The organism is Actinoplanes sp. 13 (genome assembly GCF_056134165.1).
Window position 1 is genome coordinate 172,002 of sequence record NZ_JBVYOQ010000001.1, and the last position, 112,703, is coordinate 284,704.

The window sequence follows — 112,703 nt, forward strand, 5'->3', positions numbered from 1 at the left end:
GACAAGGCGGCGATGTAAGGCGCACGGTGGGACCCGGCGGATCGCCCGCGTTCGTGGGCAGCTCAGCCCGGCGGACGCGGCAAAGGCCCGCCCCGCGGCGACCTCGCGCCGACGCTACGGGACCGTTCGGTGGGTCGTACTCCCCAAGGCTTTGGGTCGTGGCCCGCGATTCCACCAGAGTGCGAGGCCGACGCCGGTGAAGACCAGCACCAGGCCGGCCAGCACGAACCAGACGGTGACCTCGACGTCCTGCTTGACCAGCCCGAACTCGCCGGGCAGGTCACCCAGCACCTCGGTCAGCTGCTCCGCGTCCTGCGCCTTGAAGTAGCGCCCGCCGGTGAGGTCGGCGACCTGCGTGAGGGCTTCCTCGTCGATCTCGCGGTTGCCGCCGCGGCCGCCGCCGCCCCAGCCGCCGAAGCCGCCGCCGCCGAACTGGCGCCCGCCGAAGGCGGAGTCGCCGCTGATCTGGTCGGCGGTGCAGACGAGCTGCTGGGGTTCGGTGGTGCCGAAGCCGATCGTGTAGACCCGCAGTTTGCGGGCCGCGGCCTGCTCCGCGGCGGTGACCGGGTCGACGCCGGTGGTGTTGGAGCCGTCGGTGAGCACGACGATGGTGTCGGCCTCGTAGTCGCCCTGTTCGCCGGGCGGGGCCTCGGTGAGGTCGACGCCGGTCGCGGCGACCTCCGGGTTCATCTCGGCGATGGCGTCGATGGACGTCAGGATGGCCTGGCCGATCGCGGTGCCGCGGGCGGTCTTCAGGGTGGAGATCGAGTCGAGCAGCGGTTCGCGTTCGGTGGTCGGCGGGACCAGCAGGCCGGCGATGCCGGAGAAGGCGACCAGGCCGATCTTGGTCTCGCCGTTCTGCGACTCGACGAACTGGCGGGCCGCGTCGGCGGCGACGGCGAGCCGGTTGGGGGCGATGTCGGTGTTGCACATCGAGCCGGAGACGTCGATGGCCAGCAGGATCGTGGTGTTGTTGGAGGGCACCGACATCGACGCCTGCGGGCGGGCGACCGCCCCGGAGAGGGCGAGGAGGCCGACCAGGAAGAGCAGGACCGGGATGCGCCGCCGCCAGGCGGTGCGGCCGGGCAGCGCGGCACGGATCAGCGCGACGCTGGACACGGTGACCGCGGCCCGCCTGCGGCGCCGGTTCAGCCACCAGCGGGCGATCAGCAGCAGCGGCACGACCAGCAGCGCGAGCAGCGCCCAGGGCCAGCTCAGCGACATCAGATGATCCTTCCGTGCCAGCGGATGCTCAGCAGGCCGCCGAGCGTGAGGAGCAGCAGGGCGGCCGCGGCGAACGGCGCGGTCAGCTCCACCGGCTCCGTCTCGGTGGTCAGGCGCAGCTCGATCGCCTCGGTGGATTCGGCGAGCGTGCCGGCGTCGGTGGCCGGCCGGTACGACCCGCCGGTGATCTGCGCGATCGCGGTCAGCGTGGACTCGTCCAGGGCGGTGCCCAGCTGGAAGCCGTCCACCTCGACGGTGCCGCCCTGTGCGGTGCCGACGCCGACGGTCTGGATCCGCACGCCGGCCGCGGCGGCAAGCTCGGCGGCCGCCTGCACGTCCGGCCCGCCGGTCTCCTCTCCGTCGGAGAAGACCACCATCGTCGCCGACGGCCAGTAGCCGAGGTCGCCGGGCGGCGGGGTGCCCTCCTCGGGCAGGGCGACCGGCTTGCCGACGATGGTGCCGAGCCCGACCAGGATGGCCTCGCCGAGCGAGGTGCCGCCGCTGGACTTGACCCGTTTGATCGCGGCGATCGCGGCGTTGTGGTCGTCGGTGGGCGCCTGGGTGAGCAGCGCCTGGTTGCCGAAGGCCAGCACACCGACGTCGACGGTCTCCGGCTGGTCCTCGACGAACTTCGCGGCCGCCTCCTGCGCCGCGGCGAGCCGGGTCGGCGCGACGTCCGTGGCCGACATGCTGTTGGAGATGTCGAAGGCGAGCAGGACGGTGCCGGCGACCCGGGGCACCGCGACTTCGGCCTGCGGGCGGGCCAGGCCGATCAGCAGGATCGGCAGGGCGGCGAGGAGCAGGGCGTACGGCAGGTGGCGCCGGATCCGGCCCTGCCGGCTGACGAAGCCGGCCGCGGCCAGGGCGGCACCGCGGCGGCGCTGGAGCCGCACGTAGGCCCAGATCGCCGCGCCGGTGACGACCACGGCCACGGCGAGCAGCACCGGGTAGAGGACGCTCATCGGCGCGCACCTCCCCCGCTGCGGCGGACCATGTCGACCAGCACGGCGAGCAGGTCCTGGTCGGTGGTGACGCGGTGGGCGCGGACCCCGGCCCTGCGCATGCCCTCGGCGAGGGTGTCCTCCCGTGCCCCGACCTGGTCGGCGAGCCGTTCCCGCAGGAGCGGGTCGCTGGTGTCGACCAGCAGGGTCTCGCCGGTCTCCGCGTCCTCGACCAGGATCAGCCCGAGGTCGGGCAGCTCGATCTCGGACGGGTCGACCACCCGGATCACCACGGTCTCGTGCCGGTGGGTGAGCCGGGCGAGCGGCCGGTCCCAGCCGGGTTCGCCGATGAAGTCGGACATCACGAAGATCAGGCTGCGGCGCCGGGCGGTCGTCGCCGCCGCGAGGTGGAGCATCGCGGTCAGGTCGGTCGTGGCCTTCGCCCGTGTGGTCCCGCTCTTCTGGAGTTCTCGCGCCATCCGCAGGATCTGGTCCCGCCCGCTCCGTGGCGGGATGATCTGGTGGGACTCGTTGTCGAAGAGGATCGCCCCGACCCGGTTCCCACCCTGAGTGACCAGCCGCGCCAGCCCGATCGCCAGCTCGGTGGCGACCGACTCCTTGCCGTCGTTGCCGCCGAACTTCATCGAGGCCGACCGGTCGATCACGAACCACGCGGTCATCTCGCGGTCCTCGGTGTACTGCCGGACGTGCGGCTCGTCGAGACGGGCGGTGACGTTCCAGTCGATGTGCCGGACGTCGTCCTCCGGCGTGTACGCCCGCAGGTCGGTGAAGTCCAGCCCGGCCCCGTGCCACACCGTGCGGTAGGCACCCTGCAGGCGTCCGTCGAGGCGGCGCCCGAGCTTCCACTCCAGGCGCCGCAGCAGCCGATCGGGGGCGGTGGCCACTATCGGCCTCGCGGCTCGGGGAACGACAGGTTGGCCAGGATCTTCTGCAGGATCAGGTCCGGGGTGACCTCGTCGGAGAGCGCCTCGTAGGAGAGCACGAGACGGTGCCGCAGCACGTCCAGGGCCAGGTCGCTGAGGTCTTCCGGCACGACGTACTCCCGGCCGCGGATGTAGGCGAGGGCCCGCGCCGCCAGCACCAGGCTGATCGACGAACGGGGGCTGGCGCCGAACGTCACGTACCGCGCCAGGTCGGTGAGCCCGGCCCGGGACGGCTCCCGGGTGGCGTGTGCCAGGTTCACCGCGAACTCGATCAGCGACGGGTCGACGTAGACCTTGTCGGCCTCCTGCTGCAGCTTGACCAGCGTCGGCGGGTCGATGATCCGCTGGATGACCGCTGCCGGGGCGAGCGCCCGCTCGACCACCACGAACTCCTCGGTGACGCTCGGATAGCCGACCACCACCTTCATCATGAAGCGGTCGACCTGCGCCTCGGGCAGCGGATAGACACCCTCGTTCTCGATCGGGTTCTGAGTGGCCATCACCAGGAACGGGTTCGGCAGCTGGTGCGTCTCCCGGCCGATGGTGACCTGCCGCTCCTGCATCGTCTCCAGCAGCGCGCTCTGCACCTTGGCCGGCGCCCGGTTGATCTCGTCGGCCAGCAGCAGGTTGGTGAAGACCGGGCCGAGCTGCACCTGGAACTCGCCGGTCGGCTGGTGATAGACCCGGGTGCCGACGATGTCGGCGGGCACCAGGTCGGGGGTGAACTGCACCCGGTGGAAGTCGCCGCCGATCGCCTGGGCCAGGGACTTCACCGCCAGCGTCTTGGCCAGGCCGGGCACACCCTCGACCAGGATGTGCCCGCGGGCCAGCAGCGCCACGATCAGCCGTTCCAGCAGCAGGTCCTGCCCGACGATGGTCTTCTTGACCTCGTAGAGCACCTTCTCGATCGGCCCGGCCGCGGACGACGGGGTGTCGGTCCAGCTCATGTATCCGTCCTTGTCTTGATCACAGTGGCGGCGCCTGGCCGTCGCCCTCGTCGCCACCGCCGAGAGCGGCGCCGATGGGCACGGCGAAACCGATGCCGATGAACGTGCCGGCGTTCGTCGGGTTGGCCAGCGCGATCACGATGCCGACCACCTGCCCGCGAGTGTTGATCAGCGGACCGCCCGAGTTGCCCGGGTTGACCGCCGCGTCGAACTGGATGAGCCCCTCGATGTCGCCCCGCTCGGAGTTCATGGTGCGCTCCAGGCCGGAGACGACGCCGCTGCTGGTGCTCCAGGTCAGGCCGAGCGGGTTGCCGATCGCCACCACGTCGTCGCCGATCGCGGTGCCGCCGCCCATCACCGCGGGCACCAGCGTCTCCGGCAGCTTCTGCGGGGTGATCGTCGCGATGTCCTGCTCCGGGTCCTTGCTCGCGATCACCGCGACCGACTTGGTGCCGTCGGAGTACGTCAGCTGGATGTTCTCCGCGCCGTCCACCACGTGCAGAGCGGTGAGCACGGTGCCGTCCGCGTTCGCGATCACACCGGTGCCGGTGCCGGCCTCGAGCTTGTCCGCCGAGTCGTGCCCGGTGGTCTGGATCAGCACGACCGACGGCGCCAGGGCCTGATAGACCTGCGCCACGGTGAGCGGCGCGGCGGAGGCGGACGGCGATGCCGCCGGGGCGGCGCCGGCTTGCGGATCACTCCCATCGCGGACGGCCACCAGCACCGTGATCGCGACGGCCCACGCCACGACGAGGCCGATCAACAGCTTGTTCCGTACGCTCTTGCGGCGCTCGGGAGTGTTCCACCGGCTCTTCCGCTCCTCCGGCGGGGGTTCCGGCGGTTCGGGCCCCTCCGGGCGGAGCACCGTCATCACGGGACGACCGCCACACTCTGCATTTCTCGACCCTAGAAGCCAATCCTAGGAATTCCCCGTGAGTCCTCTGACCGTTTCCGGTACGCAAGATCCCGCATCTCGGGCGGAATTCCCCCATACGCCCCGTTACTCTCCGCGAGGCCACCGGAACCGATCAGGCCGCCGGCGCGTCGGATCGGGCATGAACGCCACGCGAGCCCTCGCGACGATCAGTGTTGTCGCCCTCTGCGCCGCCGGGTGCAGCGAACCCCCGGCGCGGTCCACCCCGATCGAGGTGACCCCGGTGTCGCCGGGCCCGGCGGTCTCCTCCGTGCCGGTGTCGCCATCGCCGGGCCCGGCGGTCTCCTCCGTGCCGGTGTCGCCACCCTCCTCCGCCTCCGTCGCACCCCGTTCCGCCGCGCCCCGGTCGTCGCCGCCGCCCGCCGTTCCGGACTCGTTCGCCGAGGGCACGCAGCCCTCGGCGGGGCCGCTCGTGTTCCTCCAGGTGATCGACTGGGTCGGCGCCCAGGAGAGCGTCCACGCCGAGGCCACGTTCCACCTGACCGAGAACTGCGCGTACCTGCACGGGCGGCCGGACGAGCCGGTCCTGCTGGTCTGGCCGAAGGGGCAGGCCTGGGTGGATCCGGCGGTGCCGTCCGTCGTGCACTTCCGCGAGCCGGTCTCCGGCAAGCTGCGCCGGCTCACCGACGGACAGCGGGTGAGCGTGCTCGGCTTCGACATCGGCGGGCACGGTTACACGTACGAACCGCGGCCGCACGGGTCGTGCCCGGCGAACGGGAAGGACTTCGCCGTCCAGGAAGTCCTCTGATCCAATATTTCAAACTTGTTTCTTGCTGTGGGAGCGCTCCCATGAAACTATGTCTGTCACTTCCTGCCCGCGTACCCCCACCACGCGAAGGACCCGACAGATGCGCGCTCTCGCGCGGCTCGCCGTGGCCACCCTCATGGTCGCGATCCCCCTGGCCGCAGTCACCCTCACGTCGACCGCCGGCGCGGCCGTCGACCCCGCGCCCATCGTCGTGCTGACCAGCGACTTCGAGGACGGCACCGTCCAGGGGTGGTCCGGGAGGTCGGCGGAGACGCTGACGCACAGCACCGCCGTCGCGCACGGCGGCACCGGCAGCCTCGCGGTCGCCGGGCGCACCGCGAGCTGGCAGGGACCGTCGCTCGACGTGCTCGACGTCTTCGAGCCGGGCACCGCGTACACGATCTCGGTGTGGGTGCGGATGGCGACCGGGTCGGACAACGCGCGGCTCAGCGTGGAACGCCAAACCGGCGGAGTGGCGTCGTACGACCAGGTGGTCGGCAACACCGCGGTCACGTCCGGCGGATGGACGAACCTCACCGGGCGCTACACCGTCGCCACCGACGTCGAGTTCCTCCGGATCTACGTCGAGACCGCGTCGACCACCGAACCGCTGCACATCGACGATCTGACCGTGAGCTACGTGCCGGCGCTGCCGGTACAGACCGACATCCCCTCGGTCGCGGACGTGGTCACCGAGTTCCCGGTCGGCGCGGCGATCACCGGGGCGGAGATCATCACCGAGCACGGGCAGCTGCTCGACAAGCACTTCACCAGCGTCACCCCCGGCAACGCGCTGAAATGGGACGCCACCGAGCCCTCCGAGAACACCTTCACGTACGCCCAGGCGGACCCGCTGATCGCGTGGGCCAAGGCGAACGGCAAGGCCATCCGGGGGCACACGCTGGTGTGGCACAACCAGACTCCGGCGTGGGTCTTCACCGGCGCCGACGGCCGGCCGATGACCGCCACCGCCGAGGACAAGGCACTGCTGCTGTCCCGCCTGGAAAACCACATCCGCAACGTGGCCGGCCACTACGGCGACGACATCGGCGTGTGGGACGTGGTCAACGAGGTGATCGACGAGAACCAGCCGGACGGCCTGCGGCGCAGCGAGTGGTTCACCATCGCCGGCCTGGACTACCTCCGCACCGCGTTCCGGGTCGCCCGTGAGGTGGTGCCCGACGCCAAGCTGTTCATCAACGACTACAACACCAACGTGCCCGCCAAACGGGACAAGCTCTACAACCTGGTGGCCCAGCTGCGGGCCGAGGGCGTGCCGATCGACGGCGTCGGCCACCAGATGCACATCAACGTGAGCTGGCCGTCGATCGCGGAGACCGAGGCGATGCTGCAGAAGTTCGCACCGCTCGGGCTGGAGCAGCAGATCACCGAGATGGACGTGAGCATCTACACCAGCGACGGCGAGAGTTTCCCCACGCCGCCGGCCGCGCGGCTGCTCCAGCAGGCGTACGTGTACCGCGACATGTTCGCCCTGTTCCGCCGGTACGCCTCCCAGATCACGTCGGTGACGCTGTGGGGGCTGGCGGACGACAACACCTGGCTGGACACGTTCCCGGTGACCCGCAAGGACGCGCCGTTGCTGTTCGACACCCGGTTGCAGGCGAAGTCGGCGTACTGGGGCGTGGTCGACCCGTCGAAGATCGAATCCACCGGCTCGCCGTCACCGTCCTCCGCGTCCCCCTCGTCGTCACCGTCCTCAGCGTCCCCCTCGTCGTCGCCATCCCCCTCGTCGTCGCCGTCCGGTTCGCCCAGCGGCTCACCGTCGCCGGGGACCGGGGGTTGTGCGGTCGCCTACCGGGTCACCAGCACCTGGCCGAGTGGCTTCCAGGGCGACGTGAAGGTCACCAACACGGGCGGCGCGGCGGTCAACGGCTGGACGCTGGCCTGGCAGTACACCAGCGGCCAGACGATCGCCCAGCTCTGGAACGGGGCGCTCACCCAGACCGGCACCGCCGTAACGGTCAAGAACACCTCCTGGAACGGCGCGCTCGCCACCAACGGCTCCGCATCCTTCGGCTTCCTCGGCAGCTGGACCGGCGCCAACCCGTCCCCCACAGCCTTCACCCTGAACGGCATCCCCTGCGCCGTTCACTGAGAGAACCGGCCGGCGGCGCTGGGGGGTTTCGCCGGCCACTCTCTCCAGCCGTGTCTGCGGTGCCGTCGGCTTTCCTCTCCGCCGGCACCGCAGACCCGGCGGCCGCCCCACCAGCGGCACCACACACGTCCCACCGTCGGCTGACGACCGACTGAGCATTACTCGGGCCTCTCCCCGGAGGCCGGCGAGCCGCCCGCCACCCCACGGGCGGACCGCCACAGCGGCCGGGCCATCCCCCATCGCGGCCCGGCCGCCACCAACCCCGCGACCGGCCACCCCTCAGCCGCCCATCGGCCGGCATCGGCTGTCAGCCGGCGAGCAACGCTGCGACCGCGACCACCCCCTCCGGATGCGCCGCCAGCAGGTTCGCTGCCGCAGCCGCGACAGCGTCATCGCCGGCCACGCCGCCCTTACCGCCGGCCGAGTCGTCCCGCCGGGCGCCGTCCGCACTCGACCACTCCCCGGTGCAGCCGAGCAGGGCCGCAACCGCGTCGGCGGCTGCGGGATGCGCCGCCAGCAGGAGCGTGGCGGGGCCTGGACGCAGCCCGATCTCATCGGGGCCGGCCGGGGACGGGCGCCGCGCGTTCCACGGAGCCGTCCACGAGTCGATGGCCGGCAGGGCAGCCGGGAACGTCCGGCCGGCCTCCCGGGTGAGGATCGGGACCAGCTCGCCGGCCTGCTCGCGCAACGTCGTGACCAGCGTGGGCAGCCACGGCAGCAGCACCGGATCAGGCAGCCGGCCGAACGCCTTGGACAGGGTTTCCACCACGAACGGCGCCAGTCGCGGCACCGGTTCGAGGGCCTGGACGAAGCCGCTGACGTACTGCGGGAACGCCGGCACGACCAGCGGGTTGCCGAGCAGCTCGTCGACCTGGGCGCGCAGGTCGGCGATAGTCAGCCCGCCCAGCTGGTGCCGGGCGGCCCACAACAGGGCGAGTTTGGCGGGCGACTCGGGATGCGACTGCCGGACGGCCAGCTCCAGTTGGATGCGGTCGCAGCCGAGCGACAACGCCAGACTCTCCATGCTGAACAGGAAGCCGAGCATGGCGCCCACCTGCCGCACGCCGGTCTCCTCCGACACGAACGCGCCCGGCAGCAACGTGCAGTAATGCGCGTACCCCTCGGTGACGAACCGCTCGCACCACGACGGCAACGCCGGTGTGGTGGCCCGGTAGTGGGCGAGCAGGCGCCGGATCCGCCGCAGCACCGTGGGCGCCTCGTCCACCGCCCGCTCGGCGGCGAGCAGCACGACGGCGCGCGCCCCGAGTTCGTCGGTGAGCCGAGGGCTCTGCAGGAAGAGCAGCGAGTGTTCGACCGCCTTGAGCGCGGTGGCCGCCGTCGCCTTCGGGTCCCACGCGTCCCGGCGCAACCGTTGTTCGAGGACCTGTTCGACGGTGACGCCCTCGTACCCCAGCTCGATGATCGTGCGCTGGTGCCGGCCGAGGTCGAGGTCCCAGCTCTCCTGGATGTGCTTCTCGCCGAGCCGCCGGGATCCCATGATCGGGCGCACTGCCTGGTCGGGCAGCAGGTAGCGCAGCATCCAGAGCAGTTGCGAGCAGGCGGCCAGCTCCGGCCGGGCAGCCAGGTCGAGCAGTGCGCGCTGGATGGTCCGCTGCTCGAGGTTCAGCCCGAGCGGCTCCAGGCGGTCGTAGACGTCACGGGCCAGCGGCGGCAACGCCTCGTAGCCGACCTGACCGATACGGTCGCCGCCGAGCAGGATCTCGCAGAGCCGCCGGACATCCCGGCGGCCGGGCACGGTGTCCTTCTCGATGCACGTGACCGCGGCGTCCTGGAAGTCGTACGGTGTCGGCCGCGCCCGCCCTCGCATTCCGGCCAGCAGGATCGACGTCTCGAAGATCGCGATCGCGTCGGCGGTGCTGGCGAGGTATCCGTTGCGGCGGGCCAGCCGCACGATGTCCACGCACCAGTGGCGCAGTTCCTCCTCGTCCAGCCCGTCCAGCGCCGGCGGCCCGGAGAGATAGCCGGTGAGATGGTCGCTGACCGGCTCCGCGACGGCCACCGGAGCGGGCAGCGCCTTCGTCGCCCGTTTCCGGCCGCCCTTCTGCCCCGCCAGCTGGAACGGGATGAGCCGGGACCGGCCCAGCTGCTTCTGCCAGGTGGCAGCCGCGATGGAGACGGAGCCGGGCGCCAGCCCGAACTGTGCCTCGATCGCCGAGTGGCTGGACGGGATGAGCCCGTAGAGCCAGGTGGTGCCGGTCCGCGGGGTGATCTCGAAGTCCGGGGTGTCCGGCGCGGACCCGGCCTCGGGAACCCGGCTGGCGGCGTGGAAGGCCCCGCACACATAGAGGCAGTCGGCCCGGTCCACCCCACCGGCGGCGAGGTGCTCGCGGATCCGCGTCCACATGTAACGCTCGCGGTCCTCGTCGGTCGCGTGCCGCCGCGCGCCGTTCGGGGCCAGCCGCCGGAAAAGGCTGCCGATCAGGACCATGACCTGGCGGTACGTCTCGTAGTCGGCGTTCGCAAGCGGCTGCTCGACGTACTGGTCCCACCACTCGGACCAGTGCCGCACCCGGCCGTGGTGGAGCAGGTGCTCCTCCAGCTCGGCGAACCGCGGCCGCAGGTCGCCGATCTCCACGCCGACGGCGTCGCCGTGCAGGTCCTCCTCCGGCTCCTCGGCCGGGTGCGGCTCGACGGCGGGCTGCCACTGGAAGACGTGGTCGGTGGACCGGTCCACCAGGACCAGCTCGACGCCCGGCGTCTCCAGCGCGTAGGCGATCGCCTGGTACTCCGCGGAGGCCTCGGTGATCGGCGCGATCACGCTGAGCGGCGCGGACTCCACGGGGAAGCCGTCCGCCTCGGACGCGAACGCCTGCAACGCCACCGGCAGCCGGCAGTTGCGCAGCTCGGTGAGGAGCGGGCCGAGGTCCTCGCAGAGCTCCAGGTAGATCACCTTGGGCTGCTTCTCGCGGAGCCGCCGCACCATGGCGAGGCCGGACGCCGGTGAGTGGTGGCAGACCGGAAAGATCTCGAGGGGCTCACGCAGGGCGTGGTCGACGTCGTCGACGATCCCGGCCAGGATCTCCGGCAACGCGGCCGGCCCGCCGGACAGTGCCTCGGCCGCACCGAGCAGTTGCTCCCGCAGCGCCGCGAACGGGCCGGCGAAAGCCGCAGGGTCCTGAACCGCAGGGCCCTGAGCCGCAGGGTCCTGCGCCGCGCCGGCGGAAGGAAGGCCCGCGGCCGCGGAGCCGGCAGGCGCCAGGCCGCTCAAGACAGCGTGGCGATCGCCCGGCGACCGCCCTCCAGGAAGCCGTTCCACTCGCCGCCCTGGTCCTTGCTGCGCGGCTCGACAACACCGTGCCAGTACTTGTTCAGGATGGCGAGGTCTTCGGGGCTGCGCCGGGCGAGCGACCCGACCAGCGATCCGGCCAGCGCCTCCGCGGTGACGGCGGACGCGCCGAAGAAGTTGCTGTGCAGGATGGCGTCCTCAAGGACGCCGATCTGCTCGGCGGTGGACAGCGCCGACTCCAGCCGCTCGTCGTCGCTGCTCGCCGACGTGGCCGCGGCACGCAGGTCGGCGAAGCTCTGCAGCAGCACGTCGAGCAGTGTCGGCGGGACCTCCAGCTCGATGTTGTGCCGGCGCAGCAACTCCTCGGTGCGGAAGCGGACGATCTCCGCCTCGCTCTTGCGGTTGGTGACGACCGGGATGCGGACGAAGTTGAAACGCCGCTTGAGCGCCGAGGAGAGGTCGTTGACACCGCGGTCCCGGCTGTTCGCGGTGGCGATGATCGAGAAGCCCGGCTTGGCGAAGACGATGTTGTCGTCGTCCAGCTCGGGAATCGAGACGTACTTCTCCGAGAGGATCGAGATCAGCGCGTCCTGCACGTCGCTGGTGGACCGGGTGAGCTCCTCGAAGCGGCCGATCACCCCGCCCTCCATCGCAGTCATGATCGGTGACGGGATCATCGACGCCCGGGACTGACCCTTGGCGATCACCATCGAGACGTTCCACGAGTACTTGATGTGGTCCTCGGTGGTGCCCGCGGTGCCCTGCACCACGAGGGTCGAGTTGCGGCTGATCGCGGCGGCGAGCAGCTCGGCCAGCCAGCTCTTGCCGGTGCCCGGGTCGCCGATGAGCAGCAGGCCCCGGTCCGAGGCGAGCGTGACGATGGACCGCTCGACGAAGCTGCGGTCGCCGAACCACTTCTGCTCGACCCGCCGGTCGAGCCCGTCGGCGCGCTCCGAGCCGAGGATGAACAGGCGCACCATCTTGGGGCTGAGCCGCCAGGAGAACGGCTTCGGCCCGTCGTCGATCGACTCTAGCCAGTCGAGCTCCTCCGCGTACTTGGTCTCGGCGGGGGCGCGCAGCATGTCACTCATGGATGTGTCTCCTAGAAGGCGAGGAAATTCTTGAGCTCGACGACGAGCTTCTTGATGCGGCCGGAGAGGACCGGGGTGCCCTGGTCCTTGAAGCGCTGGCGGAACCAGGGGTTGACGCTCTGCTGGCCGCTGCTGCTCACCGAGCCGACCGGGATGAACCGGGCGCCGGAGCGATGGATCGCGGCCATCCCGTCGAAGACCGCCTGCGCCTGCCACTCGTAGAAGTCCGAGATCCAGACCACCACGGTGTTGCGCGGGTCAGTGATCTTCGGCCGGGCCAGGTCGAGCGCGACCGTGCCGTCCGTGCCACCGCCCAGCTTGGTGCGCAGCAGCACCTCGAACGGGTCGTGCACCCACGGCGTGAGATCCAGTGCCCTCGTGTCGTACGCGATCAGGTGCACGTCCACCTTGGGCAGACCGGTGAAGATCGAGGCCAGGATGGTGCAGTTGACCATCGCGTCGACCATCGAGCCGGACTGGTCCACCACCACGATCAGCTTGGCCGGGGTGATCCGTTTGGCGGTCTGCCGGTAGTAGAGCCGGTCGACGTAGAGGCGCTCGTCCTCCGGATTCCAGTTCGGCAGGTTCTTCCAGATGGTGCGGTCGAGGTCGAGGTTGCGGAACACCCGCTTCGGCGGGACGGACCGGTCGATGGTGCCGGCACCGGCCTGGGCGACCTGCGTCCGCAGCACCTCGGCGACCTCGTCGACGAACTTGCGGATCAGCGCCTTGGCGTTCGCGAGCGCGACACCGTCCAAATTGTCCTTGTCCCGCAGAAGCTGCTCGATCAGCGACATGCTGGGGGTGAGCTGCTTGGCGAGCCGGTTGTCGGCCAGCACCTCCCGCAGCTTCATCCGGCTCACCAGGTCGGCCTCGATGCCGGCCAGCACCGGCCCGAGGTCGACCCGGAAACCGTCACCCGGACCGGTGCCGGCCGCACCACCGGAGCCGCCGCCCGCCGCCCCCGAGCCGGCGCCGTCAGAGCCCGACCCGTCAGCGCCCGAACCGCCAGAGCCCGAACCGCCAGAGCCCGAACCGCCAGAGCCCGAACCTGCGGAACCAGGGCCGGCAGAGCCGGAGCCCGAGCCGGAGGGTGCGCCGGCGCCCGCCGCCGCGGCCCGGCCACGCAGCGCGCCCGGCGTGCAGCCGAGCGCCCGCTCGAACCACCCCGCGTCCGCCTGCCACCGGGCGAGCTGCCCGGCGGTGACGTTGCCGGAGCCGGTGGCGAACACGTTGAGCAGCAGCTTGGACACCAGGGCCGCCCGGCGCACCTCGCCGTCACGGTCGTCGGCCGCACCACTCATCAAGCCGTCGAACTCCGCCTCGAGCTGGGGGAACCGTTGCACCACGGTGTCCACCGAGACGGCCGGGTCGAGCAGTGCCGCGGGCAGCCCGAGATCGTCGACGATCGCGACGCTGCCGGACTCCAGCGCGGGCTGCTCGTCGGGGTCGAAGAGCCGGGCCAGCAACCGCCAGTAGAGGACCTGTCGCCTGTTCTCCGTGGCGCTCACTTCCGCAGCAGCCTTCCCGCGCGCTCCCGGAGAACGTCCACGGCTGTGCCGGCCGTCGCCTCCGCCTTCGCCGCCTTGGCCTCGGTGGGGCCGAGCGCCCAGTCACCGCTGTGCACCGCGACCGCCTTGCGGCGCACGGTGGCCTGCACGGCGAGCGGCTGCACCGACCAGCGGCCGCCGTCCCACCGCAGCAGGCCCAGACAGGCGGTCGAGGCCGCGACCAGCGCCGGGGTGAGCGGGCCGGCCTCCGGGATGCGGTCGACGTCCACGGCGAGCGTGACGCCGCCCAGGTCGAACGAGTCGGCGGCGGCCGCGTAACCCTCCAACAGCACCGGTTCGGCGAGCGCGGTGGGGTGCCGGTCCAGCGGCAGGACGGACGGCGCGGTGGCCGCGCCGAGCTGGACCCGGGCGGTGGCGAACGGGTCGGCCGGCTCGCCCACGGTGGCGCGGGACTCGTCCCAGATCAGGTCGCCGCCCGGGGTGAGCAGCATGCCGGCCACCTCGACCGACCGGTGCTCGGCGACGGCCGAGCGGAACACCTGGAAGGAGGCGAGCATCCGCCAGGCGGACGGACCACTGATCGTGTCCACCTTGGCAGCTGCCACGCTGGTGCGGACCAGCCGCACACCGCCGGCGGTCTCCAGCAGACCGTGCGCCTGTGCCCGGAACACGGTCGGGTGCTCGTGCAGGTCGACACCGAGGATCAGCAGCCGGCCGTCCACCGGATCGCCGCCGGCGGCCGGGAAGTCGTCCTGGGAGAGCAGCAGCGCCCGGGCCCAGAGGTCGGCCCAGCGGCGCACCGGGATCCGGTCGCAGGTGGCCACCGGCGCGGACGCCCGCAACTCGGCGGCGAACCCGTCGAGCAGCACCGCGAGACGGCGGGCCGCGGGCACGTCGAGCAGCGCCTGCACAGTCTGCGCTCCGCCGCCGGCCAGCTCGTGGTCGACGCCGCGCCAGCCGGCGATCGCCAGCTCACGCAGCCAGGACCGGCTGCCCGCGGTGAGGTGGCTCGGCTCGGCCGGGGCGGCGGGCGCCGACCACGGCGCCCGGCTGCGGCCGAGCGCGGCGTCCAGTCCGAAGAGCAACGCGTCGTGGGCGGCGCCGAGCAGCGCGGCCCGGGCGCCGGCCAGCACGGCGAGGTGCTCGTCGGTCACCGTGCCGGCCAGGATCTTGCCGATCGAGTCGGCGACCCGGTCGGCGAGGGGTGTGCCGGCGAACGCCGTGGCCAGCGACTCGAGGGCCGCGGCCCGCTCGTCGTCGATCCGGGCGAGACCGTGCACGAGGGCGTCGTCCACCCCGTCGGCCAGGGTGAGTGCCTCGTCGAGGCCGGCCGGGTGGAAACGCAGCGCGTCGGCGAGCATCAGCGCACCGCCCCGGCGGCCGGGAACCACTGCAGCTCGGGCAGCGGATCGGTGGTCGGCGGCACCTCGAGGTAGGCAAGGTGGCGCAGGAAGCTGCTGAACACCTCGGCCGCGCGGCTGGGCGCGGTGGCCGGGTGCAGGCCGGTCCAGAGGTCATCCTCGCCGTCGGCCAGCTCGACCTTCAGGTAACGGGCGACCCGGCCCGGACCGTACTGAGCGACCGCGGCGTCGAGCAGCGCCCGGATGTGGTTGCACGCGTAGGAACCGCTCAGGCCGCCGCACGGCCGGTTGTTGTTGGTGTTGCAGCTCAGCCCGTGATCCCCCGCGGTGATCGACGAGACGTAGACCCGCGACACGTCCGAGCCACTGGACACCACGCCCTGCAGCCGCCCCTCGGACAGCTCGACGAACGGCACCTTCGCCAGCTTTCTCGGCCGCACCGGCGCGATCACCCGCACGGTGCCGCGCCGCTCATGGGCGACGCCATCACTGGTCACAACCAGACCTCCTCACGAACAGGTGCGCGTAGTTCTATCGGAGGGGTCCGACAAAATCCGCTGGAGGGGTCCGGCAGAACAAGTCCCCGGCTCACCCTTCGCACGCGAGCCGAGGAGCCGAGCCGAGGAGCCGAGCCGAGGAGCCGGGCCGAGGAGCCGGGCCGAGGAGCCGGGCCGAGGAGCCGGGCCGAGGAGCCGGGCCGAGGAGCCGAGGACTCCGGGCACCGAGTTCAGCCGGCGGACCCGGCACAGGCGCGGCCGTCAGCCGGGTCGCGTGGACCTGACGGGTCTGCGAGGCTGACGAGATCTCGCCCGGATACGACGAACGGCCCCTTCCTACTGGGAAGAGACCGTGATTGGTCGCGATCAAACGGTGCCGGTCGACCGCTCGCTCTGGAATTTGCGGTTCTGTTCGAGTGCTTCCTCGAGCTGATCCTCAAGAATGATGATCCGGCACGCGGCCTCGAGCGCGGTGCCCTGATCGACCATTTCTCGTGCTCGTGCGGCAAGGCGCAGCTGATAACGCGAGTAACGACGGTGCCCGCCGGCCGACCGGAACGGGGTGAACAACTTCAACTCGTCGAGCCGGCGCAGGAACTCCTGCGACGTCCCCACCATCTCCGCAGCACGGCCCATCGTGTAGGCCGGATAGTCGTCGTCACCGAACATGTCCTCGGGTTGAGCCACTTACACCTCCGCGATGAGGGCCCCGGCGCATTTCGCGCCGGGGCCCAGGGTTTACGGGTTTATCACACCATCTACCGACAGGATCATCGGTTTGTCTTTTCCGCATCTGCCGTCATCGACGGATCGGGATGCGAGGATCGCATATGCGTGACCGAAGACCACCTTTCTTTCGAAGGCAACTGCGGTGTCCACCCTCCGGCCTGTGAAAGACCCGGCGGCGGGCGATCCAACGGTGTTCGACCCTCCCTTTCCTCTGCTTACTGTTTCGACTTGCTGTCGTGCCGCTCGCCGGTGCCGGAACCCCACGCGACTTCATGGCCCCGCACACGTGCGACGAACTGCCCTGACCTGGAATTACGTCAGGGTCTTGTCTTGCTGACCACTGGACGGCGACCACCACATCGTCACCGTCATGCCGAGCGAGCCACGAACTGATTCCGGGCCCTGCTTAACGCTCGGCTCCTCAACGTCTTTTCTTGATCCCTCGTCATCAACAGAAGAAACACTAGCCGACGCGCCGCAAGAAATCTACCCCCCACACCACAGACTTTCTCAGCCCCTGGCCATGGTTAGTCGAGGCCCCCAGGGCCAGCACTTCACAAGGACCGCAACGGCACGAGCAAAGCCCAGCGGCTCAGCGGCTCAACGCGACCCAGCGACAACACCAGCCAGCCGCCCGAGCAGCACTTCCCAGCAACCACTCACGCAGAGGGCGCCCGGCAGAGGGGGTGCGGGTGGCGAAGCCCCCGCTGCGCGCGACGAAGTCGCGCCAAAAGGACGAGGCGGCCAGGTCAGCGCTTCTCAGCTGACACAGACCGCCTCCGACTCGTGGGCGATACTGGGATCGAACCAGTGACCTCTTCCGTGTCAAGGAAGCGCGCTCCCGCTGCGCCAATCGCCCTCGCCGTGCTGGTGCGAGGTGGAGACGGGATTTGAACCCGTGTACACGGCTTTGCAGGCCGTTGCCTCGCCTCTCGGCCACTCCACCGAGGTGGCCCCGATGTGGCGGGCCGCTCCGAGCGGACGACGGGATTCGAACCCGCGACCCTCACCTTGGCAAGGTGATGCGCTACCAGCTGCGCTACGTCCGCACATCTCCGGTTTCCCGGCGACGGATGAAACCTTAGCCGAGGGGTGGCGGCGATGACAAAGCGGGGGTGACCACCCGGTGACGAAGCGGGTCAGTGCGGCTCGCCGAGGAGGCGCCGGACCTCGGCGAGGAGCGCGGTCTGGAAGGCGGCCACGCTGCCGTCGACGACGCCGACGCGGTAGTCGGTGCCGGTGTCCGGGTTGTCGGCGAGCTGCTGGTCGCGGTGTCCGGCGGCGCCGTCGGTGTGACCCGCGGTGTACGCCTGGAAGGATTCCTCTAGCACGCGCGATAATCTCGCACATCCCGCCGGGACCGGCGTATCACCCGTTTCGGCAGCCAGAGCCGGCGTCGCGCACCGGAAACCGGCGGTCGGTCACCGGTCCAGGCCGAGGAGGGTGACGTCGGTGGCGAGCCCGCGCAACCGTTCCACCGGATCGGCCACCAGCCGCCGGGTGGCCCGGTCGAGGATCCCCGCGACACCGGTGACCTGGGCCACCGGTGTGCCGTCGACGCGCAGGAAGTCTTGTTCGACCCGGAACGTCTTTCCCGTACCCCAAAGGAACCGGCAGCTGACGTCGACCTCGTCCCCGGCCCGCAGTTCCTTCAGGTACCGGATGGTCGTCTCCAGCATGACCGGCCCGATCCCGGCCCCCACCAGCACCTCCGGCGTGAGTCCGGCGGCCAGGAAGCACTGCCACCGGGCATGCTCGCCCCACTGGAGGTAGACGGCCTGATTCACATGGCCCTGCAGGTCGAGCTCGTAACCTCGGACCGCGATGCGCACCTGAAACACGTCACTCATCGCCCGATCTTCACACGCGCCGGGCGCGCGGGGATCGATGAACGTGGACAGCCGACCTGCCCGTCGCGGCCCTGAACAGCGGATTCAAGAACTCTGTAAGACCCGCCACGAGTTACCCAGGCTTCGTACAAGGTCCAGCAGCCACCATTGAACCAGTCGCAGGGACAGGTCGCCCGGCCCGAGGACACGGGGGATTCGGGACGCCGCAGCAACAGGTGACGGCGATCTGCCCTGCGACATATAACGCCCAGGAACCGCCCACCCAGGGAATTCCAGATGCCGATGTACGGCCATGGCCAGCGAGGCAACAGCCGACCGAGCCACCATGCGGCTCGGCACCGGCACCGCAACGACGGAGCCACCCTGCACGTCGGAAGCCGTCGCGTCGCCACGAACCAGGGACAGCGGCTTCGGCCCGGCACTACGCTTCCCGGCCTGAACCGGTCGAACGCGAAACTGCGCTGATCGGCCGTCCGCTCAGGTTCGCCCGTCCGCCGCCGATGTCAACGGCATGGAGCACCGGACGGAGCAGCCGGCCCGCTGGATGGGCACCGGTTACAGCCAGGACCCCGATGCCGCGACCGCCGGATCCGCCGCGGCGGTCCAGGCGATCGCCGGCCGCAGCCCGGCGCTGCTGATCGTCTATTGCGCCGTTCGGTACGACTTCGCGCGCCTGTTGGATGCGGTCCGGGCTCAGGCTGACGCGAACACCGTCATCGTGGGCTGCACCACGGCCGGTCACGTGACCCCGGGCTACGGGGATCCCGCTGCGGAGAGTGTGGTCGTCGTGGCCCTGGGCGGTCCGGGCCTCGAGGTGCGTGCCTCCGTGGCGCGGAACGTGTCGGCCCAGCGGCAGGAGGCCGGAGCGAGCGCCGCGGCAGGAGTGGCCGGTCTGACCAAGGAGCACCGCGCCGGCCTGCTGCTGTGCGACGGGCTGCTCAGTGAGCAGGACGAGGTGGTGCGCGGCGCCTATTCGGTCGCGAGCGCTCTGGTGCCGCTGGTCGGCGGGTGTGCCGGTGACGACATGCGGCTCCGCCAGACCCACCAGTTCTTCGGTGACCGGGGCGGTGTGGAGGTGCTGACCGACGCGGTGATCGGCGTGGGCCTCGGCTCCGACGCGAAGCTGGGCATCGGCATCGCGCACGGCTGGCAGAAGCGCGGCGAGCCGATGATCGTGACACGCAGCGAGCACGGCCGGCTGTACGAGCTTGACGGCGCGCCGGCCCTCGACGTCTTCCTCGAGCGCACCGGCATCGACCGCTCGGTGCTCGAAAGCCCCGGGGCGTTCCAGGTGGCTGCTTTCGGTAACCCGCTCGGGTTGTCCCGGCGCACCGGTGAGGACATCCGGATCGCGCACAGCTGGGACCCGGAAGACAAATCTCTGCTCTTCTTGGCCGACACACCGCAGGGCGCCCTGGCCTGGGTGATGGCCGCCGAGGAGGACTCGGTCGTCGACGCGGGTGCGGTGTCGTGCCGTCAGGCCATCGATGCGCTGGACGGTGCCGAGCCGGTCGGGCTTCTCGCGTTCGACTGCGGGGTTCGCAAGACGGTGCTCGGCCCGGAGGGGATCAAGCGGGAGGTCGCCGCCATGGAACGGGAGACCGCCGGTGTCCCGCTGGCCGGCTTCTACAGTTACGGCGAGTTCGCGCGCACGCGTGGCGCACGTGGCCTGCACCGGCTGACCGTTGTGACTCTCGCGCTGGCCTGAGCGGCTGCCCATGCCCTTGCACTGGTCGACCCACCAGCTCACCGAATATTTCACGGCCGTCAGCGCCTCGGCTGACGAGGAAGTGGCCATCCGGGTCGCCGTCGAACGCGCGCTGGAGGCCCTCGACGCGGAGGTCGGTGCGGTCCTGCTGACCGGTGAGGACGGCGTGCGCGGCCTGACCGGTCTACCCGTGACGGTCCCGGCCGACCAGTTGCGCCCGGCCCTCCGTGGCGGGCCGGCACTGGAGCTGCCGCTGCTGGGTGAGGCGAACGGGGCGCAGGCCGCCCTCGGCAGCGACATCGACGGCGAGCTCGCGGTCGCGCGTATCGACGACGAGTTCAGCACCGAGGAACGCCAGATGCTTCAGGGCATGGCCCAGGTGCTCGGTCTCGCGCTGCGCAACCTGCGGATCCTCACGACCGAGCGGGCGCTGCGGGAGGAGCGGGCCCGCGAGGCCAAGCAGCGACTGGAGCTGCTGGAGGTCGTCCGCGCCCGGCAGGCCCTGCTGGAGACGCTGCTTTCCATCCAGCGTGCGATCTCCCGGCGCGAACCGCTGCAGTCGGTTCTGGACGCCATCACGGAGGGGGTCTCGCGGCTTCTGGGGCAGGCGCCGATCGCACTGGTGCTGTCGGATCCGGCGGAACCCGGCAGCCTCATCGTGGCCTCGCGGGCGCACTGGCCGGAGCCGGCCGGCGCAGCGAACGCCGCTCTGGGACCCGCGGCGGAAGCGATCGCCGCGGGAGAGACGGTGCGCCGTTCCGGGCCGTCCGGCGATCTGACGCTGGCCACGCCGTTCGACGTCAGCGGCGCCGTGGCGGGAAGCCTCGTCGCGGTCGGGCTCGACGGGGCCGCGGAGGACACCAGCCTGTTGTCGGCCTTCGGCCAGCAGATCAGCCTGGCGCTGACCGACGCCCGCACCGTGGAGGCGGTGCGGGAGGCGTACCGCGACCCACTCACCGGCCTGCCGAACCGCAAACTCTTCCTGGAACGTCTCGACCAGGCCCTGGGCGACGCCCGGATCGCGGCCGTCGTCATTCTGTTCATCGACCTCGACCGGTTCAAGTCGGTGAACGACAGCCTCGGCCACAGCGCGGGCGATGAACTGCTCGCCGCGGTGAGTGAACGCGTCCTCGGCTGTCTGCGCACCGGGGATCTGGCGGCCCGGCTGGGTGGTGACGAGTTCGCCGTACTCCTGGAAGGCGTTTCGGTCGAGGAAGCCCGGGTGGTCGCCGAACGCATCGTGATCGAGGTCGCCGAACCGTTCCCGATCGCAGGGCGGCTGGTCTACATCGGTTCCAGCATCGGCATCGCGGCCCGGGCGGCCGGCACCGCGGCCGGCGAGCTGCTGGGCAATGCGGACGTCGCCATGTACAGGGCGAAGCGAGCCGGGGCCGGCCGGGTCGTCGTCTTCGAACCGGAGATGCACGCCGAGCAGCTGGCCCGGCTGGAGCTGCGGGCCGACCTGCAGAGCGCCTTGGCGGCCGGCCAGTTCCGCCTCGACGTCCAGCCGCTGGTGCGGCTGAACACCGGGGAACTGGACGGCGTCGAGGCCCTGCTGCGCTGGCACCATCCGAGGCGCGGGGTCGTCCCGCCCGACCAGTTCATCCCCATCACGGAGGAAACCGGCCTGATCAACGAGGTCGGCCGCTGGGTGCTGCGCGAGGCCGTGTCCCAGATCGCCGCCTGGCGCCGCTCGCTGCCCGGCCTCACCGTCGCCGTGAACGTCTCCGCCCGCCAGATCACCGACGACCGCTTCGTGACCGACGTGGCCGACGCACTGGACGCGGCAGCCCTTGAGGGAAGCGCCCTGACCCTCGAACTGACCGAAACCGTGCTGACCACCGACCCGGCAAAGGCACTGACCAACCTACGACTGATCAAAAAGCGCGGAGTACGCCTCGCAGTCGACGACTTCGGAACCGGCTATTCCTCGCTGTCCTACCTACGCCAGTTCCCGGTGGACCAGGTGAAGATCGACCGAAGCTTCGTAACCGGCGTAACCACGTCCCCCCAGGACAACGCCCTGGTACGCGCAGTGGTAGACCTGGGCCGAGCCCTGAACCTCGAAGTGGTAGCCGAGGGCATCGAAACCGCAGACCAACTACAGGCCCTCACCACCATGGGATGCCACCTCGGCCAGGGCTACCACCTGCACCGCCCCATGCCCCCACAACAATTCACAGCCGTGATCCACCAGGAACCCGAACGCAGGGCTCGCCCACCGCTGCTGAGCACCACCAGCATGTAACGGCGACTAGGTGTTCTGTCCAGCGGGTCGCGCGGGTGCGAGGCGAGGGCCAGGTGGTGGCCGCGTCGGGCCGCAGGGCGGCCTCATACCGGGGTTGTACTTGGTCGTTCTGCGGACGCCGTCAGGCGCCGGCTGGGCCACGCCGCAGCCCCGGGTGATCCGCGGGACAGACCCTGGGCCCTCGGCAGACCGCCTGAGTGCCAGTCGGCGAGGTCGTAGCAGCAGAGGCTGACTCCGGCGCTGATCAGGTGACGACCGTCGGGGGTGAGGGCGAGGATGTCAGACATGTCGCCGAGCTCGAAATCGCCGACCGCGCAGCCATGCGCCGCCGCCTCCGCCGGTCACCACCGACCAGGCGTCCCCGGACACGGCGACGTCGCTCAGGTACTGCTCGAACTCGATGTCCGCGTGCAGTTCGCCGGTCGCCGCATCGAAGAACTGCACTCCGTTGGCGGAGGCGACGTGGAGCAGACCGTCGAGACGGTAGAAGACCTGGTCGACGAACGAAGTCGGGAGGTCGCGCACCAACGCGGACGTCTGCAGATCCCAGATGCGGACGCCGGCGAGATCGACATCGGCCGCGACGTCGGTGCCGATGGCGACGCGCTCCCCGTCAGGGCTGAAGGTGATCGAGCCCAACTCCGTCGCGTCGTGCAGCACGACGAGTTCCCGCCCGTCCCCGGCGTCCCAGAGGCGCGCGGTGTGGTCCCCGGCGACCGTTGCCAGGCAGGTGTTGTCGTGGGAGAGCGCCACGCCGGTCACCGGGTCGTCGGAATCCCTTGAGTGTCGCACCCGGCGGATCTCCCGGCCGTCCGCCACCCGCAGCACCACCGGCATGCACCGAGCACACACCCGCCGGCGCGGCCACGCTGCCTGATCCCGGACAGTGCCCGATGGGTGACGGAGTCGCCGACCGTGCCGGGTGCTCAACGACCGGTGGACGGCGCCGGCCGTGCCTGGTCGAACAAGGCGATGATGCGGCGCCCGAGGGCGGCCCACTCGCCGGCGGCGGACCGCAGCTCCTGCTCAACTGAGGCTCGCTGCTCGGCCTCGAGTTGCGCCTGCGCCTCCAAGCGGGCGAACTCCTTGTGCAGTTCGGCGACTCGTTGCCGCGCGATCTCGTCGACGCGGCCGGACAGCTGCTCCTCCAGCGCGGCGAAGTACTCGTCCACCCGACCGAACCGGCCCTCGCCCAGCTCGACGGCGAAGTAGAACTGCTGTACCTCGTGGATGACCGTGCGGAGGTGCTGCTCCAGCTGTGACCGGGCGGCCTTCGCCCGGGCCGCGCCGGTGGTCTTCCAGCCACGGCTCATCGCCCAGAGCGCCCCTCCGGCCGCGGGGATGAGCACCAGCGGCGATCCGATGACGCTGAGCGCGATGGCGGCCACGGTGTAGATCGGCATCACGTAGCCGTAGGACGCGCGGATCCGCTCGAACACCGCGTTCTCCACGGCGGCGAACTCTGATCGTGCGACCGTGCCGGTCAGGTAGTCCTCGGCGAGCACAGTGTCCGCGTCGGCCAGGAAAGGGGCCAGGATCGCCGCGTACCGCTCACCCGTCACCCTGGTCACCCGCGCCCACTCGTCGGCAGCCGCAGCGGTGACCAGCGCGCCCAGTTCGGCGCCGAGGCGGTTCGCCGCGTCCACCGAGTCCACCTCGTCGATGCGTTTCTGCATCACCGCCCATATCGCCCCGGCTGGACCGAACGACTCACGGAAATCCTGTTTGCCCAGCATCGTCACCCGGCGGGTCTCGGTCAGCATGGCTGCCCGGCGGCCGCCGCTCTCGCCCCACTCCCCGGCGAACCGGCGCCAGCGCTTGTCGACGTCCTCGCGCCGATCACCGTTCTGGTCGCCGGTCAGCGATTCCAGGCGGGCCTGCAGCATCCGCTCGCCGACCACCTGATGGTTCGCCGCGACCACCAGCGTGTCGGCCGCGCGGGGCATCGCGCACATGTCGTCGATGAAGTCACGCAACGCCTTCGCCAGCTCCGGATAGCGGCTGACGAACAGCAGCGCGTCCGGCTCCGGGCTGGTGGCGGCCGACAGCAGGTTGCGGCTCGAGACCGGCCACACCCGCGCCCGCGGGAGCCGGTCGCCGAAATGTTCGGCGATGATCTGCTCATTGCGGCGCAACGCCTGCTCCCACACGTCCCGGCTGTGCTGGTCGATCTTCGTCTGGATGAAGAAGATCCGCGGCGTGATCTCCAGGACCGACTCAAGCAGGGCGATCTCCTCCCGGCCGAGTGGGTGGCCGGCGTCGATCGCGAAGACCACAGCATCCGCGTACGGCAGAAAGCCCCGGGTCATCTCGGCATGGGCGGTGTAGAGCGACCCGAAACCGGGGGTGTCGAAGACGACCACACCGTCCGGCAGGAACGAGCCGGGGACGTCGACCTCGATCCACCGGATGTCCGCGACCGTCGCACCGGCTCCCTCGCCGCGATCCGCCGCCGCCTGCGAACCGTAGCGCGCCAGGTCGGCCCGGCCGATCACTTGCGCGGACCCGTCAGCGAACCGGAGCCGGAAGCCCTCCCGCTCAGCCGCACGCACCCGGAAGACCCGCATCGTCGCGGCGTCCAGGTCGACCGGCAGGTACTCGGCGCCGATCATCGCGTTCACGAACGTGCTCTTCCCCGCCTTGACCAGGGCGAGCAGGGCGACCGCGAAGGTGTCCTCCGCGAGCTTGTCGCGCAACGCCAGCAACAGATCCGGCGCGGCCGGCAGGTCGAACTCGGCGGACCGTGCGACGAGATCGTCGACCACCGAGACGGTACCGGCAGCGGTCTCGTTCATCATTCCTCCAGGCGTACGCGGGCCCGGCGCAACACTCGTCGCCCGACCGCGAAGCCGGGGCTGAGCACCTCGGCGATCCGGCCGGCGCCGCGCGGGGGCCGGCCGACGGTTGCATGCCGGCGCCGCTGATATGCGCCCGTGCCGTCGATCACCTCGACGCCGGAGCGCTGCAGGATCTCGGCGAGTCGCAGCATCACGTGCTCGGCGAGCAACCGGTCCGGCCCGTCGCCGGCCCGGTCCAGCTCGTCGACCAGTTCCACGGTGTCCTCGACGAGCGCCATCCAGGTCCCGGGCTCCGGGCGTCGATCCGGTCGCAGCCGCTTCAACAACGACATCCCGGAAACGTACGCCTCCGCGACCGAACGGTTACTGACAGTGTCGCAGACTGTACAGCTGGCCATCATCGCGATATGTGCAGGTGAGACTGGGAGCCATGGCGATGCTCGGTGTGGACTTCGGCACGTCCAACAGCTCCATGGCGGGCCCGGCCGGCGCCGGCGGTCCGGTCCGCACGGTGCCCGACGCCCAAGGCCTGGACAAAACGCCGTCAGTCGTCTATTTCGGATCGGACGAGACGCTGGTCGGCGCCGAGGCGCTGGACGTGCTCGCCGACGCGGCCGGTGACCCGGACGAGCAGGGGCGGGTGGTGCGCAGCATCAAACGGCGCCTGCTGTCCCCGCCGCGGATCGCGCTGCCGGACGGGCGCACCGTCCGCCCGACGGAGGTCGCCACAGCGATCCTCGCCAAGCTGCGGCAGGACGCTGAACACACCCTCGGCGAGCCGATCGACCGGGCCGTGGTCACCCGGCCCGCCGTGTACGACGCGGACCAGCAGCGGGTGATCGCCGACGCGGCCGGTGACGCCGGGTTCGACCACTGCGAGCTGTACGAGGAGCCGTGCTCGGCTGCTCTCGCGTTCCAGCACGACGGCGGCCGGGTCGGCGACGGCGTGCTGGTCTACGACTTCGGCGGCGGCACCTTCGACGCGGCCGTGGTGGCCCGCGAGCCCGGCGACACGCGTTTCCACCTGGCGCTGGAGCCGGACGGCGACCCGAACTGCGGCGGGGACGACCTGGACCAGATCCTGTACGACTACTTCGACGACGAGGCGACACGGGTGGCCGGCCGGCCGATAAGCGGGCAGGAAGGCACGGTCGACGCAGCGTTCCTGCACATGTGCCGGCGCCGCAAGGAAAGCCTGTCGTCCAGCACGAGTGCCACGTTCAGCACGATGCTGGCCGGCGGGACGCGGTTCACCTCGACGATCGAGCGGGCCGCGTTCGAGGAGCTGATCGGGCCGCTGATCGAGCGGACCGTCCGGACGACGGCGGCGGTCGCCGAGCGGGCGGCGGGCGACGGCTTCCCGATCGACACGGTTCTGCTGGTCGGTGGTTCGTCCCAGCTGCCGCTGGTGCGCCGCCGCATCAAGGAGGCGCTGGGCATCGCGCCGCAGACATGGCGACACCGCGATCTGGCGGTCGCCCTCGGCGCGGCCCATCACGCCGCAACGCTGTGGCCCCGACGTTCCCGTCGCACGACCGTCACGCCGCCGGCCTCCGAACCGACCAGGGCCGCACACAGACGACCGCACGACAAGCCCATGAAGAGGAGGAACGGACCGGCCTTCGTGGCCGACGTGGCCGTCCCCGGAGTCATCAAGTGTCTTGCGGTCAACGCGCGGGGAACACTGGCAGCCGTGGGCAGTGACGAGATGCGCGCCTTCGTCATCGACCTCGGCAAGCGCAAGGTCCTCACGTCGATCGCCTATCCGGTGAACACGGTGCAGAGCCTCATCCGCCTCGGACGCACGGCACACCTGCTGAAATCGGTCCGCGGCATCGACTTTCACCCGGACGGCCGGACGATGGTGACGGCCGGCGACGGACTCATGACTCGCTTCTGGAACGTGCGCGACGGCTCCCAGGCCGGGTCCGCGTTCAGCGGCGGCAACATCGGCGACATCCGTTACAGCCCGGACGGCAAGTTCATCGTGACGGCCTACCAGTTCGGGAGTGACGTGTTCGTCGACGACCTGGCGACGAAGGCGCGACGCCACAGTTTCACGATCAGCGGGCTTGGGCGGCGCGCTCTCGCGCTCGGCGACCGGATCTACACGCTGTCCAGCACCGAGCTGGTGGTGCGAAACGCCGGCAGCGGCGCAACCATCCGGACGATCAAGTGCGGTCCCGGCGCGGAGGACCTCGCGGTCGCGGGAAAGTTCGCGGTCGTCAGCCGAGGTCCTGGTGTCACCACCTACGACCTGGATACCGGCCGCCAGATGCGCCTGGTCAAGGGCCGCCACGGCGCGGTTGCGACGAGTGCTGACGGCCGCTGGGTGGCAGCGGCTCAGGGGAAGACCGTCAAGGTGTGGGACACCACCTCGGGCACCCTGCACTGGACGAGCCCGCCACAGACGTTCGAGCCCGGCCCGAGGCTCGTCTTCGATCCCGGCGGCACGTTGCTACTGGTGCCGGTCCTCGACACCCTTCGCATCCTGCGGCTCTGACTCGTCGAGATCCTCCAGAAGCAGCCCCAGTCGCACGTACGCGCGGTCGGCCACGCGGTGCCGTGCCGAACCCCGGCGCACGCTGTCCCGGAGTGTCCGCCAGCGAACCTGAGCCTGTGCACAAGCGGCCATCTCGACGTTGCCGCGCAGGCGGCGGGCGGGCTCCGGGCCGTACATGCCGAGCAGCACGCGCAATTCCGCGGCCTCCTCGTCGGTGAACGCCGACCGCTCCTCCTCCATCGCCTGCAGCGCGCTGAAGTCCTCATTGTCCTCTTCCAGTCGGCGCAGCAGCCGGGTGAGCCGCAGCTCGATCTGCTGCCACTCGGATTCATGCGGAACCGAGCGTTCGGCGTCCGCGAGCCGGTCGGCCAGGTAGTCGCGCAGCTCGTCGCCGCCGGGCACATCACCGGCCAGAGTCACGAACCGTTGCAGCCGCGCCGCTTCGGCCGCCGCCCAGCGGCGCCGCGGCATCAACGTGTCGAACCACAAGCTCCGGAGCAGGCGCCGGGCGTCCACCAGAATGCGGTAGCAGCGCAGCAACGTCGCACGCTGCAGGAAGTGGTCACGCAGGATCCGCCGTAGCGCGGAGAAGCCCGCGATCGCCTCCAGCCGGTCAAGCAGTTCCGCGGTGGTGCCGTCCTGTGCGATCACCGAGGCGAGGGTCGCGAACACCCGCCATTCGCCAGGCACCGCCGCTCGCAGGGCCCGCCGGTCCGCCGCGCTCAGCGGGCAGCCGGATGGCTCGTACCCGCAGAAGAGTTCTTCGTTCTGCAGCAGGAGATCACGGTGAGCGTCGCTCATCCGGCGCAGCGCGGCCGCCAGCTCGGCGAGCTGCTCGCCAGAGATGCGGTCTATCGCCCGCGCCAGCCCGGCCGACACCGGGACCACCGTGTTGAGCTGGGCGTCGAGTTGTCCGGCGATCTTTGCGGCCAGTTGATCGCGGCGGTCCAGCAACTCGTCACTCAGGTCGACCTTGGCGATCACCCCGATCGCGTTCATCGCCCGGGCCCGGCCCTTGCTCACCGCCGCGAACTGCTCCAGCATCTGCTGATCGCCGGTTCGCGCGACCGCGCCGACCAGGTAGATCATCGCGTCCGCGGCCTCGTGGATGCGCTCGGTCTCGGCGTCGTGCCGTTCGCGCAACTCCCGCACCAGGTTCAGGAAGTCCTCGGTCCGGGTGATGTGCTCGGTCACCGTCGCGCCGGTACCGGGCGTGTCCACCAGCGTGATACCGCGCAGCAACGGGCTCGGCGAGAGGTACTCCAGCCGTTCGATGCCGTTGGCGCGTTCCAGCGTCGCCGGGTCCACCCCCTGCAGCGAGGCGAGGAACTGGGCGCTCTCCTCGGTGACCCGCCCGCCACGCCAGTGACAGCGCACCGGATAGCCGGGGCGGGGCGCGCCGGAGACGAAATGGTTGATCGTGGCCGTGGTCTCCGTGTTGCCGACGACCGCGAGGTCGTCGCCGAGCAGCGCGTTGACGAACCGGCTCTTCCCGGCGTTCACCGCGCCGACGGTGGCGACGGTGCACGGCTGGCCGACCTGCGTGGCAAGCCGGCGCAACCCCTCGACCGCGCTCCCCGTGCCGTCGAACCTTGCCAGCGCGGCCACCGCCGCATCGAGAACCTCAGTGGTCGCCTCCTCGACGCCGGTCATCTACACGCCGGTCCAGTCGGCGTCGGCGTCGCCCGGTTCGTGGTGCTGTGGGGGCTCGGGCGGCGAGGACGCCTCGAACTCGCGCAATCGGCGCGCGGTGTCGTCCAGATCCTGGATCGCGAAGAGGTCACCCATCTCGCCGATCGTGGCGAGCCGCACCTCGCGGTCGGTGATGTCCGATCCGGACGCGCTGATGACGTCTTTCGTCTTCTTCATCGACGGCTCGATCAAGTCGTCGTTGAGCGACACCGACCCGCGGCCCGCGACCTGCGCCTTCAGTGCGGCGGTCCGGGCGTTGTCACCGTCACCCTCGTCATGCGTCTTCGGCTTGGCGACGGTCGGCCGGTCGACGCGCAGTGTGGTGCTCTTCTGGTAGTTGTTGCCGTCGACCCATTTCTGCCGCTCGTCGTCCCACCGCTCGTCGAAGTCGGAACGCCCGGTCTGCGGGTTGCGGGTGATGAGCCGCATCTGGGCGTGCGGCACGATGTGCTCGTTCTCGGTGATCCGCTTGTCGCCCTCGTACTCCGCCGGGGCCTGCCGATTCATGGCCGCGATGTGCCCCAGCCGTTCGCGATCTCGCAGCGACTCGAGCTGCAGTTGGTCGTTCGCCGCGGCCGCGTCCCGCGCACGCCCCAGATCCTGCTGCACGAGCTCGAGCCGTCCGGCCCGGGCCGCGGCGAGCGCGTCCCCCAGGTGCCGGTTGGTGTTCGCCAAGCCGGCTGCTTTCGCGGCGACACCGGCCGCGGTCAGATGCTCCGCCGCGGCGGCCGCGTCCTGAGCTTCGACAGCGGCCGCGGCCTGCGCGAGCCGACGATCAACTTCGCCCTTGGCGTACGCCGCGTCCAGCAGCTTCTCCTTCTGCAGAGCGGCGCTCGCCTGCTCTGCGGCACCTTGCTTCTCGGCCAGCATCTTCTCCTGCTGCGCGTCCCCGGCGTCCCCGGCCGTTTGCTGTTTGGCGGCGAGGGACTTTTCCACCTGATCTTTTTCGGCCTCTTCCTCGGCGCGGGCGCGGTTGGTAGCACCGGTTCGGAAGCGGCGCGCATTTATCTTCAAGTTCTGCAGCCGGAGGGCCGCCTTCGCGTCATCGAACCGGTCGGCCTCAACCCTGGCATTGGCCCGCTGCGCCTCGTGCAGCGCGTCCACGGCCTCGGCCGACGCATGCTCCACCGCGTCGAGGCGCGCGGACGCCTGCTGCTCGCCGACACGGGACTGCTCCACCGCCTGAGCCGAGAGTTCCTTGTTGCGGTGCGCCCGCTCGACGGCATCCGACGAGCCCGACGCCGTGGCGCCCCGGACCGCATCGTGCGATGCCCGGCTCACCTCACCGGACCGCTGCAGGGCCTCGAAGCGGGCCTCGCCGGCCTCTCCCGCCCGGCGTGCGGTTTCCGCCCGGGCCGCCCCCTGCAGTTGATCGTTGCGCTGGTCGTTGTCCAGCCGCGCCGCCGAGTCCTGTGCCTGGCGTTGCTGCGCCGCCCTGGTCTGTTCGACGATCTGGGTGGCTCGTTGCGTGTCGACCCGGGGCTGGTCCGCCACCGGTGACGCCGAGCCCGAGCCTCCGGCGCCCTGGACACGGCCCAGGTCGGCCCGTTCTTTCCGATCCTCGATCTGCTCGGCGGAACGTTTCTGCTGCTCCAGATTGCGCTCCACGGCCGCGTCGGACGCCTCCTGGGAGGTTCGTTGCGTTTCGAGCCGTGCCTCCTCGGCCTGCCGGCTGGCCTCACGGACGCTCGGGTCCGGCGCGTTCTTCGCCGTGGACGAGGTCGGCGACGGCGGCGGATCAGGCGGCTTCTCGTAGGGCGGCGGCTTCGGCGGCGGCGGCTTCGGCGGCGGTTCCGGCTCCGGCCGTGGCGCGACGGGCTTGATCGGATCAGTCACGACAATCACCTGCTATCGGCAAGCGCCGCCCAGCACCCGGACTGGCCTCGGCGGCATAACCGCGAGCATGGCCATCCCACCCGCGCCGTTCAACGCCCCCGCACAAACCCGACAGCTGAGCCGACCCCGCTCACAACCGCGACCGTGACAGCGCCCACGTACCTTCCCAGCAACCACTCACTCAGAGGCGGCCGGCAGAGGGGGTGCGGGTGGCGAAGCCCCCGCTGCGCGCGACGAAGTCGCGCTAAAAGGACGAGGCGGCCAGGTCAGCGCATTTTGCTGACACAGGCCGCCGCCGACTCGTGGGCGATACTGGGATCGAACCAGTGACCTCTTCCGTGTCAAGGAAGCGCGCTCCCGCTGCGCCAATCGCCCGGGTAAAACCTCGTTCGAGACGAGGTGGAGACGGGATTTGAACCCGTGTACACGGCTTTGCAGGCCGTTGCCTCGCCTCTCGGCCACTCCACCGAGGTGGCCCCGATGTGGCGGGCCGATCCGAGCGGACGACGGGATTCGAACCCGCGACCCTCACCTTGGCAAGGTGATGCGCTACCAGCTGCGCTACGTCCGCGTGTCGCCCGGCTTCCCCGGCGACGCAGGAAACATTAGCCGGTCGCCGGGTCGCACGCCAAACCGGGGTACCCCGGCGTGTCGTGGGCAGCCCGATCCGGGGCGCGGTTGGATGGGCGGATGGAGATCCGGCGGATCAACGCGGCCGAGCGGCCGGAGACGATCTTTCCCCTGCAGGCGTACGCGTTCAAGCCGTCACCGTGGCCGGCCGACGACGTGGAGGCGTACCGGCGGCGGACGCGGTTCTTCGAGTCGGCGGTGACGTTGATCGCCGAGGAGGGCGGGGAGACGCTGGCCGGGGTGGCGGCGCTGCGGATGCGGCAGAACGTGCGGGGTGTGGTGCACGACATGGCCGGCGTGGCGTCGGTGGCGACGCACCCGTCGGCACGCCGGCGCGGGCTGGTGCGGGAGCTGCTGACGCGGCTGTTGCGGCAGACCCGGGAGGAGGGGTGCGCGGTGAGCGCGCTCTATCCGTTCCGGCCGAGTTTCTACGCGAAGTTCGGCTTCGTCGGAATTCCCCGTCGCCGCACGACGACGTTCGCCCCGGAGGGGCTCAGCGAGCTGCTGCGACGCGACTTGCCGGGCACGGTCACCCGCCTGCCGATGACGGAGGCCTTCCAGTCGTACGACGATCTGACGCGCCGCCTCGTCTCGGAGCGGCACGGGTTCGCCGTGTTCGACGCGACGCGCACCGCGGAGTTCCGGGACGACCGGCTGTGGGTGGCGGTGGCCGAGTCGGGTGGTGAGGTGGTCGGCGCGGTGCGTTACCGGATCGACGGGCACGGGCAGAGCCTGATCGGCGACGATCTGCTGACCACCGGGCCGCTGGGCCGGGCGTTGTTGTTGCGGTTCCTGGCCGGGCACGTCGATCAGGTGGCCCGGATCAAGCTCACCGTCGGGGTGGACGACGTGCCGGAGTTGTGGGGCACCGACCTGTCCGCGGTCACCGAGGGCCGGGTCGACTATCCGCGGGACAACGCCCCGATGGCCCGGGTGTTGACCGTGCCCGCGCTGGCCGGCAGCCGGGTCGGCGCCGGCGACGTGACCGTGGAGATCACCGGGGACGCATTGATCGGCGGGGTCTGGCGGCTGGCGGCCGAGGACGGCCGGCTGGTCGTCAGCGAGGGCGGCACACCGTCCGCGACGCTCACGGCGGCCGGCTTCAGTGGCTTGGTCTACGGCGTCCTGGACCCGGTGGAGGTCCTGACCCGCGGGCTGGGAGAGCTGACGGCGGACGCGATCGGCCCGCTCGGCACGCTGTTCCCGCGCCGCCTGCCCTACCTGTTCGCCGACTTCTAAAAACCGCGTGTGAACTTGCGGCTCGAATCGAGCCCGAAGTTCACACACAGGATCCGGCCAGGGCGCTACGTCCTGGCCGAGCAAGCGTGTGAACTTGCGGCTCGAATCGAGCCCGAAGTTCACACACAGGTCTGGGCGCTAGGGGGTGGCGATGGGGAGGCCGGGTGAGGTGAAGGCGCGGCCGTCGTCGGTGACCGCGGCCGACTCGTACCCCTCGTCGATCCGCTTCGCGAGCCAGTCCAGGCCGTGCGGGCCCATGGCCAGCGCCGCGGTCGCATAGGCGTCCGCCACCGCGAGGTCCGGCCCCACCACGGTCACCGACCGCAGGCCGTGAGCCGGTTCGCCGGTGCGGGGATCGATCACGTGCGCCCCCCGCTCGTAGACGCCGGAGGTCGCCACCGCGCCGTCGGTCACCTCGAGGACCCAGCTCAGCTTGTCGGCCTCCCACGGGTGCCGGACACCGACCCGCCAGGGCCGTCCGCCGGGCCCGGCGCCGCGCATCCGGAGGTCGCCGCCCGCGGCGAGGAAGTGCCGCGTCGACCCGGCCTCGGCGAGACGCTGCGAGGCCACCTCGACCGACCAGCCCTTCACATAACCGGAGGGGTCGAGCGGCCCGCCGGCGTACGCGTCGAAGTAGCCGTCGGTGTCCCGCCACAGGTCGGCGCACCGGTCCAGAACCAGGCGCAGGTCGGCCGAGCAGTCGTCGAGGGTGATCTCGCCACGCCGGAAGCGGCACACCTCACTGTCGTCCTTGTAGGTGCTGAACCGCGCGTCCACCTCGTGCAGCCAGGCGCACGTGGCGGTGACGAGATCGGTGAGCCGGGCCGGCGGGAGGTCATCGGCCAGTTCGATGCTCACGACCGTACCCATGACCTGTTCGACGTGGCGCACGGAAAGTGACCTTACGCGCCGGCCTTGTCCAGCGCCGCCTGGAGGGACTCGACGTACGACTCGCTGGTGAAGGTCGCGCCGCTGACCGCGTCCACGTCGGCGCTCTGTGCCGCCAGCGTGGCCTGGCTCAGCTTCTTCACCGCGTTCGGGTTGATGGTGCCGCTGAAACCGCTGGTCGGGTACGACGCGTCGGCCGCGCTGACCTTGCCCCCGCTGACCTTGATGGTCACCTGGATGGTGCCGTAGGGGTTCTGGACGGCCTTGCCCTTGTAGGTGCCCGCCTTGAGGCCGGCCTCCTCCTGCTCGGCCTCCTTCTCCTGACCGCCGTTGCCCTTCTTGTTGTTCGCCGGCTTCTTGGTGGCGGTGGCCTCCGGTTCGGCGGCCTCCTCCTTACCGGCGTCGCCGGCCTGCTCCTTCTCCTGCGAGACCGGCGCGGTGGCGATCGGTGCGTCCGGCGGCTGCACGCTGAGGCGCACCCCGAGGATCAGAGCGGCGCCGGTGAGGGTGCCGACAGCTGCTGCGGTACTGCGTCGCATCGCGAAAACTCCCGAGAGTAGGGGCGGTCAGAACTCGAACGGGTCGAGGTGGAGCTGGCTGTCCGGCACGTCGAGCTGGCGCAGCGTGCCGACCGCCGCGTTCACCAGCCCGGGCGGGCCGCACAGGTAGACGTCGCGCCGGTTCACGTCCGGCACCAGGCCGCGCAGGCCTTCGGGGGTGAACAGCCGGGCCGGGCCCGGGTCGGTGCGCGAGCCGACGATGTAGCGCACCCAGGCGTCCCGCTGCTCGGCCAGTTCCTCCAGCTCGGCGCGGAAGACCAGCTCCTCGGGGCGGCTCGCCCGGTAGATCACGATGGTGTCCGGCGGCATGTCCTCGAGCAGCGCCCGGATCGGCGCGATGCCGCTGCCGCCGGCGATCAGCAGCGCCCGGCGGCGGGTCCGCCGCTGGGCGGTGAAGGTGCCGAACGGCCCCTCGGCCCAGACCGGGGTGCCGGGCCGCATGGTGGCCAGCTTGCGGGTGTGCCCGCCGGCGATCGTGACGGTGAGCCGCAGCCACTGCGAGTTGGGGGCGGCGGAGAGCGAGAACGGGTGCGACTGCCACCAGCCGTTGGCGGTCAGGAAACGCCACCGCATGAACTGGCCGGCCTGGGCGGGCAGCCGGTCGAGCCGGTTGCCGTCGATGTAGATGGAGAACGTGTTGGCGCCCTCGCCGACCACCTCGGCGACGGTGAACCGGTGCCGGACGTTCAGCCAGAGCGGCTCGACGATCCGGCCCCAGATCAGGGCGGCCAGGGTCAGCGCGCCGAGGGCGGGCCAGAACACCGAGGCGAACTTGCCGCTCATGTCGGCGCCGGCCGCCATCTGGTGCCCGTAGCCGAGCAGCAGGACGCCGTAGCTGGTCAGGTGGATCAGGTGCCACAGCTCGTACGGCAGGCGGTTGCGCATGAACCGGATCGAGACGACCGCGATCAGGACCAGCATGCCGGTCGCCACGGTCGCGCTGATCATCTCGGGGAACGTGGTGATCACGGTCCAGGCCTGGTCGACCACGCCGGTGTCGGCGGTCAGCGCATATCCGTAGACGATGAAGACGATGTGCGCGACGACCGCGGTGAGCAGCGAGGTGCCCAGCCAGCGGTGCCAGATCAGCAGGTCCCGGGAGCCGACCCACTCCTCCAGCCAGGAGACCCGGCTCATCATCAGCAGCTGGATGAAGAGCAGGTAGCCGCCGATCAGGCCGGTGATCCGCCCGGCGGCGAGCATCAGCGACGTGGTGTCGCTGACCGCGCCGGCCTGGGTGTTGAACAGCCAGAGCGCGACGCTGGTGGCCAGCCCGGAGATGAACAGCAGCACGACCAGGAGCCGGTTGCCGCTGGTGGCCTCGGCCGGCGGGCGGTCGTCCGGGATCGGCACGCCGGTGCCGGCCTGCCAGCCGCTCGAGTCGTCGGGCGACTCGACCACGATGTCGCTGCGCCGGTAGGGGTCGGCCGGCTCGAACGAGGCGTACTGGTCGGACGGGGCGCTCGACCACGCCGGTGGGGACGGGTTGTCCCAGCTCGGGCGCGTGTCGTCCCGGAGGTCGGCGAAATAGCCGTCGTCGTCGGGCAGCTCACGCTGGTCCTGGAAGGCCGGTAGGGCCATCGTCCTCACCTGCTCAGCAGTCGTCTCACGGCGTCTGCCACCCCTGCGGCTGACGTGACGGCCCGGTCCGCGGAAAGTGCCGTCAGGATGGGGTACGCGTGGGACCGCCGGTTGGCTCAACCCGATGCGGAAAATTCCGCGCAGCGGGACCGGGATAGGTTCTGCGGGTGGGTCCGGAGGAAGCGGAGATGGTCACGGTGGTCGGCGTCGGCGCCGGCGGATGGGCCGACCTTTCTGGTACGAGCCAGAGCGCGCTGACCACCGCCGGGGTGATCTTCGGCAGCTCCCGTCAGCTCGCCCTGTTACCGGAATCGATCGTCGCCCGCCGGGTCCCGTGGCCGTCTCCCCTGGTGCCGGCCCTGCCGGGGCTGCTGGAGGCCGAACGGGACCGGGTGGTGTGCGTGCTGGCCAGCGGCGACCCGATGTTCCACGGGATCGGCGCCACGCTGGTGCGGCTGCTCGGCCCGGAGCGGGTCCGGGTGCTGCCGCATCCGTCCTCGGTCTCGCTGGCCGCGGCCCGGATGGGCTGGGACCTGGCGACCGCCGAGGTGGTGAGCCTGGTCACCGCCCCGGTGCCCACGCTGGCGCGACGGCTCGGCCCGGGCCGGCGCCTGCTCGTCCTGGCAGCCGGCGCGCAGACCCCGGCCGAGGTCGCCGAACTGCTCCGGGCACACGGCTATGGCTCGTCCGCGATGACCGTTCTGGAACAGCTGGGCGGCCCGGCCGAACGGGTGGTGACCGGCACGGCGAGCGACTGGGCGACGCCGGCGGGCGACCCGCTCAACGTGATCGCCGTGCACTGCGGCGACGGGCCGGCCACCTCGTGGGTGGCCGGTCTGCCCGATGACGCGTACGTCTCGGACGGCCAGCTGACCAAGCGGGAGGTCCGCGCGGTCACGCTCGCCGCCCTGTCCCCCGCGCCCGGGCGGCTGCTCTGGGACGTCGGCGCCGGGTCCGGCAGCATCGGGATCGAGTGGATGCGCAGCCACCCGTCCTGCCGGGCGGTCGCCGTCGAGTCGTCCGCCGACCGGATCGCCACCATCACCACCAATGCCGCGGCCCTGGGCGTGCCGGGCCTCCAGGTGGTGCACGGCCGGGCGCCGGAGGCCCTGGACGGGCTGCCGGCGCCCGACACGATCTTCATCGGCGGCGGCCTGACCCGCGACGGCGTCCTGGACCGCTGCCTGGCAGCGCTGCGCCCGGGCGGCCGGCTGGTGGCCAACGCGGTGACCGTCGAGTCCGAGGCCGTGGTCGCCGCGGCGTACGCGAAGCACGGCGGCGAGCTGACCCGCCTCACCGTGCAGCGCGGATCCCCGGTCGGCGGGTTCACCGGCTGGCGTTCGTTCATGCCCGTCACGATCTGGTCGGTGGAGCCACGATGACCGTTCACTTCATCGGCGCCGGTCCCGGCGCCGCGGATCTGATCACCCTGCGCGGGCACCGCCTGGTCGCCGCGGCGCCGGTCTGCCTGTACGCCGGCAGCCTGGTGCCCGCCGAACTCCTCGAGGCGTGCCCGCCGGGCGCACGGAAGGTGGACACCGCGAAGCTCACCCTCGACGAGATCGTCGCCGAGATGGTCACCGCCCACCGGGCCGGGCACGACGTGGCACGCCTGCACTCCGGTGACCCGTCGGTGTTCAGCGCGGTCGCCGAGCAGATGCGCCGGCTCGACGCCGCCGGAGTCCCCTACGACGTGACGCCCGGCGTCCCGGCGTTCGCCGCGGCCGCCGCGTCGCTGAGCCGGGAACTCACCGTGCCCGAGGTGGCCCAGACGGTCATCCTGACGCGCACCGCGGAACGCGCCACCGCCATGCCGCCCGGTGAGGACCTGGCCACGCTCGGCGCCAGCCGGGCCACCATGGTGCTGCACCTCGCGGTTCAGCGGATCGACGCGGTGGTGGCCGAGCTGGTCGGCAACTACGGCGTGGACTGTCCGGTCGCGGTGGTGGCCCGGGCCAGCCGGCCGGACGAGCTGATCGTCCGCGGCACGCTCGGCGACATCGCGGCCCGGGTCACCGAGGCCGGGATCAGGCGGACCGCGGTGATCGTGGTGGGCGCCGCGCTGACCGCGGGACAGTTCCCGGACAGCCACCTCTACTCGGCGGACCGCTGCCGGTCATGAGGACGGAGCGGGCCAGGCCATGAGGGCGGAGCGGACCGCTGCCGGTCATGAGGACGGAGCGGGCCAGGCCATGAGGGCGGAGCGGGGCCGGCGGTGAGGGTGCTGCTGCTCGGCGGGACGGCGGAGGCGCGCCGGCTGGCCGGTCTGCTGGTCGCGGACGGGCACACCGTGGTCAGCTCGCTCGCGGGACGAACCTCGGATCCCCTGCTGCCCGCCGGGGACGTGCGGATCGGCGGCTTCGGGGGCGTGGCCGGGCTGACGGCCTATCTGCGGGACGAGCGGATCGACGTGGTCGTCGACGCGACACATCCGTTCGCGAGCCGGATCACCGAGCATGCCGTGGCGGTTTGCGGTGCTTTGCGCGTACCGCTGCGAATGTTGCGAAGGCCCGGCTGGACCGCCGCCCCGGGCGATGTGTGGCACCGCGTCGCGTCGCTGGACGAGGCAGCGACGCTGCTTCCGCGGCTCGGCCGGCGGGTCTTCCTGACGACCGGCCGGCAGGGCCTCGCCGCGTTCGCCGGGCTGGACGGGTGCTGGTTCCTGGCGCGCTCGGTCGAGCCGCCGGGAGAGCCCGCGCCCCGGCGGCTGGAAGTGGTGCTGGACCGCGGGCCGTTCACCGTGGCGGCGGAGCGGCGACTGATGGCCGGGCACCGGATCGACGTGCTGGTGACGAAGGACAGCGGCGGATCGGACGCGAAGCTGGTCGCGGCCCGGGAGCTGGCGATCCCGGTGCTGATGGTGGACCGGCCGCCGGTGCCGGCCGGCACGCCGAAACTGTCCACACCGGAGGAAGTCGCTTCCGCGTTGCGCCGGCGGACGGAAAATTGACACCGGACTGAGCCTGCGCGGGCGGCCAGTTCGGTGCGACGCTCGAATCATGTCGGTCCGCGCGCTGCCTGGCGAGCTGAACGCCGTGCGTGCCCTGGTGGCCGGCGGGCTGGCCGAGGTGCGGAACGGAACAGGTGATCCGAGCCAGTTCTGGATCCGCTCGGCCCGCGTCCGCCTGGCCGCGGTGGACGAGGTCCTCGTCGAGGCCGCCGGCGTCGTGGCGACGCCGGTCCGGGTGGCCGCCGGGACGCTCGCGTCGTTCGGTGCGGTGGCGCTCACCGCGGCCCTGGCCCGCTTCGCCGGGCTCGGACCGGGCGGCGTGCTGGTCGTGCTCGGCCTGCTGGCAGCGGCCGCGCTCCTGGTGGCGCCGGCGGCGGGCCGGCGGTTCCGGATCGCGTTGGGGCGCCGGCGACTCGCGCGTGCCGGGATGCCACCGGAGACCCGCAGGCCGGGCGGCGCGGACGCTCCCGCCGGACTGAGCGCGGGCACTCCCGCCGGGCTGGGCGCGGGCACTCCCGCCGGGCTGGGCGCGGGCACTCCCGCCGGACTGGGCGCGGGCACTCCCGCCGGACTGGGCGCGGGCACTCCGGCCGGGCTGATCGTCGTGCCGGAGTCGCTGGAACTGGCCCGGGTGCGGCTGGTGTCGGCGACCCTGCGGCACGTCGGGACCGGGCGGTGGACGATGCCGCGACTGCGGCCGGCCGCCCGCAGCGATCCCACGGTGCGCCGGCTCGCCCACGCCGATCTGCTGCTCTGCCAGGCGATCGACTGCCTGGAGCGCTATCTGGACGATCTCGCGAAGGGGTGGCCGTGAGGCGGGACGACCCGTTCGCCGGCGGCGTCGCGCCCCGGCTGTGGCGCATCGACCGGGAACTGGCGGCGGCGCTCCTCGACGCGCAGTGCCGGGACTGGATCGCGGAGCGGCCGGACCGGGTGGGTTTCGCACGGCTGGGGCAGGCCCGGCACGAGGTGGGCACGGCAGCCCGCCGATACCGGGTGCTGCGGATCCGGTTCGCGCCGGTGCTGCCGGCCCTGGCCGGCGTGACGGTCTTCCTGCTCCTGCGGACAGACGATCCGGTGCTGCTCGGTCTCGCCGCGGTGGCCGGCTTCTGGGCCGCTCTCGCCGTCCGGGCGGGCGCCCGGCTGATCCGGCGCCGGGATGCCCGGCCGGAGGCGGCGCCGATCGACGACCCTTACCTCTATGCCGGTCTGCGCCGGCGGATCGAGACCTGCGCGGTCGCCGCCCGGGGCAGCCGCTCGTACCGGCGGCGGCCGGCCGCGACCGACCTGGAGTACGCGCTGGGCTGGCTCGCCGCCGCCCAGGACGAGCTGCCCCGCCGAACGTGAGGGGGCGCGGTCGCGGTGGGAGGCCGCAAGGTTGTGTGTGAACTTGAGGCTCGAATCGAGCCCAGAATTCACACGCTAGGTCTTGGATTTGAAGGTGCTGCGGTACGCCTGGGGGGTGGTGCTGAGGCGGTGGCTGAAGTGGTGCCGCAGGGTCTGCGCGCTGCCGAAGCCGGCCCGCCCCGCGATCGCGTCGACGCCGAGATCGGAGTCCTCCAGCAGCTGGCGGGCCAGCAGCACACGCTGGGCGGTCAGCCAGTCGTGCGGGGTGGCACCGGTCTCGGCCCGGAACCGGCGGGCGAACGTGCGCGGCGCCATGTGCACGATCTCGGCCATGCTCTCCACGGTGTGCTCCCGGTCCAGGGTGCGCAGCAGTTGCTCGAGCAGCGGCTGCAGCGTCTCGCACGAGACCGAGGACATGATCGGCGACTCGATGAACTGGGCCTGGCCGCCGTCGCGGTGCGGCGGCACCACCATCCGCCGGGCGAGGGCGGCGGCGACCGCGGAACCCTGCTCCTCGCGGATCAGGTGCAGTCCACAGTCGATCGCCGCGGCGGTGCCGGCGCTGGTCACGATGTTGTCGTCGGCCACGTAGAGCACGCCGGGATCGACCTTCGCCTTCGGGAAGCGCTCGGCGAGCCGGTCGGTGTGCCGCCAGTGGGTGGTGCACCGCCGGTCGTCGAGCAGGCCGGCCTCGCCGAGGGCGAACGCGCCGGTGCAGACGCTCATCACCCAGGCGCCGCGCGCGTGCGCCCGGCGCAGGAGGTCGAGAATTTCGGCCGGCACCTCGCGGATGTCGTTGGGCACGACGACCACCAGGTCCGCCGTCTCGGCCGGCGTCAGATCGTGGCTGGGCGAGATGGAGAAGCCGGAATGGGTCTGCACGGGAGCGCCGTCCACACTGCACACGGCGAACTCGTAACTGGGCAGACCGTCCGCGGTGCGGTCGTAACCGAAGAGCTCGCAGAGGATGCCGAGCTCGAAGACCGCCACTTCGGGCATCGCGATGACCGCCACACTGCGCAACATGCCGCCACCCTACCCGGGGTTGGCAGTTTCTTGAAGATGTATGGCATATCTGCCACTGTCCTCCGGCCGTCCGCGGGACGAAGCTAGAGGCATGGAAATCGTGTTGCTTGTCTTCTTCGTCCTGATTCTGATCGCCTCGATGACCGGGCACACCGCCGACAGCCGGGACAGTGCCGACTGGAAACCCTCCGACAACGGGCGCCGGGTCTCTTGACCCGCCGCCCCACGATGATCGCCACTGAGAAACGCCACAGGCCGGCACCGACCATCGGTACCGGCCTGTCGCGTACGACAAGGGTCAGGCGCTCGCCGGGACCAGCCGGGGCAGCGCCATCTCCGGGCGCGCGGTGACCGCGCGCTCGCGCCGGGCGAAGAGCACGCCGCAGACGATCGAGGCGCTGGTGAGGCCGATCAGCGCGGACGCCCACACCGCCGGCTGACCGACGCTGAGCCCGTACCCCAGCCACGACGAACAGGCCGCGGCGGCGAGGCCCCAGCGCAGCGGCGAGAGCCCGGAAAGGTCCTGGTTCCGGTCGCGGAGCAGGGCGAGCGGCTGCGGGATCGCCGAGACGAACGACACGGCCGCCAGGACGGTGCCCAGAATGCCCGCGGCGCCGGCGCCGGTGACCTGCGGCAGAGCCGCCGCAGCGGCCGTGCCCAGCACCGCGAGCAGCACGCCACCGGCCAGGCCGGCACTGGCGGCCAGCGTCCGGCCGGAGCGCAGCCGCGGCTGGGTGACCATCAGCGCGACGAGGATCGACAGCCCGGTCAGCACGGTGACGCTGTTCGTCAGCACCTGGAAACGGTCACCGATCAGCAGCCCGTAGGTCACCCATCCGGCCGGCATCGCGACGCCCAGCATGCACGCGGTCGGCGACAGGCCCGCGGTGCGCCGCCGCACACAGGAGCGGTAGACCTGAGGCCACGCGATGGACATCGACAGGGCGGCTCCGAGGAGACCGAGGATGTGGGTAAGCATGATCCGTTTCCGGGTCGGGGTCGGGGTCCGGCCGGCGGATCCGTGATCCGCGGCCAGCGATCCGTTCGACCCGTCCCGGGGGCGCCTGACCCCATGCACCCGCACCGCACCCGGCCGCTCCGCACCCGCAACCGGCTCACGGCGTCACTGTGACCGCGCTAACTGCGCGGGTTCTTGCAGCTCAGAACAGAGCGGACACCTGGGCTGCCGCGAACTCCGGCGGATTTGGCACAGTGGACGCATGCTGACCGACGTGGACCTGCCCGCGCCCGGACTGCTGTGGACCCGCTGGGCGGCGTTGAGCACGACGTTCACCGGGCTCGGCCGCGCCGGAGTCTGGTCGATCGACGACCGCGGCGCCCGCCTGGACGACCGCCACCGGAGCTGGGCGCGGTTCGCGCTGCTCGACGGGCGGCGCGCCGTGCTGTTCGGGCAGCATCACGAGCACAGCGCCACCACCCGCGCCGACCCCCCGCTCGACCTGCTCACCGGCGCGCCGGACTGGCTGCCCTGGGCCGAGCTGGCCCCACTCGCCGAGGACGACGAACTGGGCTTCGTGATCTGGCACGAGAGTGGCCGGTGGTCCCGGGTGCGTTACCAGGACGGGCTCGGCGACGGCATGACCACGCTGCTCGCGCCGCTGCTCAGCACCGAGAACACGATCGTCGCTCTGGCGGGCGTGGTGACCGGGCCGGGCCGCCCGGAGCCACCCGAGCCGGCCCGGGTGGCCGGCGAGCGCCTGCTGAACGCCGCGGTGCGCGCCGACCTCACCCCGGGCCACCTGACCACCCTGCTGGGCCCGCTGACCGATCCCCCGCTGGACGCGGCGATGGCGATGGCCACCCGCGCCGGCCTGGTGCCCGGCAGCCGGGCGCCGCGCATCGCGCCCGGCCACCGCCCGCCGATGCGCCGGGTCCGGCGGCTCAGCCAGGGCGAGCACGACCGGCTGGTGTGGGCCGCCATGCAGGACGCCGACGAGCTGCGGCGGCCCGCCCCGCCGGAGACCGAGGAACTCAGCGACCTGATCAGCTGGCTCCAGGAGCGGTCGCCGGCCGGGGACGGCCGGTGCACGCTGCTGGCGTACGCGGACTCGACAAGCTACAGCTCCCAGCCCGGCGAGCATCCGCCGGCCGAGCGGGCCGGCGAGGAGCGCTTCGCGACCTTCCGCCGGCTCACCGAGCTGGTGCGGAGGGTACGGCGTGCGGAGTCCGACCCGCGGTACGGCCGGTGGCTGTTCCTGCGGGTGGAGACCAGCGCGAGCGGGGTGCAGGTGGAGCGCAGGTACGACTCGTGGCCGTCCTGGTGGCACGACGACGGGGTGTCCGGCCCGTGGCGGACCAACCTGCGGGAGGAGATGGAGGGCCGTGGCCCGGCCTGGCAGCCGTCCTGGGTGTCGCTGCTCGACCCGGAGGTTGCTTACCGCCCGACCCGGCACTGACTGCGGCCCGCGCCGCGCTAGCGGGCTTTGCCGGCCCGGAGCAGGTCCAGCGACCTGGCGAGCCGGCGCGCCCGCGTCTCGGCGGTCTTGGCCGAGGTCAGCTGCTCGGCATGCCACCGCTGGTTGCTGAACGACATCCGCTCCCAGAACGCCTTGGCCGCGGGCTCACCGGCAAGCGCCGCAGCCAGGTCCTCCGGCACCTCGACCTCCCGCGGCGCGGCGTCCAGCTCCACCTCGACGTCGTACACCTCACCGCCCTCGATCCCGGCCGCGGCCCGCCGCTCGGCGCTGACGCCCAGCCAGTGGTCGCCGCCCATCTTCGCGATCGACGACCGGAACTCGAACCCGTTCACCCGCACGACGACCTTGGGCCGCGCACCCCCGCCGAGCCCTTCGACGACCTCGCCGGCCACCCGGAAGCCGGTCGTGGTGCCCCCGGTCCGCTCCAACTCCGCCCGAAACCGCATATCGCCAACCTAGCCCCGGGCGGCGGTTTCCGACGATGAGAATCACCAAGCCGTGACAGGCCCGAAGGTCGTCGAAGTCCGGGAAACGGAGGACTCAGGGTGTCCGGCGCCAACGATCGGCTCCGCGTGTCTGCTCCCTGAACGCTTGAAGCTCTGGACGCTTCGAAGATCAGCGCTGCCGGGCCGGAGTGGTGGGGTCGTGATGTGCCTTTCAGGTGGGGCGGTCCAGGAAGGTGAGCCGGGCGCGCTTGTGGCCGAGATCGATCTCGGGGCCGAGCGTGAACCCTTCACGCCGCAGCCGGGCGATCATCCGCTCGTTGCGGATGTCGGGCTCGGCGACGATGCGCCGGTGGGCCGGGTCGGCGAAGAGGTGGCGCATCAGGGCCGGGAAGACCGCGCTGGTCAGGTGGGGCAGGTCGCGGCCCTCGGCGTCGAGCAGGAGGTGCATGCCGAAGTCGCCGGGCTGCACGTCGTAGCACTCACCGACCGGGTCGTGGGCGGGCTCGTAGGTCTGGAAGACGCCGATCGGGGCGTCGTCGAGGAGCAGCAGGTACGCGTGGTGCGTCGCCAGGCTGTCCACGAACGCGTAGATCTCCTCGACCTGGTCGACGGTGTGCGAGCCCATGCCCCAGTACCGGCTGCGCGGCTTGACCACCCATGCGTGCACGATCGGGGCGTGCGCCGCCGGGTCGAGCGGGATCATGGTCAGCTCGCCGAGCCCGGCCAGCTTCTCGGTGAAGACGATCATCAAAGCTCCTCGGCTGACAGGCGGTCCCAGTCGGTGACCAGGGGCACGAGTGTTCCGGCCGCCCAGTGCGGCAGCTGGTCCAGGAAGTGCGGCGACTCCGGTGAGTCGACCGCGCCGAACGGCACCACCCAGCGGCTGCGCTGCCGGTCGGCGAGGTCCCACACGTAACGGGCGACCGGCCCGCGCCAGCACAGGTCGCTGACGCCGGGGACGCTGGACGTGTTGAGCACGCAGTCGGCGGAGCCGCCGAGCGGCGTGCGCGGGACGTCCGCGGTCAGGCCCGGCAGCAGCAGCGGGTGCAGCAGGTGCCGGTCGCCCCACGGCTCGGCCGGCACTGACGACGGCGGAACCAGCTCGGCCGGGTCGAGGCCGAGGCCCGCGAGGACGCCGTCGAGCGCGATGCCGATCCGGCCGCGCGGGTCGGTCCACGGCGCGAAGAGCGGGTCGTGGCCGCAGTCGGTGAAGAGCGGCGCGAGCGCGGGCAGGTCCCACAGCGCCCGGGCCACCGCGGCCCGCCAGGCGGTGTGCCGGCCGGCGTCGGCGGAACCGGCCGGCAGTGCGGTGTCCATGTGGATCTCTTCCGGCGGCGCACCGGCGTCCAGCAGGCGCCGGATCCGGCGGGCCCGGGCGGGCGGGGCGAAGTCGATGCCGTACGGCTCGGTCTCCGGGCGCCGGTCGTTGGCGTTGACCGCGGTGGTCACCTCCGATCGGGAGTAGCCGGTCCATGAGGGCTCCCAGGCGTACCCGGGCTCCCAGGCCGGCACCGGCACCCAGCGGTTGCGGTCGTCGCGCAGCGGGACACGGCCGGCGGTCAGTTGCAGGACGCGGCCGGTGTCGTCGGCGACCAGGACGCTGTTGACCGGTTCGACCCAGTGGGTGAGCGCCGCGGCGACGTCGTCCACGGTGGACGCCCGCAGCAACGGCAGCAGCGCGGTGAAGCCGAGGTCGGCGGAGACCCGGGCGGGTGTGCGCAGGCTCAGGTCGCGGTCCACGATCGGGCCGCGCGAGGTCTCCATCACGTCGACCACGACCGGGTCGTCGTCGCGTACAAAAATGGTCTCCGGATGGGTGACCACCGGCTCCCAGCCGGCCGCGCCGCGGGCCTCGACCCCCTCCGGGGTCCGGCGCAGCTCCTCGATGTAGAGATCCTGGTAATCGGCCATCGCGTTGGTCACGGCCCAGGCCACCGACCCGGCGTGGCCGAAGTGCTGCACGCCGGGGACGCCCGGGAAGGTCAGCCCGGCCACGTCGAACTCCGGGCAGGCCAGCCGGATCTGCTGATAGACGCCGGGCAGTTCGAGGAGGCGGTGCGGGTCGCCGGCGATCCGGCCGGGCTCCGCCCACGCGTTGCTGCCGGACGAGAGCGGGCCCTCGATCGCGAACCACGGCAACGCCCCGGGTCCGAGGGTCCGTTCGACGTGGGCGCGCCACATCTTGTTGGGGAACGTGCCGAAGAGGATGTGCTGCACCTGGAAGACGCCGAGCGACGACCAGGGGTGCCACTCGATGCCGCCGGCCCGGACGCCGTCGGCGTAGGCCCGCAGGAACGATCTGGTCGGCACGTCCAGGTTGTCGAAGGCGCGCCGGGCGGTGTCGTCGAGCCGGACCCGGCGGGCGAACCGGTCCCAGCCGATCTCGCCGGCGCCGGCCACCTCGGCGAGGCGGCCCTCCGACCGGCGGCGTTCCACCTCGATCTGGCGGCCGCGATCAGCAGCGGTCACCCGCCCCTGCAGGAAGGCCAGCTCGTCGGCCGAGCCCGCCCGCAGGTGCGGGATACCGTGGTCGTCGCGATAGACCTTCATGGCGCTATCGGGTTGTCCAGCTCACCCGCGAAGATCAGCGAACTGGCCTGGTCGGTGAGGTCCACCATCTGCAGCGTGTTGCGCAGCTGGAGCCGGTTCAGGCAGGAGTGCTTGAACGTCGGCCGCAGCAGGTCGAGGCGGCCGGCCAGGTGCGGGTGGTCCTTGGCGTGCTCGCGGACGCAGTCGCCGGCCAGTGCCCAGAACTCGGCCGAGGAGAGCACGCCGTCCACGTCGAGGATCCCCGCCAGGTGGCGCAGGAAACCGTCGAACACGTCGGTGAAGAGCGCCAGCTCCTTGATCTCGTCGGTGACGTCGATCCGGATCCGCTCCACCTCGGGCGGCAGCGGCTGTTCGTTCATCACCGCGACCTCCTCGCCGATGTCCTTCATGAACACCCGGCGCGGCACGTGGTTCTCGAGTACCAGGATCAGGTTCTCGCCGTGCGGCATGAAGGCCAGGTCGTGCCGGAGCAGGCAGTGCACGATCGGCCGCAGATAGGCGCGCAGATAGGTCGTCACCCACTCGGCCGGCGTCACGCCGGAGGCCCTGATCAGGGCCGACACCAGGGAGTTCCCGTCGTTGTCGCGATGCAGCAGGCTGGCCATGGTGGCCAGGCGCTCGCCTTCGGCGATCTTCGGCACCGGACTCTCACGCCAGAGGGCGGCAAGCATCTTGGTGTACGCCGACGGCGTCCCGGTCCGGTGATAGGCGTCCCCGGTGTACCCGATCGACGCGAGTTCCCGCAGCACCCGGAACCCGCACGCGCGCAGCTCCTCGTCGCCGTCCACCACGGACGCGACCCACTCGTTGATCGGCGGGGTGGCCCGCATGTACTTCGGCGACAGGCCGCGCAGGAAGCCCATGTTCTGCACCGCGATCGCGGTCTTCACGTAGTGCCGGTCCGGCCGGTCCAGGTTGAAGAAGGTGCGGATCGACTGCTGCGCCCGATAGCGGTCCGGGCCGGCGTCCAGCGGGACGATCGCCCGGCGCGCCACGTCCGGCGCGAACGTGACCGTCACCTTGTGCTCCCACTGCCAGGGGTGCACGGGCAGATACCGGTAGTCGGCGGGGTCCAGGCCGTGCCCACGGAGCTGCTGCTCGAACCGCTCGACGAGATCACCCAGTTCGGATCGGTAGTGCTCCTGCTCGTCCGGCCCGACGAAGGCGCTCTCGCTCTTGCGCACGGCGACCCAGCGCAGCCGGATCGGGCGGCCGGCCTCCGGCGCGTACGCCTCGTGGTCCCGCAGACCGAAACCGATCCGGCCGTTGTTGGCCACGAAGCCGGGATGCCCCTCGGTCATCGCCGCCTCGATCGTCTGGAAGTCGGCGTGCACCAGCTCCTCGGCGGTCTCCCGCCGGTGGGTGACCTTCCAGGCGGTCCCGGCCAGCGTCGCGGAGATCTCCTCGAGGTACGTGCCGAGCAGCTTCTCCGGGATGCCGAGGGTCTCCCGGAGCCCCGCGATGAAGTCGAGCGCGTCGAGCGGCCCGGTCAGCGACGCCGGGTCGATCACCCAGTGCTCGAGCTCGTGGCGCCGGGCGGTGAACGTCAGGTCACCGAAGCGGTACCGGTCGCCCTCGGGCACCGGGCTGATCAGCCGTTCATGGCTGAACTCCGCGATCGCCTTCGCGATCAACCGGCGGTGGGCGATCTCGATGGCCTGCTGCCGGAGATGCGGGACGCTCATCCGGTACGCGCTCCGCGTGCAGAAACTGAGCCGGGCCACCTTGTCGTGCAGCTGGACGTGCCGCTCCTCGACGAAGCCGACCTCGGCGTTCTTGCGCTGGATCGCCTCGTTGCGCACGTCCGGCTCGACCACGACGCGCTCCACCCGCGAGTCGGCGAAACAGAAGTCCATCACCGCCCGCATCACCGCCGAGGTGACCCCGGGGCGGCGGCGGGTCGGCGGCGCCACCAGCACGTGCATGCCCATGTCGCCGGGCCGCACGTCGTAGTGCCGGGCCAGCTCGCTGTGCGCCGGCTCATACGTCTCGGCGAGGAACAGCGGTGCGCCGTCGTCGTCGTACCCCAGCCACGCGTGGTGGTGCGGGTTGTCGGCGATGGCCTGGTACTCCTCGCGGACCCGCTCGGCGGAGGCGCCCTGCATGCCCCAGAAGTGCGAGCGCGGGTGGGTCACCCAGGAGTGCAGCAGGTCCAGGTCACGGTCGAGATCAAGGGGTACGAGTCTCATGATGTCACCAGTGCCCGGGGGATGTCGGCCTTCGGGGCGCCGAACTGCTGGAACGCGATCGACTCCTCGATCTTGTAGACCTCGCGCCCGGTCAGCCCTTTGATGATCACCGAGTTGCGGTACGCGCCCATGCCCAGGTCCGGGGCGGTCAGGCTGTGCGTGTGCTCCTCGGCGTTCTGCACGAAGACGTCACCGGCCCGGGAGACGGTGTAGTCGACGGCGACGTCGAAACGGCCGCGGGCGTCCCAGTTGATCCGGTCGCGGACCGGGTCGAGGAACGACGGGACCCGCGCGGCGTACCCGGTCGCGAGGACCAGGCCCTGCGTGGCGGCGGTGAACGAGCGGCCCTGCTCGGCGTGGTGCAGCCCGAGCGTGTAGCGCTTCTCCGCCTCGTCCCAGATCACGCCTTCCAGTGCGGTGCCGGTGAGCAGGGTGGTCGGCACCGGTCCGTGCAGGCTCTTCGCGTACAACGTGTCGTAGATGGCGTCGACCAGGTCGCCGCTGATCCCCTTGTAGAGGTTGCGCTGCTCACGGCCGAGCCGGTCGCGCACCTCCATCGGGAGCCCGTGGTGGTAGCGGATGTACTCCGGCGAGGTCATCTCCAGCGTCAGCTTCGTGTACTCCATCGGGAAGTACCGCGGTGACCGGGTGATCCAGCTGAGGTGGTAGCCGTACGTCTCGATGTCGTTCAGCAGGTCCAGGTAGATCTCCGCGGCGCTCTGCCCGCTACCGACCACGGTGATCGAGTCGAGGCCCTGGAGCTTGGCCTTGTTGGGCAGGTAGTCCGCGCTGTGCACGTACTCGCCCTGGTCGACCGCGGCCGGCACCCGCGGTGCGGTGCCGATGCCGAGCACCAGCTTGCGCGCCCGGTAGGTCTCGCCGGCGGTGTGCACGATGTAGGCGTCGCCGTCGTGGGTGACGGTGTCGACCCGGGTGTTCCAGCGGATCGACGGCAGTTGGCCGGCCACCCACCTGCAGTACTCGTTGTATTCCGCGCGCAGCGGGTAGAAGCTCTCCCGGATGTAGAACGGGTAGAGCCGGCCCACCTGCTTGAGGTAGTTGAGGAACGAGAACCGGCTGGTCGGGTCGGCCATGGTGACCAGGTCGGCCAGGAACGGGACCTGGATGGTCACCCCGTCGATCATCAGGCCGGGGTGCCAGTCGAACTCCGGCCGCTGCTCCAGGAAGACGCCGTCCACGTCGAGGTCGGCGGTGAGCGCGGCGAGACCCAGGTTGAACGGGCCGACACCGATCGCGGCGAAATCGTGCGTACGCATCAGGCCATCACCGCCGCGGTCTCCCGCTCGTCCATCATGTCCCGTCCGATCTCCCGGACGAGATCCAGCACGTCCTTGACGTTGCCCATCGTCGTGTTGGGGTTGAGCAGCGTGAACTTCAGCCAGTAGTGGCCGCCGACGGTGGTGCCGGCGACGATCGCCTGACCGCCGTAGAAGAGCCGCTGCCGCAGCTTCGGCATCAGGTCGTCGCACTCCGCCACGCTCATGCCGGCCGGCCGGAAGCGGAACAGCACCGTGCTCAGCGTCGGCGCGGCCACCGCCTCGAAGTCGGGCTCGGCGACGATGTGCTCGTACGCCTCGTGCGCCCGGTCCACCACGGCGTCGAACATCTCGCCGATCTGGTCCGAGCCCATCGTGCGCAACGTCATCCACAGCTTCAGCGCGTCGAACCGGCGCGTGGTCTGCAGGCTCTTGTCGACCTGGTTGGGCACGGTCGCTGTGCGCGGGTTCAGGTAATCGGCGTGCACCGCGATCCGGCGCATCGTCTCGCCGCGGCGGATCACCACGGCGCTGGAGCTGACCGGCTGGAAGTAGCTCTTGTGGAAGTCCACGGTGACCGAGTCGGCCCGCTCGATGCCGTCCAGCAGGTGCCGGCGGCGCTGCGAGACCAGCAGGCCGCAGCCGTACGCGGCGTCGACGTGGAACCAGACGCCCCGCTCGGCGCAGACCGTGGCGATGGCGTCGACCGGGTCGATCCGGCCCAGGTCGGTGGTGCCGGCCGTGGCGACGACCGCCATCGGGATCCCGCCGTCGGCGCGCACGTCGTCGATCGACGCGGCGAGGGCTGCCGCGTCCATCCGGCCGGTGCCGTCGGTGGGGACGCCGACCACCGCGTCCGCGGCCATGCCCAGGATCGCGGCGGACTTGCTGACGCTGAAGTGGCTCTCGGCGGTCGCGAAGACCCGCAGGCGCGGGATCGCGGTGTCCCGGCCCTGCGTCAGGCCGGCCAGCGTCTCCTCCCGGGCCAGCAGGAGGCTCTGCAGGTTGGACTGGGTGCCGCCGCTGGTGAACACGCCGTCCGCGTCCGGGCCGAACCCGATCCGGCCGGCGGTCCAGTCGATCAGCCGGCGCTCGATGAGCGTGCCGGTGGCGCTCTGGTCCCAGGTGTCGACCGAGGAGTTGACCGCGGAGATCAGGACTTCGGCGCTCAGCGCCGGGATGGCGACCGGGCAGTTCAGGTGCGCCACGTAATTCGGCTCGTGGAACCAGACCGCGTTGTCCAGATAGAGCCGGGCGACCTCGTGCAACGCGGCGCCGGTGTCACCGAGCGGGCGGTCCAGGTCGACGGCGTCGACCTCCGCCTGAAGCTCGGCGACGGTAGCGCCGGAGTACGGCTGCCGCACCGCTTTCACCCGGTCCGCCAGCAGCGCCGACGCGTGCCACACCCCGGACGTGTAACTGTCCAGCGTGGACCCGGAGAACAGATGCGGGGACGCGAACCCCTCCAACGTGGCCTCCACTACTAAGGTAACCCTTACCTAACTGAGGGGAGGCTAACCGGCCGGACATCAGAAGGAAACTCGGCCCGGCCCCGCAGAGGAGTGTCGGCCATGGATCCGTTCATCCTCCGCCCGGGCATACCGGTCGCGACCAGCGGATCGCCGATTCCCGGAACAAAAGGGAGTGAAGGGTGATTCATCCCACGTTGCGGAAAGGCGCCCGCTGCATCCAGACAGTGGGCGCCTTCGATCCGTCAGTGCGCGGAGCGGCCGGATCAGAACGGCGTGAGAGTGATCCCGGCCGCCCGCGGGTCACCGTCGTGCACCAGCGACTCCTGGTTCTGCACGTCGTCGAAGGCGAACGCGTACGCCTTGCCGTCGACCATGTTCTTGTGGATCTCCCGGGCGTAGACGTTGGTGATCTCACCCTGGTAGAAGTCGTTCGCGGTGCCGCTCGGCTGGGTGTCGAGACGGCCCAGCGTGGTGCGCTGCAGAGCGGCGCAGAGGGTCCGCGCGATCGGGCCGACCACCTGATCGTTGGGGGCGCCCAGCGCGCCGTCGCAACCCCAGACGTTCGCCGTCGACGGCTTGGTGAACGACGCCACCGTCCGGCCCGACGTGTCGGTGAAGCTCATCACGTCACCGGAGGTACGGCCGATGTATCTCACACTCGGCTGATCGGTGAAGGGGACAACCGTGAGGTTCTTCGACGCGTACGCGTTCCAGGCGCTCGTGATGTACGGGTCCAGGTAGGTCGCGCTCATCAGACCGGCGTCGGCCGCCTTGCCCGGGGCCAGCACCCGCAGCACCGTGCCGTCCGGACCGGTCACCACGCTCTTCGCGAAGGCCGGGTTCGCCCGGATCGCGTCGATCACCTTCTGCCGGCCGTTGCGCACCGGCTCGCCGGTCTCCCGGATCGTCCCGCTGCCACCGGTGACGCTCACGATGTGCGGCACCGAGAACATGTCCACCTGCGAGCTGTTCAGCCACAGACCGGAGTCGTTGAGGGTGAACTCGCTCCAGTCGAAGAGAATGTCGTGGTTGGGGTCGTTGGACGCCCACGGCGCGGGCTGCACCAGACCGTCGTTGGTGAGCCGGAAGTCGAGCTTACGGCCGAACGAGAAGTAGATCCGCCCGGAGATGTTCTTCGGCACCCGGATGGTGCTCGCCGATCCGTCCGCGGGACCGGGGATCGCGACGTCCGGCGCCGCGACCGGGACGGTGCCACCGCCCGACCAGGCGGTGAAGTCGCCCGCCGCGTTCACGTAACCGAGCTTGCCGGTGTTCAGGTTGACGCCGAGCACATAGACGTGGACGGCCTCCTTGCGGCCGCTGTCGTTGGTCAACGTCACCGGCAGCAGGTTGGATCTCGGCGGAACCGTGGCCGCCGGCTGCGTCGCGGCCGGCCTGGTCGCGGTCGGCTCGGCCGTCGGCGCGGTCGTCGGCGCACCCGTGGACGGCGGCGGCGTGGTGGGCCGCGTCGTGGGCGGTGTGGTCGCCGGGACGGTCGCCGGCGGCTTCGTCGGCGTGACCGCCTCACCGCTGCACGGGGCACCGTTCAGCTTGCAGTTGACCGGCTGGGCGCCCGAGCCGACAAACCCGAACGTGACCTTTCCGCCGACCGGGATCGCGCCGTTCCAGGACCGGTTCGTGAACGTCCGGTGACTGCCCGAGGCGGCCATCTCGGCCTCCCAGAAGCTGCCGATCGAGGCGCCGGCGGGAAGGTCGAACTCCACCTTCCAGGAAGTGAGGGCGGAGGTGCCGGTGTTGCTGATCGTCACCTCGTCCTGCCATCCGCTGCCCCAGTCACCGACCGTGCGCAGGGTGGCGGTGGGCGCGGCGGCTGAGGCGGGCAGGGCGATCCAGGCGGTGCCGAGGGCGGCGACGGTCGCCACGGAGGCGAGGATCAGACTTCGTTTGCGGCGCATGGGGGTGCGACCCTTCGAACATCATCGGATAGGGACGCACGCCATTATTCGCAGCTCATCGTCGATTCCGCTCGTTCGTTAAAGGTCCTTTAAGGTCCGGTTCGCGCGACGAATTCGGCGGGTGGGGATAACAGTTTTCCCGGGTGCACCGTCAGCTTTTGCCTCCGGCGGGGGAGGATCCCCGCCGGAGGCAAAGATCGACTACGAGCGGGTGAGGCGGACCGCGCTCCAGGACACGCGCGGAAGCGTCACCACAACCGCCCCGCCCTCGAGAGACACCGCCCCCGTCGGCACCTCGGCCAGCGGCCGCAGACGAACCCGCTCCGGATCATCCCGGGTGTTCACAGCCCGTACATCATCATCGGTCAGCGTCCACGCCTCCCCCACGACGAACGCCCCATCGAACCCGGACAGATCCACCGTCACCTCGACCGGCTGCTCCACATCCCGGTTCACCGCGAAGACCACCACGTCGCCGGACCCCACGTCGTGCGTCGCGACGGCATCCACCAGCGCAGCGGATCCGTACCTCGCCGTCTCATAAGTTGGTGCGTCGATCCGCACGTCCAGCACATCGCCCTTGGCCAGCGCCGCGGTCCGGGCGAACGGATAAAAGATGGTCTGCCGCCAGGCCGCACCTCCCGGCTCCGTCATGATCGGCGCGATCACGTTCACCAGCTGGGCCTGGCAGGCCGCCGTCACCCGGTTGCTGTGCCGCAGCAGCGAGATCAGCAGGTTGCCGACCACCACCGCGTCCGCCACGTTGTACTGGTCCTCGATCACCCGCGGGGCGACCTGCCACTCCCCCGCCGGCGGTTGGCTCTGGAAACGGGACAAATACCAGACGTTCCACTCGTCGAACGACAGGTTGATCTTCTTCTTGCTTTTCAGCCGGGCGCCCACGGCGTCGGCGGTGGCCACGATGCTGTCCACGAAGTGGTCCATGTCGACCGCGCTGGCCAGGAACGAGCCGAGGTCGCCGTCGTGCTCCTCGTAGTAGGCGTGGCAGGAGACGTAGTCGACCACGTCATAGGCGTGCTCCAGCACCGTCGACTCCCAGGCGCCGAAGGTGGGCATGCTGGAGCTGGAGCTGCCGCAGGCCACCAGCTCGAGGTCCGGCTCCGCCGACCGCAGCGCCCGGGCCGTGGCGGCCGCGAGCAGGCCGTACTCCTGCGCGGTCTTGTGCCCGGTCTGCCAGGGGCCGTCCAGCTCGTTGCCGAGGCACCAGATCCTGATGCCGTACGGCTTCTCCGCCCCGTTGGCCCGGCGCTGCTCGGACAGCTGGGTGCCTTCCGGATGGTTGACGTACTCGTGCACGTCGAGGGCGTCCTGCACGCCCCGGGTGCCGAGGTTCACCGCGTACATGATCTCGACGTCGGCCTTCTCCGCCCACCGGGCGAACTCGTCGATGCCGACCTCGTTGGTCTCGATGCTGCGCCAGGCCAGGTCACGCCGCCGGGGCCGCTCGGCGGCCGGCCCGATGCCGTCCTCCCAGCGGTAACCGGAGACGAAGTTGCCGCCGGGGTAGCGGACCATGGTGACGCCGAGTTCCCGGGCGAGGGCGAGCACGTCGGTGCGGAAGCCGTCCTCGTCGGCGAGCGGGTGGCCGGGCTCGAAGATCCCGGTGTAGACGCAGCGGCCCATGTGCTCGACGAACGAGCCGAAGGTGCGGCGGCTCACCGGAGCCACGACGTGGGCAGGGTTCAGTACGACACGTGCACGAAGCATGTTGGTCCTTGAGAGAGTCACTTGACGGCGCCGATGGTCAGGCCACCGCGCCAGTACCGCTGCAACATCAGGAAGGCGACGATCAGGGGCACGATGGCCACCAGGGCGCCGGTCACGATCACGTTGAAGGTGGCTGCTCCGCCGTTCCCCATGATCGCGGACATGTACCAGGCCCGCAGTCCGACCGTCAGCGGGTAGAGCTGGTCGTCGCTCAGCATCACCAGCGGCAGGAAGAAGTTGTTCCAGGACGCCACCATGCTGAACAGCAGGACGGTGACCAGGGCGGGCCGCATGGCGGGCAGGGCCACGCTGCGGAACACCCGGAACTCGCCGGCCCCGTCGATCCGGGCGGCCTCGAGCATCTCGTCCGGCACCGAGTCGTGGACGTACACCCGCAGCAGGTAGACCCCGAACGGGTTGAGCAGCGACGGCAGGATCACCGCCCAGATCGTGTCGACCAGGTTCGCCTGCGACATCAGCAGGTAGGTCGGCAGCACCAGCGCTGTTGCCGGCACCATGATCAGGCCGAGCAGCAGGGCGAAGAGCCCGGTGCGGCCGGGGAAGCGCAGCTTGGCGAAGGCGTACCCGGCCAGCGCCGAGATCGCGGTCGCGCCGACACCGCTGACCACCGCGTAGAACGCCGAGTTGCGCAGCCAGGTGAGGTAGACCCCGTTCTCCTGATCGACCAGCAGCCGCAGGTTCTCGAACAGGTTGAAGTCGGCGAACCAGAGCGACGCCGACTGGAACAGCCCGTCGTTGTCCTTGGTCGCGGCCACCAGCAGCCACCAGAACGGCAGCAGGAAGTAGATCGCCATCAGGCCCATGGCGAGGTGCGCGGCGACGCTGCCTTTCTTGATGTTCATTGCAGCGCGCTCCGCTTCCGGGTGGCGAACAGGAAGACGTACGACCCGACGAGCACCACCGCGCCGAGCAGGAACGAGATCGCCGCCGAGTAGTTGTACTGCTGGAACGAGAACGCCTGGTGGTAGGCGTAGATGTTGGGCGTGTAGTGGTTGGTGATCGCGCCCGGGTTGAGCGGCTGCAGGATCAGCGGCTCGGTGAAGAACTGCAGCGTGCCCATGATCGTGAACAGGGTGGCCAGCACGAGCGCCGCGGAGATCATCGGCGTCTTGATCCGGAGAGCGATCTGCACCTCGCTCGCGCCGTCGATGCGGGCCGACTCGTAGATCTCCCGGGGCAGACCCTGCAAGGCCGCGTACAGCACGATCATGTTGTAACCGGCCCACTGCCAGGTGACGATGTTGCCGAGCGACGCCAGCACCGTGTCACCGGCCACGAAGTCGATCCCGAGGCCGGCGAACGGGCCGACGCTGTCGCTGTAGAGGAAGCCCCACATCAGCGTGCCGATGACCACAGGCACGGCATAGGGGACGAAGGCGGCGAGCCGGAAGAAGCGCGAGAACCGCGACGTCGCGGCATCGATGAGCAGGGCCGCGACGAGCGCGATCCCGATCATCACCGGGGTCTGGATCAGGCCGAAGATCAGGACCCGGGTCACGCCCTCGCGGAACAACGGGTCGCCGATCGCCTGCTGGTAGTTCTCGAAGAACGCGAAGACCTCACCCTCGATCAGGGTGGACCGGTAAAGGCTGATCTTGAAGGCGTACGCCATCGGCAGCAGCAGGAAGGCGATCAGCAGGAGCGTGAACGGCAGCGCGAAGAGCCAGCCTACGGCCGCCTCCCGCAGGTTCGTCCGGCGCCTGCGGGGGGCCCGGGGCTCAGGGCCCGCGGTCGCCGGGACGGCGACCGCGGGCTCGGTGCGGACCTCGGTCATTACTGGACCTTGAAGCCCTGCTGGGTGGCGTAGGTCTTGATGTTCGCCTGCGCCGCGTCCAGGGCCGCCGTCCAGGACGTCTTCTTCTCGATCGCCTGGTTCAGGTTGGTGGTGAGCTGGTTGAAGTTGTAGCTGTTGAACGGGCTCCAGGAGAACGGGCCGATCGCCTTGTAGGCCGGGACGAAGACCTCGTTGACCTTCTGACCGCCGAAGAACTCGTACTCCTTGGTGAGGAAGGCCTCCGACTCCAGGACGGGGGTGGCGGTCGGGAAGAGGAACGCCTTGTCGATGCCGATCTTCCACGCCTCGGTGTTCCTGGCGCCGAAGATCTCCATGGCGACCTTGGCCGCGACGTCCGGGTACTTGGCCTGGTCGGTCACCGCGAAGGACGAGCCGCCCCAGTCGCCCTGCGCGTCGGCGCCGGCGGTCCACTGCGGCAGCGGCGCGACCTTCCACTTGCCCGACGACTTGGCGGCGTTGGCCTGGATGTAGCCGGGACCCCAGCCGGCCGCCAGATAGGTGGCGTACTTCTCCGAGCCGAGTCCGTTGTAGAAGTCCGTGGTGTGGAACGCCGTGGTGTCCGCGAGACCGGCGTCGACCATGCCTTCCCAGTACTCGGTGACCTTCTTGGCCTCGGCGCTGTTGACGTTCACCGTGATGTTCGACTTGTTCGCCGGGTCATAGGTGTACGGCTGGGCCCCGGCCTGCCAGAACAGCCCGCTCATGAAGCCGCCGTCGTTGGCGCCGAAGTCGGTCATGAAGCTCTTGCCCCCGGAGGCGGCCTTCAGCTTCTCCGCCTGGGCCTTGTACTCGTCCCAGGTCTTCGGCACGGTCAGGCTGTATTTCTTGAAGATGTCGTCGCGGTACATCATCGCCATCGGGCCGGCGTCGACCGGGATGGCGTAGACCTGCTCGCCGGAGCTGACCTGCTTCCACGCCCAGTCGACGTAATCGCCCTTGACGTCGTTCGCGCCGTACTTGCCCAGGTCGACCAGTTTCCCGGTGAGCTGGAAGGTGGGGATCTCCTGGAGTTCCAGCATCGCCACGTCCGGCGCGCCCTTGCCGGCCTTGAGCGCGGTCTGGAGCTTGGTGTACTGGTCCTGACCGGTGCCCGCGTTGGTCCACTCGATCTTGATGTCGGTGTGGGTCTTGTTGAACAGGTCGACGACACCCTGGAATTCCGGGTACCAGGCCCAGACCTTGACGGTCACCGGGCCGGTCGGCTTCTCCGCGGGCGTGTCACCGGAGTCGCTGCTGCACGCCACCATCGTCACCGCGGTGAAAGCAGCGACCGCCGTCACGACTGATCGCCGCAGGCGTCGCTCTAGACTGAAGTTCCTGACGTTCATCGGGCCCTCACAGGGTTTCTGCGCTTGGTCGAAGCGGTGGAGTTCTCGGTTGACATGTCGGGAAGGCCGGCCTGCGGTGCTGGCACACCAAGGGCCGGCCGCCACGCTCCAAAACCCTCGTCCCACCTGCGGGTATGGCCGCGTGGACTGATGTTGCTACGATTTTGCAGCGCTGCAAAGACAGCATGCACGGGCGTCCATGCGACGGCAAGAGGTAACCTGCCGGAAACTTGGCGCTCGCGGTAAGCCGCAAAGGGGGGCACATTGCGTCGGGAAGTCACTTTGCGTGACGTGGCGGAGCTGGCCGGCGTTTCCAGCCGCACCGTCTCCAACGTGGTGAACGGCTATGCGAACGTCACCGAGCGGACCCGCGTCCGGGTCGAGCGCGCGGTCGCGGAGTTGGGTTACCGGCCGAACGTGCTGGCCCGCAACCTCGCGCAGGGCCGGTCCGGCCAGATCGCGCTGGTGGTGCCGTACCTGGACACCCCGTACTTCGCCGAGCTGTTGCAGAGCGTCATCCGCGCCGCCCGGGTCAGCGGCTACAACGTGCTGATCGACCAGACCGACGGCGACCCGGAACACGAGCGGGCCTTCATCGCGCACGGCTCCCGACGGCTGCTCTTCGACGGCGTCATCTTCAGCCCGCTCGGCCTCGACCAGCAGGCCCTCACCGACCGGGACACCTCGCTCCCTCTGGTCATCCTCGGCGAGCGGGCCAGCGACGGAACCTTCGACCATGTCGGCATCGACGACGTGGCCGCCTCCCGCCAGGCCACCGAGCACCTGCTGGACCTCGGCCGGCAGCGGGTGGCCGCGATAGGCGATCAGCCGTACGCCACCGGCGAGGCGGCGCAGCGCAGGACCCGCGGCTTCCGCGAGGCGCACCAGGGGCGCGGGCTGACCGCCCGGGAAGACCTGATCATCGGTACGCCCCGGTTCAACCGGATCGACGGCGCCCGCGCCATGGCGCATCTGCTGGATCTGCCGGAGCCACCGGACGCCGTCTTCTGTTACAGCGACCTGGTCGCCCTCGGCGCCATCCACACCATCGTCTCCCGGGGACTGCGGGTCCCCGAGGACGTGGCGGTGATCGGTTACGACGACATCGAGGACGGCCGGTTCTCCAACCCGACGGTCACCACCATCTCCCCGGACAAGGAGATGATCGCGACGACCGCGGTGGAGCGCCTGCTGCTGCGGATCAGCAGCCCGACGCCCCCGCCCGGCCTGGAGGTACGCGCCCCGCACCAGCTGATCGTGCGGGAGAGCACTACTGGAAGAGCTTCGCCGCGGTGATGACCGTCTGGATGATGCCGTAACCGAGGAGGACGCTCACCAGCGCCCAGGAGACGAAGAGCCTCATGCCGCCACCTCCTCCGCCTTCTTGTCAGCCGGCTCGTGGAAACGCTCCGGGACCTGGCGGACCAGCAGATTCGCCAGGAAGCCGACGGCGAGGAGGCCGACCATGGTGAACAGCGCGGGACGATAGGCGTCCGCGGTCAGGGTGCCGGGCTTGCCCTGAGCGTCCAGGAAGCCGTTGATGATCAGCGGCCCGGCCACCCCGGCGGCGGACCAGGCGGTCAGCAGCCGGCCATGGATCGCACCCACCTGGTACGTGCCGAACAGGTCCCGCAGGTACGCCGGGACGGTGGCGAACCCGCCGCCGTAGAACGACAGGATCACGCCGGCCAGCAGCACGAACAGTGCGGTGTGCAGTTGACCGAACGTCGCCAGCAGGGCGTACAGCACCATGCCGCCGCCGAGATAGATCATGTAGATCGGCTTGCGGCCGATCAGGTCCGAGGTGGACGACCAGACGAAGCGGCCGGCCATGTTGAACAGCGACAGCACGCCCACGAAGCCGGCGGCCGCGGTCACCGCGACGGCGGACTCGCCGTTCTCCCGGAAGAAGTCCTGGATCATCGGGCTGGCCTGCTCCAGGATGCCGATGCCGGCGGTCACGTTGCAGAACAGCACGATCCACAGCAGCCAGAACGCGCGGGTCCGCAGGGCGTTGGACGCGGACACGTTGGCCGTGGTGACGAGCGGCTTCTCCTTCACCGTGGCCGGGTCCCAGCCGTCCGGCCGCCACCCCTGCCGGGGCACGCGGATGTTGAACACCCCGAACATCATGATCACGAAGTACGAGATACCGAGCGTGACGAACAGCCAGGTCAACGCGCTGCCACTGGCCACCGAGGTCGCCACGTTCGGGTCGTACCCGCTGTCGTAGAACGACATCAGCTGCCGGGACAGCGGCCCGGCGACCAGCGCGCCGCCGCCGAAGCCCATGATCGCCAGACCGGTGGCCAGGCCGGGCCGGTCCGGGAACCACTTGATCAGCGTGGAGACCGGCGAGATGTAACCGATGCCGAGGCCGATCCCACCGAGCACGCCGTAGCCGAGGTAGAGCAGCCAGAGCTGCCCGGTCGCGATGCCGAGGGCGCCGACCAGGAAGCCGGACGCCCAGAACGACGCGGACACGAACATGGCCTTGCGGGGACCGTTCGCCTCCACCCAGGTGCCGCCGATCGCGGCGGAGAGGCCGAGCATCACGATCGCGATGCTGAAGACGATCCCGATCGCGGTCTGGCTGGTGTCGAAGTGCTGGACCAGGGAGTTCTTGTAGACACTTGTGGCGTACGCCTGGCCGATGCACAGGTGCACAGAAAGCGCGGCGGGCGGGATGAGCCAGCGGCTGTATCCCGCCGGGGCGACCGTGTGCTCACGGTCGAGGGCGGAGAGGGCCATTGCGGGCCATTGCCCATTAAATGATCTCGATAAACTACTCGTCGGGGACGGTGAGCCCGGCCTTCTCGTCGCGGTCCGCCCACTCGAGCAGGGTGTCGAGGGCGAACGCACGGTCGTCGATCGTGGCGTGCAGGTCACCCAGCTCGGCGAACCGGGCCGGCACCGTGCGGATCGTGAAGTCGCGCGGGTCGACGTCCGGGATCTCGTCCCAGGCGACCGGGGTGGAAACGGTCGCCGTGGGCACGCCACGCACCGAGTACGCGCTGGCGATGGTGTGGTCGCGGGCGTTCTGGTTGTAATCGATGAACAGCGCGCTCGGATCGCGGTCCCGCCGCCACCAAGTGGTGGTCACGTCGTCCGGCGCCCGGCGCTCCACCTCGCGGGCAAAGGCGAGCGCCGCCCGGCGCACGTCGGAGAAGCCCCACCTCGGCTCGATCCGCACGTAGATGTGCAGCCCCTTGCCGCCCGACGTCTTCGGGAAGCCGGTGATGCCCAGCTCGCCGAGCACCTCGTGGGCGACCCCCGCAACCCGGCGCACGGTGTCGAACGGGCAGTCCGGCATCGGGTCCAGGTCGATGCGCCACTCGTCGGGCCGTTCGGTGTCGGCCCGCCGCGAGTTCCACGGGTGGAACTCCACCGTGGACATCTGGACCGCCCAGATCACGTCGGCCGGCTTGGTCACGCAGAGCTCGTCGGCGTGCCGGTTGTATCGCGGGAACTTCACCCGGACCGTCTCCAGCCAGGGCGGCGCGCCGTTCGGCACCCGCTTCTGATGCACCTTCTCCCCGGCCAGGCCGTCCGGGAAGCGGTGCAGCATGCAGGGACGCTCGCGCAGCGCCCGGACGATCCCGTCGCTCACCGCCAGGTAGTACTCGACCAGGTCGAGCTTCGTGGCGCCGAGCTCGGGGAAATAGATCCGGTCCGGGTTGGAGACCCGGACGTCGTAGTCGCCCACTTCGATGACAGTGGCTTTACCGGCCATGTCATGAAGCTATCCCAGCCAGGCGTCGTCCATGTCCCGAAGCAGCGTGTCGCCCGAGTCGAGCAGGTCCAGCAGCGGGGCGATCCGGGGCAGCTCATGGGTGACGAAGTAGCGGGCGGCGAGCCGCTTGCCGTCGTAGAAGTCGCCGGTCTTGTCCCCCGCGGCGATCAGCTGCTCCAGCCAGAGCCAGGCGATCACCAAGTGGCCGGCGGCGTCCAGGTAGGCCGTGGCGTTGACCAGCGCGGACGACGGATCACCGGAGGCCCAGAGCTTGGCGGTGGTCCGCACCAGCCGGTCACAGGCCTCGGCGACCGGACCGCCGAGGTCGTCCGGCGCCTTCGCCGCGGTGGCCCGGATCCGGCCGGCGAGCACGCCCAGGCCCGCGCCGCCGTGCATGGTGACCTTGCGGCCGAGCAGATCGAGAGCCTGGATGCCGTCGGTGCCCTCGTGGATCGAATTGAGGCGGTTGTCCCGGTAGAACTGCTCGACCGGGTACTCGCGGGTATAGCCGTACCCGCCGTGGATCTGGATGGCGTGGTCGTCGGCGAGCCGGCACCACTGCGACGGCCACGCCTTGACGATCGGGGTGAGCACGTCGAGGAGCAGATTGTTCTCCTCGGACGGCTCGTCGAGCAGCTTCGCCGCGTAGAGCACCAGGGCGAGACCCCCTTCGACGTACGACTTCGAGGAGAGCAGCATCCGTCGTACATCCGGATGCTTGATGATCGCCACCGGCGCCGCCGTGGGGTTCTTGTCGGCCGGCGGCCGGCCCTGCGCCCGCTCCCGGGCGTAATCGAGAGCGTGCAGATAGCCGGTGTAGCCGAGGGCGACCGCGCCGGCGCCGACACCGATCCGGGCCTCGTTCATCATGTGGAACATGTACGCCAGGCCGCGCCCCTCCTCCCCCACGAGGTAACCGGTGGCCTCGTCGAAGGCGAGCACGGCGTTGGTGGTGCCCCGGTAACCCATCTTGTGGTTCAAGCCGGCCAGCGTGACGCCGTTGCGCTCGCCCACCGTGCCGTCCGGGCCGACGTGCCGCTTCGGCACGATGAACAGCGACAGCCCCTTGACACCGGGCGGCGCCCCGGCCACCCGGGCCAGCACCAGGTGCACGATGTTCTCGCTCAGCTCGTGGTCGCCGCCGGAGATCCACATCTTGCTGCCGGTGACGCGGTAGCTGCCGTCGCCGGCCGGGACCGCCCTGGTGAGCACGTCGCTCAGCGCGGAGCCGGCCTGCGGCTCGGAGAGGCACATGGTGCCGGTGAACCGGCCCTCGATCATCGGCTCGACGTAGGTGCGGATCTGCTCCTCGGTGCCGTGCGCCAGCAGCAGGTGGGCGTTGCCCGAGGTGAGCATCGCGTACGCCGAGGTGGCGGTGTTGGCGGCCTGGAACCAGAGGAAGCACGCCCGGCCGACGACCAGTGGCAGCTGCGACCCGCCGCGCTTCTCGTCCAGGGTGGCGGCGAGGAGCCCGGACTCACCGAAGACCCGCAGTGCCTGGGCGACCTCCGGGATGATCTCGACCCGCTCGCCGTCGAAGGTCGGCTCGTGCAGGTCGTTCTTCCGGTTGTGCGGCGCGAAGTCGCGTTCGGCGATCTGCTGGGACAGGTCCAGGAACGCGTCGAACGTGTCCCGGGAGTGTTCGGCGAACCGCTCGCGCGCGGTCAGCGCCTCGACGTCGAGCCATTCGTAGAGCAGGAACTCGAGATCACGCCGGGAGAGCACCTTGGACACCGCGGTCACCACCGTTTCATCTCGTTGCACCCTCAGTCATTGCACCCTAAGTCATTGCACTGAGCGTGCATGAAGTTCAGTGTGCCGAAGTCTAGTCGCCGGCGCGGTGCCTGCCGACCCAGCTCGTGTCGACCCCGTCACCGCGGCTGCCGCCCTTGTGCTTGATCGCGTACATGGCGTGGTCGGCGGCGCGCAGCGCGGTGTCCGGGTCCTCGGCGACGGGCGCCACGTGCACCCCGATGCTGGCGCCGATCAGGATCTCCTGGCCGGCGATCCGGAACGGCAGCTCCAGGACGTACCGCAGGCGGCCGCTCATGGTCTCCGCGTCGTCCGGCGTCACGCCGGGCATCAGCATCACGAACTCGTCGCCGCCCACCCGGGAGAGCACGTCGCCGGAGCGGACACAGGCGCTGAGCCGGTCGGCGACCTGCCGGAGCAACTCGTCACCCACCTCGTGGCCGAACGCGTCGTTCACCGGCTTGAAGCCGTCCAGGTCCACGAAGAGCACCGCGACCGGCGCGTCGCGCAGCGTCGAGCCGAGCGCGTCCTGCATCCGCCGCCGGTTCGGCAGGCCGGTCAGCGGGTCGTGCTGGGCCTCGTGCGCCAGGCGCTCCTGGAACGCCCGGTTCTCCGAGACGTCCCGGGCATTGATCACGACACCGGACAGCGCCGGGTTGTGCATCTGGTTGGAGGCGGTGAAGTCGAACCACCGGTAGTCACCCTCGGGCGACCGGACCCGGCACTGCAGCCGCAGCACCCCGGACGCGTCGGCGACCAGCGCGGCGAGGCCCTCCCTCATCCGCGGCTGATCCTCCGGGTGCACCAGCTCGAAGACGCTGTGCCCGGCGAGCGCCCCGGTCTTGTAGCCGAGCACGGTGTGCGCGCTCGGGCTGCTGAAGATGATCCGGCCCTCGCCGTCGAGTACCGAGACCAGGTCGGGGGCGTGCTGGAAGAGGGCCTGGAAACGCTCGTCCGCGCGGCGCCGGGTGACCTGGGTCCGGTAACCGAGCACCGTGATGCCGGCCACCCCGATCAGCAGCATCGCGAGCAGCGTCAGGTTGAGGGTCTGACTGCGGCTGTGCACCACACCGTCGAACGACGACTTGGTCTGGGTCCGCACGTACGACCAGCCGCTCGGCAGGCCACCGACCACAATGCCGATCATCGCCGTCCGGTCCGCGGTGTACTCGACGAAGTGCACGCCACCGCGGTTCAGGTACGGCTTCAGCGCGGGGCCGAGGTTGGTGCCGATCAGAGCGGGATCGCTGGCGGCGCCGACCGTGCCGTTGTGGTCCACCACGGTGGTCCGGTGCCCCTCCGAGGAGAGCCGGGCGAGGTAGCTCTGCAGCGACGTCTTCGCGGTCTCGTTCAGGCCGATCAGGAAACCGGCCGGCGTCCCGCCGACCATCACCGGCACGGCCACCGCGGTCAACGCGACCCCGTTCACGACCATCACGTCGGAGAAGCCGGGCTTGCCCGCGGCCAGCAGCTCGCGCATCGGCCGGAACGCGGGGTCGGCCGGGTCGGGCAGACCTTCGTCACGGCTGGCGGTCAGGACGTTGCCGCTCAGGTCGGTGGTCAGCATCCCGTACCGGAACGTGGCGCTCTTGCCCGCTGCCGCCACCAACAGCGTCCGGTCCGCCGCGGAGCCCACCGCCAGGTGCAGCACGTGCTCCTTCAGGATCTGGGCGAGCTCGGCCGCCGAGTTCAGCTGGAGTTGTCCCGTCAGGGTGCCGTTGTTCGTGCCGAGCGCACTGCTGTCCGCCCGGTGCACCGCGTCGGCTGCCTCCAGCGCCGACCGGTTGACCAGGAATCCGATGACCCCGGCGGCAGCCAGCAGAATCACACTGACTATCACCGCGATCCAGTTGCGCAGGCGCATCGCGTCCCTCCTCACCGCAAGTCATCGGCAGCGGGACGGGTGTCTGAAAGGAAACGACTTAGGGGAGCGCACCCATGTCAACCGGGGGTTCGGCGGAGCAAAACCCGGGGAAAAGGGGGCGGCGCTCGGCAGCATCGACCCCTGATGATGGAGGAGGCATTCGGCGGGGCCGGATCCGGCACTCCGGTGCGGTCCGGCCTTGCGTTCGACGAGCGATGGTGACCGGACGGCCGGCGTCGATGAACGGAGCACCGCATGCGCAGACAGGTCGTGGCGCCGCCACCGGGACTCCTGGCGCCACTTCGCAGCCGGGTCCCCGCACCCCGGAAATCACCGGAGACGGCCGCCGCCCGGCCCGCGCAGGTCACCCCGGACCGTCCGCGTTTCATCAGATCCGGCTTCAGCGTCACCGGCGTGGCCTTCGCCGCCGTCTTCTACTGCCTCTCCTTCACCCCGTCGCTGCTGCCGCGGGCGTGGTTCCTGCAGGGCGTGATCGCCGGCATCACCGCCGCGATGGGGTACGCACTGGGCACCGGCATCGGCGCGCTGATCTCCCTGCGCCGCCCGTTCAGCGACCGGGTGGTGCGGATCGCCTGGCGGGTTCTGATCACCGTGGTGCCGCTGCTGGTGCTCGCGTTCCTCTGGCTCGGCACCCGGTGGCAACGCGCGCTGCGGGTCCGCCTGGGCATGGAGCCGGCCCAGGAGTACGACGTGGTCCGCACCGTCGGTGCCAGCCTGCTCACATTCGGGCTGCTGCTGCTGATCGCCCGCATGCTGCTGCTCGCCACGTACGTCTCCGCCTGGCTGTTCCGGCGCGTGGTCAACGACCGGGCGGCGTACTGCGCGGGCACCGTCGTGGTCGCCGTGCTCGCCTACGGCGCGTTCGACAACCTGCTGGTGACGCCGGTGTTCGCGATGGCCGACCGGTCCGCCGCGGTGACCAACAGAGGGACCGGCAACGGGGTGCACGTGCCAACCTCGGCGTTGCGGTCCGGCGGGCCGCATTCGCTGATGACCTGGGACTCACTGGGCCGGCAGGGCCGTTCGTTCGTGGCCGGCGCGCCGTCCCGCGAGGAGCTCAGCGCCTTCGCCGGGCGCCCGGTGGCCGAGCCGATCCGGGTCTACGCCGGCCTCACCTCGGCCGGCACGCTCGAGGAGCGGGCCGCGCTGGTGGTCCGGGAGATGGACCGGACCGGGGCCTTCGAGCGGTCGGTGATCGCCCTGATCACACCGACCGGGACCGGCTGGGTGGACGGCAAGGTCACCCGCGGGCTGGAGTACATGTACGCCGGCGACACCGCGCTGGTCTCCATGCAGTATTCCTACCTGCCCAGTTGGGCGGCCTTCCTCGGAAGCCGGTCGGAAGTGGTCAGCGGGGCCGACGCGCTGCTCGGCGCGGTGCGGGAACGCTGGGCGGCGCTGCCCGAGGCCACCCGGCCCAAGCTGCTGCTCTTCGGCGAGAGCCTGGGGACGTACGGCCTGGAGAAGGTCTTCGGGACCGCGGAACAAATGGTCACCGGCGCCGACGGCGTGCTGATGCTGGGGCCGACCTTCGCCAACCCGATCCACCGCCGGCTGACCGAGGCGCGGGCCGAGGGCAGCCCGGTCTGGGCGCCCGACTATCCCGGCCTGCCGGTGGAGTTCGCCGAGAACGCGGCCTCCCTGCGCGAGCTGACCGGGCCCCGGCCGAAAGCGGTCTATCTGCAGAACGCCACCGACCCGATCGTCTGGTGGAGCTGGGACGTGCTCTGGAAGAAGCCGTCCTGGCTGACCGGCGAGCGCGGCCCGGACGTGACGCCGGACATGCACTGGTACCCGGGCATCACGTTCTGGCAGACCACCTGCGATCTGATCTTCGCGAACAAGGTGCCGACCGGGCACGGTCACGTCTACAAGTCGGAGACCGTGGACGCCTGGGCCGCGATCGCGCCGCCGGCGGGCTGGACGGTCGCCGACAGTCTGCGCCTGCGGGCGCTGCTGGACGGCTAGGGTCCGTGTCGTGGATCAGAAGCCGGTGCCGGTGGTGACGTCGACCGGGATCGCCGGGACGGTGTCGGCGCCGACCGCGGCCGACCCTGCGCCGGTGTCCAGGCTGGGCGCCGGTCCGGGGGAACCGTTCGTGGTCAGCACACCGACCTGGGAGCCGTCCGGCAGCACGATCCAGCCGCCCCGGATCTCCGCGCCCCGCAGCCGGGCCGCCGCCCGGTAGAGCCCGGACGGCGCGGTGACCCGCGGCAACGAGAAATCGTTCGGGCGGTCCTGCACGGTGACCCGGCCGGTGACGCGATCCTTGGTGATGGTCCCGGTGAGCGCCGCGCCGGCACCCCCGGCCAGGGAGATCCGGTCACCCTGGACGGACCCCTTCAGCCAGGCCTCGACCCGGTCGCCGTCACAGAGGTACGCGACGACGCGCCCGTCGCGTACCGCCAGCGAGAGGGTGCCCGCGCCGCCGGGCAGGCGCGCCGCATAGGTGGCCCGGGCCGGCGCCGTGTTCGCCAGCTTCTGCCTCTCGACGACGGGGTCCTCGCCCGGCACCGCGTTCCCCCCGCCGGGTCTCGCGCCGAAGCCGGTGGCCGCCGACGGCCCGGCGACCGGTTCCGTGCCCGGATCACCACTGCCCACTCGCACCGTCAGGCCGATCAGCACGGCCGCCACGAGCGCGCCCGCCGCGCCGGCTGCCCAGGCCGCCCGCCGGTGGACCGGGCGGGAGAGGCGGCCGCCGAGGAGACCGGTGCCGAACAGCCGGCCGGCCGGCGATGCTGGTTGCGGCGAAGGCGAAGGCCCGGGCGCGGGCCAGGCGGGTTCGGGCGGGGCGGCCGCGACCACGGCGGCCCGGATCCGCATCGCCACGTCACTGGCTGCCGGACGTTCCCACGGGTGCGTCGCCAAGCAGTCCCGGACCAGGTCACGGACCGGGTGCGGGACCCGTTGCAACCCGGAACGGCCGGGCGCGGGGCGGGTCCCGGAGGTCATCTCGGCGAGAAGGACGCCGAGGGCGTACACATCGGCGGCGGCGGTCGGCGGCCCGCCGGTGGCCAGCTCCGGCGCCGCGTAGGCACCCGCCGGGACACCGGGACCGGCCGCCAGTGCGGCCATCCCGAAATCGCCGACCTTCACCCGCAACGGGTACGCCCCGCCCACCAGCAGGACATTCTCCGGTTTCAGGTCGAGATGCACGAGACCGTGCGCGTGCACGGTGGCCAGCACGTCGGCCACCTGCGCCACGACCCCCGCCGAGTCCTCCAGCGGCAGCGTCCCACCCTCCCCCGCCATGTACGCCCGCAGGCTGGGACCGTCCACGAAGTCCACGATCAGGGCGAGCCGGTCCGGCTCGGCGACCAGGTCGTGCATCCGGACGATCCCGTCGTGCGGCACCTGGCTCAGCGCACTCCCGATCCTTTTCAGCAGCTCCCGGACCCGAGGGCTGCGGGCCAGATCGGGCCGGAGCAGCTTGGCGGCGATCGGCGGGGCGCCGGGCACGGTGGCACGCCGGACGATCGTGCAGTCACCGCGCCCGATCTCCTCCCACAGCTGGTAGCGGCCGATCCGCTCGGTGTCACCCATCGACCGCTCCCTCCCCGATGCCGACCTCAATCCTCTATCGCCGGATAAAGGCTGATAGCCGGGTATTCGGGGGAACCTGACCGGGTGACCGTCAGGAGAACCGGACCCCGTGCTCGCCGGTGGTCCCCAGCGAGCGCTGCAGGCCGCCGTACTCGAACGTGCTCCTGCCCCACACCCGGTAGGTGCCGATGCGCAACGACCGCCAGCCGGTCCGGCAGTGCGCCATCCGCCAGTCCCCGTAGTCGCCGTCGTACGCGAACGAGCTGCGGCCGCAGGTCGCCGAGTCGATGTGCACGCCACGGTTCGTGCCGTCCACCCACTGCCTCAGCCCGTCGAGCCGGACGGACCGGTCCTTCCAGGTGCGGTGGTACGACGGCCAGTCGATCCGGGTGTCGATCCGCTGCCGCACCCACTCGTAGTCGGCGGTGAACTCGATGCAGACGCGCTGCGACAGCCGGCCCCACGAGTCCTCGTCCGACAGGATCCGCGACTGGTCCCAGCCGCTGCAGTTCTGCCGGTTGGAGGCGGCCTGCGCCCCGGCTGCGGCGGCCTTCGAGGAAGCGGCCTGCGCCCCGGCCGAAGCGGCCTGGGTGCTGCCGAAAAGGGTCGCGCCGACGGTGATCGCGACGACGACGGCGCTCTTGATCTTTCGCATGATGGTTCCTCCCGTTCCCGGCCCCCTGCCGAGTTCACTGCCACCACGGCGGGCGGGGTGGCCGGGTTCACGCCGGTTCGGCCGAACTTCACGGTTCCTCCCGTCGGGTGAATGCCGCCCCGTTTCGTCCCTCGCCGGGGCGATTACACGGCTCGCGCGCCGCGGAAGGATCAGGGCATGCGCCGATTCGGCCGCGAGAGCACCAGCGACGAGTTCCTGATCCGGCGCCTGTACGCCGAGCACGGCGGTGCGCTGCTGGCGTACGCGACCCGCCTGATGGGCGACCGCGCGCTCGGCGAGGACGTCGTGCAGGAGACGCTGATCCGTGCCTGGCGGCACCCGGACGCGCTGACCGACGACAAGGGGTCCGTCCGCGGCTGGCTGTTCACGATCACCCGCAACGTCGCCATCGACCGGCACCGCGCCCGCCGGGCCCGGCCCGCCGAGGTGGCCGAGACGGTGCACACCGCCCCGGTGGAACGGGACCACGCGGACGCGGTGATCGACTCGATGACGCTGCTGGGAGCGCTGGAGTCGCTCTCCCCGGAACACCGGGAAGTGCTGCGGGCGCTCTATTTCGAGGGCCGCAGTGTGGACGAGGCGGCGGCCCAGCTGGGCGTGCCCGCCGGCACCGTGAAATCGCGCAGCTACTACGCGCTCCGGCGGTTACGGGAGGTGATCAGCGAGCCCACGCCCGCGGGACCGCTGATGATCGTGGTGAACGGGACCGCGGGATGAGCCGGCACGACAACGAGCTGCTCGGGGCGTACCTCCTGGGGGTTCTGGAGGAGAGTGAGCAGGCCACCGTGCGCGACCACCTCGGGGTGTGCGCGGTCTGCCGGCGTGAGGTGGACGCGCTGCGCGAGACGGAGGCCGCCCTGGGCGGCATCCCACCCGAAGCCCTCGTCGAGGGCCCGCCGGACGACGGCGATCTGCTGCTGCAACGCACCCTGCGGCAAGCACGGCAGGAGCGCCTCCGGACGCGACGGCAGCGGCGTACGACCCAGATCGCCGCCGCCGTGGTGACCGGCGCCGCGGTCCTGGCCGGCGGCGTGCTCGGTGGCAGCGCCCTGGTCGAGGAGCCCGCGCCACCTCCGGCCGCATCGGCCACCACCGCGCCCGGCACCCGGACCGCGACGGCGACCGACCCGGCGACCGGGGCCACCATGACCGTCGCGCTCCAGCCCGCCGACGGCTGGGTCCGCCTCCGGGCCACCGTCGGCGGCGTCTCGGCCGGCGAGCAGTGCCGGCTCCTCGTGGTCGGCCGCGACGGCGCCCGGCGCGAGGCCGGCACCTGGCGGGTCTCCGCCCAGGCGGCCGACGCCGCCACCAGCATCGACGGGGTCGCGCTCGTCGCACTGCCGGACGTGGCCGCCGTCCGGGTCGAGACGCTGGCCGGCCGTCAGCTCGTCGAGGTGAAGATCTAGCGGCCCAGCGGCCTAGCGGCGGAGCCAGGGTTGCAGGGCCTTGGTGACCCGGGGTAGGACCAGATAGGTCATCACCGGGGTGAGGCAGAGCGTGCTGATCAGCGTCCGCAGCACCACATTGAGACCGTCCAGGTGCGGCATCAGCAGGACCGCGGCGACCAGGCTGACCGGGAAGAAGCCGAGCCAGATGGTGACCGCCTGCTTCCAGCGCCGCGGCGCGGGCGGCGCGGCCTTCTCGACGGGCTCGTCGAGGCGGTCCTGCGGCGGGTCGAACCAGCCCTCGATGCCGGTGCGCCGCTCCTCCCGGGTGTGCTCGACGAAACCCTCGGCCGAGGAGAGCCACCACTGCCGTTGCGAGGACTGCTCCCAGTTGCGCAGCGACTCGGCGTCGGCGAACCGGTAGAGCATGTGCCACTCGGCGGAGCCCGGCTCCGGGCGCACCCAGCCGGTGCCGAGGAAACCGGGGAAGTCCTCGGCCAGCGACGCGCCGGCCCGGACCCAGGCGGCCATCTCGGCGGCGCGCTCGGGATCGGCTCGGCGGGTGATCGCCACGGTCACGGGGAGCTGGGCCAACGTCTGCACATCTCACATTGTGGTAAGCGCTTGTTTCAGGTCCAAGTCGTAGTTGCGTACCCCACACCCCAGTCTGGCGGTAAGTTGCCCAGTCATGACGCTGCAACGAAAGTTGTCTATCTCAGCACTCGCTCTCGTCATGCTCGCCGGCTCCGGCTTCACCCCGGGCCGCGGGCCGTCCTGGCAGCTCAGCGACACCGGCGTGACCGCACAGTTCCGTGGGCTCGCCCCGGTCAGCGCGAAGGTCGCGTGGGCGGCGGGCTCGGCCGGGACGGTGCTGCGCACGGTCGACGGCGGCCGCAACTGGGGCTCGGTGGGCCCGCCCGAGGCGGCCGGCCTCGAGTTCCGGGACGTCGAGGCCACCGACGCGCGACACGCGGTCGCGCTGACCATCGGCAACGGGCCGGCCTCGCGGATCTACCGGACCTCGGACGGCGGGCGCACCTGGACCGAGACGTTCCGCAACGACGAGCAGACCGCCTTCTACGACTGCATGGACTTCTCCGACCGGCGGCACGGCCTGGCCCTGTCCGACCCGGTCGGCGGAAAGTTCCGGATCCTCGCCACCGCCGACGGCGGCCGGTCCTGGCAGGTGCGGCCCACCACCGGGATGCCGGCCGCGCTGCCCGGCGAGTTCGCGTTCGCGGCCAGCGGCACCTGCCTGGTGACGGTCGGCCGGCACGCGTGGTTCGCGACCGGCGGCGACGCCACCGCCCGGGTGTTCCACTCCACCGACCGCGGCCACACCTGGAAGGTGACCGACTCGCCGCTGCCCAGCGGCCCCACGGCCGGCATCTATTCGCTGGCGTTCCGGGACACGCGCACCGGGATCGCGGTGGGCGGGGACTACAACACCCCGGCGGCGGCGCCGGACGGGTCGGCGGTCACCCGGGACGGCGGGCGGCACTGGACGGTGGCGAAGCGGGTGCCCGGTGAATACCGGTCCGGGGTCGCGTGGACCGGGCGGGGGCGCACCGCGCTGGCGGTCGGGCCGACCGGCAGCGACGTCTCCTACGACGGGGGTGTCACCTGGCGGCGCTTCGACACGGGCAGCTTCGACGCGGTGGCCTGCGCGGACGACGGCGCGTGCTGGGCCTCCGGCACGAACGGCCGGATAGCCCGCCTCACCTGGCACTGACCGCGTGGGGACTTGGGGTGCGATCCGCACCCCAAGTCCCCACACAAGAAGCACAAGCGTGGGGACTTCGGGTCCGATCCGCACCCAAAATCCCCACACAAGAAGCACGAGCGTGGGGACTTCGGGTCCGATCCGCACCCAAAATCCCCACGGTGGAGGTCAGGGGTTGAGGTAGGCGAGGACGGCCAGGACGCGACGGTTGTCGTCGTCGGAGGGCGGCAGCGCCAACTTCGTGAAGATGCTGTTGATGTGCTTGCTGACCGCCTTCTCCCCGACGAAGAGCTTGGCGGCGATCGCACCGTTCGACCGGCCCTCCGCCATCAGGCCGATCACGTCACGCTCCCGGGCGGTCAGCTTGGCCAGCGGCGGCTGGTGGCGGGCCAGGAGCTGAGACACCACCTCCGGGTCCATCACCGTGCCACCGGACGCCACCTGGCGGACCGCGTCGACGAACTGGGCCACGTGCGAGACCCGGTCCTTGAGCAGATAGCCGACGCCGCCTTTGCGGTCGGTGAGCAGCTCCCGGGCGTACAGCGGCTCGACGTGCTGGGAGAGCACCAGCACCGGCATGCCGGGCACCACGTCCCGGGCCGCGATCGCCGCCTGCAACCCCTCGTCGGTGAAGGTGGGCGGCAGCCGCACGTCCACCACCGCGACGTCCGGGCGGTGCTCCACCAGCGCGGGCAGCAACGACGGTCCGTTGTCGACGGCCGCCACCACGCGGAAGTCGTAAGCCTCCAGCAGCCGGGTCAGGCCGTCCCGGAGGAGGGCGAGGTCTTCGGCGATGACAACGCGCACGGCAGCTCCATGGTCACGACAGTCGGTCCGCCCGGCGGGCTGGACAGGCTCATCGTGCCATCGAAGGCGGCGAGACGGCGTTCGATGCCCTGCAACCCGGTGCCGCGGGACGGGTCCGCCCCACCCGTGCCGTCGTCGCTGACCCGCATCACCAGGACTTCGCCGGTGTGCCAGAGCTCCACCCGCACGGTCTGCGCGAAGCTGTGCCGGGTCGCGTTGGCGAGGATCTCGGCGACCGCGAAGTAGGCCGCCGACTCCACCGGCGTGTCCAGCCGTCGCGGCACCGACGCCTCCACCGTGGCCGGGATCGGCAGCGCCATGGCCAGCGCCCGCACCGCACCCTCCAGTCCGCGTTCGGCGAGCACCGGCGGGTGGATGCCGCGCACCAGGTGGCGCAGCTCGACCAGCGCCGCCGAGCTGTTCTCGCGGGCCTCGGCGAGCAACTCGCGGGCCGCCTTCGGGTCCATGTCCACCATGGCCTCGGCCAGGCCGATGGTCATGCCGAGCGACGCCAGCCGGGCCTGTGCGCCGTCGTGCAGGTCGCGTTCGATCCGGCGCAGCTCGGCGGCCTGCGCGTCGACGGTGTCGGCCCGGGTCACGGTGAGCTGGCTGACCCGCAGCAGCAGGTCGGCGTTGCGGGTCGGGGCGAGGAAGAGCCGGTTGAAGTACGAGTCGGCGCGTCGCAGGTACGGCGCCGCGCCGACGCCGATGATCAGGATCAGCGCACCCTGCGGCAGGGACAGGAAGCCCTGCCCGATGGTCTCGATCGGCCAGATCACGCCGTAGCCGTAGTCGTCGACGCCGAGCGAGATCCAGAGCGGGATCAGGAAGATTCCCTCCGCGCCGTAGATCGGCAGGGCCAGCGTGAGCACACCGAGGATCAGCCCGGCCACCGCGCCGGGGAGCAGCCACGCGAAGTCGCGCCAGGTGGCCGGGTCGGTGACGATCCACCGGTACCGCCGGATCAGGCCACCGGCCGGCGGGCCGGGGCGGTACGGGCGGGCGATCGGCACCCCGTACGTCGCGCCGAACGTGCGGGCCAGGTGCGCCCGCCCCCTGATCAGGGCGGTCACGAGCGGCAGCAGCACCAGGCCGATGCCGAGCACGGGGGTGAGCACCAGCGACAGCACGAAGAGGATGAACAGCGGGATGTTGGCCACCGCGAGCACCACGGCCAGCGCCCCGTGCCCCCAGGCCCGGATGCCTTCCTGAATCCAGTCACGCGACTCCATGTCCTCATCCTGACCGGGCCCGGCCACCGTGTCGGTAGTGCCAGCCCTACCTGCGGCAGGGGGGTCAACCGCCCCGGGCAGGGGGACCTGACACTCCTGACCGCGGGCGCTCCGCCCGGTTGCCTGGAGACATGACGACGACAGCTGAGACCCGTCCGGCGGGAAGCGACTTCGCCGAGCTGAACCGCCGGGTCAACGCGGCCGGCCTGCTCCGCCGCCGGCCCGAGTACTACGCCGCGCGCCTGGGCCTGGTGACCATCGCCCTGGCCGGCGGCTGGTACGCGTTCTTCCTGGTGGGCTCCTCGTGGTGGACGCTCGCCGTGGCGGTCTTCCTGGCCGTGGTGTTCACCCAGGTGGCGCTGGTGGCCCACGACCTCGCGCACCGGCAGGTGTTCCGGACCAACAAGCCGAGCGCCCAGGCCGGGCTGATCGCCGGCAATCTGGCGATCGGGATGTCCTACGGATATTGGATGGACAAGCACACCAAGCACCACGCCAACCCGAACCATGACGATCTGGACCCGGACGTCGGTCCCGGTGCGCTGGTCTGGACCCGCGAGGCCGCCCGCGGCGGCGGTTTCCTGATCAAGCACCAGGCCTGGTTCTTCTTCCCGCTGCTCACGCTGCTCGGCCTCTCCCTCAAACGGGACAGCGTCCGCGCGCTGCGGGCGGGCTCGATCAAGCGGCGCGGTCTGGAGGCCGCTTTGCTGACCATCCACTTCATGGCGTACGCCACCGCGCTTCTCGTGGTGTTGTCGCCGCTGCAGGCACTGGTCTTCTTCGTGGTGCACCAGGCGCTGTTCGGGGTCTACCTGGGCCTGACGTTCGCGCCCAACCACAAGGGCATGCCGCATCCGGACGGCACCGAGGACTTCCTCCGCAAGCAGGTGCTGACTTCCCGCAACGTCCGCGGCGGATGGCTGGTCGACACGGCCCTGGGTGGGCTGAACTACCAGATCGAGCACCACCTGTTCCCGGCCATGCCGACGCCGAACCTGCGCCGGGCCCAGCCGCTGGTGCAGCGTTACTGCGCCGAGATCGGTGTGCCGTACGAGATGACCAGCCTGACCGAGTCGTACCGGCAGGCCCTGCGGCATCTGCACGACGTCGGCGCGGAGCTGCGCGCACGCTGAGGGCACAAAACGGTTGATTTCCGGGTTGCCGAAGAGGCCGTCGGGCCGGGAACAAGTTAGAGTTCCCCAACACAAAACTGTGGGCCGCCGGGACCGGAAGGTGAACCGGCGGGGTCCGTGAAGTTTTCCGAGGATTAAGGTCTAGAGTGCCGCGCGTGAAGGTGACCTTGCAGGAGATCCGGGAGCGCACCTACAAGCCGGTCGACGCGTGGTGGACCGTGCTTCTGGTCGACCCGTTGGCAGCTCCGCTGGTGCGTTTGGTGGCCCCCTACCGGTGGATCACACCCAATGTTCTGACTCTGGTGGCGACCGTCTTCGGCACCGGTGCGGCGGTCTGTTTCGCCATGGGCGATCGCTGGTACCTGGTCGCCGGCGCCCTGCTGTTCCACCTGAGCTTCGTCGTCGACTGCATGGACGGCAAGATCGCCCGGCTGAACGGGACGGGCACGATCTTCGGCCAGTGGCTGGACTTCGTGCTCGACCGGGTCCGGGTCTTCTTCATCGCCCTGGCCCTGTTCGGCGGGCAGTACGTGCAGACCGGCGAGGTGTCGTACCTGTGGCTGATGGCCGTGGCCGTCTTCCTGGACCTGTTCCGTTACCTGAACAGCAGCCAGATGACGAAGGTCCGGCGCGGCATGCGCGACCAGCTCCTGGCGCTGCGCCCGCCCACCACCGTGCAGCCGGAGGCGGCCGCCGACGCGGGTGAGCCCGCCGACGAGATGCCCGAGCCCGACACGCGGCCGGTGACCAACCCGTCGGTCAAGCGCCGGGTCGGCGACTTCCTGCGGGCCCGCCGGATCCGCACGCACCTGTTCAGCGGCATCGAGTACGAAATGTTCGTGTTCATCATCGGCCCGCTGACCGGCCTGCTCTTCCCGGTCACCATCCTGTCCGGCGCGGCCCTGCTCGCCTTCGAGGCCTTCCTGATCTACAAGCTGTACAAGGCCTGCAAGGCGTACCCCGCCAAGCTCGCGGCCGCCGAGAAGGAGTTCGAGGAGTACCAGGCCGAGCAGGCGCCGACCACGCCTCACCTCAGCCCGGCGGTCTGACCGCCCCGAAGCATTCCGAGCGCCCCGGCGACGATTCGCCGGGGCGCTCGCTGTCGCACCCGAATGGAACCCGTGCGGAGATCCGCGGGCCGGCCGAGCTGCCGAACGGACGAGCACGGCAATCGTCTGGAGGCGCCATGCTCACCCTGGAAACGCCGGCTCGGCGCACCGCCTCGCTCACGGTTCGGCTGCGCCTTCTCGGCGCCGCCTCGGGCCGCCCGGCGCGGGGACACATCGTGACGCTGTGGCACTGCGGCCGTCCCGAACCCGGCGCCCGGCAGACCTCGGACCACGACGGCTGGGTCCGCTTCCCGAGCGCCTTTCCCGACGCGGGCGCCGACGGCTGGCCGCACCTGCACTTCGAGGTGCACCGGGACGGCATCCGGGTGCACGCCGCTCAGCTCGCCCTTCCGGGTGACGCGTGCACGAGCGCGTACGCCGCCGGGCGGCGCCGGATGGCCGGGCGCTCCCTCGCCGCGGACCGCTGCTTCACCGGCGGCTGGAACCTGGAGATCCCCTCGGTCACCGGCGACGCCGCGCGCGGCCTGGTCGCGATCCGAACCGTCGCTCTCTGAACCTCTGTGTGTGAACTTCGGCCCACATAGCGACCCGAACTTCACACGCAAGGTTGCGACGGGCGGCTGGCGGCCGGCGGCGAGTGGGCGGTGGGCGGGTGAGCGCCGGCAGGGGGACCGGCTAAGTTGGGCCGATGCCTCGCCGACGCCTGTTCTACCTGCTCGCTGTCGTCGCGATGCTGGGGCAGATGGCGTTCGCCATGGTGACCACCGCGCTGCAGCAGTCGCCGACCATCGACGAGCCGGTCTACGTGGCGACCGCCGAGGTCTACCGGCAGCAGCACAGCCTGCGCTACAACCCGGAGCACCCGCCGCTCGGCAAGCTGATCATGGCGGCCGGGACGGCGTTCGCGGATCCCCGCCTCGACCCGGCCCATCCCGGCAACCAGACCGAGCTGGGCCGCCACCTGCTCTACGAGAACGGCAACAACCCGTTCCGGGTGATGTTCCTGGCCCGATTGCCGATCATCCTGCTCACGCTGGCGTTCGGGCTGGTGGTGCTCGCCTTCGCCCGGGACCTGGCCGGCCCCGCGGGCGGGCTGGTCGCGCTGGGGCTCTATTCCTTCTCCCCCGACGTGATCGCGCACGGCTCGCTGGCGACGCTGGACGTGCCCGCCGCCGGGATGCTGCTCACCGCGTTCTGGCTGGCCTGGCGCGCCCGGGGAAGGCCGCTGCTCCATCTGCCGCTCGCCGGGGCGGCGCTCGGTGCGGCGCTGGCGATCCGGATGAGCGTGCTCCCGGCCGTACCGCTGCTTGTTGCTCTTGCCGCCTGGTCCATGTGGCATGCGCAACGGGTGCACCCGGAGCGACCCACCGCGGCGCGCACCGCGCTGCTGCGCAGCGTGGCGGCGGCGATCGTGGTCGGGCTGATCGCCGTGGCCGTGGTCTGGCTCTCCTATCTGGCAGCCGATCCACGGCTGCGCTGGACCGCCCCGCCCGGCCTGCCGGACGTCGACGGCCTGAGAGGCCTCGCGGTCGACCTGCTGCCGTTCCCGCAGGCCTACCGGGACGGCATGCTCATCCAGTTCGCGTTCGAGGACCGGGCCTTCAACGGGTTCCTGCTCGGCGAGGCCTACCGGGGCTCGCGCTGGTACTACCTGCCCATCGCACTGCTGATCAAGACGCCGCTGGCCATGCTGGCGCTCTGGGTGGCCGGTGCCGTCACGATGCTGGTGATTCCCCGGTTGCGGGCCGCGGCGCTCTACGTGCTGCCGGTCTCGGCGCTGCTGTTGCTGGCGGCGATGACCGGCAGCCGCAACTTCGGCACCCGGTACGTGATCTTCCTGCCGATGTTCCTGGGGGTCGCCGCCGGCACCGTGGCGCTGATCCGGTTCCGCTGGTCGAAGGCCGTCGCCGGGGTTCTCGTGGGCACCGTGGCGGTGGGGTCGCTGATGACCTTCCCGTACTACCTGCCGTACTCGAACGTCGCCTTCGGCGGCACCGACAACACCCACAACAACCTGCACGACGCGAACGTCGACTGGGGACAGGACCTGGGGCGGCTCGGGCAGCGGCTGTCGTCCCGCTATCCGGGCGAGCGGGTCTGGCTGGCCTACAAGGGTTCGGGCGTGCCGTCCTACTACGGGATCGACGCCGACGATCCGCTCCGGGTGCCCGCGGATCAGGTCCGCGGTCTGCTGGTGGTCTCGGACTCCCGGGTGGCGACCGCCGGCGCGCGCCTCCGCCGCCTGATCGAGACCAGCACGCCCATCGACCACGTCGGATACTCCATCACCATCTACCGTCGCTGACCCCTTCCGGTTACCGGCCGGTAATGCTTAGGTGAGGCGATGACGCACTACGACATCGTCATCGTGGGCAGCGGCTTCGGCGGCAGCGTCAGCGCCCTGCGGCTGGCCGAGAAGGGATACCGGGTCGGCGTGCTCGAGGCCGGCCGCCGGTTCACCCCCGAGACCCTGCCGAAGACCTCCTGGGACCTGCGGAACTTCCTCTGGGCGCCGAAGCTCGGCCTGCGCGGCATTCAGCGGATCACGCTGCTCAAGGACATCATGGTGCTCTCCGCGGCCGGCGTCGGCGGCGGCTCCCTGGTCTACGCGAACACGCTCTACGTGCCACCCGCGCCGTTCTTCGCCGACCCGCACTGGTCCGGGATCACCGACTGGTCCGCCGAGCTGGCCGCCTCCTACGACCAGGCGTCGCGGATGCTGGGCGTCACCGAGCAGCCGTCGATGACGCCCTCCGACGTGGCGATGAAGCAGGTCGCCGACGACATGGGTGTCGGGCACACGTTCCGCCGCACCCCGGTGGGGGTCTACTTCGGTGAGCCCGGCAAGACCGTGCCGGACCCCTATTTCGGCGGCGCCGGCCCGGACCGCACCGGCTGCGTCGAGTGCGGCAATTGCATGATCGGCTGCCGGGTCGGCGCGAAGAACCGGCTCGACGTGAACTACCTCTATCTGGCCGAGCGGGCCGGCGCGGTGGTGCACCCGGACACCGAGGTCACCTCCCTGCGCCCGGCCGGCGAGGGCTGGCGGATCAGCACCCGCACCGGTCGGTTCACCGCCGGCCAGGTGATCCTGTCGGCGGGGTCGCTGGGCACCCAGCGCCTGCTGCACACGATGCGGGACACCGGCGTGCTGCCGCATCTGTCCGCCCGGCTCGGCACCCTCACCCGCACCAACTCCGAGGCGCTCGTCGGCGCCGCCACCAAACACGTGCCCGACCAGCCGTTCTCCACCGGCATCGCGATCACCTCGTCGTTCCACCCGGACGCGCAGACCCACATCGAACCGGTCCGGTACGGCCCGGGCAGCAACGCGATGGGCCTGCTGACCACGCTGCTCGTCGACGGTGGCGGGCGCGTCCCCCGGCCGGTGCGCTTCCTCGGGCAGGCGCTGCGGCACCCGATCCTGCTGGCACACTCGCTGTCGGTGCGCCGGTGGAGCGAGCGGACAATCATCGCGCTGGTCATGCAGACGGCGGACAACTCGCTGACGGTACGACGGACCCGCGGCGGCCGGCTGACCACCTCGCCCGGGCACGGCCGGCCGAACCCGACCTGGATCCCGGTGGGACACGAGGCGGTGCGCCGGCTCGCCGACCGGATCGGCGGGTACCCGGGCGGCTCGCTCTCGGACATCTTCGACATCCCGATGACCGCGCACATCCTGGGCGGCGCCACGATCGGCGAGACCGCCGCGACCGGTGTGGTGGACGCCTATCACCGCGTCTTCGGTTATCCCGGCCTGCACGTCGTGGACGGCTCCGCGGTCCCGGCGAACCTCGGCGTCAACCCGTCGCTGACCATCACCGCGATGGCCGAGCGGGCGATGGCGCTCTGGCCCAACAAGGGCGACGAGGACCGGCGGCCCGCCCTCGGATCGGCCTATCAGCGCCTGGAGCCGATCGCGCCGCGCTCCCCCGCGGTCCCCGCGCACGCCCCCGCCGCCCTGCGCCTGCGCCTCCGGTGATCCATTCGCTGCCGGTCGAGCCCGGCCCGGAGCCGTGCGAGACGCTCGTGCGCCGGCCGCATCCCCGGCTGCGCGGGCACATCGTCTCCTACAGCGGTTTCCGGACGAGCGCACCGGTCCCGCACCGCCTCCTGCCCTGCAACGTCCCTGTCCTGATCATCGACATCACCGGGGCCGCCCGGGTGGTCACCGGGGCCGCCGGCGCCCCGGAGATCGTCTCGGACACACGGTGGGGGCACGGCGTCACGGTCGGCCTCACCCCGACCGGTGTCGCCGCGCTGCTGGGCGTCCCGATGCGGGAGCTGACCGGGGCTGCCGTGCCGCTCGAACCGGGCACCGTCCCGCTCGGATCCGGCACCGCCTCGCTCGCCGCCCGTCTTGCGGGGATTCCGGGCTGGCGGGGCCGGTTCGCCGTGCTCGAGGAGTGGCTGACCGCCCGGCTCGAGCCGTCCCGCCCCGAGGATCCACTGGTGACGGCCGCCTGGTGGCGTCTCCAGCGCCCCGGCGCGCCCCGGGTCGGGAAACTCGCGGCTGACCTCGGCGTGAGCCGGCGCCGCCTGGAGACCGGTTTCCAGCGCCACATCGGCCTGTCACCCGGGACGGTCGCGCGCATCGCGCGCTTCCAGCGAGCCGTCGGCATGGTCGCGGCGGGCGCGGCACTTCAGCGGGCCGCGACGGATTCGGGGTACGCCGACCAGCCGCACTTCTCCCGGGAGGTCCGCTCGATGGCCGGCCTCACCCCGACCGCGCTGCGCGGGGCGATCGAGGCCGCCCTCCCGCCCGGCGCGCATCCGTTCAAGACCGGGAGCCGGGAGCGCCCTACCGTCATGTCATGACGCTCACCGGAAGGACAGCCCTCGTCACCGGGGGATCGCGAGGCATCGGCCGTGCCATCGTCGAACGACTCGCCGCCGACGGGGCGCGGGTCGTCTTCACCTATCGGGAGAGCAAGGCAGCCGCCGACGACCTGGCCGCCTCTCTCCCGGACGCCGTGGCCGTCCACTGCGACCAGTCCGAGGTCGCGGGCCTGCCCGCCGCCTTCGAACCCGTCCGCGACGGTCTCGACATCCTGGTCAACAACGCGGCCGTCGCCGTCTCGATCCCGATAGCCGACGTCACCGCCGACGACTTCGACCGCGTCATGACCATCAACGCGAAGTTCCCGCTGCTGGCCATCCGGGAGGCGATCCCGCTGCTGCGCGACGGCGGCCGGATCATCAACCTGTCCAGCCTGAACACCGTCGTGCCGGGGCCCGGGCTCGCCCTGTACTGCGCTGCCAAGGCCGCGCTCGAACAGTTCACCAAGGTCGCCGCCCGTGAGCTCGGCGCCCGCGCCATCACCGTCAACACCGTCTCGCCCGGGGCGACCGACACCGACATGCTGCGTGGCACCAACCCGCCCGAGGCCCTGGACCGGGCCGCCGCCCTCACCGCGTTGCAGCGCATCGGCCGGCCCGCCGACGTGGCCGCCGTGGTCGCCTTCCTGGCCGGGCCGGACGCGGCGTGGCTCACCGGCCAGAACCTCCGGGCGACCGGCGGGCTGCTGGTCTGACGATGCTCGCAAGCCTGAGTGGGCAGGTCAGCCCGGCGGTCGCGGCACGAGCCGGCGGACCGGCGAGGTCGCGGTGACTCTCGGGGACCGGTCATAGGTCGTACCAAGAAAGGTTTCTAAAGAACGAAAGCGTCCGTCCAGAGCTGGCGTGACCGGCCGGAGAGGGCGTCCATCAGGCCGACCGCCTGGCTGTCGGTCAGGCCCGCGACGAAGTCGATGACCGCGCGGCCGCGGGCCCGGCTGATGCGGTCCGGCGTGCCGGTGGGCAGCTCGGCCTCGGCGAGTTCGACCAGGTCGCGAAGGCGGCGAGGCAGGCGCAGGGCTTCGTCGGGGTCGGTCAGCCAGTCGAGCAGCGCCTCGACGAGGGAGGCCAGCAGGCGGGCCTGGCCGCGCTGGTGGAGGGCGAGGTCGGGGCGTTCCAGGACGAAGCGGTTCTGGACGAACTTGAGGAGCTGCACCTCGTGCCATTGGGCGCGGGAGAGCTGCGCGTGGCCGCTGCGGACCGCGGGCTGCCCGACCAGCTCGATCGAGTCGACGAGGCGGCGCGTCCAGTTGGCGGAGAAGGCAGCGACCCGGGCCTCGGCCTCCAGGGACCCGTCGAAGGGGCGGGCCAGCAACCCGTCGACCAGCTCGGCACGGACCAGCTCGACGGCGTCGGCGAAGGCCTCGTCGTCGGCGATCCAGGCCTCCTTGTGGTGCAGCCGGCGGCGCAGCGACTCGATGGCGCCGCCGGCCCGGTCGAGGTCGCACTCGGTGCGCCAGCGCTGCCAGGCCATCAGCTCGGCGGCCACGGCGCCCTGCTGGAGGACGCCGACCCGGTGCACGTCCTCCAGGTCGTGGATGGCGTAGGCGATGTCGTCCGCGGCGTCCATCACCGAGGCCTCGACGGTCTGCTGCCAGTCGGCGACCCGCCCGGCGAACGGGGCCCGGGCTGCGCGCATGTCGGTGATCTCGGTGGAGTACGCCCCGAACTTGAGCGAGCCGCCCTCCGGGTCGTCCGGTACGGCCGCGGCACCCCGCGGCGCCGGATCCATGAAGCGCGGGTGCGGGTCGGGGTGGCCGTGGCGGGTCCACGGGTACTTCAGGATGGCCGCGCGGGTGGCGTTGGTCAGGTTGAGGCCGATGGTCGCCTGACCGCGGATCTCGGTGCTGGTGACGATCCGGTACGACTGGGCGTTGCCCTCGAAACCGTCCCGCACGCCGCGATCGCGGGCCAGCCTGTCCAGCACCCGCTCGCCGAGGTGCCCGAACGGCGGGTGCCCGAGGTCGTGGGCGAGCGCGGCGGCCTCCACCACGTCCGGGTCGCAGCCGCCCAGCTTCTCGGCGAGGTCCGGCTGGTCCCGATGGATCCGCTCGGCGATGGCCCGGCCCACCTGCGCCACCTTGAGGCTGTGGGTGAGCCGGTTGTGCACCAGCAGGCCCGCGCCGCCCGGGCTGATCACCTGGGTGACGCCGGCCAGCCGGGCCAGGAAGGGTGAGCTGACGATCCGGTCCCGGTCCACCCGGAACGGGCTGGTGGCCAGGTCGCCGGGGGCGACCAGGCTGTCGCCGAAGAGCCGTTGGGCGCGCGGATCATCCATCCCCGGGAGGTTACCGGGACTGCAGAGCGTCCAGCGCGACGGCCATCGCCACGATCAGGCGGCGGTCCAGGGCGGGGTTCTGGATCGTGACGATGAACTTGTCGCGCAGGCCCCACTTGCGCACCACCGAGAAGGCCGGGTGCCCGCCGAGGGTGAAGTCGAAGTGGTACGGCAGCCAGGACAGCGACTCGACGAACCGGCGCAGCACGGCGACCCAGATGTTGCGCTCCTGGCCGATCATCTCGCCGTACCCCGGCTGCTCCAGCTTCCAGGTGGAGCGCAGCAGCGAGGCACCGAACTGCTTGCGGAACAGGCCGATCGGCTGGTTGGCGGCGTCCAGCACGTCGTACGTCGCGCCCAGGTCGATCACCTGCCGGGCCTTGAACCCGAGCAGCGGCACCTGTTTGGTGTCGTCGGTGTAGAGGGTGACCTGCTCGCGGAACGCCATCCGCTTCTGCTGGGCGAAGGCGAGGAGACCGGCCTCCTCGCCGTTCGGGCCGGAGGCGTGGATCTCGTACTGGTTGACCATGAGACGGATGCGCTGGCGCACGATGAGCTGGTGCTGCGCCTGAAGGGTGTCGAGCGTCACCGCGGCAGTCTGTCATACGCGTCACTTGCTGAGGGCAGGCTGAGGGCCACGGTGGCAGCCGACGGCCGATCCCGGTCAGACTGGGCGGATGGCGAAGCGTGCACGTACTCGTACAGTGATGGCTCTGGCGCTCGGCGCCGCGGTGGCCTGGGCCGCCCGCGACGTGCCCGCCCAGCTCGGTGCCCGGGCCCGGGGCGCGCGGCTCGCCCGGATCGAGCGCTCGCCGCAGTTCTCCGGCGGCAAGTTCCACAACACCGTGCCGGCCACCCAGGTCACTGTGGCGTCCGTGCCGCGCCTGGCCGCCGCCGCGGCCACCGGCCGGGAGGCGCGGCGCCCGCACCAGCCGATCCCGGTGGTGGCCCCGGCATCCGGCGCGGACCCGCAGGGCCTGCACGTCACCTGGTACGGGCATTCGTCCGCCCTGGTCGAGATCGAGGGACGGCGGGTCCTGCTCGACCCGGTGTGGAGCGACCGCTGCTCACCGTCGCGGCTGACCGGCCCGCGCCGCCTGCACCAGCCGCCGATGCCGCTGCGCGAGCTGCCGCCCATCGATGCCGTGGTGATCTCCCACGACCACTACGACCACCTCGACATGGTGAGCATCCAGAACCTGGTCGACCTGCAGGCCGCGCCGTTCCTGGTGCCGCTCGGGGTGGGTGCGCACCTGGAGCGCTGGGGCGTGCCGGAGACCCGGATCATCGAGCTGGACTGGAACGAGAAGGCGACGGTGCGGGGCGTCGAGTTCATCGCCACCCCGGCGCGGCACTTCTCCGGGCGCGGCTTCAGCCGGGACGAGACGCTCTGGGCCAGCTGGGTGATCAACGGGCCGACCCGGAAGGCGTTCTACTCCGGGGACACCGGGTACTTCCCCGGCTTCGCGGAGATCGGCGCCGAGCACGGGCCGTTCGACGTGACGCTGGTGCAGATCGGGGCGTACGGGGAGGCCTGGCCGGACATCCACATGTTCCCGGAGGACGGCGTCGCGGTGCACGTCGACGTCGACGGCGGGCTGATGATCCCGGTGCACTGGGCGACCTTCAACCTCGCCCTGCACGACTGGGCGGAGCCGGCCGACCGGGTGTGGCGGGAGGCCAAGGCCCGGGATGTGCGGCTGGCCGTGCCGCGGCCGGGTGAGCGGGTGGACGTGGACAACCCGCCGGCAGTCGACGGCTGGTGGCAGCAGATCGCCTGACCCCACCGCCGCGTGTGAAGTCGCGAGCCGCAACTTCACACGCTCCGTGGTGCCACTGCCTGCGTGTGAAGTTGCGCCCGTATACGAGCCGCAACTTCACACGCTTGGTTCAGCGGGCGAGGACGAACCCGGCCATCAGCAGGCCGGCGACGACGATCGCGGTGCCGGCGGCCAATCGGGCGGTGTGCGACCAGGCCAGCCGGCGGCCGGTGCGGACCGAGAAGCGGGCCGACCGGACCTCCCGCCAGGCCGCGTGGGTGCGGCCGGCGCGGTAGGCGACGACCAGCCCGCCGGTGGCGAGCATCATGACGTACGCACTGAGGTGGCGCATCGTTGACCCCCTGGTGTCGGATGGTGACAGCCAGTCTCGGGGTGGGCACGCTCCCCGTTCCAGGGGACGTCACGGCCGCTACGGAGCGATACGCCGCTTTCAGCGCGGTACCTTTTGTCGCCTTTCAGTCAGTCGAATCGTGCGACTGATCGGCAGCGGGCACGCAGATCTGCACGGCGCCGGGCACCACGGAGGCGGAGAACTTCTTCGTCCGCGCCCGCGCGCCGCCGTCCAGCTCGTACTCGAGTTTCGACTCCAGCTTCACGTCGATCCGGCGCGCCCGGGTGGTGCGCACGAACGGCGACCGGTCCGACCGGCCCACCGCCATCGTGCCGAGCGCCCGCGCCCACTGGAGCGCGCCCTGCGCCGTGGCCACGCCGACGTCCAGCCAGCCGTCGTCCGGCGAGGCGTCGTCGAAGGCGTGGATGCCGCCGGTGATCTTGCCGACGTTGCCGATCAGCACACAGCTGGCCTCGTCGTCGAACCACGGCTGGCCGTCGATGCTGATCGAGGCACGCGGCGCCTCGCCGTTGACGTGCCGGATGCCGGTCCAGACGTACGCCAGCTTGCCGAAGCGGTCCTTGAGCGCACCGTCGGCGTCCTTGATCATGGCGCCGTCGAAGCCGACGCCGGCCATCACCGCGAAGTGCTCGCCCTCGAGCCGGCCGAGGTCCAGCTTGCGCCGGTCGCCGTGGAAGGCGATCTCCACGGCCTGTTCCATGTCGGTGGGGATGCCGAGGTTGCCGGCCAGCAGATTGCCCGCCCCGGCCGGCATGATCGCGACCGGGATCTTCGAGCCGCCCTTCTCGGTGGCGAGCACGTCGAGGGTGCGCTGGACCATCCCGTCGCCGCCCCAGACGACGAGCAGGTCGACGCCCGCCCGCACGGCCTTGCGGACCTGCTTGGGGGCCTTGCGGCTCTTCGGCACCTCGAACCAGAGCAGCTCCTGCACACCCTGGCCGGTGAGCCGGCGGCGGAGCTCATCGAGTCCGCCACCGAGCTTCTTCCGCTGGTGGGCAACGACGGCGATCGTGCGGGGGGTACGCATGTCGCCGCCGTTACCCCGTCCTGAAAATTTTGAATCAGCGGAACCCGAAACGGCTGCGCTTCTTGCGGCCGAACAGGGTCTGTGCGGTGTCGGCGCCCTGACGCAGCAGGCGCGTGACCCGGTTCGCCCCGCGCTTGCGCTCGATGCGGTCGCTGAGCTTGCGGGCACCGGCCGCGCCGAGCGGGACCAGGACGGCGGTCAGAATCATCTTGCGAGCAAAAGTGAAGATCATGGGTAACCGAGTACCCAGAAATGGAGATCAGCTCACCGTGTCCCGCATCGCCTGTTCGGCGGCGGCGCTGCGGACCACCATGAGCCGCAGCTCCAGCTCGTCGGCGACGATGGCGGCGAGGTGCTCCAGGGCCTTGAGCTGGCGCTGGTTGGCCTCCCGGGGCCGGTTGTCGATCACGTTGACGGTGCCGAGACGGTACCCGTCGTGGGTGCGGATCGGCGCGGCGGCGTAGAAGCGCAGCCCCAGCTCGCCACGGACCAGCGGGTGCTCCAGCGTCCGCGGGTCGACGGCGGCGTTGTTGATCACGTAGACGTCGTCCTGGGCGATCACCGACGCGCAGAGGCCGGGCTCCTTGCCGACCTCGCGGACGCCGGACAAACCCTGGCAGGCGGCCAGCCAGACCCGGTCCTGCTCCACCAGCGACACCGTCGCGATCGGGGTGTCGAAGATCGCGCCGGCCACGTAGGCGATCCGGTCGTACGCATCCTCGACCGGCTGGTCCACCAGCCGGTAGCGGCGTACCGCCGCGAGCCGGGCCTGCTCCTGCGGGCCGACGTTGTCCAGATATTCGTAAGCGTGGGAAGACGCGGTCATGGATGCGAGCCTATGTATTACCGGGCGGTATGCAACCGTTCGACCAGTTCGAAGGCGTCCCTGACCGGCCCACCACAGCGAAAGTCGCACACCGCGTGTGAACTTCGGGTCAGGATCGGACCCGAACTTCACACACGGGCCGGTGGTCGGCGGTGGACGGGCCCGGGTCCGGACTCACACGCGGGTCAGTCGCCGGCGGGGGTGAGGGCGCGGATCCGGACGCGGGTGATGGCCCGGCCGGTCACCTCGACCACCTCGGCGGTGAACTCCGGCAGCGTCACCGACTCCCCCGGCTCGGTCGGGATGTGCCCGAGCGCGGCCAGCACCATCCCGGCGACCGTGGTGTAGTCGCCCTCCTCCGGCTGCCCGCGGAACCCTACGTCGGGCAGATCGTGGATGGGGAAGGACCCGGGCATCAGCAGCGCGCCGTCCGCCTCCCGCACGGTCGCCGCGACGTCCCGGTCGGTCTCGTCGTAGATCTCCCCGACGATCTCCTCGACCAGGTCCTCCAACGTGACGATGCCGTCGATGGCGCCCCGCTCGTCGACCACCAGGGCGAGCGGCTGGCGTTCGCCGCGCAGCTGTTTGAGGGCGTCGGACACCCGCAGCGTCTCGGGCAGGAAGAGCGGCGGCCGGGCCACCGCGTCCACCGGGCCGCCGGCGCCGACCAGGTCGCGCAGGTGCACCACGCCGATCACGTCGTCCAGCCCGGCCGGGCCGACGATCGGGGCCCGGGAGTGCCCGCTGTCGATCAGGGTGCGCAGCGCCTCCGCGGCCGGGGCGCCGCTGGCCAGGCTGAGCACGTCGCGGCGGGGCACCAGGATCTCCCGCAGGATCCGGTCGGCGATCTCGAAGGCGCCGGAGATGATCTCGCGTTGCTCGTCGGAGAACTCCTGCTGCGCCGCGACCATGTCGCGGATCTCCTCGGCGGTGACCTCCTCACGCTGGGCGTTGGGATCGACGCCGGCCAGCCGGACGACGCCGTCGGTGGCCTTGCCGAGCAGCCAGACGGCCGGCCGGGAGAAGGCGGCCAGCAGATCGAGCGGCCGGGCCATCAGCAGCGCCCAGCTCTCGGCCCGCTGCATCGCGATCCGCTTCGGGGCCAACTCGCCGAGCACCAGCGTGACGAACGTCAGCACCATGGTCAGCAGCACCGTGGAGACCGGCTGGGCGGCCTTGCCGAGGAAACCGAGATGCTGCTCCAACTGCTCGGAGAACGACTTGGCGACGACCGCGGAGGCCAGGAAGCCGGCCAGCGTGATGCCGATCTGGATGGTGGCCAGGAACCGGTTCGAGTCCCGGGTCAGCCGGGCCAGCACCCGGCCGCCACGGGACTCCCGCTCCAGCCGGTGCAGCTGACCGTCCCGCAGCGAGATCACGGCCATCTCGCTGCCCGTGAAGACGGCGTTGACCAGGGTCAAGGCCAGCACGAGCAGGATCGGACCGACGATGCCATCCATGCGCGCGCCCTCCGGACAAATCGATCTTGTCGGACAACGTTAGCGACACGGGCGAAAAGGTGTGCGGCGCAGCGCCCGAATTCAGAATTTGGAGAACGAGCGGATCGGCATCCGGGGGCCGAACTTGGGCGCCCCGATGCCGCCGAGGGCCAGCAGGTCGCAGACCCGGCCGCGGTGCCCCCGGAAGGGCTCCAGGAGCTCCAGCATCCGCTCGTCGGTGCCCCGGGCCTCCCCCGCCAGGGCCCACGCCACGGTGTTCGGGATATGGAAGTCGCCGACACTGACGGCGTCCGGGTCGCCGAACGTGTGCCGCACCGTCTCGGCGGCGGTCCACGGCCCGATGCCGGGGAGCGCGGTCAGCCGGACCGTCGCCTCGGCCGCGTCCGCGCACCGCTCCAGCCGCTCCGCGACCACGGCCGCCCGCAGCAGGGCCTGGGTGCGGCGCTGCTCGACGCCGAACGGGTGGAAGACCCAATAGGGGGAGGCTGCCACGGCAGCCGGATCGGGCGGGAGCACCAGGTCCACCGGTCCGGGCGCCGGCTCGCCGAAATGCCGGCAGATCGCACGGTACGACCGGTGCGCCTCCTTGCCGGTGACCTTCTGCTCCAGGATCGCCCTCAGCAGGCGCGCGAAGAGACAGCCGGTAGACGGTAGTCGTACCCCTGAGAAGGTCTTCGCCAGACGCCCGACCAGCGGATGCCGCGCCGCCAGGGCCGGGAAGTCGCTCAGATCGTCGCGCAGGCCGGCGATCGCGTCCGCACGGTCGGCGATCCAGGCCGCTCCCGGTCCGTGGCCGGTCGCCACCAGCTCGGCGCCGGAGCGGGCGAGGTGCAGCGTGGCCGGGCCGTCGGGGGTTCGCGCCGCGAGCCAGAGCTCGCCGTCGCGCAGCAGCCCGCAGGGATCGTGCTTGGGCACCAGCAGCGGGCGCACCGAGGCGCCGAACTGGTATCGCTCCGGGCACGTCAGCCGCCGGACCACCGGGGATCTCACCGGAGCAACTATGCCACCCGCGGCCGCGAGAACGAGCAGGCCGATGGCCCTGACCGTGCTCCGGGGTCAGGGCCATCGGGCGGCGACCGGACACCCGAGAAGGAAGGTCCGATCACCCGGTACGGAGCGTCTGCCCGGTGGTGGCCGGGCCGACTCGCCGCCAACCGTCCGGCAGGGGGTAGGACGGCCGGCGGTACCGAAGGGGGGTCCCGGACCGGGCAGGAGAGCCCGGTCCGGTCCGGTACCGACGATGCGGCGGTGCTCCGCGTCGTTGCCTGTCACCCACCGACTAGCGGACTCGGACCCGCACGGAGTCGAAGGCCGGCGTCTGGTTGGCGCGCTCCATCATCGGGATACGGTGCGAACCGTCACCGGCCCACGAGGAGCACTGGAAGTTGCCCCGCTCCGGCAGACCCGGCACCTGGATGGCGACGGTGTCCGGCTGAGCGCCACCCCGGCTGTCCTCGGTCGCGACGAAGAACGCCGGGACCGGCTCGGGCGCGGGCGCCGAGTTGCGGCTCTGCAGGATCCGGCAGGCGGAGTGGAAGTGACCACGCACCAGGCCGTTCTGCAGGACGCTGCTCTCGACGTAGTAACCACCCTGGCCGGCCGCGAGGAACCGGTCACGGATCAGGTTCCGCGTGCTGACCTGGATGGTGAACGGCTGGTTCACCCGCACCTGGGCCGGCGCCTGGGTGATCAGCAGCGTCGGGTTGTTGGCGGCCGCGCCGACCTCACCGAACTCGGTGGAGACACAGCGGTCGCCGCGCTGGAAGCCGTCGTGCGCCTCCAGGTTGGAGGTGTCGCAGCTGTTGGTCAGGATGCCGAGGCCGGCACCGGGGGGCGGGGTGGTCTGGCCGGGATCCGGCTGGTCCTGGTCGCCACCGTTGTCGCCACCCTGGTCGCCGCCCTGGCCGTTGTCACCGCCCTGGTCGCCACCGTTCTCGCCACCCTGGCCGTTGTCACCGCCCTGGTCGCCGCCCTGGCCGTTGTCGCCACCCTGCTCGCCGCCGTTGCCGCCCTCGGCGGGCGCCGACGGGTCCTCGGCCGGAGCCGACGGGTCCTCAGCGGGAGCCGACGGGTCCTCGGCCGGGGCCGACGGGTCTGCGGCGGGAGCGGACGGCTGAGCGCCGCCGCCGTTGTTGCCGCCACCGCCGTTGTTGCCACCGTTGCCGCGGCCGGGCCGCCGGGCCTGGGTGGTCGCCTCGGCGTCCTCTTCGTTACCGACGTTGTTCATCACCCACTGGCGGCAGCGGGCACGGACCTCGGCCGTGGTGGCGACGTCGCCGGCGCCGTCGTCCGCGTGCTGGGTGACGCGGCCGTTGTTCGTGGTCCACGTGCCCTGCCGGGTCTCCGTGGAGAGCCGGCTCTTGTTCGGGGCAGCCAGGTCGTCACAGGCAGCCAGTGCCCGCTTGGTGGTGCGATCGGTGCTCGCATTCGAGACCTGGGTCACGGTCACGATGCCGCCGAACGCCACCAGGGTGGCCGCGACGGCGATGATGCGGCGCCGACCGCTGAACCATGTCGGGGAACTGGCGCGCCGGTACTTTGACCTTCGCATGGGTGACACCTTTCTTGGTCGCCGTGGGCGATTCGAGTCCTACCGCGCGCGGAAGATGCGCATGGTCGTGGCGACCCCGACCACCAGGGCGGCGGCGAGGACGATGAGGATTACCGTGTTGCTGAGGCCCGGGACGCTGCCGCCTTCGACGGCCGCGACGAGCATCTGGTTGTCGACCGGCACCGGGCCCTGGCCCGGTGCTGCCTTGGGAGCCGGCGGCGTGGGCAGCGCGGCGTAATCGACGATGCCGCTGCTCTCCAGCAGCGTCATGTGGGTGAGCACGAACTGGTTCGTGTGCTGAGCGACCTTGCGGACCACGTCGCTGCGTGTGGTGGCACGGATCGTGCCGATGGCCGGGAAGATGTTGCCGTGCGCCATCCGGAGCCGGTCGATGAAGATCTGGTCGAACTGCTCCGTCGTGGGGGCGTTGCGCATCTCCGACAGCCAGAACTGCTGGTCGCCGTTCGGCTGGTTCGGCAGGCTGACGCCCAGCTTCTTGGCGGCGACCCGGGTGATCTCGTCGAGCGCCACGTGCTGCTTGGCGATCTCCGCGCCGACCTTGGCGACGGTCGGGTTGTTCGACTTCTCCGCCGCCATGTTCCCGGCCGGCACCTCCCAGAGGCCGGCGAGCCGGACCTTGATGAGGAAGTCCCGGTCGGCGGCGGTGAGCGTGCCGACGCCCTTCTCGGTGAGCCCGGTGTTGGGCGGGATGGGCACAGCGGGCTCGGCGTGCGCGACGCCGGACGGCGTCACCATGAACGCCAGGGCCAGTGCCAGGGTGCCGACCAGCCATCGGGGGATACGGCGGGCCTTCATCTCTTCTCCTCCAACTCGGAACACGTCGCGAAAAACCGGATCAGTAGCTGTAGTCGCCGCCGGTGTCCTCGGCGCCCGACTCCTCGGCGCCGGCCTCCTCGTCGTCCTTCGGCGGCGCGACCGGCTTGGAGATGGCCGGGAGACAGGTCAGGTTCTTGGTGCCGTCCGGGTTGATGACGAACCACTTGCCGCCGACGTTCTGGCCCTTCCACTGGCCCGGCTTCTTGTCGCCGATGTAGCGGTAGAGCGGCCAGCCCTTGAGGGTCAGCTGCTTGGTGCCGTCCGCCCGGGTGACCGTGCCGACCAGGTCGGCGTCGACGCCCTTGAGCTTCGGCTCGCCGTCGTTGGTGAGCGCCGCCGGCCAGATCTCGGCACACTCGCCGTTGCAGTTCGACTTCGCCGGGTCGTCCTTGTCGTCGTCGAAGCGGTAGAGGACGAAACCGTCCTGGTCCTCGACGACCTTGCCCATCCGCGGGACCTTCGAGCCGGTGAGCGAGGTCGTGGCGAGCTCCTCGCTGATCTCCGGGGTGTTCGCCTCGCCGTCCGCGGGAGCGGTGGGCTCAGCGGTCGCGTCGGACTCGGGGTCGGCGGTCGCGCCGGGCGAGGCCGCGATGTCGTTCGACGCCGGTTCAGCGGCGTTGCCGTAGTCGGACGCCTCGTATCCGGCCGGGGCACAGGCGGGCAGTGCGATCACCGCCGCCAGCGCAGCGCCGACGACCATCAACTTTCGCTTCTCCGGTACCACGGGGTCCCTCCAGCTGTTCATGGCCTGCTGTCTTCTCGTAAGCCATTTCCGGGCAGTAGTACGGAGAGGGTGCGAAGTCGGTTGAACATTCGGGTCGATCAAATTGGAGAAATTTCTTTTGAACCATCCGCGCGGCCGGCACGTATGACCTTGACCCACGACGAAGAAAGGCCCGGACGCCGAAGCGTCCGGGCCTTTGGGTGCTCGGATGGTTACGGAACGCGAACCAGGGTGTCGCCCAGACCGTTCGCGGTCATCTCCTGCACCTGAACGTGAGCGATCTTGTCGCGCGGGGTGCCGGTGACCGCCTGCAACATCAGCGGGTTCGGGTTGGCGGCGGTGCCCCAGCCGTTCTCGCCGATCGCCCAGCTGGCCACCTGCTCCGACGTGCCGTCGGTGCGGACCACCACGAGGGCACACTCCTTCGGCCCGGTGATGTTGCCGACCGCGAAGGAGATCTGGGTGCCCCAGTCCTTCTTCTCCAGGCCCACCGCCGCGGCCACACCGGTGCGGTTGTCGGTGCCGTCGAACGTCTCGCCGGGCAGCTTGGTGCCACCGATGGCCACGCCGTCGCTGTTGGGCAGCGGGTCGAGCCGGCTGGTGGTGTTGCCCTGCGCGCCGGTCTCGGCCTCGCCGCCGCCGGTGCCGAGCCACTGACCGCCGGCGAAGAACGCGCCGATCGCCAGCATGGCGAAGACCACCACGGCGGCGGCCAGCGAGTAGAGCCGGCGGCTGTTGGCGCGGTGCCGCTCGACCTTCACCTCGCGCAGCACCTTGGTGAGCACGACGCCGTCGCGCTCCGACTGCTCGGCGGCGATCAGCGCCTCCGCGTCGACGGTCGCGAGGACGTCGGCCACCTGCACGAAGGACTCCAGCTCGAGTGCGCACTGTGGGCACTCGATCAGGTGGTCCTCGAACCTCGAGGCGTCGTGGTCGTCGAGCACGCCCAGGGCGTACGACGCGACGTCGAAGTGCTGTTCCTGTGTCATTCGGTCACCCCCCGCTGCTGAAGAGCGGTACGCAGCGCACGCAGGGCGTAGTACACCCGGGACTTGGCCGTGCCCAGCGGGAGGTTCAGCGCCTCCGCCGCCTCCGGCACGGTCCGACCACGGAAGTACGTCTCGATGAGGATCTCCCGGTGCGAGTGGCTCAACTGGCGGAGCGCGTCCGACACCGTCATCGACTGGAGCACCTTGTCGGTCTCGTCGGACGTGGTCGGGAAGCTCTCCAACTCCCGATCGTACGTCTCGGCGGGCCGGGCGTTGGCGCTCCGGTGCTCGTCGATGGCGATCCGGCGGGCGACGGTGACCAGCCACGGACGCAGCGACTGCTGGCCCTGGGCGCCGAGACGGTGCGCGTTGCGCCACGCCCGCAGCAGGGTCTCCTGCACGATGTCCTCGGCACGCTGCCGGTCGCCGCCGGTCAGTCGCAGCACGAACATCAGCAGCGGTCCCGCGTGCTCCTCGTAGAGCAGCTTGACCAGTGTGTCCTCATGGCTCGGGCTGCTGCTGCGCGCGGCCTCGTGCCGCGGCGCCTGCCGCGGGATCACCGTGCCCTCGTCCCGGTGGTTGCCACCGTCGAGAGCCTGCCACCTGCCACCGGAGTGTTGCCGCGCCATCACACGCACCCTCTCCGGCGCGAGCCGATACTCGGCCACCGCATGCATCGATACCTCCGCCCGGACCCTTCCCCGTCGCCTGTTGTACGGCTGGGGGGCCCGGCCGGGATCAATGCCGGCCCGAGATTTTCCGGGGCGTTCGGTCTCAACGGTCCTCCGCTGCGATCGGGATCATGAAGACGTGCCGACGGCCGATCACTCTCCGTATTGATCTACGCCGATTCGGACGCCGGGTAAGCCGGAATGATACTCAGTGACAACCGACCCTAGACATGTCCGCGAGAATAATTTCCCCGGAGGCGGGAGAGCGTGATCTCGGAGTGTGAAGGCGCGATTCCACAGCGTTGTTCGCGCAGGGTCGCGAGTGGGAAATAGCGGGGCCGGTGAACCGATCGGGTGAGTCCTCGTTGCCGGATGGGCGCATTCCGGCGTCACCCGTCCGGGAGCGCTCCCATTCCTGCTCGTCTTAGTGATCGTTTCATCGGCGCGATTGTGCGGTGGCCAGGGCGAGCGCCCGGTGCAGCACCCGGGCGTCGCCGAGCATGCCGCGCAGGCGCCGCTCCAGCCCCGCGATCGGCACCAGATTCTGCGGGGCGCGCGGATCCTTGTACGCCGAGGATGCGAACCGGGGCAGTGTCACCCCGGAGATCTCGGCCAACTCGATCGCCTGATCCGCGGTGAGGTCCGGTGAGCACTCCACCCGCACCACGCCGGACCACGGCGCGCCGGACGAGCCGGGTAAGCGCAGATACCACGACCAGCCGCCCCAGACCGTCCCGAGATGGAACACCGGGGTCCGCTGACCCGGCCGCAGCCGCGGCACCACCGCCTCCTGCGCGGCCGGCAGATATTGCTTCTGCTGGGTCTTCACGTACCCGATCGTGCGGGGCAGCTGCCGCCGGTTGCGCAGCGGACCGTCCACGATCAGCAGGTCCGCGCCGTCCGACCCGCCGTCCCGGGCGGCCGCCGAGATCTCGATCTCCAGCGCGGTCAGCGGGCCCTGCACCGCGGCCGGCAGCTTGCTGGCCTCACCGCTGCCGCTGATCCGGTGCACCTCGTAACGCACCGAGCCGGCCTGCACATCGGTCGCCGTCGGGCTGGCCGTGAACAGACCGCGGGCGACCCGCGCGCCGGCCAGCTCGGCCACCCCGCGGGCCAGGTCGCAGCGGACCACACCGGCCGCGTACGACGCGGCCAGCCCGGCGTAGGACGTGCCGTCCTCCTCGGCCGTCCACAGCCCGGCGTCGTTGCGCCGCACGCCGTCGACCAGGAACACCACATCGGGGGTGCGGGCCGTGCGGGAGACGTCGATCGGGGCCCACTCCGCGGCCGGCACCTCGACCTCGACGTCGACCTGCGCGCTGCTGGAGGCGGTGGGCCCGTCCGAGGACGCGCCCTCGAAGGAGGAGCCGTACGACGGATCCCACGAGTCGACGAACATCCTCGTCACAGACCGGTCCTTTCCACGTACGCGGTACGCGCGTCCTTGTGCACCTCGAACCGGACCGGCACCCGTTCGGCCAGCGCCTGCACGTGGGTGACCAGGCCGACCATGCGGTCCCCGCGGGCCGCCAGGTTCTCCAGGGTGGCCGCGACCACGTCCAGCGTCGCCGCGTCCAGCGTGCCGAAGCCCTCGTCCAGCACGATCGACTCCAGGCTGGCGGCCGTGGTGCTCATGCCGGCCAGCTGTTCGGAGAGCGCGAGCGCCAGCGCCAGCGACGCCTGGAACGTCTCGCCGCCGGAGAGGGTCCGCACCCCGCGCCGCAGGCCGGCGTCGTGGTGGTCGACGACGAAGAACTCGCCCTTGGTGTGCATCAGCTCGTACTGCCCGCCGGTCAGCTCCCGCAGGATCCGGGACGCGCCGTCCACCAGCAGGTCGAGGGCCTCCTCCAGGAGCCAGCGCTCGAAGTTGTTGGCCCGCAGGTGCCCGGCCAGCGATTTCGCCACCCGGCTCTGCTGCAGCAGGGCGTCACGCTGCTCGGCCGAGGCGAGAGCCTGCTGCCGGCGCTCGACCATCCGCTGCCACGCCGCCTCGGCCCGCTCGGCGGCGACCGCGGCGGCCCGGATCAGGCCGGACTCCACGCCGGCGGCCGAGACGGCCCGCTCCGCGGCACGCGACGCCGAGACCTCGGCCGGGTCCAGGCCCGGCGCGGGACCGCCGGGCGGGGTCAGCCCGGCCTCGACGAAGAGGCCGGCGATCCCGGTGTAGGCGCGCACGGTGGCCTCGTGCGCGGTGGCCACCGCCGCCTCGGCCTCGGCGCGGGCGGCCAGCCGGGCGCGGTGCCGCTCCTGCGCCCAGCCCACCAGGGTCTGCCAGGCGGCGGCCAGGTCGTCCCGGTCGGCGGACGGCGGCTCGAACCGGGCCACGCCGTCGCGGACCGCGTCGAACTTGCGCCAGGCGGTCCGCTGCTGGTCCTCGGCCGCACGGACGGCGGCCTGCGCGCGGCGCTGACCGTCCCGGGCGGCGCGCACCCTCGCGGTGGCGCTCTCCAGCTTGCGCTGCAGCTCACCCAGATCGGCCAGCCGCGCCTGCACCGCCTCCACCGGCGGCAGCGAGGCGACCGCGGCCCGCACCTCGGCGAGCCGGGACAGATGGTGCTCGTACTGCCCGCGCTTGCGCTCCAGATCGCTCTCCAGGTTGCGGGCCACCGCGTCCCGCTCACGCCAGCGGGCGGTCGCCGCCTCGGCCGCCGCCTTCGCCGCGTTGCCGGCCTGCTCGGCCAGCCGGACCGCCGACTCCTTCGGCACCTCCGGGACGGCCGTGACCGGCTGCTCACACACCGGGCAGGGCTGGCCCGCGACCAGATGCCCGCGCAGGGCCGTGGCGCGGTCACGCTGCTGAGCGTCCCGGTAGTCCTGGCGCGCCTGCTCCAGCAGCTGCTGCGCGCCGGTGTGCTCGCCCAGGGCCAGCTCGGCGGAGGCCAGGGCGTCGCGGTACTCCACCTCGGCGACCGAGACCTTGCCGGCGAACCACTCCTCCTGCTCGACCAGGCGGCTCAGCTCGGTGTGCCGGTCCAGCATCACCCGCAACGATCCGGCGTCGCCGGCCGCGGCCAGCTCGCCGCGCACCTTCTCCTCGGCCTCCTCGGCCGCGTGCACCTCGTCCGCGGCGCGGTCGGCGGTCACCCTCGCGGCGGCGACCGCGCCGGTCGCCTCGGACAACCCCGCGGGGGTACGCACGGACGCCAGCAGAGTCAGCTCCGCGTCGACCGTCTCGCGCTCGCCGAGCGCCACCGTCTCCGCCTCCCGGGCGTCCCGCAGGCCCGGCACCGCCGCCTCGACGGCCCGGGTCAACTCCCGCATCCGCTCCAGCTGCGCCCCGGCCGCATCGACCGCCTCCTCGGTGGCGTCCTCCAGCGCCTCCAGCTGCTGCTCGACCACACCGAGCTTGGCCTCCGCGGCGCGGCCCCGCTCGGTCGCCTTGACCTGAACCTCCTCGTAGATGTGCAGGCCGAGCAGATTGACCAGGATCTGCTGACGGGTGGCCGGTTTGGCGTGCAGGAAGTCGGCGAACTGCCCCTGCGGCAGCACCACACAGCTGGTGAACTGCTCGTAGGGCAGGCCGACGGCGTCCAGCACGGCCTGGTCCATCTCGGCCGGCGTGCCGGCCATCGCCTCGCCCAGGTCGGCCAGGTCCATGCCGGTGTCGAGTTTCGTGACGTCGAAACCGGACGGCATCAGCTGCAGGCCGGCACCGGCGGTCTTCACGTTGCCCCGGCCGTCGCGGCGGATCACGCGGGTGGCGACGTACCGGTCGCCGGCGGACTCGAAGCAGAGCCGCACCCGGGCCTCGGTGGCCGACGGGGCCAGCGCGTTGACGATCCCCCGGGAGCCACCCCACCGGGGCACCGTGCCGTAGAGGGCGAAACAGATGGCGTCCAGCACCGTCGACTTGCCCGAGCCGGTCGGGCCGACCAGCACGAAGTAGTCGGCGTCGGTGAAGTCCACGGTGGTCGGCTCGCGAAACACCGTGAACCCGGACATGTCGAGCCTCAGCGGCCTCATTGGTTGCTGCTCACCTCGTCGTACAGCTCGTCGAAGAGCTCGCGCACGCCCTCCTCGGCGTTGCCACGGCTGTCCAGGTAGTCACCGAAGAGCTCGCGCGGGGACCGGCCGGCCCGCTCGGCGGCCCGCTCCCCCGTGCGGTCCGGCAGCATGTCGGGGTCGATGCGCACCTCCAACGCGTTCGGCAACAGCTCCTGCACGTCCTCGCGGAGGCCCGGCCGGGGCGTCTCCCGCACCAGGACACGCAGCCAGGCGTCCGGAAGGTTCACCTTGGCCAGCTGCTCCAGGGTGCCGCGCACGGTGCGCAGGGTCAGCGCCGAGGTCACCGGGACGTCACGAACCCGGGCCGCCTGGTCGGCGGCGACATCGACGATCGCCACCGAGCTGACGTTCTCCTCCTCGCCGAAGTCGACGGCGAGCGGACTACCGCTGTACCTGGTCGGGCAGGGGGCGATCACCTGCTGGGCGCGGTGCAGGTGGCCGAGCGCCACGTAGTGCGCGTTCGGCGGGAAGACGGTGGCGGGCACCGCGTAACCCATGATGGTGTGCGCCTCGCGCTCGCCGCCGCCGGTGCTCGCGCCCACGATCGTGAGGTGGGCGCTGACCAGGTTGACCACACCGGGCTCGGCGAACGGCTCGCTCAGCTTGGCGATCAGCCGGGCGACCAGGTCCGCGTACGTCTGGTTGGCCTCGGCGGCGGTCAGGTCGTACATCTCCGCGGCGCGGATCGCGTAACGCTGGGAGAGGAACGGCAGGCCGACCAGCCGCCAGCGCTCCCCGGCCTCGGTGGTCCCCTCGATCAGCAGATCGTTGAGATTCTCCCGGTACGACCCGCGCAGCTCGATGCCGGCCGCGTCGGCCCACGGCCGCAGCGCGTCCAGCGCCTGCCCGTTGTCGTGGTTGCCGCCGATCGCCACCACCCGCGCGCCGGTCTGCCGCAACGCCGAGAGTGCCCGGGTGACCAGGCGCGTCGCGTCCGCGGCGGGCGCCGCGGTGTCGTAGAGGTCACCGGCGACGATGACCAGGTCGGGGCGCTCGGCGCGGGCGATCTCGACCACCTGGGCGAGCACCTTGATGTGCTCGTCGTGCCGGTTGCGGCCCTTGAGGACCTTGCCGACGTGCCAGTCGGACGTGTGCAGGATGCGCATCGCGAAACCTTAGAGGAAGGGTCAGAACGGGATGTCGTCGTCCGAGCCGCCGCCGCTGCCGACCACGGCGAACGGGTCGGCGCCCTGCACGATCGACCGCAACGTCTCGGCAGGTGGCGGCCCCGACTCCGACTTGCGGGTGGCCCAGGCCGGGAACGGGAACTCGACACAGAGCGGGACCGGGATGTCCGGCTGGTTGACGAACATCGTGCCGGGCCGCGCGAGCAGGGCGCGCTGCCGCATCGCCGGGGGGAGGAAGCCGTATTCCGGGCGGGAGGCCTCGGCCGGGTCGAGCCGGCCGACCACCCGGATCGCCGAGTTGGTGACGATCCGCCGCTCCACCTCGCTGGCTGTCTGCTGCGCGCCGATCAGGATCACGCCGAGCGAGCGGCCCCGCTCGGCGATGTCGAGCAACACCTCCTTGATCGGCGAGGAGCCCTCGCGGGGCGCGTATTTGTTGAGCTCGTCGAGGACCACGAAGAGCAGCGGGCGGCCGGTGCCGGACTTCTCCTTCTCCTCGAACTCGGTCTTCAGCGTCACACCGACCACGAAGCGCTGTGCCCGGTCCGGCAGGTTGTGCAGGTCCACCACGGTGACCTGGGCGCTGGCCGCGGTCTTGATCTGGTGCGGGCGGCGCGACGCCAGGTCGCCGCGGATCAGCCGGGACAGGTCGCGCTTGCTGCCGATCAGCCGCCGGGCGAACGCGTTGACGGTGCCCATGTTGACCGCGCTGCCGGCCCACGTCGACCGGGTCTCGTCGTCGGTGAGCTGCTCGACGACGTGGTCCACCAGGTCCTGGTAGGAGCCGATCCGGCGGCCGTCGATGCTGATCCCGCCGTCGGCCGGCACGGCGTGCCGGTGCAGATGGGCGGTGACCGAGTGCACCACCATCGTGTACTGCTGGCGCTCGTCGTCGGCGTCGGCGAAGACGTAGGGCAGCAGCTTGCTGTCGCAGAACTCGGCGAGGGTCCAGTAGAACGAGTCGACCCCGGTGAGCCGGCTGCTCACGTCGGGCGCACCGGAGGAGTCGCCGGCCCTGGGCGGCGCGTAGACCCGCACGTCCGGGAAGGGCGCGGCGGGCAGGCCGAGATGCGCGTACGCCGCGCGGGTCTTGTCGTCGAGCTTGGTGTTCGGGTGGTCGAGGAAGAGCAGGTCCTCGCCCTTCACGTTGAAGATCAGCGCCCGGGCGTTGGCGCCGTCGGCCCCCAGCTGCCCGGACCGGAACACCGAATAGAGCAGGAACGTCGCGAAGCTGGTCTTGGTGGCCACGCCGGAGATGCCGGAGATGGAGACGTGCGCGCCGCGGGTGCCGTCCAGGAAGTCGGCGTTGAGGAAGACCGGGACCCCGTCGCGGCCGGTGCCCATCGGGACCCGCCGCTCCATCCGGTCGAAGTGCAGCGCCGCGTCGCGGGCGTCGCCGGTCGCCCGGTGCACGACCGCGCCGGGCGCGGGCGGCACATAGAGCTCCGGGTCGACCCGGGTGGTGGTGATCTCGGCCGCCTCCTGGACCATCGCGGGCAGCGTGCCGTCGGCGATGGCGAACACGTCCGAGTCGAACTGGGCGCCCTCGTGCCGGGCGCGCACCTGGGTCACCACGCCGGCGATCGTCACCGGCTCGCGGTCCGGCAGGTCGCGCTTGGTCACCACGACGTCGTCGAGCTGCAGGTAGTTGCCCGGCGTCACGGCCGTCCAGAACTGCAACGGGGTGGCGTCCGCTGTTCCCAGCACCCGCCCGACGGGGTCCCCCGGGTCGGCATCCGGTTTTCCGCCGCGGGGGAACACAGTTTCGTCAGACACGCCGATCATGTTGCCCCAGGAGTACGACAAAATGCTCCTCGGAGGGGTTGTCCACAACTTCTGGGGGTCATCCACAGAGTTATGCACAAGATCTTGATCACATCGAGGAGGCTCGCCGGGCGGTCACGTGCCTCGCGCGTACCGTCACGCGCCGCGCGCCTGCCGTCACGTGCTTCGCGCGTACCGCAGGAAAAGCATGTCCTCGTGGGTGAGCACGTGCCGCAGTGACATCCGGCGCGCCTGCGCCGGCGGCCCCTGCGCGATCCGCCCGGCCGGACCGCCCACCAGCAGCGGGGCGACCGTCAGGCACAGCTCATCCACCAGATCCGCCGCGACCAGCGCGCCGAGCAGGCTGGGGCCGCCCTCGCAGAGCAGCTGGGTGGCGCCGCGCCCGTGCAGGAAGCGCACCGCCGCGGCAAGATCCACCTCGTTCCCCCCGAACCGGACGACCTCGGCGGTCCTCGCAAGCGGGGCGGCCGGTTCGGACCCGCCGTGGGTCACCACGATCGGGGGAATCGGGGCGTCCGAGAAGACCAGCTGCCCCGGGTCGAGGTCGAGCGAGCCCGAGACGATCACCATGAGCGGGAACTCCGGCAGGCCGTTCGCGACCCGCCAGGCGCGGGCCCGGTCGGTCAGGCGCAGCGCGTCGTAGTTCTCGGCGCGGACCGTGCCGGCGGCCACGATCAGCGCGTCGCAGGTCATCCGCAGCGTGTCGAAGACGTCCTTGTCGCCGGGGCCCTGAAGGCCGGCGGAGAGACCGTCGACGGTGACCGCGCCGTCCGCGCTGGCGATGAAGTTCACCCGCAGGGTGGGCCGCCCGGTCCGCGGGTAGAGCTCGAGCAGCGGCGCGGGCCAGGTGTGCAGATCGGTCACGGCCCGGCCGGACCGGTCACCGGCGGGAGCGGCTTGAGCTCGCGGTGCTGGCAGTCGCACCACGAGCCGCCCCGGCAGTGGTCGTGCCGGCGCTCGCGGCACGCCTCACAGATCATGCCCCGACCCTAGCGGCATCCCGGTCCGGTCCCGGCGACTTGACCACCCACCGTGGTTGCCCGGGGTGCGCAGCGCGCCCGAAATCCCCACAGTGCCCCGACCACCGTGGTGTGCCTTGGCCCTCAACCGGGGGCAAACCGGCGGCAGGCTCGGGCGGCTTTGGGATTTCGGGCATATGGCGACAGCTTGACCGCCGGGACACGACCGTGCAACGGGTCCGAAACCCCGGTTGGGCAGGGTGTTGGATCAGGACGGCGGCACCGGCCGTCCGCGACGGGAGGAGTCACATGTTGCTGCGGGTACGAGTCACCCTGCCGGACCGTCCCGGTGCGCTGGGACAGGTCGCCCGGACCCTCGGGGTGGCCGGCGCCGACATCGTCCAGGTCGTGGTGCTGGAACGTCTCGGCGGCCGGGCCGTCGACGACTTCACCGTGGTCTGGCCCGGCGCCTCCCGCGTCGAACGGCTCCTCGCCGGGCTGGCCGCCATCCCCGGCGTGCAGGTGGACGGGGTGTGGAAGGCGATCGGGGCCCCGGTCAACGGCGGCCACGACGCCGAGCTGCTCGCCCAGGTCGCCGCCAACCCGATGGACGGCCTGGCCACCCTGGTCGACGCGGTGCCCGGCCTGCTGGCCGCGGACTGGGCCGCTGCCGCGGTGGTCCCCGCCGACTGGGCCGCGCGCAGCGGCGGTGAGCCTCAGGTGATCTATGCCAGCTGGCGTGCCCCGTCGCCGCTGCGGCTGCCCGAGGTGACGCCGCTGCGGGCCCGCCCGATGATCGACCCGCAGGGCGCGCGGTACGCGGTGGCCCCGTTCGGCCGCGCCGGCCTCGTGCTGCTGGTCGCGCGCACGGACGAGGACGACCTGCCGGCCGCCGCGTTCCACGTGACCGAGGTGGACCGGGTCGCGCAGCTGGTCCGGGCCGCCGCCGTGATCCTCGGTGACCGGCTGGACAAGGTCTCCGAACCCGAGCCGGTGTGATCCGCCTGACCGTGTGTCCTGCCTGACAGAAAGTCATTTCGGCAATCACCGGTTAACAACCACGGGTCACTCTTGGGTGAACAGAAGGGGGTGCCCGGAATGGCGTTGTGGCGGGTCAGGGCGACGGTCGAGGACCGGCCCGGCTACCTCTCGGTGCTGACCGCGAGCTTGGCGCTGCGATCGGTGAACATCCTCGCGGTCCAGGTGCACACCACCGAGGACGGCGCGGTCGACGACTTCCTGGTCGACGCGCCCGACACGATGACCGAGGGCGACCTGCTCGCCGCGGTGACCAAGGGCCGGGGACGGGACGCGTTCGTGGCCCGCGCCGAGGCGGAGGGGCTCGCCGATCAGCCGACCCGGGTGCTGGCGCTGGCCGGCCGCCTGGTGCACGAGCCGGACACGCTCGCCGAGGCACTGAAGTCCCTGCTCGACGCCACCGAGGTGCGCTGGCACCCGGCGGCCGCCACCGACCTGCCCGGGTTCCACGGCGGCCGGATGGTGGTGGCCGACCCGTCCGGCGGGTCCTACGAGGTGCTGCGGGCCCTGCCCGCGTTCGCCCCGGCGGAGTTCGCGCGGGCCCAGGCCCTGGTCGAGATCGCCGGCACGGTGCAGCGGCAGCACCGCGAGCAGGTGAGCATGCTGCTGCCGGACGGGACGGAGCTGGTGCTGCGGCCGGCCGGGCAGGACGACGCCCAGGCCGTACACGAAATGCTCGAAGACTGCTCGGCAGAGACCTTGCGCCGCCGTTACCCGGCCGGCGCCGTGCCGGACGAGGCGCGGCTGCGCCGGCTGCTGGAGCCGGCCGGTGGGCTCACCCTGCTGGCCGTCGCCCCCGGTGGCCGCGTGGTTGCGATGGCCAGCCTGGTCGCCGAGGGTGACCTCGGCGAGGCGACCGTGCTGGTGGAGGACACCTGGCAGCGGCGCGGTCTGGGCACCGCCCTGCTGCGCCGGCTGCACGCGGCCGCCGAGCGCACCGGGCTGGCCGCGGTGACCGCGCACACCGGCGCCGAGAACGTGGCGATGCTGCGGACGCTGCGCCGCCTCGGCGTGGAGTCCTTCGAGCGGGACGGCGCGATGGTCAGCGCGACCCTGCCGGTGGGCAAGGAGACTCCGGCCACCTCCGGGTGACGGTGAGAGGGGTGACGGTGGGCACCGGTTCGGGCCCGCCGTCACCCAAGGGTCTCCCCGCTCGACACAGCAACCGGCTCAGCTGTGCGCGACGGTCTCCCCGTGTTCGACGCAGGCGGCCCGCCAGCCGGTCGGGACCACCTGCACCTTCATCCGGCGCCGGCAGTGCGGGCAGAACCGCGGCGGCTCCAGCTCCCGCGCGGCGGCGCAGGCGGTGTGGTCACCTTCGGCGCTCGGCTGCCCGCACCGGTCGCAGAACATCAGAACGTCGCCTCGCAGCACATCAGCACATCGCCTCGCAGAACATCAGCACATCGCCTCGCAGCACGTCAGAACGTCGCGGAGAGGGACTTAACCGGCATCTTCAGGTCGGCGAGCAGCTCCAGGTCGGCGTTCGCAGGGCGGCCCAGCGTGGTCAGGTAATTGCCGACGATCACCGCGTTGATGCCACCCAGCAGGCCCTCGCGGGTGCCCAGGTCGCCCAGCGTGATCTCCCGGCCGCCCGCGTACCGCAGGATGGTCCGCGGCATCGCCAGCCGGAAGGCGGCGATGGCGCGCAACGCGTCCCGGCCCTCCACCACCGGGCGGTCGCCCAGCGGGGTGCCCGGCCGCGGGTTGAGGAAGTTCAGCGGGACCTCGTGCGGGTCCAACTCGGCGAGCTGGGCGGCGAACTCGGCGCGCTGTTCCAGCGACTCCCCCAGGCCGAGGATGCCGCCGCAGCAGACCTCCATGCCGGAGTCGCGCACCATCTTCAGCGTGCTCCAGCGCTCCTCGAAGGAGTGCGTGGTCACCACGTTCGGGAAGTAGGACCGGCAGGTCTCGAGATTGTGGTTGTACCGGTGCACACCCATCTCGACCAGCTCGTCGACCTGTTCCTGGGTCAGCATGCCGAGACTCGCGGCGACCTGGATGTCGACCGCTTCCTTGATCGCCTTGACGCCGGCCCGCATCTGGTCCATCAGCCGCTGGTCCGGCCCGCGGACGGCGGCCACGATGCAGAACTCGGTCGCGCCGGTGGCCGCGGTCTGCCGGGCCGCCTCCACGAGAGAGGGAATGTCCAGCCAGACCGCACGCACCGGGGAGGCGAACAGGCCGGACTGCGAGCAGAAGTGGCAGTCCTCCGGACATCCACCGGTCTTCAGCGAGACGATGCCCTCGACCTCGACCTCCGGGCCGCACCACTTCATCCGCACATCGTGGGCGAGCTGCAACAATTCCGGAAGGTGCTCGTCGGGCAGGCGCAGGACCTCGAGGATGTCGGCCTCGTCCAGTCCCTTGCCGTCGTCGAGGACCCGGGTTCGGGCCCGGTCGAGGATCTCTGGCATGCCCGTACCCTACAGAGTTCCCGGGCCGGTAGGACTGTCGGCGGCAGGTGATAGTTTCCCCTTCTCGTGATCTATGGGGGTGTCTTGACGGACTGGTTGGAGGCGCTCGATCGCCTGGCCCGCGACCGGGCCAAGGCGGGGCTCACCCGTCAGTTGCGGCCGCGGGCGGCCGCCGACACCGTCGTCGATCTGGCCGGCAACGACTACCTCGGCCTGGCCGGCCATCCCCGGGTGGTGACCGCGGCAAGGCAGGCCCTCGAGGCGTACGGGCTGGGCGCCACCGGTTCCCGCCTGGTCCGCGGGTCGACCGACGCGCACACCGACCTCGAGGACGCGCTGGCCGACTGGCTCGGCGCCGCCGGTGCGCTGCTGTTCTCCTCCGGATATCTGGCCAACCTGGCCGTCGTCCGGGGCGTCGCCGCCGTCTGCGACCTGATCGTGTCGGACGCGTTCAACCACGCCTCGCTGATCGACGGCTGCCGCGGCTCCGGCCTCCCGGTGACCGTCGCGCCGCACAACGACCCGGCCGCCGTCGCCGCGATTCTGGACGCCCGGCCGGGGCGGGCCGCCGTGATCACCGAGTCGGTCTTCTCGGTGGACGGTGACGCGGCCCCGCTCGCCGAGCTCTACCAGGTCACCTCGGCCCGGGGCGCGCTGCTGATCGTCGACGACGCGCATGCGCTCGGCCTGCTCGGGCCGTCCGGCGCGGGCGGAGTGGCCGCCGCCGGGCTGAGCGGCCGGCCCGACGTGATCGTGACCGCGACGCTCTCCAAGTCGCTGGGCGGGGCGGGCGGCGTGGTGGCCGGTCCCGCGCCGTTCGTCCGGCATCTCGTCGAGACCGGCCGCAGCTTCATCTACGACACCGCGCCGCCTCCGGCCGTCATCGCCGGCGTGCGCGCCGCGGTGGACGTGGCCCGCTCGGCCGACGACCGGCGCGCGGTGCTGTTCCGGCGCGGCGCCGAGGTCGTCGCCCGGCTGCGGTCCGCCGGGCTCGCCGTGCGCGAGCCCGCCGCGGGCGTGCTCTCCGTCCCGGCACCGGGTCCGGAGGCGGCACTGGCCTGGGCCGCCGACTGCCGGGACCGCGACGTCGCGGTGGGCTGCTTCCGGCCACCCTCGACGCCGGACGGCAGCTCGCGCCTGCGGCTGACCTTGAACGCGGGTGTGCCCGCGACGGACTTCGACCGGGCCCTGAACGTGATCGTGGAGTGCGCGCCATGACCTCCGACCCTCCCTCGGTTTCCTACTACGCCGGCATCTCGACGGCCCCGCCTCCCCGGCGGGCCGACGGCCGTGGTCACGGCCTGCCGCTCGGTCCGCCACCGCCGCGGCCGGCCGGCACCGACCCGCTGCGCGGGCGCGGCAGCCGCATACCGGCGGTCGACTTTCCGCTGCCCACCGGGCCGGAGGGCACCGCTCCGCCGGTCGAGCCGGGGCCCGAGCCGCCGCTCGATCCGCCTCTGCCGCCGGCCACCGAGCCGGCTCCGTCCCCCGCGGCCGCGCCTCTCACCCCGGCCGACGTCGACGGCGAGGCCCTGGCCGCCGAGATCGACACCGAGCTGGCCGCTCAGGCCGCCCCCGCACCGAGCCGCCCCGAGCCGCACGAGTGGCACGGGATCGTCCTGGTCACCGGCACCGACACCGAGGTCGGCAAGACCATCGCCACCGCCGCGATGGCGGCCGCCGCCCAGAGCGCGGGCCTCCGTGTCGCCGTGATCAAACCCGGTCAGACGGGCACGATCACCGGCGTGCCCACCGACGCCGAGGTGATCACCCGGCTGGCCGGTCCCGCGACGGTCCGCACGCTCGCGGAATACCCCGAGCCCCTGGCCCCGCTGGCCGCCGCGAAAGTCGCCGAGCTGCCCCCGCTCGACCTGTTCGACGTGGTCGACGCGATCCGGGCCGAGGCCGAGAAACACGACCTCGTGCTGGTCGAGGGCGCCGGCGGGCTGCTGGTGCCGATGGGCGTGCGGCCTTCCGGCGAAGCGTGGACGTTCGCCGACCTGGCCACCACGCTCGGCGCCAACATGATCGTGGTGGCCCGGGCCGGGCTGGGCACGCTCAACCACACCGCGCTGACGCTGGAGGCACTCAACCGCCGCGGGGTGCCGGCCCGGGTGATCCTCGGCGCCTGGCCGGCCGAGCCCGAGCTGGTGCACTGGGCGAACCTCAGCGAACTCGTCCCGCACCTGGTCGGCGCCCTGCCGGCCGGCGCCGGCTCGATGGACCCGGGTGTGTTCCGCCGGTCGGCGCCGGGCTGGCTGACGCCCGCGCTGCACGGCGTCCTGGACAACTGGCGGGTCTGGGCGGAAGAGGCGGGCTGACCGGAACAGCCCACCCCGCGAGGCCGCGGAGCGGCGCGCTGACGGGACACCCGGCACAATTACTGTGCCGGGAGGTGGTCCCCATGCAGACTGGCGGCGTGGCTTTCACCCTGACGATCGATTGCGGCGGCGGCGGCATCAAGGGCTCGGTGCTCGACGAGGCGGGCACGATGCGGGCGCAGCCGATCCGGGTGCCGACACCGTACCCGCTCCCGCCCGACCTCTTCGTCAAGACTCTGGTGAACCTCGGTGAACAGCTGCCGAACGCCGACCGGGTCACCGTCGGGATGCCCGGCATGATCCGGCACGGCGTCGTGGTCGCCACCCCGCACTACGTGACCCGCAGCGGCCCACGCACCAAGGTCGACCCGGAGCTGGTCGAGGCGTGGCGGGGCTTCGACGCCCGCACCGCGCTGGCCGAGGCGTTCGGCCTGCCGACCCTGGTGCTCAACGACGCCGAGGTGCACGGCGCCGGCGTGGTCGCCGGCACCGGCTGCGAGCTGGTGCTGACCTTGGGGACGGGACTGGGCTGCGCGCTCTTCGACGGCGGCGAGCTGGCCCCGCACCTGGAGATGTCACAGGCCCCGGTGCGCTGGGGGATGTCCTACGACACCTACATCGGCGAGCACGAGCGCCGCCGCCTCGGCGACGCGCTCTGGTCGCGCCGGGTCCGCAACGTCATCGAGGGCCTGCGCCCGGTCTTCCTCTGGGACCGGGTCTATCTCGGCGGCGGCAACTCCCGGCTGATCACGCCGGCGCAGCTGGCCCGGATGGGCGACGACGTCGTCGTGGTGCCGAACACCGCGGGCATCGTCGGCGGCGTGCGCGCCTGGACGCTGGGCCAGGTCCGCTGATGCTGTCCCGGCCCGAGGCCGTGCTCCTGGACTTCGGCGGCGTGCTCGCCGACGCGCCCTTCCGCGCCGACCCGCCCGAGCTGGTGCTGCGCCTCTACAACCTGACGCGGGGCGGGCTGCAGCCCGGCCGGATCCAGCGTTCGCTGATCGACGGCGCCGCCGCGTACGCCCGCTGGCGCGACGAGGACTGGCCCGACGAGTTGCCGCAGACCGACGTCTGGGAACGCTTCGTGATCGCCGAATGGCCGCCGCTGGCCCAGGCCCTGGTGCGGCCCGCGATCCCCCGGCTCAGCTACGACTGGGCCTGGCGGGACGGCTGGGCGCTGCGCCCCGGCATCCGCGAGGCGCTGACCGATTTCGCCACGGCCGGGATCAAGCTCGCGGTGGTCAGCAACACCCTGTGCGGCGCCGCGCACCGCGACTTCCTGGCCCGGGCCGGTGTCGGGGACGTCTTCATGGCGCAGATCTACAGCGACGAGGCCGGTGTCCGCAAACCCAACCCACAGATGATCTGGTCGGCCACCGATACGCTCGGCGTCCCGCCCAGGAGCTGCTGGTTCGTCGGCGACAGCCGCCGCCGGGACGTCCTCTGCGCCCGGCGCGCGGACGTCGGCGGCGCGATCCTGATGCCGTCCGGCCGGCGGGACGCGGGAGACGCCTCCGCATGGCCGGAACCGGACATCGTCGTCGAGGACGGTCACGGTCTCCGCGCCTTGCTCTGAGCGACATTTATCGTACGACCAATGCCATGTCCCGAAGATCGCGCCGGACGGCCAGGCGTCCCCGAACGGCCGTCCTCCGCCGCCGGCTCATGCACCCGTGTGTGAAGTAACGGCTCGATTCGCACCCCGACTTCACACACCAGCCGCACCCCACCCCGCGTGTGAAGTAACGGCTCGATCCGCAGCCCACCCCGTGTGTGAAGTTGCGGCTCGATTCGCACCTCAACTTCACACGCGGGTGGGGGTCAGCGGCGGGCGGTGATCTGGAGGACTCTGGTGCGGCGGACCGGGACGCTTTCGAGCTCCTCGGAGACCGGGACGTCGTAGACGGCGCGTTCGATAAGGCCGTCCGGCAGGTACGCCCGGCCGGGGTCGCCGACCAGCACGAGCGAACCCCGTCCGGCCGCCCGTTGCAGGAACGGCAGCACCCGGCCGGCCATCTCCCGGCTGTAGAAGACGTCACCGGCCAGCACCACGCCGTACTTCTCGTCGCTGTCGAGCAGGTCCGCCTCGACTGTCCGGACCCGTACCCCGTTGGCCTCGGCATTGGCCGCCGCCGCGGCAAGCGAGTAAGGGTCGATGTCGTTCGCGACGACCGGCGCCGCGCCGGCGCGGGCCGCCGCGACCGCGACCAGACCGGATCCGGTGGCCAGGTCCAGCACGCTGCGCCCGGCGACCAGTTCGGGGTCGTCCAGCACGTGCCGGGCCAGCGCCTGCCCGCCGGCCCAGGCGAACGCCCAGAACGGCGGCGGCTGCGGCGTGCCGGACGCCTCGGTGGCCTCCCAGAGGGCGATCGGCTCGGCGGCCTGGTTCAGCAGGATCTCCGGGACGAAGGGCACGGGCGCCAAGGCCGTGTGGGCGCGGACGAAGTCGAGAGGCACCACCCGATTGTGCCGCTTTCGCTCAGATCAGCGGCTGCCGGGCCGATCAGGCCGACATCGGGTACCTCGGGAGGGAGCAGGAGCGCCGATGCCGACACGGTGGCCCGCCGCCCTCTTCGGCGCCTTGATGGCGGTGCTCACCGTGGTCGTGGCGTGGGAGCCGGCCCTCGAGATTCCGCTGCGCCTGCTGGCCGGCGTCACCGCCGTCGCGGTGGTGGCCGCCGGCATCCGGCGCAGCCGGCCCGACGACGTACGCCCCTGGTGGCTGCTCGCGGCCGCGGTCGCCCTCTCGGCGATCGGTGGCAGCGCCGCGGACGCGCCCTCGTGGATCACCAACTGGCTGACCTGGCTGGAGCCGGCCGGCACCACGGTGCTGCTGCTCGCGTACCCGGTGCTGGCCGTCGCCCTGGCCGGTTTCGTGCGGCGCCGCACCAACTCGGTGCGCGACTGGCCGGGCCTGTTCGACGCGCTCACGGTCACCGCCGGCGCGGCGCTGCTGACCTGGACGTTCGTGATCGGGCCACGGATGGACGGCGAGGCCGCCGAGGGCTGGATCGGCATCGCCCTGCCGGTCGCCGACCTGCTCTGTCTGGGCCTGCTGATCCGGCTGGCCACCCTGCCGGGACGGCTCGTGGCACCCGGGCACCTGCTCGGCGCCGGGGTCTTCGCGATGCTGGTCGCCGACGTGTTCGGCGCCTCGGCCCTCGGCCACCTGGCGATCTACACCGCCGCCGGGCTGGCCGCGCTGATCCCCTCGATGGCCGAGCTGACCAGCCCCTCCGAGGTGCCGCCGGCCGAGGCCAGCCGGGGCCGGCTCGCGCTGCTCGCGGTGGCCGCGCTGGTCGCTCCCACCGTGCTGGTGGCGAAGATGTTCCGGGACGGCCAGGGCGCCGGCCTGACCGGAGTGGCCGCGCTCAGCATGCTGATGATGTTGCTGGTGCTGGCCCGGATGGCCGGGATCATGACGAGTCACCGGCAGGCGATGGCCCGGGAGGCAGCACTGCGGGAGGCCTC

The 112,703-nt window shown here is 71.4% G+C and carries 98 protein-coding genes and 6 tRNA genes (1 of these 104 only partly in view); 33 read left to right on the forward strand and 71 right to left on the reverse strand.

Going from position 1 to position 112,703, the window contains the following annotated elements; genetic code table 11:
- Positions 1-114: 114 nt before the first annotated feature.
- From AC0NH5_RS00700 to AC0NH5_RS00720, 5 genes are read right to left on the reverse strand one after another with little or no spacing between them, the layout of a single operon-like run.
- Positions 115-1,224, reverse strand: a complete 1,110-nt coding sequence (locus AC0NH5_RS00700; protein WP_474398629.1) for a VWA domain-containing protein — start codon at positions 1,222-1,224, stop codon at positions 115-117.
- Complete coding sequence (locus AC0NH5_RS00705; RefSeq protein WP_474398632.1) at positions 1,224-2,186, reverse strand: VWA domain-containing protein; 963 nt, start codon at positions 2,184-2,186, stop codon at positions 1,224-1,226. Before AC0NH5_RS00705 ends, AC0NH5_RS00700 begins: the two co-directional genes overlap by 1 nt.
- Complete coding sequence (locus tag AC0NH5_RS00710) at positions 2,183-3,070, reverse strand: DUF58 domain-containing protein (RefSeq protein ID WP_474398635.1); 888 nt, start codon at positions 3,068-3,070, stop codon at positions 2,183-2,185. Before AC0NH5_RS00710 ends, AC0NH5_RS00705 begins: the two co-directional genes overlap by 4 nt.
- A complete protein-coding gene (locus AC0NH5_RS00715; protein ID WP_474398638.1) occupies positions 3,070-4,056 on the reverse strand; it encodes an AAA family ATPase in 987 nt (328 codons plus the stop codon). The genes AC0NH5_RS00710 and AC0NH5_RS00715 overlap by 1 nt, the downstream gene beginning before the upstream one ends.
- A gap of 19 nt (positions 4,057-4,075) precedes the next feature.
- On the reverse strand, positions 4,076-4,927 hold the full coding sequence (locus AC0NH5_RS00720) for a S1C family serine protease (RefSeq protein WP_474398640.1): 852 nt from the start codon (positions 4,925-4,927) through the stop codon (positions 4,076-4,078).
- Between the two features lie 184 nt (positions 4,928-5,111).
- Between AC0NH5_RS00720 and AC0NH5_RS00725 the strand changes: the two genes are divergently transcribed.
- Together AC0NH5_RS00725 and AC0NH5_RS00730 are read left to right on the forward strand one after the other, a co-directional pair.
- Positions 5,112-5,738 carry a hypothetical protein gene (locus tag AC0NH5_RS00725; RefSeq protein ID WP_474398642.1) on the forward strand — a complete coding sequence of 209 codons (627 nt, stop codon included), beginning with the start codon at positions 5,112-5,114 and terminating at the stop codon, positions 5,736-5,738.
- Positions 5,739-5,838: 100 nt separating this feature from the next.
- Positions 5,839-7,854 (forward strand): endo-1,4-beta-xylanase, encoded by a 2,016-nt coding sequence (locus tag AC0NH5_RS00730; protein ID WP_474398644.1) that lies wholly within the window; start codon positions 5,839-5,841, stop codon positions 7,852-7,854.
- A gap of 307 nt (positions 7,855-8,161) precedes the next feature.
- On the opposite strand, the gene AC0NH5_RS00735 is transcribed toward AC0NH5_RS00730, so the two are convergent.
- The 11 genes from AC0NH5_RS00735 to AC0NH5_RS00785 all read right to left on the reverse strand — a co-directional run bounded on the left by AC0NH5_RS00735 (position 8,162) and on the right by AC0NH5_RS00785 (position 18,140).
- On the reverse strand, positions 8,162-10,957 hold the full coding sequence (locus AC0NH5_RS00735) for a DUF5682 family protein (protein WP_474400292.1): 2,796 nt from the start codon (positions 10,955-10,957) through the stop codon (positions 8,162-8,164).
- A 122-nt stretch (positions 10,958-11,079) separates the two neighbouring features.
- A complete protein-coding gene (locus AC0NH5_RS00740; protein ID WP_474398647.1) occupies positions 11,080-12,192 on the reverse strand; it encodes an ATP-binding protein in 1,113 nt (370 codons plus the stop codon).
- 11 nt (positions 12,193-12,203) lie between these two features.
- A complete protein-coding gene (locus tag AC0NH5_RS00745) occupies positions 12,204-13,496 on the reverse strand; it encodes a VWA domain-containing protein (RefSeq protein ID WP_474400294.1) in 1,293 nt (430 codons plus the stop codon).
- Between the two features lie 203 nt (positions 13,497-13,699).
- Positions 13,700-15,064: a hypothetical protein gene (locus tag AC0NH5_RS00750; RefSeq protein ID WP_474398649.1), complete on the reverse strand. Its 1,365-nt coding sequence runs from the start codon at positions 15,062-15,064 to the stop codon at positions 13,700-13,702.
- A complete protein-coding gene (locus tag AC0NH5_RS00755) occupies positions 15,064-15,561 on the reverse strand; it encodes a hypothetical protein (protein ID WP_474398651.1) in 498 nt (165 codons plus the stop codon). Before AC0NH5_RS00755 ends, AC0NH5_RS00750 begins: the two co-directional genes overlap by 1 nt.
- Positions 15,562-15,927: 366 nt before the next feature.
- Positions 15,928-16,230, reverse strand: coding sequence for a MerR family transcriptional regulator (locus tag AC0NH5_RS00760; RefSeq protein WP_474398654.1), 303 nt, complete (start codon positions 16,228-16,230; stop codon positions 15,928-15,930).
- 847 nt (positions 16,231-17,077) lie between these two features.
- Positions 17,078-17,149, reverse strand: a tRNA-Val gene (locus tag AC0NH5_RS00765).
- A gap of 16 nt (positions 17,150-17,165) precedes the next feature.
- Positions 17,166-17,236 (reverse strand) — tRNA-Cys (locus tag AC0NH5_RS00770).
- A gap of 30 nt (positions 17,237-17,266) precedes the next feature.
- Positions 17,267-17,339: transfer RNA gene (locus AC0NH5_RS00775), tRNA-Gly, on the reverse strand.
- 90 nt (positions 17,340-17,429) lie between these two features.
- Complete coding sequence (locus AC0NH5_RS00780; protein WP_474398655.1) at positions 17,430-17,621, reverse strand: hypothetical protein; 192 nt, start codon at positions 17,619-17,621, stop codon at positions 17,430-17,432.
- A gap of 90 nt (positions 17,622-17,711) precedes the next feature.
- Positions 17,712-18,140, reverse strand: a complete 429-nt coding sequence (locus tag AC0NH5_RS00785; protein WP_474398657.1) for an acyl-CoA thioesterase — start codon at positions 18,138-18,140, stop codon at positions 17,712-17,714.
- A 511-nt stretch (positions 18,141-18,651) separates the two neighbouring features.
- Here AC0NH5_RS00785 and AC0NH5_RS00790 point away from each other — a divergent pair.
- Both AC0NH5_RS00790 and AC0NH5_RS00795 read left to right on the forward strand, forming a co-directional pair.
- The gene (locus AC0NH5_RS00790) at positions 18,652-19,848 is read left to right on the forward strand and encodes an FIST signal transduction protein (protein WP_474398658.1); all 1,197 of its coding nucleotides are present in this window, start codon (positions 18,652-18,654) and stop codon (positions 19,846-19,848) included.
- Positions 19,849-19,858: 10 nt separating this feature from the next.
- Positions 19,859-22,096, forward strand: a complete 2,238-nt coding sequence (locus tag AC0NH5_RS00795; protein WP_474398660.1) for a putative bifunctional diguanylate cyclase/phosphodiesterase — start codon at positions 19,859-19,861, stop codon at positions 22,094-22,096.
- A 279-nt stretch (positions 22,097-22,375) separates the two neighbouring features.
- Here AC0NH5_RS00795 and AC0NH5_RS00800 read toward each other — a convergent pair whose 3' ends face one another.
- From AC0NH5_RS00800 to AC0NH5_RS00810, 3 genes are all read right to left on the reverse strand, one after another.
- A complete protein-coding gene (locus AC0NH5_RS00800) occupies positions 22,376-22,933 on the reverse strand; it encodes a WD40 repeat domain-containing protein (RefSeq protein WP_474398663.1) in 558 nt (185 codons plus the stop codon).
- An 89-nt stretch (positions 22,934-23,022) separates the two neighbouring features.
- Positions 23,023-24,891 (reverse strand): dynamin family protein, encoded by a 1,869-nt coding sequence (locus AC0NH5_RS00805; protein WP_474398666.1) that lies wholly within the window; start codon positions 24,889-24,891, stop codon positions 23,023-23,025.
- Positions 24,891-25,226, reverse strand: coding sequence for a hypothetical protein (locus AC0NH5_RS00810; protein ID WP_474398668.1), 336 nt, complete (start codon positions 25,224-25,226; stop codon positions 24,891-24,893). The genes AC0NH5_RS00805 and AC0NH5_RS00810 overlap by 1 nt, the downstream gene beginning before the upstream one ends.
- Positions 25,227-25,324: 98 nt before the next feature.
- On the opposite strand from AC0NH5_RS00810, the gene AC0NH5_RS00815 reads away from it, so the two are divergent.
- Complete coding sequence (locus AC0NH5_RS00815; RefSeq protein WP_474398670.1) at positions 25,325-27,397, forward strand: Hsp70 family protein; 2,073 nt, start codon at positions 25,325-25,327, stop codon at positions 27,395-27,397.
- Here AC0NH5_RS00815 and AC0NH5_RS00820 read toward each other — a convergent pair.
- The 5 genes from AC0NH5_RS00820 to AC0NH5_RS00840 form a co-directional block, all read right to left on the reverse strand.
- Positions 27,353-29,050, reverse strand: coding sequence for a dynamin family protein (locus AC0NH5_RS00820; protein ID WP_474398673.1), 1,698 nt, complete (start codon positions 29,048-29,050; stop codon positions 27,353-27,355). The two genes, AC0NH5_RS00815 and AC0NH5_RS00820, sit on opposite strands and share 45 nt — an antisense overlap.
- Positions 29,051-30,925, reverse strand: a complete 1,875-nt coding sequence (locus tag AC0NH5_RS00825; protein ID WP_474398675.1) for a hypothetical protein — start codon at positions 30,923-30,925, stop codon at positions 29,051-29,053.
- 303 nt (positions 30,926-31,228) lie between these two features.
- A tRNA-Val gene (locus AC0NH5_RS00830) sits at positions 31,229-31,300 on the reverse strand.
- Positions 31,301-31,322: 22 nt separating this feature from the next.
- Positions 31,323-31,393, reverse strand: a tRNA-Cys gene (locus AC0NH5_RS00835).
- A gap of 30 nt (positions 31,394-31,423) precedes the next feature.
- Positions 31,424-31,496: transfer RNA gene (locus tag AC0NH5_RS00840), tRNA-Gly, on the reverse strand.
- Between the two features lie 119 nt (positions 31,497-31,615).
- Between AC0NH5_RS00840 and AC0NH5_RS00845 the strand changes: the two genes are divergently transcribed.
- Entirely contained in the window at positions 31,616-32,794 is a 1,179-nt protein-coding gene (locus AC0NH5_RS00845; protein ID WP_474398678.1) for a GNAT family N-acetyltransferase, read from the forward strand.
- 138 nt (positions 32,795-32,932) lie between these two features.
- Here the strand turns inward: AC0NH5_RS00845 and AC0NH5_RS00850 are convergent, their stop codons facing one another.
- Genes AC0NH5_RS00850 through AC0NH5_RS00860 form a run of 3 tightly spaced genes read right to left on the reverse strand, consistent with a single transcriptional unit; the run spans position 32,933 to position 35,823 of the window.
- Positions 32,933-33,664 carry an FAD:protein FMN transferase gene (locus AC0NH5_RS00850; RefSeq protein ID WP_474400295.1) on the reverse strand — a complete coding sequence of 244 codons (732 nt, stop codon included), beginning with the start codon at positions 33,662-33,664 and terminating at the stop codon, positions 32,933-32,935.
- Positions 33,665-33,696: 32 nt separating this feature from the next.
- Complete coding sequence (locus AC0NH5_RS00855) at positions 33,697-34,221, reverse strand: FMN-binding protein (protein WP_474398681.1); 525 nt, start codon at positions 34,219-34,221, stop codon at positions 33,697-33,699.
- A gap of 27 nt (positions 34,222-34,248) precedes the next feature.
- Positions 34,249-35,823, reverse strand: coding sequence for a ferredoxin reductase family protein (locus AC0NH5_RS00860; RefSeq protein WP_474398683.1), 1,575 nt, complete (start codon positions 35,821-35,823; stop codon positions 34,249-34,251).
- 167 nt (positions 35,824-35,990) lie between these two features.
- Here AC0NH5_RS00860 and cbiE point away from each other — a divergent pair, with 167 nt between their 5' ends.
- From cbiE to AC0NH5_RS00885, 5 genes are all read left to right on the forward strand, one after another.
- Positions 35,991-37,205: a precorrin-6y C5,15-methyltransferase (decarboxylating) subunit CbiE gene (gene cbiE, locus AC0NH5_RS00865; protein WP_474398685.1), complete on the forward strand. Its 1,215-nt coding sequence runs from the start codon at positions 35,991-35,993 to the stop codon at positions 37,203-37,205.
- Entirely contained in the window at positions 37,202-37,945 is a 744-nt protein-coding gene (gene cobM / locus AC0NH5_RS00870; RefSeq protein ID WP_474398687.1) for a precorrin-4 C(11)-methyltransferase, read from the forward strand. The genes cbiE and cobM overlap by 4 nt, the downstream gene beginning before the upstream one ends.
- 93 nt (positions 37,946-38,038) lie before the next feature.
- Entirely contained in the window at positions 38,039-38,773 is a 735-nt protein-coding gene (locus AC0NH5_RS00875; RefSeq protein ID WP_474398689.1) for a cobalt-precorrin-6A reductase, read from the forward strand.
- A 49-nt stretch (positions 38,774-38,822) separates the two neighbouring features.
- Positions 38,823-39,587 carry a hypothetical protein gene (locus AC0NH5_RS00880; RefSeq protein WP_474398691.1) on the forward strand — a complete coding sequence of 255 codons (765 nt, stop codon included), beginning with the start codon at positions 38,823-38,825 and terminating at the stop codon, positions 39,585-39,587.
- The gene (locus AC0NH5_RS00885) at positions 39,584-40,120 is read left to right on the forward strand and encodes a hypothetical protein (protein WP_474398693.1); all 537 of its coding nucleotides are present in this window, start codon (positions 39,584-39,586) and stop codon (positions 40,118-40,120) included. Before AC0NH5_RS00880 ends, AC0NH5_RS00885 begins: the two co-directional genes overlap by 4 nt.
- Before the next feature lie 75 nt (positions 40,121-40,195).
- Here AC0NH5_RS00885 and AC0NH5_RS00890 read toward each other — a convergent pair whose 3' ends face one another.
- A complete protein-coding gene (locus tag AC0NH5_RS00890; protein WP_474398695.1) occupies positions 40,196-41,146 on the reverse strand; it encodes a GlxA family transcriptional regulator in 951 nt (316 codons plus the stop codon).
- A 91-nt stretch (positions 41,147-41,237) separates the two neighbouring features.
- On the opposite strand from AC0NH5_RS00890, the gene AC0NH5_RS00895 reads away from it, so the two are divergent.
- On the forward strand, positions 41,238-41,360 hold the full coding sequence (locus tag AC0NH5_RS00895) for a hypothetical protein (protein ID WP_474398698.1): 123 nt from the start codon (positions 41,238-41,240) through the stop codon (positions 41,358-41,360).
- 84 nt (positions 41,361-41,444) lie between these two features.
- Here the strand turns inward: AC0NH5_RS00895 and AC0NH5_RS00900 are convergent, their stop codons facing one another.
- Positions 41,445-42,125, reverse strand: a complete 681-nt coding sequence (locus AC0NH5_RS00900; RefSeq protein ID WP_474398700.1) for a SemiSWEET transporter — start codon at positions 42,123-42,125, stop codon at positions 41,445-41,447.
- 241 nt (positions 42,126-42,366) lie between these two features.
- Between AC0NH5_RS00900 and AC0NH5_RS00905 the strand changes: the two genes are divergently transcribed.
- On the forward strand, positions 42,367-43,563 hold the full coding sequence (locus tag AC0NH5_RS00905) for a hypothetical protein (protein WP_474398701.1): 1,197 nt from the start codon (positions 42,367-42,369) through the stop codon (positions 43,561-43,563).
- Between the two features lie 17 nt (positions 43,564-43,580).
- On the opposite strand, the gene AC0NH5_RS00910 is transcribed toward AC0NH5_RS00905, so the two are convergent.
- From AC0NH5_RS00910 to AC0NH5_RS00960, 11 genes are all read right to left on the reverse strand, one after another.
- Positions 43,581-44,030 carry a YdeI/OmpD-associated family protein gene (locus tag AC0NH5_RS00910; protein ID WP_474398702.1) on the reverse strand — a complete coding sequence of 150 codons (450 nt, stop codon included), beginning with the start codon at positions 44,028-44,030 and terminating at the stop codon, positions 43,581-43,583.
- A 211-nt stretch (positions 44,031-44,241) separates the two neighbouring features.
- Complete coding sequence (locus AC0NH5_RS00915; protein ID WP_474398704.1) at positions 44,242-44,778, reverse strand: GNAT family N-acetyltransferase; 537 nt, start codon at positions 44,776-44,778, stop codon at positions 44,242-44,244.
- A complete protein-coding gene (locus AC0NH5_RS00920) occupies positions 44,778-46,580 on the reverse strand; it encodes a penicillin acylase family protein (RefSeq protein WP_474398706.1) in 1,803 nt (600 codons plus the stop codon). The genes AC0NH5_RS00915 and AC0NH5_RS00920 overlap by 1 nt, the downstream gene beginning before the upstream one ends.
- Positions 46,577-48,769, reverse strand: coding sequence for a GNAT family N-acetyltransferase (locus AC0NH5_RS00925; RefSeq protein ID WP_474398709.1), 2,193 nt, complete (start codon positions 48,767-48,769; stop codon positions 46,577-46,579). Before AC0NH5_RS00925 ends, AC0NH5_RS00920 begins: the two co-directional genes overlap by 4 nt.
- Positions 48,766-50,046 carry a lysine N(6)-hydroxylase/L-ornithine N(5)-oxygenase family protein gene (locus AC0NH5_RS00930; RefSeq protein ID WP_474398711.1) on the reverse strand — a complete coding sequence of 427 codons (1,281 nt, stop codon included), beginning with the start codon at positions 50,044-50,046 and terminating at the stop codon, positions 48,766-48,768. Before AC0NH5_RS00930 ends, AC0NH5_RS00925 begins: the two co-directional genes overlap by 4 nt.
- The gene (locus AC0NH5_RS00935; protein WP_474398713.1) at positions 50,046-51,515 is read right to left on the reverse strand and encodes a pyridoxal phosphate-dependent decarboxylase family protein; all 1,470 of its coding nucleotides are present in this window, start codon (positions 51,513-51,515) and stop codon (positions 50,046-50,048) included. Before AC0NH5_RS00935 ends, AC0NH5_RS00930 begins: the two co-directional genes overlap by 1 nt.
- Positions 51,516-51,781: 266 nt before the next feature.
- Positions 51,782-53,434, reverse strand: a complete 1,653-nt coding sequence (locus tag AC0NH5_RS00940; protein WP_474398716.1) for a beta-1,3-glucanase family protein — start codon at positions 53,432-53,434, stop codon at positions 51,782-51,784.
- 201 nt (positions 53,435-53,635) lie between these two features.
- A complete protein-coding gene (arfA, locus tag AC0NH5_RS00945; RefSeq protein WP_474398719.1) occupies positions 53,636-55,162 on the reverse strand; it encodes an arabinosylfuranosidase ArfA in 1,527 nt (508 codons plus the stop codon).
- Between the two features lie 17 nt (positions 55,163-55,179).
- Positions 55,180-56,025 carry a carbohydrate ABC transporter permease gene (locus AC0NH5_RS00950; protein WP_474398721.1) on the reverse strand — a complete coding sequence of 282 codons (846 nt, stop codon included), beginning with the start codon at positions 56,023-56,025 and terminating at the stop codon, positions 55,180-55,182.
- Positions 56,022-56,957, reverse strand: coding sequence for a carbohydrate ABC transporter permease (locus tag AC0NH5_RS00955; protein WP_474398722.1), 936 nt, complete (start codon positions 56,955-56,957; stop codon positions 56,022-56,024). Before AC0NH5_RS00955 ends, AC0NH5_RS00950 begins: the two co-directional genes overlap by 4 nt.
- The gene (locus AC0NH5_RS00960) at positions 56,957-58,258 is read right to left on the reverse strand and encodes an ABC transporter substrate-binding protein (RefSeq protein ID WP_474398725.1); all 1,302 of its coding nucleotides are present in this window, start codon (positions 58,256-58,258) and stop codon (positions 56,957-56,959) included. The genes AC0NH5_RS00955 and AC0NH5_RS00960 overlap by 1 nt, the downstream gene beginning before the upstream one ends.
- Positions 58,259-58,570: 312 nt before the next feature.
- On the opposite strand from AC0NH5_RS00960, the gene AC0NH5_RS00965 reads away from it, so the two are divergent.
- A complete protein-coding gene (locus tag AC0NH5_RS00965; RefSeq protein ID WP_474398727.1) occupies positions 58,571-59,602 on the forward strand; it encodes a LacI family DNA-binding transcriptional regulator in 1,032 nt (343 codons plus the stop codon).
- On the opposite strand, the gene AC0NH5_RS00970 is transcribed toward AC0NH5_RS00965, so the two are convergent.
- The 5 genes from AC0NH5_RS00970 to AC0NH5_RS00990 form a co-directional block, all read right to left on the reverse strand.
- Positions 59,577-59,669: an MFS transporter small subunit gene (locus tag AC0NH5_RS00970; RefSeq protein WP_474398730.1), complete on the reverse strand. Its 93-nt coding sequence runs from the start codon at positions 59,667-59,669 to the stop codon at positions 59,577-59,579. The genes AC0NH5_RS00965 and AC0NH5_RS00970 overlap by 26 nt on opposite strands.
- Entirely contained in the window at positions 59,666-61,057 is a 1,392-nt protein-coding gene (locus tag AC0NH5_RS00975; protein WP_474398732.1) for an OFA family MFS transporter, read from the reverse strand. The genes AC0NH5_RS00970 and AC0NH5_RS00975 overlap by 4 nt, the downstream gene beginning before the upstream one ends.
- 34 nt (positions 61,058-61,091) lie before the next feature.
- On the reverse strand, positions 61,092-62,039 hold the full coding sequence (gene ligD / locus AC0NH5_RS00980; protein WP_474398734.1) for a non-homologous end-joining DNA ligase: 948 nt from the start codon (positions 62,037-62,039) through the stop codon (positions 61,092-61,094).
- A gap of 9 nt (positions 62,040-62,048) precedes the next feature.
- The gene (locus AC0NH5_RS00985) at positions 62,049-63,773 is read right to left on the reverse strand and encodes an acyl-CoA dehydrogenase (protein WP_474400297.1); all 1,725 of its coding nucleotides are present in this window, start codon (positions 63,771-63,773) and stop codon (positions 62,049-62,051) included.
- 91 nt (positions 63,774-63,864) lie between these two features.
- The gene (locus AC0NH5_RS00990) at positions 63,865-65,655 is read right to left on the reverse strand and encodes a diguanylate cyclase domain-containing protein (protein WP_474398737.1); all 1,791 of its coding nucleotides are present in this window, start codon (positions 65,653-65,655) and stop codon (positions 63,865-63,867) included.
- Positions 65,656-65,910: 255 nt separating this feature from the next.
- On the opposite strand from AC0NH5_RS00990, the gene AC0NH5_RS00995 reads away from it, so the two are divergent.
- On the forward strand, positions 65,911-67,644 hold the full coding sequence (locus tag AC0NH5_RS00995) for an alpha/beta hydrolase (protein ID WP_474398739.1): 1,734 nt from the start codon (positions 65,911-65,913) through the stop codon (positions 67,642-67,644).
- Positions 67,645-67,659: 15 nt separating this feature from the next.
- On the opposite strand, the gene AC0NH5_RS01000 is transcribed toward AC0NH5_RS00995, so the two are convergent.
- Both AC0NH5_RS01000 and AC0NH5_RS01005 read right to left on the reverse strand, forming a co-directional pair.
- On the reverse strand, positions 67,660-69,219 hold the full coding sequence (locus AC0NH5_RS01000; RefSeq protein ID WP_474398742.1) for a serine/threonine-protein kinase: 1,560 nt from the start codon (positions 69,217-69,219) through the stop codon (positions 67,660-67,662).
- 91 nt (positions 69,220-69,310) lie between these two features.
- Positions 69,311-69,874, reverse strand: coding sequence for a hypothetical protein (locus AC0NH5_RS01005; protein WP_474398744.1), 564 nt, complete (start codon positions 69,872-69,874; stop codon positions 69,311-69,313).
- A gap of 177 nt (positions 69,875-70,051) precedes the next feature.
- Between AC0NH5_RS01005 and AC0NH5_RS01010 the strand changes: the two genes are divergently transcribed.
- Together AC0NH5_RS01010 and AC0NH5_RS01015 are read left to right on the forward strand one after the other, a co-directional pair.
- Complete coding sequence (locus tag AC0NH5_RS01010) at positions 70,052-70,612, forward strand: sigma-70 family RNA polymerase sigma factor (RefSeq protein ID WP_474398747.1); 561 nt, start codon at positions 70,052-70,054, stop codon at positions 70,610-70,612.
- Complete coding sequence (locus tag AC0NH5_RS01015; RefSeq protein WP_474398748.1) at positions 70,609-71,301, forward strand: anti-sigma factor family protein; 693 nt, start codon at positions 70,609-70,611, stop codon at positions 71,299-71,301. The genes AC0NH5_RS01010 and AC0NH5_RS01015 overlap by 4 nt, the downstream gene beginning before the upstream one ends.
- Before the next feature lie 12 nt (positions 71,302-71,313).
- On the opposite strand, the gene AC0NH5_RS01020 is transcribed toward AC0NH5_RS01015, so the two are convergent.
- Positions 71,314-71,883 carry an antibiotic biosynthesis monooxygenase gene (locus AC0NH5_RS01020; protein ID WP_474398751.1) on the reverse strand — a complete coding sequence of 190 codons (570 nt, stop codon included), beginning with the start codon at positions 71,881-71,883 and terminating at the stop codon, positions 71,314-71,316.
- Positions 71,884-71,986: 103 nt separating this feature from the next.
- Here AC0NH5_RS01020 and AC0NH5_RS01025 point away from each other — a divergent pair, with 103 nt between their 5' ends.
- On the forward strand, positions 71,987-73,012 hold the full coding sequence (locus tag AC0NH5_RS01025) for a WD40/YVTN/BNR-like repeat-containing protein (protein WP_474398753.1): 1,026 nt from the start codon (positions 71,987-71,989) through the stop codon (positions 73,010-73,012).
- A gap of 159 nt (positions 73,013-73,171) precedes the next feature.
- Here the strand turns inward: AC0NH5_RS01025 and AC0NH5_RS01030 are convergent, their stop codons facing one another.
- Positions 73,172-73,810 (reverse strand): response regulator, encoded by a 639-nt coding sequence (locus tag AC0NH5_RS01030; RefSeq protein ID WP_474398755.1) that lies wholly within the window; start codon positions 73,808-73,810, stop codon positions 73,172-73,174.
- A complete protein-coding gene (locus AC0NH5_RS01035) occupies positions 73,762-75,042 on the reverse strand; it encodes a sensor histidine kinase (protein ID WP_474398756.1) in 1,281 nt (426 codons plus the stop codon). Before AC0NH5_RS01035 ends, AC0NH5_RS01030 begins: the two co-directional genes overlap by 49 nt.
- Positions 75,043-75,173: 131 nt before the next feature.
- On the opposite strand from AC0NH5_RS01035, the gene AC0NH5_RS01040 reads away from it, so the two are divergent.
- The 7 genes from AC0NH5_RS01040 (at position 75,174) to AC0NH5_RS01070 (ending at position 82,782) form a co-directional block, all read left to right on the forward strand.
- Positions 75,174-76,175, forward strand: a complete 1,002-nt coding sequence (locus AC0NH5_RS01040) for a fatty acid desaturase family protein (RefSeq protein ID WP_474398758.1) — start codon at positions 75,174-75,176, stop codon at positions 76,173-76,175.
- Positions 76,176-76,330: 155 nt separating this feature from the next.
- Positions 76,331-77,224, forward strand: coding sequence for a CDP-alcohol phosphatidyltransferase family protein (locus AC0NH5_RS01045; protein ID WP_474398761.1), 894 nt, complete (start codon positions 76,331-76,333; stop codon positions 77,222-77,224).
- Positions 77,225-77,361: 137 nt separating this feature from the next.
- Positions 77,362-77,799, forward strand: a complete 438-nt coding sequence (locus AC0NH5_RS01050) for a peptidase associated/transthyretin-like domain-containing protein (protein ID WP_474398763.1) — start codon at positions 77,362-77,364, stop codon at positions 77,797-77,799.
- Positions 77,800-77,933: 134 nt separating this feature from the next.
- Positions 77,934-79,550, forward strand: coding sequence for a phospholipid carrier-dependent glycosyltransferase (locus AC0NH5_RS01055; protein ID WP_474398766.1), 1,617 nt, complete (start codon positions 77,934-77,936; stop codon positions 79,548-79,550).
- A 39-nt stretch (positions 79,551-79,589) separates the two neighbouring features.
- Complete coding sequence (locus AC0NH5_RS01060) at positions 79,590-81,230, forward strand: GMC oxidoreductase (protein ID WP_474398769.1); 1,641 nt, start codon at positions 79,590-79,592, stop codon at positions 81,228-81,230.
- The gene (locus AC0NH5_RS01065) at positions 81,227-82,066 is read left to right on the forward strand and encodes a helix-turn-helix domain-containing protein (protein WP_474398771.1); all 840 of its coding nucleotides are present in this window, start codon (positions 81,227-81,229) and stop codon (positions 82,064-82,066) included. The genes AC0NH5_RS01060 and AC0NH5_RS01065 overlap by 4 nt, the downstream gene beginning before the upstream one ends.
- Positions 82,063-82,782 carry an SDR family NAD(P)-dependent oxidoreductase gene (locus tag AC0NH5_RS01070; protein WP_474398774.1) on the forward strand — a complete coding sequence of 240 codons (720 nt, stop codon included), beginning with the start codon at positions 82,063-82,065 and terminating at the stop codon, positions 82,780-82,782. The genes AC0NH5_RS01065 and AC0NH5_RS01070 overlap by 4 nt, the downstream gene beginning before the upstream one ends.
- 116 nt (positions 82,783-82,898) lie before the next feature.
- Here the strand turns inward: AC0NH5_RS01070 and AC0NH5_RS01075 are convergent, their stop codons facing one another.
- Both AC0NH5_RS01075 and AC0NH5_RS01080 read right to left on the reverse strand, forming a co-directional pair.
- A complete protein-coding gene (locus AC0NH5_RS01075) occupies positions 82,899-84,362 on the reverse strand; it encodes a deoxyguanosinetriphosphate triphosphohydrolase family protein (RefSeq protein WP_474398777.1) in 1,464 nt (487 codons plus the stop codon).
- Between the two features lie 10 nt (positions 84,363-84,372).
- Positions 84,373-84,891 carry an LURP-one-related family protein gene (locus tag AC0NH5_RS01080; protein WP_474400299.1) on the reverse strand — a complete coding sequence of 173 codons (519 nt, stop codon included), beginning with the start codon at positions 84,889-84,891 and terminating at the stop codon, positions 84,373-84,375.
- A gap of 148 nt (positions 84,892-85,039) precedes the next feature.
- Between AC0NH5_RS01080 and AC0NH5_RS01085 the strand changes: the two genes are divergently transcribed.
- Complete coding sequence (locus tag AC0NH5_RS01085; protein ID WP_474398779.1) at positions 85,040-86,143, forward strand: MBL fold metallo-hydrolase; 1,104 nt, start codon at positions 85,040-85,042, stop codon at positions 86,141-86,143.
- 109 nt (positions 86,144-86,252) lie between these two features.
- On the opposite strand, the gene AC0NH5_RS01090 is transcribed toward AC0NH5_RS01085, so the two are convergent.
- The 16 genes from AC0NH5_RS01090 to AC0NH5_RS01165 form a co-directional block, all read right to left on the reverse strand.
- Complete coding sequence (locus AC0NH5_RS01090) at positions 86,253-86,474, reverse strand: hypothetical protein (protein WP_474398780.1); 222 nt, start codon at positions 86,472-86,474, stop codon at positions 86,253-86,255.
- Between the two features lie 124 nt (positions 86,475-86,598).
- Complete coding sequence (locus AC0NH5_RS01095) at positions 86,599-87,522, reverse strand: diacylglycerol/lipid kinase family protein (RefSeq protein ID WP_474398783.1); 924 nt, start codon at positions 87,520-87,522, stop codon at positions 86,599-86,601.
- A gap of 34 nt (positions 87,523-87,556) precedes the next feature.
- The gene (locus tag AC0NH5_RS01100) at positions 87,557-87,730 is read right to left on the reverse strand and encodes a hypothetical protein (RefSeq protein ID WP_474398785.1); all 174 of its coding nucleotides are present in this window, start codon (positions 87,728-87,730) and stop codon (positions 87,557-87,559) included.
- Between the two features lie 51 nt (positions 87,731-87,781).
- The gene (locus AC0NH5_RS01105) at positions 87,782-88,348 is read right to left on the reverse strand and encodes a GAF domain-containing protein (protein WP_474398788.1); all 567 of its coding nucleotides are present in this window, start codon (positions 88,346-88,348) and stop codon (positions 87,782-87,784) included.
- A 185-nt stretch (positions 88,349-88,533) separates the two neighbouring features.
- Complete coding sequence (locus AC0NH5_RS01110) at positions 88,534-89,808, reverse strand: hemolysin family protein (protein ID WP_474398791.1); 1,275 nt, start codon at positions 89,806-89,808, stop codon at positions 88,534-88,536.
- 81 nt (positions 89,809-89,889) lie between these two features.
- A complete protein-coding gene (locus AC0NH5_RS01115; protein WP_474398794.1) occupies positions 89,890-90,798 on the reverse strand; it encodes a DNA-3-methyladenine glycosylase family protein in 909 nt (302 codons plus the stop codon).
- A 289-nt stretch (positions 90,799-91,087) separates the two neighbouring features.
- Positions 91,088-92,359 carry a Pecanex-like protein 1 gene (locus AC0NH5_RS01120; RefSeq protein ID WP_474398796.1) on the reverse strand — a complete coding sequence of 424 codons (1,272 nt, stop codon included), beginning with the start codon at positions 92,357-92,359 and terminating at the stop codon, positions 91,088-91,090.
- A gap of 39 nt (positions 92,360-92,398) precedes the next feature.
- Positions 92,399-93,175, reverse strand: a complete 777-nt coding sequence (locus tag AC0NH5_RS01125) for a DUF4142 domain-containing protein (protein WP_474398799.1) — start codon at positions 93,173-93,175, stop codon at positions 92,399-92,401.
- A 40-nt stretch (positions 93,176-93,215) separates the two neighbouring features.
- Positions 93,216-93,896 (reverse strand): hypothetical protein, encoded by a 681-nt coding sequence (locus tag AC0NH5_RS01130; protein WP_474398802.1) that lies wholly within the window; start codon positions 93,894-93,896, stop codon positions 93,216-93,218.
- Positions 93,897-94,132: 236 nt separating this feature from the next.
- A complete protein-coding gene (locus tag AC0NH5_RS01135; RefSeq protein ID WP_474398805.1) occupies positions 94,133-94,909 on the reverse strand; it encodes a hypothetical protein in 777 nt (258 codons plus the stop codon).
- Positions 94,906-95,586 (reverse strand): sigma-70 family RNA polymerase sigma factor, encoded by a 681-nt coding sequence (locus AC0NH5_RS01140; protein WP_474398808.1) that lies wholly within the window; start codon positions 95,584-95,586, stop codon positions 94,906-94,908. Before AC0NH5_RS01140 ends, AC0NH5_RS01135 begins: the two co-directional genes overlap by 4 nt.
- 430 nt (positions 95,587-96,016) lie before the next feature.
- Positions 96,017-96,988 (reverse strand): hypothetical protein, encoded by a 972-nt coding sequence (locus tag AC0NH5_RS01145; RefSeq protein ID WP_474398810.1) that lies wholly within the window; start codon positions 96,986-96,988, stop codon positions 96,017-96,019.
- A complete protein-coding gene (locus AC0NH5_RS01150; RefSeq protein ID WP_474398813.1) occupies positions 96,985-99,543 on the reverse strand; it encodes an AAA family ATPase in 2,559 nt (852 codons plus the stop codon). Before AC0NH5_RS01150 ends, AC0NH5_RS01145 begins: the two co-directional genes overlap by 4 nt.
- Positions 99,540-100,691: an exonuclease SbcCD subunit D gene (locus tag AC0NH5_RS01155; protein WP_474398815.1), complete on the reverse strand. Its 1,152-nt coding sequence runs from the start codon at positions 100,689-100,691 to the stop codon at positions 99,540-99,542. Before AC0NH5_RS01155 ends, AC0NH5_RS01150 begins: the two co-directional genes overlap by 4 nt.
- A gap of 21 nt (positions 100,692-100,712) precedes the next feature.
- Complete coding sequence (locus AC0NH5_RS01160; protein ID WP_474400301.1) at positions 100,713-102,497, reverse strand: ATP-binding protein; 1,785 nt, start codon at positions 102,495-102,497, stop codon at positions 100,713-100,715.
- A 156-nt stretch (positions 102,498-102,653) separates the two neighbouring features.
- Positions 102,654-103,361, reverse strand: a complete 708-nt coding sequence (locus tag AC0NH5_RS01165; RefSeq protein ID WP_474398818.1) for a pyrimidine reductase family protein — start codon at positions 103,359-103,361, stop codon at positions 102,654-102,656.
- Positions 103,362-103,765: 404 nt separating this feature from the next.
- Here AC0NH5_RS01165 and AC0NH5_RS01170 point away from each other — a divergent pair, with 404 nt between their 5' ends.
- Positions 103,766-104,455, forward strand: a complete 690-nt coding sequence (locus AC0NH5_RS01170; RefSeq protein ID WP_474398820.1) for an ACT domain-containing protein — start codon at positions 103,766-103,768, stop codon at positions 104,453-104,455.
- Between the two features lie 99 nt (positions 104,456-104,554).
- On the forward strand, positions 104,555-105,586 hold the full coding sequence (locus AC0NH5_RS01175) for a GNAT family N-acetyltransferase (protein ID WP_474398823.1): 1,032 nt from the start codon (positions 104,555-104,557) through the stop codon (positions 105,584-105,586).
- Between the two features lie 78 nt (positions 105,587-105,664).
- Here AC0NH5_RS01175 and bsaP read toward each other — a convergent pair whose 3' ends face one another.
- Together bsaP and bioB are read right to left on the reverse strand one after the other, a co-directional pair.
- Positions 105,665-105,847: a biotin synthase auxiliary protein BsaP gene (bsaP, locus tag AC0NH5_RS01180; protein ID WP_474400302.1), complete on the reverse strand. Its 183-nt coding sequence runs from the start codon at positions 105,845-105,847 to the stop codon at positions 105,665-105,667.
- Positions 105,848-105,915: 68 nt separating this feature from the next.
- Complete coding sequence (gene bioB / locus AC0NH5_RS01185; protein WP_474398826.1) at positions 105,916-106,911, reverse strand: biotin synthase BioB; 996 nt, start codon at positions 106,909-106,911, stop codon at positions 105,916-105,918.
- Between the two features lie 84 nt (positions 106,912-106,995).
- Between bioB and AC0NH5_RS01190 the strand changes: the two genes are divergently transcribed.
- The 4 genes from AC0NH5_RS01190 (at position 106,996) to AC0NH5_RS01205 (ending at position 110,808) form a co-directional block, all read left to right on the forward strand.
- Positions 106,996-108,129 (forward strand): 8-amino-7-oxononanoate synthase, encoded by a 1,134-nt coding sequence (locus AC0NH5_RS01190; RefSeq protein ID WP_474398828.1) that lies wholly within the window; start codon positions 106,996-106,998, stop codon positions 108,127-108,129.
- 338 nt (positions 108,130-108,467) lie between these two features.
- Positions 108,468-109,232 (forward strand): dethiobiotin synthase, encoded by a 765-nt coding sequence (gene bioD, locus AC0NH5_RS01195; protein WP_474400303.1) that lies wholly within the window; start codon positions 108,468-108,470, stop codon positions 109,230-109,232.
- Positions 109,233-109,330: 98 nt separating this feature from the next.
- Positions 109,331-110,086, forward strand: coding sequence for an ROK family protein (locus tag AC0NH5_RS01200; RefSeq protein ID WP_474398831.1), 756 nt, complete (start codon positions 109,331-109,333; stop codon positions 110,084-110,086).
- The gene (locus AC0NH5_RS01205) at positions 110,086-110,808 is read left to right on the forward strand and encodes an HAD family hydrolase (protein WP_474398833.1); all 723 of its coding nucleotides are present in this window, start codon (positions 110,086-110,088) and stop codon (positions 110,806-110,808) included. The genes AC0NH5_RS01200 and AC0NH5_RS01205 overlap by 1 nt, the downstream gene beginning before the upstream one ends.
- A gap of 245 nt (positions 110,809-111,053) precedes the next feature.
- Here AC0NH5_RS01205 and AC0NH5_RS01210 read toward each other — a convergent pair whose 3' ends face one another.
- On the reverse strand, positions 111,054-111,689 hold the full coding sequence (locus tag AC0NH5_RS01210; protein WP_474398836.1) for a class I SAM-dependent methyltransferase: 636 nt from the start codon (positions 111,687-111,689) through the stop codon (positions 111,054-111,056).
- A gap of 88 nt (positions 111,690-111,777) precedes the next feature.
- On the opposite strand from AC0NH5_RS01210, the gene AC0NH5_RS01215 reads away from it, so the two are divergent.
- A protein-coding gene (locus tag AC0NH5_RS01215) for a putative bifunctional diguanylate cyclase/phosphodiesterase (protein WP_474398839.1) crosses the window boundary here: on the forward strand, positions 111,778-112,703 show its 5' end (the start). The gene runs 2,104 nt beyond the window's last position; the window shows 926 of its 3,030 coding nt (coding positions 1-926); its start codon is at positions 111,778-111,780; its stop codon lies off the right edge, out of view.

What these genes read in the sequence shown, in the direction of transcription:
- AC0NH5_RS00850 (WP_474400295.1), bottom strand. Translation starts at nt 33,664, where the DNA reads ATGGGTACGGTCGTGAGCATCGAACTGGCCGATGACCTCCCGCCGGCC.
- AC0NH5_RS01175 (WP_474398823.1), top strand. Translation starts at nt 104,555, where the DNA reads ATGGCGTTGTGGCGGGTCAGGGCGACGGTCGAGGACCGGCCCGGCTAC.
- AC0NH5_RS01085 (WP_474398779.1), top strand. Translation starts at nt 85,040, where the DNA reads ATGGCGAAGCGTGCACGTACTCGTACAGTGATGGCTCTGGCGCTCGGC.
- AC0NH5_RS01005 (WP_474398744.1), bottom strand. Translation starts at nt 69,874, where the DNA reads ATGCGAAAGATCAAGAGCGCCGTCGTCGTCGCGATCACCGTCGGCGCG.
- bioB (WP_474398826.1), bottom strand. Translation starts at nt 106,911, where the DNA reads ATGCCAGAGATCCTCGACCGGGCCCGAACCCGGGTCCTCGACGACGGC.
- AC0NH5_RS00925 (WP_474398709.1), bottom strand. Translation starts at nt 48,769, where the DNA reads ATGAGACTCGTACCCCTTGATCTCGACCGTGACCTGGACCTGCTGCAC.
- AC0NH5_RS00815 (WP_474398670.1), top strand. Translation starts at nt 25,325, where the DNA reads ATGGCGATGCTCGGTGTGGACTTCGGCACGTCCAACAGCTCCATGGCG.
- AC0NH5_RS00910 (WP_474398702.1), bottom strand. Translation starts at nt 44,030, where the DNA reads ATGCGGTTTCGGGCGGAGTTGGAGCGGACCGGGGGCACCACGACCGGC.
- AC0NH5_RS00950 (WP_474398721.1), bottom strand. Translation starts at nt 56,025, where the DNA reads ATGAACATCAAGAAAGGCAGCGTCGCCGCGCACCTCGCCATGGGCCTG.
- AC0NH5_RS00920 (WP_474398706.1), bottom strand. Translation starts at nt 46,580, where the DNA reads ATGAAGGTCTATCGCGACGACCACGGTATCCCGCACCTGCGGGCGGGC.
- AC0NH5_RS01055 (WP_474398766.1), top strand. Translation starts at nt 77,934, where the DNA reads ATGCCTCGCCGACGCCTGTTCTACCTGCTCGCTGTCGTCGCGATGCTG.
- AC0NH5_RS01205 (WP_474398833.1), top strand. Translation starts at nt 110,086, where the DNA reads ATGCTGTCCCGGCCCGAGGCCGTGCTCCTGGACTTCGGCGGCGTGCTC.
- AC0NH5_RS00730 (WP_474398644.1), top strand. Translation starts at nt 5,839, where the DNA reads ATGCGCGCTCTCGCGCGGCTCGCCGTGGCCACCCTCATGGTCGCGATC.
- AC0NH5_RS01010 (WP_474398747.1), top strand. Translation starts at nt 70,052, where the DNA reads ATGCGCCGATTCGGCCGCGAGAGCACCAGCGACGAGTTCCTGATCCGG.
- AC0NH5_RS00890 (WP_474398695.1), bottom strand. Translation starts at nt 41,146, where the DNA reads ATGTTGCGCAGTGTGGCGGTCATCGCGATGCCCGAAGTGGCGGTCTTC.
- AC0NH5_RS01155 (WP_474398815.1), bottom strand. Translation starts at nt 100,691, where the DNA reads ATGCGCATCCTGCACACGTCCGACTGGCACGTCGGCAAGGTCCTCAAG.
- AC0NH5_RS01080 (WP_474400299.1), bottom strand. Translation starts at nt 84,891, where the DNA reads ATGGTCAACCAGTACGAGATCCACGCCTCCGGCCCGAACGGCGAGGAG.
- AC0NH5_RS00970 (WP_474398730.1), bottom strand. Translation starts at nt 59,669, where the DNA reads ATGAGGCTCTTCGTCTCCTGGGCGCTGGTGAGCGTCCTCCTCGGTTAC.
- AC0NH5_RS00895 (WP_474398698.1), top strand. Translation starts at nt 41,238, where the DNA reads ATGGAAATCGTGTTGCTTGTCTTCTTCGTCCTGATTCTGATCGCCTCG.
- AC0NH5_RS01090 (WP_474398780.1), bottom strand. Translation starts at nt 86,474, where the DNA reads ATGCGCCACCTCAGTGCGTACGTCATGATGCTCGCCACCGGCGGGCTG.
- AC0NH5_RS01130 (WP_474398802.1), bottom strand. Translation starts at nt 93,896, where the DNA reads ATGGTCGTCGGCGCTGCGCTGGCGGCGGTGATCGCACTGCCCGCCTGT.
- AC0NH5_RS00715 (WP_474398638.1), bottom strand. Translation starts at nt 4,056, where the DNA reads ATGAGCTGGACCGACACCCCGTCGTCCGCGGCCGGGCCGATCGAGAAG.
- AC0NH5_RS01100 (WP_474398785.1), bottom strand. Translation starts at nt 87,730, where the DNA reads ATGATTCTGACCGCCGTCCTGGTCCCGCTCGGCGCGGCCGGTGCCCGC.
- AC0NH5_RS00805 (WP_474398666.1), bottom strand. Translation starts at nt 24,891, where the DNA reads ATGAACGAGACCGCTGCCGGTACCGTCTCGGTGGTCGACGATCTCGTC.
- AC0NH5_RS00760 (WP_474398654.1), bottom strand. Translation starts at nt 16,230, where the DNA reads ATGTTCGGTGACGACGACTATCCGGCCTACACGATGGGCCGTGCTGCG.
- AC0NH5_RS00745 (WP_474400294.1), bottom strand. Translation starts at nt 13,496, where the DNA reads ATGAGTGGTGCGGCCGACGACCGTGACGGCGAGGTGCGCCGGGCGGCC.
- AC0NH5_RS00705 (WP_474398632.1), bottom strand. Translation starts at nt 2,186, where the DNA reads ATGAGCGTCCTCTACCCGGTGCTGCTCGCCGTGGCCGTGGTCGTCACC.
- AC0NH5_RS00785 (WP_474398657.1), bottom strand. Translation starts at nt 18,140, where the DNA reads ATGAGTGACGTGTTTCAGGTGCGCATCGCGGTCCGAGGTTACGAGCTC.
- arfA (WP_474398719.1), bottom strand. Translation starts at nt 55,162, where the DNA reads ATGCTTCGTGCACGTGTCGTACTGAACCCTGCCCACGTCGTGGCTCCG.
- AC0NH5_RS00940 (WP_474398716.1), bottom strand. Translation starts at nt 53,434, where the DNA reads ATGCGCCGCAAACGAAGTCTGATCCTCGCCTCCGTGGCGACCGTCGCC.
- AC0NH5_RS01040 (WP_474398758.1), top strand. Translation starts at nt 75,174, where the DNA reads ATGACGACGACAGCTGAGACCCGTCCGGCGGGAAGCGACTTCGCCGAG.
- cobM (WP_474398687.1), top strand. Translation starts at nt 37,202, where the DNA reads ATGACCGTTCACTTCATCGGCGCCGGTCCCGGCGCCGCGGATCTGATC.
- AC0NH5_RS00720 (WP_474398640.1), bottom strand. Translation starts at nt 4,927, where the DNA reads ATGACGGTGCTCCGCCCGGAGGGGCCCGAACCGCCGGAACCCCCGCCG.
- AC0NH5_RS01150 (WP_474398813.1), bottom strand. Translation starts at nt 99,543, where the DNA reads ATGAGGCCGCTGAGGCTCGACATGTCCGGGTTCACGGTGTTTCGCGAG.
- bsaP (WP_474400302.1), bottom strand. Translation starts at nt 105,847, where the DNA reads ATGTTCTGCGACCGGTGCGGGCAGCCGAGCGCCGAAGGTGACCACACC.
- AC0NH5_RS01125 (WP_474398799.1), bottom strand. Translation starts at nt 93,175, where the DNA reads ATGAAGGCCCGCCGTATCCCCCGATGGCTGGTCGGCACCCTGGCACTG.
- AC0NH5_RS01000 (WP_474398742.1), bottom strand. Translation starts at nt 69,219, where the DNA reads ATGGGTGACACCGAGCGGATCGGCCGCTACCAGCTGTGGGAGGAGATC.
- AC0NH5_RS00700 (WP_474398629.1), bottom strand. Translation starts at nt 1,224, where the DNA reads ATGTCGCTGAGCTGGCCCTGGGCGCTGCTCGCGCTGCTGGTCGTGCCG.
- AC0NH5_RS00810 (WP_474398668.1), bottom strand. Translation starts at nt 25,226, where the DNA reads ATGTCGTTGTTGAAGCGGCTGCGACCGGATCGACGCCCGGAGCCCGGG.
- AC0NH5_RS00800 (WP_474398663.1), bottom strand. Translation starts at nt 22,933, where the DNA reads ATGCCGGTGGTGCTGCGGGTGGCGGACGGCCGGGAGATCCGCCGGGTG.
- AC0NH5_RS00880 (WP_474398691.1), top strand. Translation starts at nt 38,823, where the DNA reads ATGTCGGTCCGCGCGCTGCCTGGCGAGCTGAACGCCGTGCGTGCCCTG.
- AC0NH5_RS01105 (WP_474398788.1), bottom strand. Translation starts at nt 88,348, where the DNA reads ATGACCGCGTCTTCCCACGCTTACGAATATCTGGACAACGTCGGCCCG.
- AC0NH5_RS00990 (WP_474398737.1), bottom strand. Translation starts at nt 65,655, where the DNA reads ATGCGCCTGCGCAACTGGATCGCGGTGATAGTCAGTGTGATTCTGCTG.
- AC0NH5_RS01160 (WP_474400301.1), bottom strand. Translation starts at nt 102,497, where the DNA reads ATGATCGGCGTGTCTGACGAAACTGTGTTCCCCCGCGGCGGAAAACCG.
- AC0NH5_RS01015 (WP_474398748.1), top strand. Translation starts at nt 70,609, where the DNA reads ATGAGCCGGCACGACAACGAGCTGCTCGGGGCGTACCTCCTGGGGGTT.
- AC0NH5_RS00995 (WP_474398739.1), top strand. Translation starts at nt 65,911, where the DNA reads ATGCGCAGACAGGTCGTGGCGCCGCCACCGGGACTCCTGGCGCCACTT.
- AC0NH5_RS01095 (WP_474398783.1), bottom strand. Translation starts at nt 87,522, where the DNA reads ATGCGTACCCCCCGCACGATCGCCGTCGTTGCCCACCAGCGGAAGAAG.
- AC0NH5_RS00740 (WP_474398647.1), bottom strand. Translation starts at nt 12,192, where the DNA reads ATGAGTGACATGCTGCGCGCCCCCGCCGAGACCAAGTACGCGGAGGAG.
- AC0NH5_RS01110 (WP_474398791.1), bottom strand. Translation starts at nt 89,808, where the DNA reads ATGGATGGCATCGTCGGTCCGATCCTGCTCGTGCTGGCCTTGACCCTG.
- AC0NH5_RS01070 (WP_474398774.1), top strand. Translation starts at nt 82,063, where the DNA reads ATGACGCTCACCGGAAGGACAGCCCTCGTCACCGGGGGATCGCGAGGC.
- AC0NH5_RS01140 (WP_474398808.1), bottom strand. Translation starts at nt 95,586, where the DNA reads ATGCATGCGGTGGCCGAGTATCGGCTCGCGCCGGAGAGGGTGCGTGTG.
- AC0NH5_RS00845 (WP_474398678.1), top strand. Translation starts at nt 31,616, where the DNA reads ATGGAGATCCGGCGGATCAACGCGGCCGAGCGGCCGGAGACGATCTTT.
- AC0NH5_RS00955 (WP_474398722.1), bottom strand. Translation starts at nt 56,957, where the DNA reads ATGACCGAGGTCCGCACCGAGCCCGCGGTCGCCGTCCCGGCGACCGCG.
- AC0NH5_RS01170 (WP_474398820.1), top strand. Translation starts at nt 103,766, where the DNA reads ATGTTGCTGCGGGTACGAGTCACCCTGCCGGACCGTCCCGGTGCGCTG.
- AC0NH5_RS01135 (WP_474398805.1), bottom strand. Translation starts at nt 94,909, where the DNA reads ATGACACAGGAACAGCACTTCGACGTCGCGTCGTACGCCCTGGGCGTG.
- AC0NH5_RS00790 (WP_474398658.1), top strand. Translation starts at nt 18,652, where the DNA reads ATGGAGCACCGGACGGAGCAGCCGGCCCGCTGGATGGGCACCGGTTAC.
- AC0NH5_RS01120 (WP_474398796.1), bottom strand. Translation starts at nt 92,359, where the DNA reads ATGCGAAGGTCAAAGTACCGGCGCGCCAGTTCCCCGACATGGTTCAGC.
- AC0NH5_RS00860 (WP_474398683.1), bottom strand. Translation starts at nt 35,823, where the DNA reads ATGGCCCTACCGGCCTTCCAGGACCAGCGTGAGCTGCCCGACGACGAC.
- AC0NH5_RS00820 (WP_474398673.1), bottom strand. Translation starts at nt 29,050, where the DNA reads ATGACCGGCGTCGAGGAGGCGACCACTGAGGTTCTCGATGCGGCGGTG.
- AC0NH5_RS01035 (WP_474398756.1), bottom strand. Translation starts at nt 75,042, where the DNA reads ATGGAGTCGCGTGACTGGATTCAGGAAGGCATCCGGGCCTGGGGGCAC.
- AC0NH5_RS00855 (WP_474398681.1), bottom strand. Translation starts at nt 34,221, where the DNA reads ATGCGACGCAGTACCGCAGCAGCTGTCGGCACCCTCACCGGCGCCGCT.
- AC0NH5_RS01050 (WP_474398763.1), top strand. Translation starts at nt 77,362, where the DNA reads ATGCTCACCCTGGAAACGCCGGCTCGGCGCACCGCCTCGCTCACGGTT.
- AC0NH5_RS00750 (WP_474398649.1), bottom strand. Translation starts at nt 15,064, where the DNA reads ATGCTCGCCGACGCGCTGCGTTTCCACCCGGCCGGCCTCGACGAGGCA.
- AC0NH5_RS00915 (WP_474398704.1), bottom strand. Translation starts at nt 44,778, where the DNA reads ATGATCGTCTTCACCGAGAAGCTGGCCGGGCTCGGCGAGCTGACCATG.
- AC0NH5_RS00905 (WP_474398701.1), top strand. Translation starts at nt 42,367, where the DNA reads ATGCTGACCGACGTGGACCTGCCCGCGCCCGGACTGCTGTGGACCCGC.
- ligD (WP_474398734.1), bottom strand. Translation starts at nt 62,039, where the DNA reads ATGGCCGGTAAAGCCACTGTCATCGAAGTGGGCGACTACGACGTCCGG.
- AC0NH5_RS00725 (WP_474398642.1), top strand. Translation starts at nt 5,112, where the DNA reads ATGAACGCCACGCGAGCCCTCGCGACGATCAGTGTTGTCGCCCTCTGC.
- AC0NH5_RS01060 (WP_474398769.1), top strand. Translation starts at nt 79,590, where the DNA reads ATGACGCACTACGACATCGTCATCGTGGGCAGCGGCTTCGGCGGCAGC.
- AC0NH5_RS00900 (WP_474398700.1), bottom strand. Translation starts at nt 42,125, where the DNA reads ATGCTTACCCACATCCTCGGTCTCCTCGGAGCCGCCCTGTCGATGTCC.
- AC0NH5_RS00975 (WP_474398732.1), bottom strand. Translation starts at nt 61,057, where the DNA reads ATGGCCCTCTCCGCCCTCGACCGTGAGCACACGGTCGCCCCGGCGGGA.
- AC0NH5_RS01075 (WP_474398777.1), bottom strand. Translation starts at nt 84,362, where the DNA reads ATGGATGATCCGCGCGCCCAACGGCTCTTCGGCGACAGCCTGGTCGCC.
- AC0NH5_RS00795 (WP_474398660.1), top strand. Translation starts at nt 19,859, where the DNA reads ATGCCCTTGCACTGGTCGACCCACCAGCTCACCGAATATTTCACGGCC.
- AC0NH5_RS00930 (WP_474398711.1), bottom strand. Translation starts at nt 50,046, where the DNA reads ATGCGTACGCACGATTTCGCCGCGATCGGTGTCGGCCCGTTCAACCTG.